Origin of the sequence: Paenibacillus flagellatus (assembly GCF_003217775.1) — a bacterium.
In the GTDB taxonomy this organism is placed as follows: Bacteria; Bacillota; Bacilli; order Paenibacillales; family NBRC-103111; genus Paenibacillus_AB; species Paenibacillus_AB flagellatus.
In genome coordinates, this window is record NZ_QJVJ01000009.1 from 1 (window position 1) to 115,343 (window position 115,343).

General features: G+C 53.5%; 113 protein-coding genes, 1 tRNA gene, 1 rRNA gene and 1 pseudogene (1 of these 116 running past the window's edge). 78 read left to right on the top strand and 38 right to left on the bottom strand.

What is annotated here, in order from left to right; all coding sequences use genetic code 11:
- From DLM86_RS19500 to dnaA, 9 genes are all read right to left on the bottom strand, one after another.
- Positions 1–67, bottom strand: a 16S ribosomal RNA gene (locus tag DLM86_RS19500); the annotation flags it as partial.
- A gap of 409 nt (positions 68–476) precedes the next feature.
- The gene (locus tag DLM86_RS19505) at positions 477–1,535 is read right to left on the bottom strand and encodes an HD-GYP domain-containing protein (protein ID WP_110841743.1); all 1,059 of its coding nucleotides are present in this window, start codon (positions 1,533–1,535) and stop codon (positions 477–479) included.
- A 49-nt stretch (positions 1,536–1,584) separates the two neighbouring features.
- Positions 1,585–4,050, bottom strand: a complete 2,466-nt coding sequence (gene gyrA, locus DLM86_RS19510; RefSeq protein ID WP_110841744.1) for a DNA gyrase subunit A — start codon at positions 4,048–4,050, stop codon at positions 1,585–1,587.
- Positions 4,051–4,101: 51 nt separating this feature from the next.
- Complete coding sequence (gene gyrB, locus DLM86_RS19515) at positions 4,102–6,012, bottom strand: DNA topoisomerase (ATP-hydrolyzing) subunit B (RefSeq protein ID WP_110841745.1); 1,911 nt, start codon at positions 6,010–6,012, stop codon at positions 4,102–4,104.
- 9 nt (positions 6,013–6,021) lie between these two features.
- On the bottom strand, positions 6,022–6,303 hold the full coding sequence (gene remB, locus DLM86_RS19520) for an extracellular matrix regulator RemB (RefSeq protein ID WP_110841746.1): 282 nt from the start codon (positions 6,301–6,303) through the stop codon (positions 6,022–6,024).
- A 37-nt stretch (positions 6,304–6,340) separates the two neighbouring features.
- A complete protein-coding gene (recF, locus tag DLM86_RS19525; RefSeq protein WP_110841747.1) occupies positions 6,341–7,453 on the bottom strand; it encodes a DNA replication/repair protein RecF in 1,113 nt (370 codons plus the stop codon).
- Between the two features lie 12 nt (positions 7,454–7,465).
- On the bottom strand, positions 7,466–7,681 hold the full coding sequence (yaaA, locus tag DLM86_RS19530; RefSeq protein WP_110841748.1) for a S4 domain-containing protein YaaA: 216 nt from the start codon (positions 7,679–7,681) through the stop codon (positions 7,466–7,468).
- 14 nt (positions 7,682–7,695) lie between these two features.
- Positions 7,696–8,847: a DNA polymerase III subunit beta gene (gene dnaN, locus DLM86_RS19535; RefSeq protein WP_110841749.1), complete on the bottom strand. Its 1,152-nt coding sequence runs from the start codon at positions 8,845–8,847 to the stop codon at positions 7,696–7,698.
- A gap of 237 nt (positions 8,848–9,084) precedes the next feature.
- Positions 9,085–10,449 (bottom strand): chromosomal replication initiator protein DnaA, encoded by a 1,365-nt coding sequence (gene dnaA, locus DLM86_RS19540; protein WP_110841750.1) that lies wholly within the window; start codon positions 10,447–10,449, stop codon positions 9,085–9,087.
- 184 nt (positions 10,450–10,633) lie between these two features.
- Here dnaA and DLM86_RS31775 point away from each other — a divergent pair, with 184 nt between their 5' ends.
- The 13 genes from DLM86_RS31775 (at position 10,634) to DLM86_RS19600 (ending at position 22,289) form a co-directional block, all read left to right on the top strand.
- Positions 10,634–10,915, top strand: a complete 282-nt coding sequence (locus tag DLM86_RS31775; RefSeq protein WP_146250257.1) for a hypothetical protein — start codon at positions 10,634–10,636, stop codon at positions 10,913–10,915.
- A gap of 65 nt (positions 10,916–10,980) precedes the next feature.
- Positions 10,981–11,115 carry a 50S ribosomal protein L34 gene (gene rpmH, locus DLM86_RS19545; protein WP_110841751.1) on the top strand — a complete coding sequence of 45 codons (135 nt, stop codon included), beginning with the start codon at positions 10,981–10,983 and terminating at the stop codon, positions 11,113–11,115.
- 182 nt (positions 11,116–11,297) lie between these two features.
- The gene (gene rnpA, locus DLM86_RS19550; protein WP_110841752.1) at positions 11,298–11,645 is read left to right on the top strand and encodes a ribonuclease P protein component; all 348 of its coding nucleotides are present in this window, start codon (positions 11,298–11,300) and stop codon (positions 11,643–11,645) included.
- A 173-nt stretch (positions 11,646–11,818) separates the two neighbouring features.
- Positions 11,819–12,565 carry a membrane protein insertase YidC gene (yidC, locus tag DLM86_RS19555; RefSeq protein WP_110841753.1) on the top strand — a complete coding sequence of 249 codons (747 nt, stop codon included), beginning with the start codon at positions 11,819–11,821 and terminating at the stop codon, positions 12,563–12,565.
- A complete protein-coding gene (jag, locus tag DLM86_RS19560) occupies positions 12,562–13,182 on the top strand; it encodes an RNA-binding cell elongation regulator Jag/EloR (RefSeq protein ID WP_110841754.1) in 621 nt (206 codons plus the stop codon). Before yidC ends, jag begins: the two co-directional genes overlap by 4 nt.
- Positions 13,183–13,369: 187 nt before the next feature.
- The gene (mnmE, locus tag DLM86_RS19565) at positions 13,370–14,746 is read left to right on the top strand and encodes a tRNA uridine-5-carboxymethylaminomethyl(34) synthesis GTPase MnmE (RefSeq protein WP_110842065.1); all 1,377 of its coding nucleotides are present in this window, start codon (positions 13,370–13,372) and stop codon (positions 14,744–14,746) included.
- A gap of 27 nt (positions 14,747–14,773) precedes the next feature.
- On the top strand, positions 14,774–16,663 hold the full coding sequence (gene mnmG, locus DLM86_RS19570) for a tRNA uridine-5-carboxymethylaminomethyl(34) synthesis enzyme MnmG (RefSeq protein WP_110841755.1): 1,890 nt from the start codon (positions 14,774–14,776) through the stop codon (positions 16,661–16,663).
- Between the two features lie 5 nt (positions 16,664–16,668).
- Positions 16,669–17,391, top strand: coding sequence for a 16S rRNA (guanine(527)-N(7))-methyltransferase RsmG (rsmG, locus tag DLM86_RS19575; protein ID WP_211326564.1), 723 nt, complete (start codon positions 16,669–16,671; stop codon positions 17,389–17,391).
- A 438-nt stretch (positions 17,392–17,829) separates the two neighbouring features.
- The gene (gene noc, locus DLM86_RS19580; protein ID WP_110841757.1) at positions 17,830–18,651 is read left to right on the top strand and encodes a nucleoid occlusion protein; all 822 of its coding nucleotides are present in this window, start codon (positions 17,830–17,832) and stop codon (positions 18,649–18,651) included.
- Between the two features lie 205 nt (positions 18,652–18,856).
- Entirely contained in the window at positions 18,857–19,618 is a 762-nt protein-coding gene (locus tag DLM86_RS19585; protein ID WP_110841758.1) for a ParA family protein, read from the top strand.
- Positions 19,611–20,465, top strand: coding sequence for a ParB/RepB/Spo0J family partition protein (locus DLM86_RS19590; RefSeq protein ID WP_110841759.1), 855 nt, complete (start codon positions 19,611–19,613; stop codon positions 20,463–20,465). The genes DLM86_RS19585 and DLM86_RS19590 overlap by 8 nt, the downstream gene beginning before the upstream one ends.
- Positions 20,466–20,555: 90 nt before the next feature.
- Positions 20,556–21,719 (top strand): aminotransferase class V-fold PLP-dependent enzyme, encoded by a 1,164-nt coding sequence (locus tag DLM86_RS19595; RefSeq protein WP_110841760.1) that lies wholly within the window; start codon positions 20,556–20,558, stop codon positions 21,717–21,719.
- 69 nt (positions 21,720–21,788) lie between these two features.
- Entirely contained in the window at positions 21,789–22,289 is a 501-nt protein-coding gene (locus tag DLM86_RS19600; protein WP_110841761.1) for a DUF4446 family protein, read from the top strand.
- On the opposite strand, the gene yyaC is transcribed toward DLM86_RS19600, so the two are convergent.
- Positions 22,258–22,869 carry a spore protease YyaC gene (gene yyaC, locus DLM86_RS19605; RefSeq protein ID WP_110841762.1) on the bottom strand — a complete coding sequence of 204 codons (612 nt, stop codon included), beginning with the start codon at positions 22,867–22,869 and terminating at the stop codon, positions 22,258–22,260. The two genes, DLM86_RS19600 and yyaC, sit on opposite strands and share 32 nt — an antisense overlap.
- 131 nt (positions 22,870–23,000) lie before the next feature.
- On the opposite strand from yyaC, the gene DLM86_RS19610 reads away from it, so the two are divergent.
- From DLM86_RS19610 to DLM86_RS19625, 4 genes are all read left to right on the top strand, one after another.
- Positions 23,001–23,252, top strand: a complete 252-nt coding sequence (locus tag DLM86_RS19610) for a putative Se/S carrier protein (protein WP_110841763.1) — start codon at positions 23,001–23,003, stop codon at positions 23,250–23,252.
- A gap of 18 nt (positions 23,253–23,270) precedes the next feature.
- Positions 23,271–24,134, top strand: coding sequence for a mechanosensitive ion channel family protein (locus tag DLM86_RS19615; protein WP_110841764.1), 864 nt, complete (start codon positions 23,271–23,273; stop codon positions 24,132–24,134).
- A gap of 39 nt (positions 24,135–24,173) precedes the next feature.
- Positions 24,174–24,389: a DUF951 domain-containing protein gene (locus DLM86_RS19620; protein WP_110841765.1), complete on the top strand. Its 216-nt coding sequence runs from the start codon at positions 24,174–24,176 to the stop codon at positions 24,387–24,389.
- Between the two features lie 96 nt (positions 24,390–24,485).
- A tRNA-Ser gene (locus tag DLM86_RS19625) sits at positions 24,486–24,573 on the top strand.
- A gap of 203 nt (positions 24,574–24,776) precedes the next feature.
- Here DLM86_RS19625 and DLM86_RS19630 read toward each other — a convergent pair.
- The gene (locus DLM86_RS19630) at positions 24,777–24,962 is read right to left on the bottom strand and encodes a YjzC family protein (protein WP_110841766.1); all 186 of its coding nucleotides are present in this window, start codon (positions 24,960–24,962) and stop codon (positions 24,777–24,779) included.
- 250 nt (positions 24,963–25,212) lie between these two features.
- Here DLM86_RS19630 and rpsF point away from each other — a divergent pair, with 250 nt between their 5' ends.
- From rpsF to DLM86_RS19650, 4 genes are all read left to right on the top strand, one after another.
- Positions 25,213–25,497: a 30S ribosomal protein S6 gene (gene rpsF, locus DLM86_RS19635; RefSeq protein WP_110841767.1), complete on the top strand. Its 285-nt coding sequence runs from the start codon at positions 25,213–25,215 to the stop codon at positions 25,495–25,497.
- A 47-nt stretch (positions 25,498–25,544) separates the two neighbouring features.
- The gene (ssb, locus tag DLM86_RS19640) at positions 25,545–26,036 is read left to right on the top strand and encodes a single-stranded DNA-binding protein (protein WP_110841768.1); all 492 of its coding nucleotides are present in this window, start codon (positions 25,545–25,547) and stop codon (positions 26,034–26,036) included.
- A gap of 21 nt (positions 26,037–26,057) precedes the next feature.
- Entirely contained in the window at positions 26,058–26,333 is a 276-nt protein-coding gene (gene rpsR / locus DLM86_RS19645) for a 30S ribosomal protein S18 (RefSeq protein WP_110841769.1), read from the top strand.
- Between the two features lie 171 nt (positions 26,334–26,504).
- On the top strand, positions 26,505–27,002 hold the full coding sequence (locus tag DLM86_RS19650) for an RNA polymerase sigma factor (protein ID WP_110841770.1): 498 nt from the start codon (positions 26,505–26,507) through the stop codon (positions 27,000–27,002).
- 71 nt (positions 27,003–27,073) lie between these two features.
- On the opposite strand, the gene DLM86_RS19655 is transcribed toward DLM86_RS19650, so the two are convergent.
- Positions 27,074–28,312: an SGNH/GDSL hydrolase family protein gene (locus DLM86_RS19655; protein WP_158289576.1), complete on the bottom strand. Its 1,239-nt coding sequence runs from the start codon at positions 28,310–28,312 to the stop codon at positions 27,074–27,076.
- Between the two features lie 231 nt (positions 28,313–28,543).
- Here DLM86_RS19655 and DLM86_RS19660 point away from each other — a divergent pair, with 231 nt between their 5' ends.
- The 12 genes from DLM86_RS19660 (at position 28,544) to DLM86_RS19715 (ending at position 43,012) form a co-directional block, all read left to right on the top strand.
- Positions 28,544–29,476 (top strand): DUF2232 domain-containing protein, encoded by a 933-nt coding sequence (locus tag DLM86_RS19660; RefSeq protein WP_146250258.1) that lies wholly within the window; start codon positions 28,544–28,546, stop codon positions 29,474–29,476.
- A 19-nt stretch (positions 29,477–29,495) separates the two neighbouring features.
- Complete coding sequence (locus DLM86_RS19665; protein WP_110841773.1) at positions 29,496–31,457, top strand: DHH family phosphoesterase; 1,962 nt, start codon at positions 29,496–29,498, stop codon at positions 31,455–31,457.
- Positions 31,454–31,897 carry a 50S ribosomal protein L9 gene (rplI, locus tag DLM86_RS19670; protein WP_110841774.1) on the top strand — a complete coding sequence of 148 codons (444 nt, stop codon included), beginning with the start codon at positions 31,454–31,456 and terminating at the stop codon, positions 31,895–31,897. Before DLM86_RS19665 ends, rplI begins: the two co-directional genes overlap by 4 nt.
- A gap of 28 nt (positions 31,898–31,925) precedes the next feature.
- Positions 31,926–33,293: a replicative DNA helicase gene (gene dnaB / locus DLM86_RS19675; RefSeq protein ID WP_110841775.1), complete on the top strand. Its 1,368-nt coding sequence runs from the start codon at positions 31,926–31,928 to the stop codon at positions 33,291–33,293.
- Between the two features lie 260 nt (positions 33,294–33,553).
- Positions 33,554–34,840: an adenylosuccinate synthase gene (locus DLM86_RS19680; RefSeq protein WP_110841776.1), complete on the top strand. Its 1,287-nt coding sequence runs from the start codon at positions 33,554–33,556 to the stop codon at positions 34,838–34,840.
- Between the two features lie 201 nt (positions 34,841–35,041).
- Positions 35,042–35,614: a hypothetical protein gene (locus tag DLM86_RS19685; RefSeq protein WP_110841777.1), complete on the top strand. Its 573-nt coding sequence runs from the start codon at positions 35,042–35,044 to the stop codon at positions 35,612–35,614.
- A 198-nt stretch (positions 35,615–35,812) separates the two neighbouring features.
- Complete coding sequence (locus DLM86_RS19690; RefSeq protein ID WP_110841778.1) at positions 35,813–37,351, top strand: M23 family metallopeptidase; 1,539 nt, start codon at positions 35,813–35,815, stop codon at positions 37,349–37,351.
- 191 nt (positions 37,352–37,542) lie between these two features.
- Positions 37,543–38,265 carry a response regulator YycF gene (gene yycF, locus DLM86_RS19695; RefSeq protein ID WP_110842066.1) on the top strand — a complete coding sequence of 241 codons (723 nt, stop codon included), beginning with the start codon at positions 37,543–37,545 and terminating at the stop codon, positions 38,263–38,265.
- A complete protein-coding gene (walK, locus tag DLM86_RS19700) occupies positions 38,262–40,106 on the top strand; it encodes a cell wall metabolism sensor histidine kinase WalK (protein ID WP_110841779.1) in 1,845 nt (614 codons plus the stop codon). Before yycF ends, walK begins: the two co-directional genes overlap by 4 nt.
- The gene (locus DLM86_RS19705) at positions 40,103–41,374 is read left to right on the top strand and encodes a YycH family regulatory protein (protein WP_110841780.1); all 1,272 of its coding nucleotides are present in this window, start codon (positions 40,103–40,105) and stop codon (positions 41,372–41,374) included. Before walK ends, DLM86_RS19705 begins: the two co-directional genes overlap by 4 nt.
- Positions 41,375–41,408: 34 nt before the next feature.
- Positions 41,409–42,167, top strand: coding sequence for a two-component system regulatory protein YycI (yycI, locus tag DLM86_RS19710; protein WP_110841781.1), 759 nt, complete (start codon positions 41,409–41,411; stop codon positions 42,165–42,167).
- A 35-nt stretch (positions 42,168–42,202) separates the two neighbouring features.
- Complete coding sequence (locus DLM86_RS19715) at positions 42,203–43,012, top strand: MBL fold metallo-hydrolase (RefSeq protein ID WP_110841782.1); 810 nt, start codon at positions 42,203–42,205, stop codon at positions 43,010–43,012.
- Here the strand turns inward: DLM86_RS19715 and DLM86_RS19720 are convergent.
- Positions 42,978–43,187 (bottom strand): hypothetical protein, encoded by a 210-nt coding sequence (locus DLM86_RS19720; RefSeq protein ID WP_110841783.1) that lies wholly within the window; start codon positions 43,185–43,187, stop codon positions 42,978–42,980. The genes DLM86_RS19715 and DLM86_RS19720 overlap by 35 nt on opposite strands.
- Before the next feature lie 182 nt (positions 43,188–43,369).
- Here DLM86_RS19720 and DLM86_RS19725 point away from each other — a divergent pair, with 182 nt between their 5' ends.
- The 3 genes from DLM86_RS19725 (at position 43,370) to rlmH (ending at position 45,318) form a co-directional block, all read left to right on the top strand.
- A complete protein-coding gene (locus DLM86_RS19725; protein WP_110841784.1) occupies positions 43,370–44,581 on the top strand; it encodes a S1C family serine protease in 1,212 nt (403 codons plus the stop codon).
- Between the two features lie 3 nt (positions 44,582–44,584).
- Positions 44,585–44,752 (top strand): CxxH/CxxC protein, encoded by a 168-nt coding sequence (locus DLM86_RS19730; RefSeq protein ID WP_110841785.1) that lies wholly within the window; start codon positions 44,585–44,587, stop codon positions 44,750–44,752.
- Between the two features lie 86 nt (positions 44,753–44,838).
- Positions 44,839–45,318 carry a 23S rRNA (pseudouridine(1915)-N(3))-methyltransferase RlmH gene (rlmH, locus tag DLM86_RS32785; protein ID WP_110841786.1) on the top strand — a complete coding sequence of 160 codons (480 nt, stop codon included), beginning with the start codon at positions 44,839–44,841 and terminating at the stop codon, positions 45,316–45,318.
- A 639-nt stretch (positions 45,319–45,957) separates the two neighbouring features.
- Here the strand turns inward: rlmH and DLM86_RS32790 are convergent.
- Positions 45,958–46,995: pseudogene (locus DLM86_RS32790) on the bottom strand (recombinase family protein); the annotation flags it as partial.
- Positions 46,992–47,651, bottom strand: a complete 660-nt coding sequence (locus tag DLM86_RS19755) for a helix-turn-helix transcriptional regulator (RefSeq protein ID WP_110841788.1) — start codon at positions 47,649–47,651, stop codon at positions 46,992–46,994. The gene DLM86_RS19755 and the pseudogene DLM86_RS32790, both read right to left, overlap by 4 nt.
- 111 nt (positions 47,652–47,762) lie before the next feature.
- Between DLM86_RS19755 and DLM86_RS19760 the strand changes: the two genes are divergently transcribed.
- Positions 47,763–47,945 (top strand): hypothetical protein, encoded by a 183-nt coding sequence (locus DLM86_RS19760; protein ID WP_110841789.1) that lies wholly within the window; start codon positions 47,763–47,765, stop codon positions 47,943–47,945.
- A 68-nt stretch (positions 47,946–48,013) separates the two neighbouring features.
- On the top strand, positions 48,014–49,075 hold the full coding sequence (locus DLM86_RS19765; RefSeq protein WP_110841790.1) for a hypothetical protein: 1,062 nt from the start codon (positions 48,014–48,016) through the stop codon (positions 49,073–49,075).
- Positions 49,076–49,395: 320 nt separating this feature from the next.
- On the opposite strand, the gene DLM86_RS19770 is transcribed toward DLM86_RS19765, so the two are convergent.
- From DLM86_RS19770 to DLM86_RS19805, 8 genes are all read right to left on the bottom strand, one after another.
- Complete coding sequence (locus DLM86_RS19770) at positions 49,396–49,875, bottom strand: hypothetical protein (protein WP_146250260.1); 480 nt, start codon at positions 49,873–49,875, stop codon at positions 49,396–49,398.
- A gap of 56 nt (positions 49,876–49,931) precedes the next feature.
- Entirely contained in the window at positions 49,932–50,186 is a 255-nt protein-coding gene (locus tag DLM86_RS19775; protein ID WP_110841792.1) for a hypothetical protein, read from the bottom strand.
- A 98-nt stretch (positions 50,187–50,284) separates the two neighbouring features.
- Entirely contained in the window at positions 50,285–50,905 is a 621-nt protein-coding gene (radC, locus tag DLM86_RS19780) for a RadC family protein (RefSeq protein WP_110842067.1), read from the bottom strand.
- A gap of 116 nt (positions 50,906–51,021) precedes the next feature.
- Positions 51,022–51,204 (bottom strand): hypothetical protein, encoded by a 183-nt coding sequence (locus DLM86_RS19785; protein WP_110841793.1) that lies wholly within the window; start codon positions 51,202–51,204, stop codon positions 51,022–51,024.
- Between the two features lie 125 nt (positions 51,205–51,329).
- Positions 51,330–51,509, bottom strand: coding sequence for a hypothetical protein (locus DLM86_RS19790; protein WP_110841794.1), 180 nt, complete (start codon positions 51,507–51,509; stop codon positions 51,330–51,332).
- Between the two features lie 35 nt (positions 51,510–51,544).
- Positions 51,545–51,763, bottom strand: coding sequence for a hypothetical protein (locus DLM86_RS19795; protein WP_110841795.1), 219 nt, complete (start codon positions 51,761–51,763; stop codon positions 51,545–51,547).
- 77 nt (positions 51,764–51,840) lie between these two features.
- Positions 51,841–52,560 carry a hypothetical protein gene (locus tag DLM86_RS19800; protein WP_110841796.1) on the bottom strand — a complete coding sequence of 240 codons (720 nt, stop codon included), beginning with the start codon at positions 52,558–52,560 and terminating at the stop codon, positions 51,841–51,843.
- Between the two features lie 240 nt (positions 52,561–52,800).
- Positions 52,801–53,163 carry a helix-turn-helix domain-containing protein gene (locus tag DLM86_RS19805; RefSeq protein WP_110841797.1) on the bottom strand — a complete coding sequence of 121 codons (363 nt, stop codon included), beginning with the start codon at positions 53,161–53,163 and terminating at the stop codon, positions 52,801–52,803.
- Positions 53,164–53,389: 226 nt separating this feature from the next.
- Here DLM86_RS19805 and DLM86_RS19810 point away from each other — a divergent pair, with 226 nt between their 5' ends.
- The 3 genes from DLM86_RS19810 (at position 53,390) to DLM86_RS19820 (ending at position 55,851) form a co-directional block, all read left to right on the top strand.
- A complete protein-coding gene (locus DLM86_RS19810; RefSeq protein ID WP_110841798.1) occupies positions 53,390–55,117 on the top strand; it encodes an S-layer homology domain-containing protein in 1,728 nt (575 codons plus the stop codon).
- Positions 55,118–55,203: 86 nt separating this feature from the next.
- A complete protein-coding gene (locus tag DLM86_RS19815; RefSeq protein ID WP_110841799.1) occupies positions 55,204–55,401 on the top strand; it encodes a hypothetical protein in 198 nt (65 codons plus the stop codon).
- Positions 55,402–55,494: 93 nt separating this feature from the next.
- Positions 55,495–55,851: a hypothetical protein gene (locus DLM86_RS19820; RefSeq protein ID WP_110841800.1), complete on the top strand. Its 357-nt coding sequence runs from the start codon at positions 55,495–55,497 to the stop codon at positions 55,849–55,851.
- A 340-nt stretch (positions 55,852–56,191) separates the two neighbouring features.
- Here DLM86_RS19820 and DLM86_RS19825 read toward each other — a convergent pair whose 3' ends face one another.
- Positions 56,192–56,692, bottom strand: a complete 501-nt coding sequence (locus DLM86_RS19825) for a hypothetical protein (RefSeq protein ID WP_110841801.1) — start codon at positions 56,690–56,692, stop codon at positions 56,192–56,194.
- 278 nt (positions 56,693–56,970) lie between these two features.
- On the opposite strand from DLM86_RS19825, the gene dcm reads away from it, so the two are divergent.
- The 3 genes from dcm to DLM86_RS19840 are packed head-to-tail and all read left to right on the top strand — an operon-like array spanning position 56,971 to position 59,943.
- The gene (dcm, locus tag DLM86_RS19830; RefSeq protein WP_110841802.1) at positions 56,971–58,251 is read left to right on the top strand and encodes a DNA (cytosine-5-)-methyltransferase; all 1,281 of its coding nucleotides are present in this window, start codon (positions 56,971–56,973) and stop codon (positions 58,249–58,251) included.
- Between the two features lie 31 nt (positions 58,252–58,282).
- A complete protein-coding gene (locus DLM86_RS19835) occupies positions 58,283–58,702 on the top strand; it encodes a very short patch repair endonuclease (RefSeq protein WP_245954781.1) in 420 nt (139 codons plus the stop codon).
- A 26-nt stretch (positions 58,703–58,728) separates the two neighbouring features.
- Positions 58,729–59,943, top strand: a complete 1,215-nt coding sequence (locus DLM86_RS19840) for a type II restriction endonuclease (RefSeq protein WP_110841804.1) — start codon at positions 58,729–58,731, stop codon at positions 59,941–59,943.
- 60 nt (positions 59,944–60,003) lie between these two features.
- On the opposite strand, the gene DLM86_RS19845 is transcribed toward DLM86_RS19840, so the two are convergent.
- Positions 60,004–60,183 (bottom strand): hypothetical protein, encoded by a 180-nt coding sequence (locus DLM86_RS19845; RefSeq protein WP_110841805.1) that lies wholly within the window; start codon positions 60,181–60,183, stop codon positions 60,004–60,006.
- Between the two features lie 295 nt (positions 60,184–60,478).
- The gene (locus DLM86_RS19850) at positions 60,479–60,949 is read right to left on the bottom strand and encodes a MarR family winged helix-turn-helix transcriptional regulator (RefSeq protein WP_158289577.1); all 471 of its coding nucleotides are present in this window, start codon (positions 60,947–60,949) and stop codon (positions 60,479–60,481) included.
- A gap of 152 nt (positions 60,950–61,101) precedes the next feature.
- Here DLM86_RS19850 and DLM86_RS19855 point away from each other — a divergent pair, with 152 nt between their 5' ends.
- Together DLM86_RS19855 and DLM86_RS19860 are read left to right on the top strand one after the other, a co-directional pair.
- Positions 61,102–62,166, top strand: coding sequence for a WD40/YVTN/BNR-like repeat-containing protein (locus DLM86_RS19855; protein ID WP_110841807.1), 1,065 nt, complete (start codon positions 61,102–61,104; stop codon positions 62,164–62,166).
- A complete protein-coding gene (locus tag DLM86_RS19860; protein ID WP_110841808.1) occupies positions 62,163–62,927 on the top strand; it encodes an SDR family oxidoreductase in 765 nt (254 codons plus the stop codon). Before DLM86_RS19855 ends, DLM86_RS19860 begins: the two co-directional genes overlap by 4 nt.
- Here the strand turns inward: DLM86_RS19860 and DLM86_RS19865 are convergent.
- Both DLM86_RS19865 and DLM86_RS19870 read right to left on the bottom strand, forming a co-directional pair.
- Positions 62,918–64,567: a recombinase family protein gene (locus DLM86_RS19865; protein WP_245954734.1), complete on the bottom strand. Its 1,650-nt coding sequence runs from the start codon at positions 64,565–64,567 to the stop codon at positions 62,918–62,920. The two genes, DLM86_RS19860 and DLM86_RS19865, sit on opposite strands and share 10 nt — an antisense overlap.
- Positions 64,564–65,139: a helix-turn-helix domain-containing protein gene (locus tag DLM86_RS19870; RefSeq protein ID WP_158289578.1), complete on the bottom strand. Its 576-nt coding sequence runs from the start codon at positions 65,137–65,139 to the stop codon at positions 64,564–64,566. Before DLM86_RS19870 ends, DLM86_RS19865 begins: the two co-directional genes overlap by 4 nt.
- A 140-nt stretch (positions 65,140–65,279) precedes the next feature.
- Between DLM86_RS19870 and DLM86_RS33025 the strand changes: the two genes are divergently transcribed.
- Together DLM86_RS33025 and DLM86_RS19875 are read left to right on the top strand one after the other, a co-directional pair.
- Positions 65,280–65,405, top strand: a complete 126-nt coding sequence (locus DLM86_RS33025; RefSeq protein WP_281272177.1) for a hypothetical protein — start codon at positions 65,280–65,282, stop codon at positions 65,403–65,405.
- 19 nt (positions 65,406–65,424) lie between these two features.
- Positions 65,425–66,192 carry a LuxR C-terminal-related transcriptional regulator gene (locus tag DLM86_RS19875; protein ID WP_158289579.1) on the top strand — a complete coding sequence of 256 codons (768 nt, stop codon included), beginning with the start codon at positions 65,425–65,427 and terminating at the stop codon, positions 66,190–66,192.
- 357 nt (positions 66,193–66,549) lie between these two features.
- Here the strand turns inward: DLM86_RS19875 and DLM86_RS19880 are convergent, their stop codons facing one another.
- Together DLM86_RS19880 and DLM86_RS19885 are read right to left on the bottom strand one after the other, a co-directional pair.
- Entirely contained in the window at positions 66,550–67,113 is a 564-nt protein-coding gene (locus DLM86_RS19880; protein WP_110841812.1) for a recombinase family protein, read from the bottom strand.
- A 363-nt stretch (positions 67,114–67,476) separates the two neighbouring features.
- Positions 67,477–67,716 (bottom strand): helix-turn-helix domain-containing protein, encoded by a 240-nt coding sequence (locus tag DLM86_RS19885; protein ID WP_110841813.1) that lies wholly within the window; start codon positions 67,714–67,716, stop codon positions 67,477–67,479.
- Positions 67,717–67,859: 143 nt separating this feature from the next.
- Here DLM86_RS19885 and DLM86_RS32130 point away from each other — a divergent pair, with 143 nt between their 5' ends.
- The 11 genes from DLM86_RS32130 to DLM86_RS19935 all read left to right on the top strand — a co-directional run bounded on the left by DLM86_RS32130 (position 67,860) and on the right by DLM86_RS19935 (position 79,430).
- Complete coding sequence (locus DLM86_RS32130; RefSeq protein WP_158289580.1) at positions 67,860–68,027, top strand: hypothetical protein; 168 nt, start codon at positions 67,860–67,862, stop codon at positions 68,025–68,027.
- Positions 68,014–68,400: a hypothetical protein gene (locus DLM86_RS19890; protein WP_110841814.1), complete on the top strand. Its 387-nt coding sequence runs from the start codon at positions 68,014–68,016 to the stop codon at positions 68,398–68,400. The genes DLM86_RS32130 and DLM86_RS19890 overlap by 14 nt, the downstream gene beginning before the upstream one ends.
- 241 nt (positions 68,401–68,641) lie before the next feature.
- Positions 68,642–71,317: an N-6 DNA methylase gene (locus tag DLM86_RS19895; protein ID WP_110841815.1), complete on the top strand. Its 2,676-nt coding sequence runs from the start codon at positions 68,642–68,644 to the stop codon at positions 71,315–71,317.
- 148 nt (positions 71,318–71,465) lie between these two features.
- Positions 71,466–72,140 (top strand): Crp/Fnr family transcriptional regulator, encoded by a 675-nt coding sequence (locus DLM86_RS19900; RefSeq protein ID WP_110841816.1) that lies wholly within the window; start codon positions 71,466–71,468, stop codon positions 72,138–72,140.
- A gap of 68 nt (positions 72,141–72,208) precedes the next feature.
- Positions 72,209–72,763 (top strand): redoxin domain-containing protein, encoded by a 555-nt coding sequence (locus DLM86_RS19905; protein ID WP_110841817.1) that lies wholly within the window; start codon positions 72,209–72,211, stop codon positions 72,761–72,763.
- Between the two features lie 183 nt (positions 72,764–72,946).
- Entirely contained in the window at positions 72,947–74,248 is a 1,302-nt protein-coding gene (locus tag DLM86_RS19910) for an NAD(P)/FAD-dependent oxidoreductase (protein WP_110841818.1), read from the top strand.
- Positions 74,226–75,089 carry an RNA polymerase sigma-70 factor gene (locus tag DLM86_RS19915; protein WP_110841819.1) on the top strand — a complete coding sequence of 288 codons (864 nt, stop codon included), beginning with the start codon at positions 74,226–74,228 and terminating at the stop codon, positions 75,087–75,089. Before DLM86_RS19910 ends, DLM86_RS19915 begins: the two co-directional genes overlap by 23 nt.
- Before the next feature lie 248 nt (positions 75,090–75,337).
- Positions 75,338–76,111: a TerC family protein gene (locus DLM86_RS19920; protein WP_110841820.1), complete on the top strand. Its 774-nt coding sequence runs from the start codon at positions 75,338–75,340 to the stop codon at positions 76,109–76,111.
- 200 nt (positions 76,112–76,311) lie between these two features.
- A complete protein-coding gene (locus DLM86_RS19925; RefSeq protein ID WP_110841821.1) occupies positions 76,312–77,019 on the top strand; it encodes a DNA alkylation repair protein in 708 nt (235 codons plus the stop codon).
- A gap of 195 nt (positions 77,020–77,214) precedes the next feature.
- Positions 77,215–78,516, top strand: a complete 1,302-nt coding sequence (locus DLM86_RS19930; RefSeq protein WP_110841822.1) for a phytoene desaturase family protein — start codon at positions 77,215–77,217, stop codon at positions 78,514–78,516.
- Between the two features lie 5 nt (positions 78,517–78,521).
- Positions 78,522–79,430, top strand: a complete 909-nt coding sequence (locus DLM86_RS19935; protein WP_245954782.1) for an RNA polymerase sigma-70 factor — start codon at positions 78,522–78,524, stop codon at positions 79,428–79,430.
- A 52-nt stretch (positions 79,431–79,482) separates the two neighbouring features.
- Here DLM86_RS19935 and DLM86_RS19940 read toward each other — a convergent pair whose 3' ends face one another.
- On the bottom strand, positions 79,483–80,808 hold the full coding sequence (locus DLM86_RS19940; RefSeq protein ID WP_245954735.1) for a sensor histidine kinase: 1,326 nt from the start codon (positions 80,806–80,808) through the stop codon (positions 79,483–79,485).
- A gap of 10 nt (positions 80,809–80,818) precedes the next feature.
- Positions 80,819–81,517 (bottom strand): response regulator, encoded by a 699-nt coding sequence (locus DLM86_RS19945; protein ID WP_110841824.1) that lies wholly within the window; start codon positions 81,515–81,517, stop codon positions 80,819–80,821.
- A 144-nt stretch (positions 81,518–81,661) separates the two neighbouring features.
- Here DLM86_RS19945 and DLM86_RS19950 point away from each other — a divergent pair, with 144 nt between their 5' ends.
- Together DLM86_RS19950 and DLM86_RS19955 are read left to right on the top strand one after the other, a co-directional pair.
- Positions 81,662–82,198, top strand: coding sequence for a hypothetical protein (locus tag DLM86_RS19950; RefSeq protein ID WP_110841825.1), 537 nt, complete (start codon positions 81,662–81,664; stop codon positions 82,196–82,198).
- A 30-nt stretch (positions 82,199–82,228) separates the two neighbouring features.
- Positions 82,229–84,346 (top strand): multicopper oxidase family protein, encoded by a 2,118-nt coding sequence (locus DLM86_RS19955; protein ID WP_110841826.1) that lies wholly within the window; start codon positions 82,229–82,231, stop codon positions 84,344–84,346.
- A 260-nt stretch (positions 84,347–84,606) separates the two neighbouring features.
- On the opposite strand, the gene DLM86_RS19960 is transcribed toward DLM86_RS19955, so the two are convergent.
- Complete coding sequence (locus DLM86_RS19960; protein WP_110841827.1) at positions 84,607–85,476, bottom strand: sigma-70 family RNA polymerase sigma factor; 870 nt, start codon at positions 85,474–85,476, stop codon at positions 84,607–84,609.
- 172 nt (positions 85,477–85,648) lie between these two features.
- Between DLM86_RS19960 and DLM86_RS19965 the strand changes: the two genes are divergently transcribed.
- Positions 85,649–86,122 (top strand): carboxymuconolactone decarboxylase family protein, encoded by a 474-nt coding sequence (locus DLM86_RS19965; protein WP_110841828.1) that lies wholly within the window; start codon positions 85,649–85,651, stop codon positions 86,120–86,122.
- Positions 86,123–86,231: 109 nt separating this feature from the next.
- On the opposite strand, the gene DLM86_RS19970 is transcribed toward DLM86_RS19965, so the two are convergent.
- On the bottom strand, positions 86,232–87,647 hold the full coding sequence (locus DLM86_RS19970) for an MFS transporter (protein WP_110841829.1): 1,416 nt from the start codon (positions 87,645–87,647) through the stop codon (positions 86,232–86,234).
- Positions 87,648–87,785: 138 nt separating this feature from the next.
- Between DLM86_RS19970 and DLM86_RS19975 the strand changes: the two genes are divergently transcribed.
- A complete protein-coding gene (locus DLM86_RS19975; RefSeq protein ID WP_110841830.1) occupies positions 87,786–88,652 on the top strand; it encodes a helix-turn-helix transcriptional regulator in 867 nt (288 codons plus the stop codon).
- Positions 88,653–88,706: 54 nt separating this feature from the next.
- Here the strand turns inward: DLM86_RS19975 and DLM86_RS19980 are convergent, their stop codons facing one another.
- A complete protein-coding gene (locus tag DLM86_RS19980) occupies positions 88,707–89,156 on the bottom strand; it encodes a spore coat protein (protein ID WP_245954736.1) in 450 nt (149 codons plus the stop codon).
- A 322-nt stretch (positions 89,157–89,478) separates the two neighbouring features.
- Between DLM86_RS19980 and DLM86_RS19985 the strand changes: the two genes are divergently transcribed.
- The 3 genes from DLM86_RS19985 (at position 89,479) to DLM86_RS19995 (ending at position 93,183) form a co-directional block, all read left to right on the top strand.
- Positions 89,479–90,057, top strand: a complete 579-nt coding sequence (locus DLM86_RS19985; protein ID WP_110841832.1) for a TMEM175 family protein — start codon at positions 89,479–89,481, stop codon at positions 90,055–90,057.
- Between the two features lie 315 nt (positions 90,058–90,372).
- Positions 90,373–91,884 (top strand): malate:quinone oxidoreductase, encoded by a 1,512-nt coding sequence (locus DLM86_RS19990; protein WP_110841833.1) that lies wholly within the window; start codon positions 90,373–90,375, stop codon positions 91,882–91,884.
- 210 nt (positions 91,885–92,094) lie between these two features.
- Positions 92,095–93,183: a winged helix DNA-binding domain-containing protein gene (locus DLM86_RS19995; RefSeq protein WP_110841834.1), complete on the top strand. Its 1,089-nt coding sequence runs from the start codon at positions 92,095–92,097 to the stop codon at positions 93,181–93,183.
- Between the two features lie 30 nt (positions 93,184–93,213).
- On the opposite strand, the gene DLM86_RS20000 is transcribed toward DLM86_RS19995, so the two are convergent.
- Positions 93,214–93,954 carry an SDR family NAD(P)-dependent oxidoreductase gene (locus DLM86_RS20000; RefSeq protein ID WP_110841835.1) on the bottom strand — a complete coding sequence of 247 codons (741 nt, stop codon included), beginning with the start codon at positions 93,952–93,954 and terminating at the stop codon, positions 93,214–93,216.
- Positions 93,955–94,321: 367 nt separating this feature from the next.
- Here DLM86_RS20000 and DLM86_RS20005 point away from each other — a divergent pair, with 367 nt between their 5' ends.
- The 9 genes from DLM86_RS20005 (at position 94,322) to DLM86_RS20045 (ending at position 111,978) form a co-directional block, all read left to right on the top strand.
- Positions 94,322–95,293 (top strand): ABC transporter permease, encoded by a 972-nt coding sequence (locus DLM86_RS20005; RefSeq protein WP_158289581.1) that lies wholly within the window; start codon positions 94,322–94,324, stop codon positions 95,291–95,293.
- Between the two features lie 37 nt (positions 95,294–95,330).
- Positions 95,331–96,212, top strand: a complete 882-nt coding sequence (locus DLM86_RS20010) for a carbohydrate ABC transporter permease (protein WP_110841837.1) — start codon at positions 95,331–95,333, stop codon at positions 96,210–96,212.
- Positions 96,213–96,295: 83 nt separating this feature from the next.
- Positions 96,296–97,960, top strand: coding sequence for a type 2 periplasmic-binding domain-containing protein (locus DLM86_RS20015; RefSeq protein WP_110841838.1), 1,665 nt, complete (start codon positions 96,296–96,298; stop codon positions 97,958–97,960).
- 150 nt (positions 97,961–98,110) lie between these two features.
- Positions 98,111–100,330: a family 78 glycoside hydrolase catalytic domain gene (locus tag DLM86_RS20020; protein WP_110841839.1), complete on the top strand. Its 2,220-nt coding sequence runs from the start codon at positions 98,111–98,113 to the stop codon at positions 100,328–100,330.
- Between the two features lie 329 nt (positions 100,331–100,659).
- Complete coding sequence (locus DLM86_RS20025) at positions 100,660–108,243, top strand: fibronectin type III domain-containing protein (protein WP_158289582.1); 7,584 nt, start codon at positions 100,660–100,662, stop codon at positions 108,241–108,243.
- 228 nt (positions 108,244–108,471) lie between these two features.
- Entirely contained in the window at positions 108,472–108,915 is a 444-nt protein-coding gene (locus DLM86_RS20030) for an SRPBCC family protein (RefSeq protein WP_110841841.1), read from the top strand.
- Between the two features lie 3 nt (positions 108,916–108,918).
- On the top strand, positions 108,919–109,371 hold the full coding sequence (locus tag DLM86_RS20035) for an SRPBCC family protein (RefSeq protein WP_110841842.1): 453 nt from the start codon (positions 108,919–108,921) through the stop codon (positions 109,369–109,371).
- 172 nt (positions 109,372–109,543) lie between these two features.
- Positions 109,544–110,311: a YheC/YheD family protein gene (locus tag DLM86_RS20040; RefSeq protein WP_110841843.1), complete on the top strand. Its 768-nt coding sequence runs from the start codon at positions 109,544–109,546 to the stop codon at positions 110,309–110,311.
- Between the two features lie 191 nt (positions 110,312–110,502).
- On the top strand, positions 110,503–111,978 hold the full coding sequence (locus tag DLM86_RS20045; protein ID WP_110841844.1) for a protein adenylyltransferase SelO: 1,476 nt from the start codon (positions 110,503–110,505) through the stop codon (positions 111,976–111,978).
- A 68-nt stretch (positions 111,979–112,046) separates the two neighbouring features.
- Here the strand turns inward: DLM86_RS20045 and DLM86_RS20050 are convergent, their stop codons facing one another.
- Positions 112,047–112,499 carry an SRPBCC domain-containing protein gene (locus tag DLM86_RS20050; protein ID WP_110841845.1) on the bottom strand — a complete coding sequence of 151 codons (453 nt, stop codon included), beginning with the start codon at positions 112,497–112,499 and terminating at the stop codon, positions 112,047–112,049.
- A gap of 267 nt (positions 112,500–112,766) precedes the next feature.
- On the opposite strand from DLM86_RS20050, the gene DLM86_RS20055 reads away from it, so the two are divergent.
- The 3 genes from DLM86_RS20055 (at position 112,767) to DLM86_RS20065 (ending at position 114,299) form a co-directional block, all read left to right on the top strand.
- A complete protein-coding gene (locus DLM86_RS20055) occupies positions 112,767–113,315 on the top strand; it encodes an NADPH-dependent FMN reductase (protein WP_110842069.1) in 549 nt (182 codons plus the stop codon).
- A gap of 62 nt (positions 113,316–113,377) precedes the next feature.
- Positions 113,378–113,569: a hypothetical protein gene (locus DLM86_RS20060; RefSeq protein WP_110841846.1), complete on the top strand. Its 192-nt coding sequence runs from the start codon at positions 113,378–113,380 to the stop codon at positions 113,567–113,569.
- Between the two features lie 121 nt (positions 113,570–113,690).
- Positions 113,691–114,299 (top strand): SET domain-containing protein, encoded by a 609-nt coding sequence (locus tag DLM86_RS20065; RefSeq protein WP_110841847.1) that lies wholly within the window; start codon positions 113,691–113,693, stop codon positions 114,297–114,299.
- Positions 114,300–114,405: 106 nt separating this feature from the next.
- Here DLM86_RS20065 and DLM86_RS20070 read toward each other — a convergent pair whose 3' ends face one another.
- Positions 114,406–115,343, bottom strand: the 3' portion of a protein-coding gene (locus DLM86_RS20070) for an LLM class flavin-dependent oxidoreductase (protein ID WP_425453985.1). 133 nt of this gene lie beyond the right edge of the window; only the last 938 of its 1,071 coding nucleotides appear in the window; the start codon falls outside the window, past its right edge; it ends in the stop codon at positions 114,406–114,408.

Sequence of the window (115,343 nt, forward strand, 5' to 3'; positions counted from 1 at the left end):
GCTCGACTTGCATGTATTAGGCACGCCGCCAGCGTTCGTCCTGAGCCAGGATCAAACTCTCCAATAAGGAGGGAAACTTCTCCGATCAACCGGCGACGAAATTGGAGAGATTGATCCAGAGGATCAAACTGTCCTTTTTCAGGTTTCCCTTTATTTCAGAGCTGATTGCTCATTTCGTACTGACTTGTTGTGGTCTCTTGCGAGACCGCACTTGCACGCTCGTTGTTCAGTTTTCAAGGAACAAATCGTTCAAACTTCGTCATTTTTCGCCGTTTTGCGGCGACCTCTTTAATATAACACATCCGCCTAGCTCTTTGCAAGCTTTTATGCTAAGAAATTTTTGCTAGCTTGGCGATGCCGTTTTGAAGCGGCGAGAAATAGACTAACACGAGACGTATCGTCCTGTCAACCGAAGCATCCCCGCCACCTTATCCCATCCCGTACAAAAGAAAACGGACGCCTGAAAGGCGCCCGCTTTATATCACTTCTTGAATAAACATGCTCCGATCGACGGCCAAATTGATGATCGTCCCGTTCACATTGACCATCGGCCGCGTCGGGTTGGACCTGTCCGTAAAAATAATCTCGCCTACCCGGCCGTCGCTCAGGCGGACAATCGTGCCGTGATGAAACTGCGTCACCTTATTGATAAACGTCGACACGATGATCGGATCAAGCTTGCCGAACGATTCCTTCTGCACCTGCTCGAGCACCAGATAGGGCGATTGCGCCTTCTTGTAAGTCCGGTGGCTCGTCATCGCGTGGAATATATCGGCCACCGCGACTACCTTCGCGTACGGATGGATTTTGTCTCCCTTGACCGCGAGCGGATAGCCCGAGCCGTCTTCGCGCTCATGATGCTGCAGCGCGCACAGCTTCGAGCCGTCGTTCAGCGAAGGCGTATTTTTCAATATCGAATAGCCGTAGAGCGTATGGCGGCGCACTTCCTCCACTTCGAGCACCGTCAGCTTGGACGGCTTGGACAAGATCACCGGGTCGACCTTGGCGTTCCCGATATCGTGCAAGAGCCCTCCGAGGGCGATCGGCATCCAATCCTTGCTTTGGAAGCCGTGCCAGCGAGCCAGCATATACGAAGTGAGCGCGACCATGATGCTGTTATGATAAATATATTCCTGCGTGTTCGACATTCGCGGCGTGAACGTCAAAATGTTGTAATGCTGAATGCGGGCGATCAGCTGCTCCAAGCCGTTTCGTATATCCAGGATCGGCAAGGTCGGACTGGACATCGCGTCCTTGAACACTTTTTTGAGCAGCTGAATCATTTTGTCGTACTCGTAATAAAATTGAATCAGCCCGGAGTCCTCGGTCTTCATGTCCTCGGCCTTGTTCTCCGCTGCCGCATCCGACTCCCTCGCCTCGATCGTCACCGACGGAATGAGAAACGCACGCAAAATTTCGATTTCCCTCGGGGTGACGTTCACCCCTCGTTTGAATAACACGTTGCCCAACTTCGTGATGACATCCTCGATGATCTTATCTCCAAGCTTCAACTGGGAAACGGAAACGGTCGCCATCATTTTTCCCCTGCCTTGCGTTTCGGTTTATCGGACCGGCCGGACACCCTTATTCGCCGGCTTCCTCCGTTTCGGCCTCGCCGGCCACTTCCTCGCTCTTCTCCACGCGGGTCACGGTCGCGACTTCGTCGTCCTCGCGGATATTGATCAGCTTGACGCCCTGCGTATTGCGACCCATCGTGTTGATCCCCGACATGCTCGTACGGATGATCGTGCCCGAGGCCGTAATGATCATCAAATCTTCCTCGTTTTTGACCACCTTCAACCCGACGACCGGACCGTTTTTGCCCGTGACGTTGAGCGTCTTGATCCCTTTGCCGCCGCGCGACTGGATCCGGTATTCGTCCATCGGCGTCCGTTTGCCGTAACCTTTGGACGTGACGATCAGCACATCGTCTTCCACGTTGACGACGTCCATATCGATCACGGCGTCGTCGTCGGATATCGAGATGCCTTTGACACCCGTAGCAGAACGTCCCATCGGACGAACGTCATCTTCCGGAAACCGGATGGACATGCCCTGCTTCGTGCCCATGATGATTTCCTGCTTGCCGTCCGTCAGCTTCACGGCGATCAGATCGTCGTCCTCGCGCAAATTGATCGCGATCAGGCCGGCACGGCGGATGTTGGAATAGTCGTCCAGCGGCGTCTTCTTCACGATCCCGTTCTTCGTCGCGAAGAACAAATACTGCTCGGAGTCGAAGTTCTCGATCGGAATGACCGCGTTGACCGTCTCGCCCTGCTCAATCTGGATCAGGTTGATAATCGGCGTTCCGCGGGCGGTCCGGCTCAGGTCGGGAATTTCGTACGCCTTCAGCCGGTACGCCTTCCCTTTGTTCGTGAAGAACATCAAATATTGATGCGTATTCGACACGAACAAATGCTCGACGAAGTCGTTATCCTTCGTATCCATCCCGACGACGCCTCGTCCGCCCCGCTTCTGGCTGCGGTACGTCGTAACCGGCAGACGCTTCACGTAACCGGTATGGGTGATCGTGATGATGACGTCTTCGCGCGGAATGAGGTCTTCGTCTTCGATGCTTTCTTCGCCGACCGTAATTTCGCTTCGGCGAGCGTCGGCGAATTTCTCCTTGATCTCGCGCAGCTCCTCGCTGATAATGCCGAGAATCAACTGCTCGTCGGCCAAAATCGCGCGGTATTCCGCGATTTTCTGCATCAGCTCGGCGTACTCCGCCTCGATCTTTTCCCGCTCCAAGCCGGTGAGGCGCTGCAGACGCATGTCGAGAATCGCCTGCGCCTGCTCGTAGCTCAAGCTGAACCGGCTCATCAAGCCGTCGCGCGCTTCCTCGGTCGTACGCGATCCACGGATGAGCGCAATGACCTCGTCCAGATGGTCGAGAGCGATGCGCAGACCTTCAAGAATATGCGCGCGCGCCTCGGCTTTTCTCAAATCGTACTCGGTACGCCGGCGAATGACTTCCTGCTGGTGTTTCAAATAATAGTAAAGCATGTCCCGCAGGTTGAGCACTTTCGGCTCTCCGTTGACGAGCGCCAGCATGATGATGCCGTAGTTCGTCTGCATCGGCGTATGCTTATACAGGTTGTTCAAGACGACGCTCGGATTGACGTCGCGGCGCAGCTCGATGACGACCCGCATGCCGGTCCGGTCCGATTCGTCGCGCAGGTCGGTTATGCCGTCAATCACCTTGTCGCGGACAAGCTCGGCGATTTTCTCGACCAGCTTCGCCTTATTGACTTTATACGGCAGTTCATACACGATTATGCGCGCTTTGTTGTTCGTCTCTTCGATTTCGACCTTCGCCCGCATCGTGGCGGAGCCGCGGCCCGTCGTATACGCTTGGCGAATCCCCTCGCGTCCGAGAATATAGGCGCCGGTCGGAAAGTCCGGACCTTTGATCGCCTGCATCAAATCGAGCGGCGTCACGTCCGGATTGTCGATCAGCATCTGGACGCCGTCGATCACTTCGCCCAGGTTGTGCGGCGGAATGCTCGTCGCCATCCCGACGGCGATGCCGTAGGAGCCGTTCACGAGCAGGTTCGGATACCGCGAAGGCAAGACGGACGGCTCGGTTTCTTCGCCGTCGTAGTTCGGTACGAAATCGATTGTCTCTTTTTGCAGATCGCGCAGCAATTCCATCGATATTTTCGACAGACGCGCCTCCGTATACCGCATGGCGGCGGCCATATCGCCGTCGATCGAGCCGAAGTTGCCGTGTCCGTCGACCAGCATGTACCGGGTGGAAAAGTCTTGCGCCAGCCCGACCATCGTCTCGTATACGGCGGAATCCCCGTGGGGGTGGTACTTGCCGATTACTTCGCCGACGATCCGGGCGGATTTCTTGTAAGGCTTATCGGGAGCCATGCCCAATTCGGACATCGCATACAAAATACGGCGGTGAACCGGCTTCAGCCCGTCCCGAACGTCCGGGAGCGCACGGCTGACGATGATGCTCATCGCATAGTCCATAAAGGACGTGCGCATCTCGGTGCCGATATCGATATCTCTCACTTGCGATTGATTTTCTTCGGCCATGGAACCCTCCTGGAAGCTGCTTCTCTACCCAAAACCAAAAACGGATGCGCTCTATACGTCCAAGTTTTTCACGTATTTGGCGTGCTGCTGGATGAAATCCCGGCGCGGTTCGACGTCGTCGCCCATGAGCGTATCGAAAATGGCGTCCGCTTCGATCGCATCCTGAATGCTGACCTGCAGCAGCGTGCGGCTGTCCGGATCCATCGTCGTCTCCCACAGCTGCTCCGGGTTCATCTCGCCCAACCCTTTGTAGCGCTGCACGTTCGCCTTGACGCCTTCGCCGAATTCCTGCAAAATCGCGTCGCGCTGCTTTTCGTTGTAAGCGTACCGTACCGTCTTGTTTCGCTCGATCTTGAAGAGCGGAGGCTGCGCGATATACACATAGCCGGATTCGATAATTTTGCGCATGTACCGGTAAAAGAACGTCAGCAGCAGCGTCCGGATATGGGCGCCGTCCACGTCCGCGTCGGTCATGATAATGACTTTATGGTATCTCGCCTTGGAGATGTCGAAGTCGTCCCCGATCCCCGTTCCGAGCGCCGTAATGATCGCGCGGATTTCGGCGTTGGACAAAATTTTGTCGAGGCGCGCCTTCTCCACGTTCAAAATTTTACCGCGCAGCGGCAAAATCGCCTGGAAATGCCGGTCCCGGCCCTGCTTGGCCGAACCGCCGGCGGAGTCGCCTTCGACGATATACACTTCGCTGATCGAGGCGTCGCGCGACGAGCAGTCGGCCAGCTTGCCCGGCAGGGAGCTTACTTCAAGCGCACTTTTCCGTCGCGTCAGCTCTCTCGCCTTGCGCGCCGCTTCCCGGGCCCGCGCCGCCTGTACGCCCTTCTCCACGATCTTCTTGGCGATCGCCGGGTTTTCGTTCAAAAATTCCTCGAACTTGTCGGCGAACAACGATTCGACGAGCCCCCGCACTTCGCTGTTGCCGAGCTTCGTCTTCGTCTGCCCTTCGAACTGCGGCTCCGGAATTTTGACGGAAATGATCGCGGTAAGTCCTTCCCGTACGTCGTCTCCGGTCAAGTTGGAGTCGTTGTCCTTGATCGAGTTCGATTTCCGGGCGTAATCGTTCAAGATGCGGGTTAAAGCGCTTTTAAAGCCGGATTCGTGCGTCCCGCCTTCGTGCGTGTTGATATTGTTCGCGAACGAGTAAATGTTCTCGGTATAGCTGTCGTTGTATTGCAGCGCGATTTCCACCTGAATATGGTCCTTGTTGCCTTCGATGTAAATCGGCGGCTCGTGGACGGCCTGCTTCGTCCGGTTCAAATATTCGACAAACGATACGATCCCGCCTTCGTACTTGAACGAATTCGATACGTCCGTACGCTCGTCGACGAGCTCGATGGCGATTCCTTTGTTCAAGAACGCCAGCTCGCGGATGCGGGATTGCAAGATGTCGTAGTCGTATTCGGTCGTCTCGGTGAAAATGTCGGGATCCGGCTTGAACGTGATCGTCGTCCCCGTCTCGTCCGTTTCGCCGAGCACCTTCACGTCGTATTGCGGCTCGCCGCGCCGGAATTCCTGTTTGTAAATATGGCCGTCGCGCTTCACCTCGGCGGTCAGCACCTCCGACAGCGCATTGACGACGGAGACGCCGACGCCGTGCAAGCCCCCGGATACTTTATAGCCTTCTCCGCCGAACTTGCCGCCGGCGTGAAGAACGGTCAAAACGACCTCGAGGGTCGGACGCTTCATCTTCGGATGCTCGCCGACCGGAATGCCCCGGCCGTTATCGATGACAGTGACGCTGTTGTCTTTGTGCACGATCACCTTGATCGTGTCGCAGTGTCCGGCCAACGCCTCGTCTATGCTGTTATCGACGACTTCCCAAACCAAATGGTGCAATCCCCGTACGCTGGTAGACCCGATATACATCCCCGGGCGCTTGCGGACCGCTTCGAGACCCTCGAGCACCTGGATCTGGCTTTCGTCATACGCGTGCTGATTCACTGTCATTATGCTTGGTCACCTACTTCTTTGATTTGAAAATATTTCGAGATCGCCGGTCAAGAGGACGTTGGCCCGCTTTTTCAAAGTCGTGGATGAGATCGGGGAATAATACACTTTCGTCTTCGTGACGACGAGCGACTTGCATTCCTCCTCGCCGATAACCTCGACGTTTCGTTCTTTTTGCGCATGCTGCACGAAGCTTTTCGATATTTTCGAAGACTTCTCGATCGACAGATCGAAGATGGCGATCAGTTCGGACGCGCGTATAATCTTTTCTCCGCCCAAATGGATGAACATGACGAATCAGCTCCCGTTTCGCTTGCGGCGAACAAAGTTAATCGACCAGCTGGCCGTTTCGCACATGAAAAATGGAGGCGTTCTCCAGTCGGTTCATCTGTAGACTTTCCACGCCCGTCGTCGTGATGAACGTCTGCACTTTCGTCTGGAACGTCTCGAGAAGTTGGGTTTGCCGGTACGTGTCCAATTCGGACAAAACGTCGTCGAGCAGGAGAATCGGATATTCCCCCACTTCCTCATGGATAAATTCGATTTCCGCGAGCTTCAGCGACAGCGCCGTCGTCCGCTGCTGCCCTTGGGAGCCGAACGTTTGGACGTCTTTGTCGTTAATGAAAAAGGCGAGATCGTCGCGGTGCGGGCCGAACAACGTCGTGCCGCGCCGAATTTCCTGATCCTTGGCCTGTGATAACTTTATCATAAATTGCTCAAATAAAACAGATTCTTCTACCGGCTCGGCATAGTCGAAAGACGGCTTGTATGCGATCATGAGCGTTTCCGACCCGTTCGTGATGCCGCGATGGATCGATTCCGCCCAAATTTGCAGCTTTTTTATAAAGTTTTGACGTTTTTTCATGATTTTAATACCAAGACGTACCAATTGCTCGTTCCAGACGTCCATCATCGCACCGTTCGCGGACGAATCCCGGAACGATTGCTTGAGCAAATTGTTGCGCTGGACGAGCACTTTTTGGTACTGGGACAGATCGTACAGGTACGACGGCTGCACCTGGCCGATCTCCATATCGAGAAATCGCCGGCGTACGCCGGGCGATCCTTTGACGATATTCAAATCTTCGGGGGCGAACAGGACGACGTTCAGAGCTCCGATGAAGCCGCTCAGCTTCTTTTGCTCGAGCCCGTTGATCTTCGCCTTCTTGCCTTGATTCGAAATGGCGAGATCGAGCGTGCACGGCCCGTACCGTTTGTCCAGCTCGCCGCGGATCATCGTGCGGTCGGCCCCCCAGCGGATGAGCTCCTTGTCTTGATGGGTCCGGTGGGACTTGGTCAAGGCGAGCACGAATATCGCTTCCAGCAAGTTCGTCTTCCCCTGGGCGTTCGGCCCGACGAAAATGTTGACGGCCCCCTCGGTCGCGAACTCCACCGATTCGTAGTTGCGGTACTCGCTCAGCGCCAGCTTTTTCAAATACAAGACATGACCTCCTCAGCGGCGGGAAACGACGAACGTCCCGAATCCTTCCACCTCGACCCGGTCGTTCGCATACAGCTTGCGGCCGCGGCGGTTGTCCAGCTCGCCGTTCACGAGAACGGACGTTTCCGCAAGAAAAGGCTTCGCTTGCCCGCCGGTCGAAATGCAATCCGCGAGCTTCAAAAACTGCCCCAGCGTTATATAGTCGGTTGTGATCTCGATCGGCTTCATCGGCGGCTCTCCGTTCAGTTCGTAGTCCGGTACGGCATGATCAGGTGCAGCATGTTGGAATGGTCTTCCGGCTTCATGATGATCGGCTGCATCGCTCCGCGGAAGCAGATTTGGATAAAGTCGCTGTCGATTACTTTCAGCGCGTCGAGCATATATTTGGAGTTGAACGAAATGCTGAGCAATTCGCCGGACAGCTTATGCGCCTCGATCTGCTCCGTTACTTTGCCGAGCTCGCTCGAGCTGGACGAAATTTCGACCGTGCTTTCGTCCTTCAGCGTCATTTTGACGATATTCGTCTTCTCTTCGCGGGAAAGCAAGTAGGCGCGGTCGATCGCGTCCGCCAGCTTTTTCGTATCGATCGTCAGCTCCGTCTGGAACGATTGCGGAATCAGCTTGGACGTATCCGGATATGTGCCGTCGAGCATGCGGGTATAGAACAGGATCGTGTCCATTTTGAACAGCACCTGGTTGTTTGCAACGACGATATCGACGAGCATGGACTGGTCCGGGAGCAGCTTGCTCAGCTCGTTCAAGCTTTTGCCGGCGATGACGATATTTTGGAAATCGATCGGATTGGCCGTCTCGACATGCGATTCCCGGGATGCCATGCGAAGACGGTCGCAGGCGATCAGCTTGAGCCGTTCCTGCTTGAAGTTCCACAGAACGCCGGTCAAGATCGGAGACGTCTCGCTCGTCGATACCGCGAACGTCGTCTGACGGATCATCGCTTTCAGCAGATCGCTCGAAATCGACAGCGTATGGCTTTCGTCCAGTTGAGGAAGGAGCGGATATTCCTCCGGATCGAGACCGACGATTTGAATTTCGGCGGTGCCGGAACGAATCCACGTCAAAAAATTATCCTTCACTTCGATCGTCACGTCGGGAGCGGGAAGCTTGCGGATAATTTCCGAGAAAAACTTGGCCGGCAAGACAACGCTTCCGGGCGTAAGGACTTCTACGACGGCTACGACGGCGGTTCCTTCTTTTTCGATCGGGATGAAGCTTTGGATCGAGATTTCGGTATCGGAAGCGGTCAGCGTTACGCCGCTCGGTTGAACGTCTATTTTGATGCCGGTCAAGATCGGGATCGTCGTCCGGCTCGATATCGCTTTGGAAACGTGTTGGATCGATTCGTTCAAGTCGTCTTTCAAAATGCTCAGTTTCATCATTTCAACTCCCGGTTCTAAATGATTCCTAACGCTGCATACAATGTCGTGTACGCCGGCAATCCGGTTTTCGGACAGACGGTGTCGACGATGCGAACGCCGCATCGCTATTCTTCATAAGTATATATCTTTTATAGCGATGGTAGTAGTAGGCGCCGTGAATATGTGGATATGTGGGAAAATCGGTTGAAGCAGAAAGCCTATCCACATGTGAATAGTTTGTGCATAGGCTTCCGGTTATGAAGACGGATTTTTGATTTTCTCGGTAATCGTCTGAACGATTTTATATAAGTCCTGGTCCTGCTGCAGCGCCGAAGCGATTTTCTCGTGGGCATGGATGACGGTCGTATGGTCGCGGCCGCCGAACGCCTCCCCGATCTTGGGCAAGGAGTAGTCGGTCAGCTCGCGGGACAAGTACATCGCCACCTGCCTCGGGAACGCCACCGCCTTCGTCCGCTTGCGCGCCTTGAACTCTTCGAGCTTGAGCCCGTAAAATTCGCCGACCCGCTGCTGGATGTCCTGGATCGTAATCATCTTCGGCCGGCTGGACGGGATGATGTCCTTCAGCGCTTCCGCGGCGAGATGGGTCGTAATGTCCTGGTTGATCAGCGACGAGTAGGCGACGACGCGGATAAGCGCGCCTTCGAGCTCGCGGATGTTCGTATCGATCTGGTTTGCGATGTAGATCATCGCTTCGTTCGGAATATCGAGGTTTTCCGCCTTCGCTTTCTTCCTCAGAATGGCGATGCGCGTTTCCAGATCGGGCGGTGCAATGTCGGTGATCAGCCCCCATTCGAACCGGGAACGGAGCCGGTCTTCGAGCGTCGGAATTTCCTTCGGCGGGCGGTCGCTCGAAATGATGATCGCTTTATGCTCCTCGTGAAGCGCGTTGAACGTGTGGAAAAACTCCTCCTGCGTCCCTTCCTTGCCGGCCAGAAACTGGATGTCGTCGATGAGCAGCACGTCGATCGTCCGGTATTTGTTGCGAAAATCTTCGCCGCGATTGTCGCGGACGGCGTTGATGAATTCATTCGTAAATTTCTCGGACGAGATATAGAGAACCCGGGCTCCGGGGTTATGCTCCAGGACGTAATGGCCGATGGCGTGCATCAGGTGCGTCTTGCCGAGTCCGACGCCGCCGTACAGGAACAGCGGGTTGTAGGCCTTGGCCGGCGCTTCGGCGACGGCAAGCGACGCGGCGTGGGCGAACCGGTTGCCGGAGCCGACGACGAACGTGTCGAACGTATATTTCGGATTGAGCAGATTGTAGATGTTGCCGTCTTCCTGCACCGGTACCGGCTTGAACGGCTGCGCGGCGGGGGCCGGCGCCGATTTGGCCGCGGGCGATTCGGTATCCTGCAGCACGAATTTGACTTCGACGTCGCGCCCGGTATATTCGAACACGGCGTTGGCGATCATTTTGGCATAGCGGCTTTCCAGCCATTCGCGGGCGAAATTGTTCGGAGCGCATATGGTCAGCTGCGTCTCGGTGAAGACAGACGCTTTGGTCGATTTCAGCCAAGTGTCGAAGCTAGGTTTGCTCAGTTTGGTTTGAATAACGGACAACACTTCTTGCCATAAATCGTTGGTTTGACCGTCCACAGATTGTTCACTCCTTCAATTCATTACCGGTCGGACCGAAAGCCTTTCTATAGGAAAGCTTCAATAGACGCTGTCGAAATTTATCCACAAAGCTCAAAGGAATGGGGATATTGAAAAAAACGGGAAGGGGAATTTGTTCACAAAGTTATCCACATCTTGTTGATAAACTGAGGATATCGACGTCTTGTTCACAACCGAAAACAATACCATGATAGCAGAAACGACGCGCGTTTTCAAACATTATCCACAATATCTAGCCCTTGTGCGCAACAGTTGTCAACAGCACTACATATTGTTTATACGTTGTGCAAAAACCGACAAATTCCGTTTTCGTTCCGCAAAAACTTATGCACAGGTGGATAAAACAAAATCGGATCGTGCCGAAACGATGAGCGGCGGTGTCGAAGAGGGAGAACCGGACAAAATTTTCAAGTGCGCTCGAATTGACTTTTGGAGCCCGAAATGATTTAATGTAAAGAGCGTCTTTACGAAGACAAACCGAACATGGAATATCCCGAGGAGGTGCGATAGATGGGTCCGACATTTAAACCGAATGTGAGCAAGCGCAAAAAAGTGCACGGTTTTCGCAAGAGAATGAGCACGAAAAACGGCCGCAAAGTTTTGAAAGCCCGCCGCCAAAAAGGAAGAAAAGTCATTAGCGCGTAACGGAAGGCCACTTAAAGGTGGTCTTTTCTTTTTTTGTCCCCTTGTTCGAGTGCAAAAAGAGGGAGGAAGGCGGCGCCGCCTTCCGGACGGTTTATTTTTCCATGAAAGTGTGAACCCTAAAGTCCGTACGGCGGTTGCGATTGCTCGTATGGGCGTCATGTCGAATCGATGGTGATGGTCGGATGCAAAAAGAATTGAGGCTGACCCGCAGGGAAGATTTCAATAAAGTGTATCGCTACGGCAAATCGGCGGCGAATCAGCAGTACGTCGTCTATTGCTTGCCCAATCCGCGCATCGAGCGGTTCCGGATGGGGATATCGGTCAGCAAAAAGCTGGGAGGCGCCGTCGTGCGCAACCGGATTCGCCGGGTGCTGAAGGAGATCGCGCGGCTGAACGAGGCGAAGATCCGCTCGCATTACGATTTCGTCGTCATCGCGCGGAAGCCGGTGACGGAGATGGAATACAAGGAGATGGAGAAAAGCTTGATGCACGTTCTGAAAAGAGCGCAGCTGCTTCGAAATCCGTCGTAACCATGCGTCCCGCCGGCCGGGCACAAAACATTTTCTTTGATGTCCAACATGTGGTATAGTTGAAATTGGATAGGAGGGCCGTTTCCCGTCCTTTGACGGCGCCTTTCTCGGAGCTTCCGGATACGGTCTTTTTCGTCGCAATTACATAGACAAGGTTTAGGAGGACGTTTATTTTGGCCCGTCGTCGCATACAACTCGCTCTGCTCTTTACGTCGTTGCTGCTCGTCCTGTCCGGCTGCAGCAGCATGTCGGCGCAAACGAATCCGATCAACCCGGAGAACGGGATTTGGGACCGCTATTTCGTGCATCCGCTTTCTTCGCTGCTCAACTGGTTCGCGGATATTCTCTGGGGCCAATACGGCCTGTCGATTCTGGTCGTGACGATCATCATCCGCTTCCTCGTCCTTCCGCTGACGCTCAAGCAATACCGGAGCTCGAAGGCGATGCAGGCGATCCAGCCGGAAATGAAGAAGATCAAGGACAAGTTCAAGGACGACCCGAAGAAGCAGCAGGAAGAAACGATGAAGCTGTTTCAAAAGCACGGCGTCAATCCGCTTGCGGGATGTTTGCCTCTGCTCGTCCAGATGCCGATTCTGATCGCGCTGTATAATGCGATCGTCCGCAACGGCGAGATCAGCCAGCATACGTTTCTGTGGATGCAGCTCGGTACGCCGGACCAGTTCTACGTGCTGCCGACGCTCGCGGCTATTACGACATGGCTGCAGCAAAAGGTAATGGCGACGCAAATGACGCCGCAAATGCAAAGCTTGATGATCATCTTCCCGATTTTGATCTTCGTCATGTCGATGAATTTCGCATCGGCGTTGCCGTTGTATTGGGTATACAGCAACCTGTTCACGGTCGTGCAATCTTATTTTCTATACGGTAGATCAAATCAAAAGGGTGGCCTATCGAAATGAAAACAATCGTTGTCACGGGCAAAACGATCGAAGAAGCGGTGAAATCCGGACTCGCGAAATGGAACGTGCCGGAGGAACGGGTGAAGGTGCAGGTGCTTGAGCAGCCGTCGAAAGGGCTGTTCGGCCTGATCGGCTCGAAGGACGCCAAAGTCGAGCTGGAGCTGATCCCGGATGCGTTGGAGGAAGCCGTCCTTTTTTTGGGGGACGTATTTCGTACGATGAACATCCAAGTGACAATCGATCGTGTAGACACCGTTGACGGCGTACAGTTTAATTTGAGCGGCAAAGAATTGGGCATTCTGATCGGCAGACGGGGGCAGACGCTCGATTCGCTCCAATATCTGGTCAATATCGTGGCCAACCGGTATTCCGACTCCCACGTCCGGATCGTGCTGGATGCGGAAAATTTCCGCGGCCGCCGAAAGCAGACGCTCGAGGAGCTTTCGGACCGGCTGGCCAAGCGGGTTATCCGCACGCGCAAGGAAGTCGTGCTCGAGCCGATGTCCGCGCAGGAGCGCAAAGTAATCCATTCCCAGCTGCAAAATCACCCCGAGGTGAAGACGTTCAGCAAGGGAGAAGAACCGAACCGGAGAGTCGTGATCGCGATCCGGCAATGATGGGCTCCGGCAGGGAGCTGATTCGGGAACGCGGGCCGTGCGTACGCGCACGGCTTTTGCGGATTATCGCGGCAATCGCGCTTTTCATGCAATGACTTCGCAAAAGCGGAAGTCATTGTTTTTCTTTTCCCGGGGACACTAGCGACAATATGCCATGAACCGGGATTCGGAAGGGTGGTGGAACAACATGATGACGGATACGATCGCGGCGATCTCGACCCCGGCGGGGGAAGGGGGCATCGCCGTTATCCGGATAAGCGGACCGGACTCGGTCGGCATCGCGGATCGCATATTCTCTTATAAAGGAAAGCTGAGTGACGAGCCGACGCATACGGTTCATTACGGCCATATTACGCATCCTTCGACCGGCGAGCGGATCGAGGAAGTGCTGGTCACCGTCATGCTTGCGCCTCGATCATTTACGACGGAGGACGTCGTCGAGATCAGCTGCCACGGCGGAATCATTTCGGTCAAGAAAGTGCTCGATCTCGTGTTGGAGCAGGGAATACGTTTAGCCGAACCCGGAGAGTTTACGAAGCGGGCCTTCCTGAACGGCCGGATCGATCTGGCGCAGGCGGAAGCGGTCATCGATTTGATCCGCGCCAAATCGGACCGTGCGTTCAAAATCGCGCTGAAGCAGGTGGAAGGCTCGCTGTCCAAGCAGGTGAAGCAGCTCCGTCACCGGCTCGTCGAGCTGATGGCGCATATCGAGGTCAACATCGATTATCCCGAGCACGACGTCGAGGAGCTGACGAACGCGTATATCCGGGACAAATGCTCGGCCGCGATCGACGAGCTGGAGAAGCTGCTCGTAACGGCGGAGCAGGGGAAAATTTTGCGGGAAGGCATCGTCACGGCGATCGTGGGACGGCCGAACGTCGGGAAATCGTCGCTGCTGAATGCGCTCGCCCAGGATAACAAGGCGATCGTCACCGATATTCCCGGCACGACGCGCGACGTGATCGAGGAGTACGTCAACTTGAACGGAATTCCGCTCAAGCTGCTCGATACGGCCGGACTGCGCGAGACGGAGGACGTCGTGGAGCGGATCGGGGTCGAACGGTCAAGGACGGCGTTGACCGACGCCGATCTGATCGTGCTCGTACTGAATTGGAACGAGCCTCTTCACGAGGACGAGAAAAGGCTGATCGAGGACGTGCGGGACCGGCAAACGGTCGTCGTGCTGAACAAAACCGATCTGCCGCAGCGGACGGACGTTTCATATATCGAACGGCGTTTTCCCGCGGAGCGTATCGTTCGCATGTCGGTCAAGGAGCAGGAAGGGATCGAGACGCTCGGCAGAGCGATCGGCGAGCTGTTCTTCGGCGGGCAGCTGGAGACGAACGATATGACGTACGTGAGCAATGTGCGGCATATTCATTTGTTGAAGAGGGCGAAAAGCGCTCTCGAGGAAGCGTACCGGGCGGCGGATGAACGGGTGCCGATCGATATGATCCAGATCGATATCCGCTCCTCTTGGGAGCATCTCGGCGAGCTGGTCGGGGATGCGGTGGGCGAATCGCTCATCGATCAAATCTTTTCGCAATTTTGTCTTGGTAAATAAACGAAAGATGCAAAGGAGGGTTACTCTATGAGTTATGAGGCGGGACGATTCGAAGTCATCGTCATCGGGGCCGGCCACGCCGGTTGCGAGGCGGCTTTGGCGGCGGCGCGCATGGGCTGCGAAACGCTGCTGCTTACGATCAATCTTGACATGGTCGCATTCATGCCGTGCAATCCTTCGATCGGCGGGCCGGCGAAAGGTCATGTCGTCCGCGAGATCGACGCGCTTGGCGGGGAGATGGGGCGCAACATCGACAAAACGTTCATTCAGCTGCGGATGCTGAATACGGGGAAAGGTCCGGCCGTTCACGCGCTGCGGGCGCAGGCGGACAAATTTTTGTACCAGCATACGATGAAGGAAACGATTGAACGCCAAGAGAAGCTGACGCTGCGGCAAGGGATGGTCGAGGAGCTAATCGTCGAAGACGGAGCCTGTACGGGTGTCGTGACGAAGACAGGGGCGAGATATTACGGCAAGGCGATCGTCCTGACGACGGGCACCTACTTGCGCGGAAAAGTGATTATGGGCGATCTCATGTACGAGAGCGGACCGAACAACCAGCAGCCGTCGGTGAAGCTGTCGGAAAACTTGAAGGAGCTCGGCTTCGACCTTGTTCGCTTCAAGACGGGGACGCCGCCGCGCGTGCAGAAGGAAACGATCGATTTCTCGAAGATGGAGATCCAGCCCGGCGACGAGCAGCCGAAATATTTCTCGTACGAAACGGAGCCGTTCGCCCGGGAGCAGTTGCCTTGCTGGTTGACCTATACGTCGGCCGATACGCACGAGATCATCAACAACAATTTGCACCGGGCACCGATGTTCTCGGGGGCGATTGAGGGGACCGGTCCGCGATATTGCCCATCGATCGAGGATAAAATCGTGCGGTTCAGCGATAAACCGAAGCATCAAATTTTTTTGGAGCCGGAAGGACGGCACACGTCGGAGTATTACGTGCAAGGACTGTCGACGAGTATGCCGGAGGAAGTGCAGCTCGAGATTTTGCGTTCCATTCCTGGTCTGGAAAACGTGAAAATGATGCGCACCGGCTATGCGATCGAATACGATGCGGTCGTACCGACGCAGCTGTGGCCGTCGCTGGAGACGAAGCGAATTTCCGGGTTATTTACCGCTGGTCAAATAAATGGAACGTCCGGGTACGAGGAAGCGGCGGGACAAGGCATTATGGCTGGTATTAACGCCGCACGAAAAGTGCAGGGCAAAGAGCCGGTCGTGCTCGATCGCTCGCAGGCGTACATCGGCGTCTTGATCGACGACTTGGTGACGAAAGGGACGAGCGAGCCTTACCGTTTGCTCACATCGCGTGCGGAATATCGGTTGCTGCTGCGCCACGATAACGCGGATTTGCGTCTGACGCCTACCGGATATGAAATCGGGTTGATCTCCGAGCAGCGATACGAGAAGTTTCTTCATAAGAAATCGACGGTCGCTTTGGAAATCGACCGATTGAAGACGACGAAGGTTCGACCGGAGCCGCATGTGCAGCAGATGCTGACTGATGCGGGAACGGTTCCGCTCAACAATGCGGTCGATCTGATCACGCTGCTTCGCCGGCCGGAAATTACGTATGCCCATCTGGAGCAGCTGTCCCCCTCGCCGTTCGAGCTGAATGACGAGATGAAGGAGCAGGTGGAAATTCAGATCAAGTACGAGGGCTATATCGAAAAGCAGCTGCTGCATGTCGAGCGGTTAAGCAAGATGGAGAAGAAGAAGCTGCCGGAAGATTTGAATTACGCCGACATTCACGGTATCGCAAATGAGGCGAAGCAGAAGCTGGCGCAAATTCGTCCGCTTTCGATCGGGCAAGCTTCCCGCATATCGGGCGTTACGCCGGCGGACATTTCGATTCTTCTCGTTTACTTGGAGCAATACAACAAAACGGCGGCGGCAAGAGGTTGAAGATGTTGGATCCCGTACAAGTTCGGTTTTCGGAATTGCTTGCGGAACGGAATATGTCGATTACGGATACGCAATGGAGTCAGTTCGAGACGTATTACCGCGAGCTTGTCGAGTGGAACGAGAAAATGAATTTGACCGGCATTACGGAGAGGGAGCAAGTCTATATCAAGCATTTCTACGATTCGCTTTCTCTCTCTTTTTTTGTGCCCGTATCGGGTGTAGAGACGTTGGCGGATATTGGCTCCGGCGCGGGCTTTCCGAGCATTCCGCTTAAAATCATGTTTCCTCACTTGCGGGTAACGATTATCGATTCTTTGAACAAACGAATTCAGTTTTTGAATCATCTCGTCCAAGCTCTCGGGTTGGTCGATGTGCAATGCATGCACGGCCGCGCGGAGGACGAAGCACGCAAGCCGGAGCTTCGAGACGCCTTCGATCTCGTGACGGCGAGAGCGGTAGCGAAACTAAACGTATTGAACGAGTTTTGCCTTCCGTTCGCGAAGCCCGGCGGACTGTTCGTCGCAATGAAAGGTTCGGATCCCGAGGGAGAAGTAACGGAGGCGGCGTTCAGCTTGAAGGAGCTGCGCGGAGAAGTGAAGGTGACGCATCGATTTGAGCTTCCGTTCGAGCAATCCGAGCGGCATCTGATTGTTATACGGAAAGCATCTCCGACACCCAAAAAATATCCGCGCAAAGCGGGGACGCCGTTGAAGCAGCCGCTGATGTAACTCGGCGGCTGTTTTTTAAGTCATGTGTAAAATGTTCCACGTGAAACATTTCCAAATAGTTTCGGGCGCTCAGGCAGGAAAACTGCTGTTTTTGGAGAATTAGTAAGTATGGGGTCGAATGCTACATAACCGGCACGAAAACAAAGGTTTTTCGACATCGACAGTACGTTCAAGCGTTACTTATGAAAGCTGTCCAAGTATTTTTTGGGGGACGAAAACGCCCGTTTTTAGATTTTTCATTGATCCAAGATAAGCAAGCCATGTTTGAATCCCATTCGATCTCTTTAATGTTGACGGGGGCCACTGTCCAACGAAACGCAGGACAAGGCGCTTTTCTCGCTTGGAAGTACGGACAATGATGAAGCTTCTCGATCTGACGGTGAATCCTGATCGGCAATGATTCATCGCATGGAAAGGAATCGGGTGATTGTTTGCCATATGAAAGAACAAATCTCCAAACTATTCGGATTTTCGGAGCGGACCAACCAAGAAGAAGTGAAAAACATTCCTGTGAACGAAATCGTTCCGAGTCCCTATCAACCGAGGACTATTTTCGATGATGAGCGGATCGACGAGCTGTGCCAAACGATTAAAACTCACGGGGTCATTCAACCGATCGTCGTTCGGATTCGTAATCAAAAATTCGAAATTATTGCAGGGGAACGCAGGTGGCGCGCGGTTAAAAAGCTCGGGCTCGATACCGTGCCCGCCATCGTTCGGGAGTTCAACGACGCCCAAGCGGCTTCGATCGCGCTGATTGAAAACCTGCAGCGCGAAGGGCTTACTGCAATCGAAGAAGCGGTCGCTTATCAGCAGCTGATGGAGATTCATGAACTGACGCAGGAAAGCTTGGCGCAGCGTCTGGGGAAAAGTCAATCGACCATCGCCAACAAAATCCGTTTGCTTCAGCTAAGCGAGCCCGTGAAGCAGGCGCTGCTGGAACGCAAAGTGACGGAACGACACGCCCGTGCGCTTCTCGCGCTCGACAACGAAGAATTGCAGCTTAAAGTACTGGACGAAATTATATCGAAAGAGTTGAACGTGAAGCAGACGGAGGCACGCGTTCAATATTATAAGGAAGCGGCGGCGATCAAGAAAAGCAAGCGGATCTCGTTCTCGAAAGATATTCGACTTGCGTTGAATACGATCCGTCAATCGGTCGAGATGGTGGCCGGTTCCGGATTGCAAATCAAAACCGACGAAAAAGATCACGAAGACCATTATGAGTTTATTATTCGTATTCCGAAGCGTCCTTCTTAACCGATTATCGAATCATCGTTGATGAATAATAACTTCGACTATTCGGCTCCCTTCGTTGGAGCTTTTCTTTTCGCATTTTATTCTTTTTATGCGCTACTGGGCATGGTATGATGGTAGAGCGCACTTTGCTAGATTCAATGAGGCGGATCACGTTGGCATGCTGATGCGGCATGCCTTGGAGCAATTTTGATTGAGGTGAACTCTTTTGGCAAAAACGATAGCGATAACGAACCAGAAGGGCGGAGTCGGCAAGACGACGACTTCGGTTAATCTGGGCGCCTGTTTGGCCACGTTGGGGAAAAAGGTGCTGCTGGTCGATATCGATCCGCAGGGCAATACGACAAGCGGGATCGGAATCAATAAGGCGGACGTCATGTATTGCATATACGATGTCATTATTAACGATGTTCATCCGAAAGAGGCGACGGTCGACACGGCCATACCGAATTTGAAGGTTATCCCGGCCACCATTCAATTGGCCGGGGCGGAAATTGAGCTCGTGCCGACGATATCGCGTGAAGTCCGGTTGAAAAAATCGTTGCAGCTGGTTAAGCATATGTACGATTATATTTTGATCGATTGCCCTCCGTCGCTTGGGATATTGACGGTCAATTCGTTGACGGCGGCGGATTCGGTCATTATTCCGATTCAATGCGAATATTACGCTTTGGAAGGATTGAGCCAGCTGTTGAACACGGTCAGGCTGGTGCAGAAGCATTTGAATACTAGCCTTCAGATCGAAGGCGTGCTGCTCACGATGTTCGATGCGCGTACGAATCTCGGTATTCAAGTTATCGAGGAAGTGAAGAAGTATTTTCAGCAAAAAGTGTACCAAACGATTATTCCGCGAAACGTACGTTTGGGCGAGGCGCCCAGCCACGGGCAATCGATCATAACGTACGATCCTCGATCCAAAGGTGCGGAAGTATACATGGAATTGGCGAAGGAAGTGGTTTCCTATGAGTAAACGTCTCGGCAAAGGACTCGACGCTTTGATTCCATCGTTGAATGTAAGCGAAGACGATAAAGTCATTGAAATTCCTTTGAAGGAGCTTCGTCCGAATCCGTATCAGCCGCGAAAAACGTTCAACGAGGATTCGATCGGTGAGCTGGCGCAGTCGATCAAGGAGCATGGCGTTATCCAGCCGATTATCGTAAGAAGCGTCTTGAGAGGCTTCGAAATCATTGCAGGGGAAAGACGATTCCGTGCTTCCCAGCAATGCGGACTGGAGAAAATTCCGGCGGTCGTGCGAAAGTTTACGGATCAGCAGGTGATGGAAATCGCACTGATCGAGAACGTCCAGCGTGAAGATCTGAACGCGATTGAAATCGCAAACGCGTATCAAGCGCTGGTCGATCAATTTCAGTTTACGCAGGAAGAGCTATCCGTGAAGGTTGGGAAAAGTCGGTCGCACATCGCAAACTTTTTGCGCCTGCTTCAGCTGCCCGAAGATGTGAAGCAACATGTTTCACGTGGAACATTATCGATGGGGCATGCACGGGCGATCGTCGGAGTGAAGGACGATAAGGTAAAAAAAGAATTGGCCAACTTGACGGTGAAAAACGAGTGGAGCGTACGCTACCTGGAGGATTATATCAAGGAGCTTGAGGAAGCGAAGCAGCCGCAAAAAAACAAGCCGAAAGACAAACGCAAAGATCCTTATATCGACCAAGTGGAAGAGACGCTGCGCGATCGATATCGGACGACGGTGAAGATCAAGCATCAAAACGATAAAGGGAAAATCGAATTGCTGTATTATTCGAAGGATGATTTGGAACGGTTGTTGGAGCTACTGCAGGGGAAAATAAGTTAAGAGCGCCAAAGAGACAGCATACCAAAGCTCATTGCCCGCCCAACGGACTATGACGATGGTATGCTTTTTCGTAAAAGGAGTGTGCGTCCGATGACGATCAAATATTTCGACAACGCCGCCTCGTCATGGCCGAAGCCGCCGCAAGTATTGGACGCGATGACGGAGAGCATACGGGAAGCGGCGGCCAATCCGGGAAGAGGCAGCCATCAGATGGCCGTCAAGGCGAGCCGCATTTTGTTCGAAGCGAGACACGAGGTGGCGAGATTGATCGGAGTGAAAAATCCGAACGACATCTCGTTCGCCCTGAATACGACGATGGCGCTTAACCAGGCAATCAAAGGTTTTGTCCGTGAAGGCGATCACGTCATTTGCACGAATGTGGAGCACAATTCGGTGCGGCGTCCGCTGGAATATTTGAAACAGGTAAAAGGCGTTCATGTGACTTATATTGAGGCGGATGCGGAAGGGAATATCGAATTAAAGAACGTAGAGGGTGCGATTCAAGCGAATACGACCTTGATCGTGGCGAACCACAGCTCCAATCTGCTGGGCACGATATTACCCGTAGCGGATATAGCGGACATTGCCCGGCGAAGAGGGGTTAAGCTGCTTGTCGACGGCGCGCAAACGGCGGGTATTGTGCCGATCGACGTTCAAGGAATGGGGATCGATATGTTCGCATTTCCGGGGCATAAAGGTTTGCTAGGTCCCCAAGGCACGGGAGGGCTGTACATACATCCCGACTTGGTATTGGAGCCGCTGCTTCATGGAGGGACGGGAAGTCAGTCGGAGTCGATCGAGCAGCCCAACGTTCGTCCGGATCGATACGAGGCCGGCACGCAAAATTCCGTAGGCATCGCAGGGTTAAAGGAGGGTGTCAAATTTATACGGAATGAAGGGGTCGAAGCGATCCATACTAAGGAATGGCGGCAAATCCAAACGCTGATGGAAGGGCTTCGCGCCATTGAGGGCGTAAAGCTGCTCGGCCCGAAGCTGGGAGAAGAGAAGACGGGGATAGCGGCTTTCGTGCTGGACGGGGTCGATTCGTCGGAGGTCGCTTTTATTCTCGATCAAAGCTTTCAAATCGCGGTAAGAGCCGGTTACCATTGTACACCGCTCGCCCATCAGTCCGCCGGGACGTTGGAGACGGGAGCGGTACGGGCAAGCATCGGCTATTTCACGACCGATTCGGAAATCGACGATTTCATAGAAGCGATTCGGGAAATTACGAAGCATTATCGGAATATGGCGTAAGAGATAGCGTGTGGAGAGAAGGGGAGAAGGAGCCCCACCGATCGAAAAAAGAGAAAGAAGGAAGATCGCATGAACGAATGGCTGGATTCGTTGCAACCGTCCTTATTGCTTGCGCTCGTTCTAGTCGTGCTGGCCATTTTGTTGGCGCTCGTCCTCGTTTTATGGGTGAAGCTGTCCAAGCTCCGGAAATTGTATAAAAGCATGATGCAAAGCGTCAACGTGCCCGATTTGGAGCAGCTCTTGATCGATCATCAGCAAAGGCTGGAGCGGCTGTCGGACGGATTCGGACAGCTGAACGGACGTGTCGGCGCGATCGAATCGAACATGAAGTCGATGCAATCGAGAGTGGGGATGATCCGGTATAACGCATTCGGCGATAGAGGGTCCGATCTCAGTTTCTCGATCGCCATTTTGAGCGAAACGCAGGACGGCCTCGTGCTGACCGGTATCCACAGCCGGGACGATACGTATTTGTACGCAAAGCCGATTACGGCCGGCCAATCCCAATATGCGCTCACCCCCGAAGAAAAAGAAGCGATCAATCGATGTTTGGGACCGGCAGCGAAGTGATCCGTCGAGCGAGCATAAGAGCACGGAACAAGGAACGGGAAATGATTTCGGACATTTTCATCACGACGCTGAGCCTCGTATTTTGCAGGACGAAATATTCCATGAACCCGCCGACGTTGACGATCCCCGTCACATGCATATCGCCTAATGCCGGCAGCTCCTTTTGCACGCCGGCTCCGGGTTTTACGGGGCCGTCTGCGACGGTAATGCAGCCGACGCTGGATACTTGTCCAAGGCAGGCGTCGAGCGCGACGATGTAAGGGGAGTCGTACAGACGTTCAATCTCCGAGACCGTCTCGGCCAAATTCATCGCATGAACCGGGTCGTCCAGCGTGCCGAACAGATGAAGGCCGCTGTAATGATGCTTTTTCAAATGAGAGCCGATCAACGGACCCAGAGAATCCCCGGTCGACCGATCCGTGCCGATACATACGAAGACGATTTGTTGATGGGCAGGAACTTGGATAAAATAGTGGTACAACCGCTGGGTCAACGAATCGACGACGTCTGGATCGTTGTAGTTGAACCGGTACGAGGCGGGATCGGTTTTATTGCCGAGAAATCCGAGCGAGAATTTCATGGTCGTTCCTCCCTTGATCGTAAGGCTTGCAATTTTTACTAGTATACGAAAAAGAGAGCTTGTTTATACGTCGCATTAAGAGAGAAACGGGACAACATTTTCGGATAGACGACGGGCGGGAGAGAGGACCAATGGAAACGTTGCTGATCGCATTCGATTCGACCCAGCAAGCACTGCGAACAGAGATGCTGCTCGAATACGCGGACATCGAAATCGATATCCGTCCGACGCCGAAAGAGATTACGGCCGGCTGCGCGCTGTCGATCGATTTTCCGGGGGATGAGCTGGAAACGGTTCGTAAAATCATTAAGGATGAGCAGGTAGAAGTTCGCGGAATTTTCAGACAAATCGGCGGCAAATACGAGCCGCTGCCATGGGAGTAGAAACGGGAGGTACGACAGATGGAAACGAAGGCGCTGGCCTTGCTCATGGATATAAGCACATGGACCGACTTCAAGCAAAAAACATGGAATTATATCGTCGATCCGGCCAACTGGACGGTATGGCTCATCATCGCCGTAAAAGTACTCATTATCTACATTGGCGGACGTATCGCCAACGCGATTACGCGGCGTGCCGTATCGCATATGGTACAGGAGAGAGAGAAAAGTCCGCTCAAGTTCGATCAACGCCGGACGAAAACGATCGGCAGGCTTGTCGGCAACTTGATTTCGTACACGATCAATTTCTTTGTCATCATTTTGGTCCTGTCGCAGTTCGGATTCAATTTGGCGCCGATTTTGGCAGGGGCCGGCGTATTGGGTCTCGCGATCGGTTTCGGTGCTCAAAGCTTGGTGAAGGATGTTATAACCGGATTTTTCATTATTTTTGAAGACCAGTTTGCCGTGGGGGATGTCGTCCAAACCGGCAATTTCAAGGGAACGGTTGAGGAAATCGGCATTCGGGTCACCCGCATTCGCAGCTGGACCGGCGAAATTCACATTATTCCGAACGGGCTCATCACGCAGGTGACCAATTTCTCGACGCACAATTCGCTGGCGGTCGTCGATGTGACGGTCGCTTATGAGGCCGATCTGGCGAAAGCGCTGGCGGTGACGAAGGAAACGGTTCACCGGGTGTACGAGAGCTGCGACGCGATCGTGAAGGAGCCCAGCGTGCTCGGCGTACAGGCCGTTACGAGCGCGGAGGTCACGATCCGGGTAACGGCGGAATGTCGTCCCAACGGTCAGGGGGAAGCGATGCGGGTGCTCAATCTGGAGCTGATGCAGGCGCTGAACGAGCATGGGTTGAAGAAGATCGGATAAGGGACCGAGACGAAAGGGAGTAGAACGGAGGGGAAACCGGTGGAGAAAAAGCAGTTCGAGCTCGGCGACGTTGTACAGATGAAGAAGCCGCATCCGTGCGGCACGAACGAATGGGAGATTATTCGGATGGGAATGGACATCCGGATCAAGTGCGTCCACTGCAAGCATAGCGTGCTCATCCCGCGAGCCGAGTTCGAGAAGAAGATGAAAAAGGTGCTCCGCTCGGCTGCGAAGGACGAGCCGGAAGCGACATAATTTGGTTCAAAACGTTGTGGGGAAAAGGGGTTGCATTCCCTCGAAAGGGGTGCTATAATACCTCTTGTCCCCATTTTTATGGGACATGGCCGATGTGGAAAGGTACCCAAGAGGCCCAAGGGGGCTGACTCGAAATCAGCTAGGCGTCGCAAGGCGTGCGTGGGTTCGAATCCCACCCTTTCCGTACCTCATACCCTTAACAAGGGAAAGACGAATACGCGTGAAGACGCGTATTTTTTTATTGGACCGAACATTGCGGCGGGGTAGGGGAAGGGAGCGGCAAGCTCCCTTTTTACATCATGGGCGAAATGGAACGCTTCTATCAAGAAGAGCAACGAAGCGTCTGACGGCCTCCTAAGCGGGTAGAAGGCGTCCACGGGTACAGGGTTAGCCGTTGCCCTTCTTCGTCCATTTCCGGTCCTTATTCGTCGTCTCCGGAAATTTCTCGCCTTGCTCCAAATGAACTTGCTTCGGATTCGTAATGCCCATATGGAAGTCGTTCTCGCCGATTTCGATATAAGTCCCGCTGTTCGGCGCTCTCATGCCGGGCTTGAACTCGGTTTGCTCTCCCATGTCGTTCACCTCCGGTCGGGTTCGGAATATGGATGCTGCACCAATTAGGGTGCGAATCCCGGGGGGAAAACATGCCGGAGGGCGGCGCCCATTTTTTGCATGGGACTTCCGTGCGGTGACCGCCTCGATTCGACTTGTATTGTCGGAATGATTTTGATATAGTTGTAAGGTGCGAGTTTTGACAGCAAAGCCCGCTCCTTGCTTCCGGACGATCCGGAAGCCGCTTTAGTCCAAAAGGAGGTGAATATCCATGCGCAAATACGAAGTGATGTACATCATTCGCTCGGACATCGAGCAAGAAGCCGTTCAAGCGACGATCGAGAAATTCCAAGGCATCATCAACAACGGTGGCGAGATTACGAAGCACGACGTAATGGGCAAGCGCCGTCTTGCGTATGAGATCAACAAGTTCCGTGACGGAATCTATGTGTTGGTTAACTTCAACGCTACGAACGAAGTCATCGCTGAGCTTGACCGCGTAATGAAGATTTCGGACGAAATCATTCGTTACCTGATCGTCAAAGACGTAGCTTAATCCATCGCAGCAGCAGTAGTCGATCGATCGTTAGGGAGGGGTTTCGATTGTTGAACCGTGTTATTCTGATCGGCAGGCTGACGCGCGATCCGGAGCTGCGGTATACGCCGTCCGGCGTAGCCGTTACGCAGTTCACGATTGCGGTAGACCGGCCGTTCTCGAACCAGCAAAACCAGCGCGAAGCCGACTTTATTCCGGTCGTCACCTGGCGCCAATTGGCGGAGACGTGCGCGAATTACTTGCGCAAGGGCCGATTGACCGCGGTGGAAGGCCGTATTCAAGTTCGCAACTACGACAACAACGAGGGCAAGCGGGTATACGTGACCGAAGTTGTGGCCGATAACGTGCGGTTCTTGGAGTCGCCGAACAGCGCGGCGAACCGCGAGGAGTCGGGTGGAAGCGGCGGCGGCACTGGCGGCGGGGGTTACGGCGGCGGTGGCGGCGGAAACCGCTACGGCGGCGGTGCACGGGACAATCAGGATCCGTTCTCGGACGACGGAAAACCCATCGATATTTCCGATGATGATTTGCCATTCTAGGCAGAAAGGAATGAATCTCGCATGAACAACAGACGTGAGGGCGGAGAAGAGCGCAGCGAACGCAAGTTCTCGAAAAAAGGCGGCCGCAACAAACGCCGCAAAGTGTGCTACTTCACGGTTAATAAAATTACTCACATTGACTATAAAGACATCGAGACGCTGAAGAAGTTCATCAGCGAGCGCGGCAAAATTTTGCCTCGCCGCGTGACCGGAACTTCCGCGAAATACCAGCGGATGCTGACGATCGCCATCAAGCGGTCGCGTCAAATCGCATTGCTGCCGTATACGACGGAGTAATCCTCGAGATCGGTGTTGGAGAGACAGAGCCCTGGCGCTCTGTCTTTTCGTTTTTAAGGAAATGGGCACCGGTTTTTAAGAGAAAGTTAAGAATTCCGCTCCTTTCTCCTTAAGGTTTGGCAGGTACAATGATACCCGTAAGCCAAAAAGAGAGTGGAGAGGCTGACGGCTATGGTATCGAACGAAGAATACACGTTTCAAAACGTCTATCATAATTATCAAATTCCGTTGCAACGCTATTTGATGCTCCGGACGGGCAACGAGAACGACGCCGCCGATATCGCGCAGGAAGCGTTTATCCGGCTGTACGAGAAGCAGGTCAAGCCGGAAACGGCGAAGGCGTGGCTGTTCAAGACCGGCTACCACCTGTTCGTTGACCAGTGGAGGAAGAAGCGGAGGGCGCTTCACGTCCCGCTGGAGTCGATTCCGGACATGCCGATGACGGGCCCGTCGCCGGAAGGTCTCGCTCTGGGAGCGGAGCTGCGGACGGAAATCCGCGAGGCGCTCGGCGAGCTGAAGCCGCGGGATCGCCAGGTGCTGCTCATGCTGGCGCAGCGGGGGCTATCGTACCGGGAAATCGCGGAGCATATCGGCTGTTCCGAAAACGCGGTCAAGACGCTCGTGCACCGCGCCCGCAAACGGATGCGGGAGCTGCTGGAGGCGCAATAACCGAGTGAGGCGATATGAGGAAAGGCCACCCGTCGGGTGGCCTTTTCGGCATGTACGTTGCGAATAACCGGTTACCGATTGATATAGGCGGTACGGCTCTGCGGCACGTACTTCACGTCGAAGCCGAGTCCTTCGGCCATCAGCCGGAGCGGAATGTAGGTTTTCGTCTCGCCGGCGCTCTCGTGGGCATGGGGCGGATCGGTGTCGATCGACCGGGCGGAGCCGTTGACGGAAATTGTCTTGGAGTCGATCGTAAGGGCGACGCTGTTGCCGTTATACCGAACGGTAGCCGTATTCGTCGCTTGGTCCCAATCGACGGTCGCCCCGAGCGATTCGGCGTACTCGCGCAGCGGAACGAACGTGCTGCCCTGAAGCAGAGCGGGCACGTGCGGCGTATCCACCGTGCGGCCGACGACGAAGACGGTTATAGGGCTGCTATCCGAATCAGCCGTTACGGAGCGGTAATCGCCCCAAATTGCCTTCGAGAACAATTCGGCCATTTTGGCATACCCGTTCTGGTTCGGATGAATGTCGCGCGAGGCGATGTGCGTATAAGTGCCTTCATGGCCGACGAAGGCGTCGGCTACGGGAACGGCTGTCACGCTCATGCTTGTGGCGCCGTAGCCTTTCGCGATTTCGTTCAGCTTCTCGGTAAACCGGTCCTTCAGCTTTTGCAGCCGCTCGTACAGCGATTTGTTGATATTCGGGAAAGGCGAATACTGGTCGGCTACATAGACGCGTACTTTTCCGTTGATGGCGAATATATCGTCCAGAACCGACGTAAGATTATCGCTATACGCTTTGATTTTGTCGGCCGCAAACGCATCGAGCTGGGCGTCGGTCCAGTCGGCGGCCTCCGTCATGATACCGGCGCCGAAATCGTTGCCGCCGATCGTGATGAGGATGGCGGAAGCCGAAGCGATATCGGCTTTGAGCGCCTTCGTGTCGCTTACGACTTGGTCGGCGCGAGGGTCGGGCAAATTCGGCTGGATGTCCGCGCCTTTGACGAGCTTCTCGGCCGTGACGGCGTCCAGCAAGTTTTTCAAGCCGAGGCTGTTCAAGCCGGCGATGCCGTAGTTGATCATCTCGGCGCGTCCGCGCAGCAGCGCTTGCTCGTAGACGCGGTCCACGTAGCCGTACGGGATATCGTCCGCGGACTTGCCCGGCTCGTAGCCGACGGTCAGCGAATCGCCGAAGGCGACATACGACGTCGACGGCGGAGCCGAATCGGCGGCGAGGGAGGCGGGAGCGAGAGCGGCCAGCAGCAGGCTGACGGCCAGCCCTAGCGACAAGAGTCGGGAAGCTTTCAAAAGGGTTCCTCCGTTCGGAAAAGGATGATTGCTATTCTTTCTATTCGTTTCCGCCGGCCCGATTACCTGCTTGATCCGATCCTCGAGCCGAATTCGGCCGCCTGATCGAGGCGCCCGGGGGCGACGGGACACTGCCCGGCGTTTATGCTATAATTTGTTTCATAACCGAAAAAGGAGCCGTTCTTGCAAGCCGGGGCCGGAACGCCTGATTCGTCGAGAGGTGACGTGTCGTTGAACAAGCAGTCGTTGCTTTGGAGCCTTATCCTGGTGGTGCTGCTCCTGCTACTTTTCACGCCGCTGATTATGGTGGCGATGAGCCTGGCCATGATCCCGGTCGTCTATCTGTTCGTCCGGCTGGATGGGGGACGGTTCGTCCTGCATTACGCGCTCGCGCTGCTGGCCGTCTACGGCGTTACCGCGTTGTTCGGCGCGGGGACGCTCGGTACGATCGCCGCGATCTACTCGCTGTTTCTATTGATCCCGAGCATCGTGATGGGGATTCTGTATAAGAGGAAGGCGGCCGCCCGTTCGGTGCTGACCGGGGGGACGGTGGCGTTTCTGGCGCAAATGCTGCTGTTCCTCGTGCTGCTTACGCTGTTCGGCGTCCACGTGACCGACGAGATGCGGGAATTCGTGCGGAGCAGTATGGAGACGCTGCCCGCGGAGCTTCGCCAGATGCTCCCCGAGCATCTGATCGATCAAGTGATCGAGGTCATGATCCAGCTTCTGCCACTTTATTTGATCGGCATGTCCGCTTATTTCAGCGTCGTGACGCATTGGCTCGGACGCAAGGCGCTCATTCGCGCCGGGGAGCCCATCCCGGGACTTCGTCCGGCGAAGGAATGGATGCTGCCGAAATCGTTCGTCTGGTATTACTTGGTCGCCCTCGTCCTGAGCTTCATCTTCACGGAGCCGAACGGCTCGATGATCGCGATGGTGCTGCTGAACGTATTCCCGCTGCTCATGTTCGCCTTTACGATCCAGGCGTTCGCGTTTTTCTTCTTCGTCGCGGACGCGCGAGGCTGGTCCCGGGGCGTGCCGATTGCCATCGCGATCGTATCGTCGCTGCTCATGATGGTCATTCCGGGGCTCATGCAGCTGTTCACTCTGCTCGGCCTGTTCGATATCGCTTTCCCGATCCGGGGCAGACTGAAGAAATCTTAGTCGGTTAGGAGCGAGACGTATGCCGAAGTTTTTGTTGAATCGCTGGCACGGCCTCCATATTTACTGGTCGTCGATCGTCATCCTGCTGCTGTCGATCGCGCTCTTCTTTTACGAGTGGGTGCTCGGAGCGGTGGGGCTCGTCCTGGGCGGCGTTCTCGCTTATTACACGCTGGCCGCGGAGAGGGCGTTCCGCAAAGGGCTGAACCAGTATGTCGGGACGTTGTCCCATCGGATCAAGAAAGCCGGCAACGAGGTGTTCAACGAGCTGCCGATCGGCATCATTCTGTACGACGAAGACCGGATGGTGGAATGGCACAACGGCTTTGCCGGCCGGATGCTGGACCGGGAATCGCTGATCGGGGAGCCGCTGCACGAGCTGCTGCCGGGGCTGAAGGGGAAGGACGACAAGGACCAGAAGCTCGAGCTGACCGTCGGCAAACAGATTTACCAAGTGCAGGTGAAGGCGGAGCACCGGCTTCTGTATTTCCAAGACGTGACCGCGCTTATCTCGCTGACCCGGAAGTACGAGGAAGAGAAGATCGCCGTCGGCATCGTCATGCTCGACAATCTGGACGAAGCGACGCAAGGGATGGACGATCAGAGCCGGAGCGTCATGCTGGCGAAGGTAACGGGCGAATTGACGAGCTGGGCGCAAAAACATGCGGTCTACATTCGCCGGACGGCTTCGGACCGGTTCCTGATCTTCATGAACAACCGATCGCTCAAGCAGCTGGAGCAGTCGCGGTTCGAAATATTGGACGACGTCCGCGACTTGACGATCGAGCACAAGCTGCCGTTCACGCTCAGCATCGGAATCGGCGCCGGCTCCGACAGCCTGATCGAGCTGGGTCAGCTGGCGCAGACGAGCTTGGACATGGCGCTCGGACGCGGCGGCGACCAGGCGGCGGTCAAGGTCGGGCAGCGGCTGTCGTTCTACGGCGGCCGCTCGAATGCGGTGGAGAAGCGGACCCGCGTGCGCGCCCGCGTCATCTCGCACGCGCTGCGGGACTTGATCCGAGACAGCGACAAGGTCGTCATCATGGGTCACCGGATCCCCGATATGGATGCGATCGGGGCGGCGATCGGGGTGCTGAAGGCGGTGCAGGTGAGCCAGAAGGAAGGCTACATCGTCCTCGAAGGAATCAACCCGTCGATCCAGAAGCTGATGGAGGCGATCAAGGAGGACGAGAAGCTGTACCGGTGGTTCATTACGCCGGAGCAGGCGATGCAGATCGCGACGCCGCGCAGCTTGGCGGTCGTCGTCGATACGCACAAGGCGTCGATGGTCGCGGAGCCGAAGCTGCTTCAGCAGACGCACCGCATCGTGGTCATCGACCATCACCGGCGGAGCGAGGAATTTATCAGCGAGGCGACGCTCGTCTATATGGAGCCGTACGCTTCGTCGACGTGCGAGCTCGTCACCGAGCTGCTGCAATATTTCCATGACCGGTTGACGATGGACGTACTGGAGGCGACGTCGCTGCTCGCCGGCATCGTCGTCGATACGAAGAGCTTCGCGCTCCGCACCGGGGCGCGGACGTTCGAGGCGGCGTCGTTCCTGCGGCGCAACGGAGCCGATTCGGGTTTGGTCCAGCGCATGCTGAAGGAAGATTTGGAGCAGTACATCCGCAAGGCGGAAATTATCAAGCACGCGGAAATCGTCTACGACCATATTGCGATTGCGGCGACGTCGCCGGGGCGGAAATATTCCCAATTGCTAATTGCGCAGGTTGCCGATACGCTTATCAATATGACGGATATTATGGCTTCCTTCGTCGTCAGCGAGCGGACGGACGGCTTGATCGGCATCAGCGCCCGGTCGCTCGGGCAGATCAACGTCCAAGTCGTCATGGAGCGGCTCGGCGGCGGCGGCCACCTGACCAACGCGGCGACGCAGCTGGACGGTACGGTGGAGGAGGCGCTCGCGAAGCTGAAGCGGGTGTTGGAGGACATGAACGAAGAGGAGGGGCTGTTCGAATGAAAGTGATCTTTTTGAAAGACGTGAAGGGCCAGGGGAAAAAAGGCGAAGTCAAGGAACTGTCGGAAGGCTACGTACGCAACTTTTTGATGCCGAAAGGGCTGGTGGCGCCCGCGTCGGAAGGAAACGTCAAGCAGCTCGAGCATCAGAAGCAAGCCGAAGCGAAGCGCAAGGCGCAGGAGAAGGCGGACGCGCAGAAGCTCGCGGAGCAGCTCGGCGAGATGACGGTCGTCATCAAGACGAAGGCGGGCGAAGGCGGACGGCTGTTCGGCTCGATCACGAGCAAGCAAATCGCCGAGGAGCTGGAGAAGAAGGGCGTTCACCTCGACAAGCGCAAAATCGAAATGAACGACGCCATCCGCTCGCTCGGTACGATGAACGTGAAGGTGAAGCTGTACCCGGACGTAACGGCGCAGCTGCGGGTGCAAGTAACGGAAGAATGATCGGACCACGCGAAAGAGGGAGACAGTCATGAACGGGGAGATGTTTCTCGAAAATCGCATTCCGCCGCAGAACCTGGAGGCGGAGCAGGCGGTGCTCGGAGCGATCCTGCTGGACAGCGACGCGCTCATTACCGTCATGGAGCGCATCGGCAGCGACGACTTCTACCGGACGTCCCATCAGCAAATATTCGGCGCCATGCTGGAGCTGGCGCAGCAGAACGAACCGATCGACCTGATCACGCTGACCGCCCGGCTGCAGGACAACCAGCAGCTCGAGGGGATCGGCGGGGTCGGCTACTTGAGCCAATTGGCGAACGCGGTGCCTACCGCGGCGAACGTCGACTACTACGCGCAGATCGTCGAGGAGAAGTCGATGCTGCGGCGGCTCATCCGCACGGCGACGCAAATCGTCACGGACGGCTACGCGGGAGAAGAGGATGTCAGCAGCCTGCTCGGGGACGCCGAGAAGCGCATCCTGGAAATATCGCAGCGCCAGTCGGGCAGCGGGTTCATCTCGATCCGCGACGTCCTGATGGAAGTGTTCGAGAAAGTCGAGTTTCTGTATTCGAACAAAGGGGGCTCGAGCGGCATCCCGTCCGGGTTCCCCGATCTGGACCGGATGACGTCCGGCTTCCAGCGCTCCGACCTGATCATCGTCGCGGCGCGTCCTTCCGTCGGGAAGACGGCGTTCTCACTGAATATCGCGCAGAACGTCGGCGTCCGGGCGAAGGAGACGGTCGCCATCTTCAGTCTCGAGATGGGCGCAGCACAGCTCGTCCAGCGGATGATCTGTGCGGAGGCGAACGTGGATGCGACGCGGATGCGGACCGGCCAGCTGGAGGGCGACGATTGGGAGAAGCTGACGATGGCGATCGGAACGCTGTCGGAGGCGAACATCTACATCGACGACTCCCCGTCGGTCACCGTGGCGGATATTCGCGCCAAGTGCCGGAGGCTGAAGCAGGAGAAAGGGCTCGGCATGATTCTGATCGATTACCTGCAGCTGATCCAGGGCCGGGGCAAAGCCGGCGACAACCGGCAGCAGGAAGTCGCGGAAATCTCGCGGACGCTCAAGCAGATCGCGAGGGAGCTGAACGTGCCGGTCATCGCGCTGTCGCAGCTGAGCCGGGGCGTCGAGCAGCGGCAGGACAAGCGTCCGATGATGTCGGACTTGCGGGAATCGGGCTCGATCGAGCAGGACGCCGACATCGTGGCGTTTCTGTACCGCGACGACTACTACGACAAAGAGTCGGAGAAGAAAAACATCATCGAGATCATTATCGCCAAGCAGCGGAACGGCCCGGTCGGCACCGTGGAGCTGGCGTTTCTGAAAAACTACAACAAGTTCGTCAGCTTGGACCGGACGCACCAGGAAGTGGCGGCCGGAGCGGGCTGACGGCGGATATCGGGCTTCCGCGACGCTTGGGGAAGGACTTCCATCCCAGGGGTCGCGGAAGCCTTTGTCGTTTTTCGGCGGGATGGGGCGATTTTAGCGGGTAATTATGTACGATTTCCGAACGTTCGTTGGGGTGTTCGTCTAATTGTTCGCGTTTTATTTGACTTTCCACAGGGCGACTGGTACACTGAAAATGCCGCCTTGGCGAGACAAAGCGGTGATCTCGGTGTGTCGTCACACCTTAACTTGGGGGTATGCGCATGTCAACCGTAGTTGTGGTCGGATCCCAATGGGGCGATGAAGGTAAAGGCAAAATTACCGACTTTTTGGCGGAAACGGCCGAAGTCGTCGCCAGATATCAGGGCGGCAACAATGCCGGACACACGATTTTGATCCAGGATAAGAAATATAAGCTGCATTTGATTCCATCCGGAATTTTCTATACGAATAAAGTTTGCGTCATCGGCAACGGGATGGTCATCAACCCGGCCGCGCTGATCGAGGAAATCGAATACATCCACCAGAACGGCTTCTCCACGGACAACTTGCGCATCAGCGATCGCGCCCATGTCATCATGCCGTACCATCTGCTCATCGACGGGCTGGAGGAAGACCGCAAGGGCGCGAACAAGATCGGCACGACGCGCAAAGGGATCGGACCGGCTTACATGGATAAGGCGGCCCGCAACGGCATCCGGATCGCCGACCTGATGGACGCCGAGGAATTCGAGCGGAAGCTCCGCCATCTCGTCGCCGAGAAGAACACGCTCATCGAGCAGGTGTACGGCGGACAAGGACTGGACGTCGAATCGATTTTGACCGAATATTTGGGCTATGCGGAGAAAATCCGCAAGTACGTCACCGATACGTCGGTCGTGCTGAACGACGCGATCGATCAAGGCAAGCGGGTGCTGTTCGAGGGCGCTCAAGGGGTCATGCTGGACATCGACCAAGGGACGTATCCGTTCGTCACGTCGTCCAACCCGACGGCCGGCGGCGTCTGCATCGGCTCGGGCGTCGGCCCGACGAAGATCCATCAAATTATCGGCGTCGCCAAGGCGTACACGACCCGTGTCGGCGACGGTCCGTTCCCGACCGAGCTGACCAACGAAACCGGCGACTGGATTCGCGAGAAGGGCAACGAATACGGCACGACGACCGGACGTCCGCGCCGGGTCGGCTGGTTCGATAGCGTCGTCGTCCGTCACGCGAGACGGGTCAGCGGTATTACAGGCCTGTCGCTCAACTCGATCGACGTGCTGACCGGACTCGATACGGTCAAAATTTGCACGCACTACGAATACCGCGGGCAGAAGATCGAGCATTACCCGGCCAGCCTGAAAATGCTGTCCGAGTGCACCGCCGTCTACGAGGAGCTGCCGGGCTGGAAGGAAGACATCTCCGGGGCGAAATCGCTCGAGGATTTGCCGGAGGCGGCCCGCCACTATGTGGAGCGGGTATCGCAGCTGACCGGCATCCCGATCTCGATCTTCTCCGTCGGCCGCAACCGCGAACAGACGAACCTTGTTCGCCCGATATACGCATAAGAACGAGCAACCGAGCCGTTCCCGCATCAGCCTTAGGCTGGCGGGGGCGGTTTTTTTGCGCTTGTCCGCACCGGGCCGGCTGGACGGGCGTACCGTTCGGGTGCGGAACGTCGCCGCCCGACCGTTTCAACCCCCGTCATTTCGTCAATACTGCTACTAGTAATCGTGTAGGAGAATAGCTTCTAGGATGGGAGTGGCGGCATGAAACTGTTGGGTTGGTTCGGGAAAGTGCTGGTGACGGCGGCGCTCGCGGCGTGCATATCGGCGGTAACGACGTTTTATTTGGTCAATTTTTACGTACAGGAGCTGTTGAAGCCGTTTCAGGCGGTGCTTCCGGAAAATAAAATCGAACTTTCTGAATTTGTTGTCAAATTGTGGACGCAGTCGAATATATTAGGTCAGAGGGCAACGCCGCAAGCGGGAAAGGAGAGTGTGCCGCAGCCCGATACGGGCAAGACCGTAACGACGCCGCCGCAAGACGATGCCGTCGCCGCCTGGTCCCAAACCGGAACGGGGGAGGCCGCCAAAAAAGAAAAAGTGGTCATGAGCGAGGAGCAGTTTTTGACCAAGCGGGATAAGCTGTCGGAGGAAGACAAGTCGGCCGTGTTTTCCATGCTCGTTTCCCGGCTGCCGCAGGAGCAGGTTCAACATCTTTCGACAATGATCGAGGATGGGATTACGTCCTCGGAGCTGGAAGAGATGAAGAAGATCGTGGAACAATACGTACAACCGGACGAATACGCCAAATTGATGGATATTGTGAACAAATACTAGATTCGCCATAACGATCGGGCAGAAGAGCGGACTCCTTGCCGCCGTAGACGTCGTTCTCCTTCACGATCCTCTCACGGGTCTTTGCCGCAGAAAGTTGAAACGGATGGACGGACTGTGGTAAAGTAGAAACGTTGGTGTCGGCTTTTGTTGCCGAATGTTGCCAAGTTTCGTAAAAAACCAATGTAAGAGGAGACATTCATGAACGCATTCAAGGGTAAGGATTGGGCGAAGAGAACGCTCTCGGCGACGAAGCGTTTGTTCTCCAAAGCCCGATACGGAAGCTTGACTGAACGTATCAGGGAACGACGCCCTCTTCATCGCACCGAATCGCTGCTACGGTCTACCAAACTTCGTTTATTGCAGGGCGTCGGCGCCCTAGGACTTTTAGCCTCTCTTTCCGTAGGAGGCAACGAATACGTCAAGCTGCACACCTACGAGGTGTATCACGTCTACGTCGGGGATCAACAGGCCGGCACGGTCAGTGATCCGAAGGTCGTCGAAGACTTTATGCTCGGCAAAGTGAAGCAGCTGGAAGAGCAAAACCCGAACGTACATATGGTGTTGAATACCGATGAGGTTACCTACAAACCTGAAAAGGCTTTCAGAGCCGAAAGCGACGATCAAGCCGCGCTGGCCAGTCTGGACGGGATGCTGAAGTCGCACGCCGTCGGCGTGCAGCTCGTCGTCAACGGCGAGGTGGTCGGCATCGTGAAGGATAAGGAAGTTGCCGACGAGGTATTGAACCGGATCAAGGACAAGTACGTTCCGCAGAAAAAAGACGGCAGCCGCGTATCCGTGCTGTCCGCCGCACCCGAGCCGCAGATCGGCGAAACCGCGCTCCAATCGGTCGATTTCGTGGAGAGCGTCGAAACGCCGATTACCGAGATCAAGCCGGAGCAGATCATGAATCCGGACGACCTGGTGCGCAAGCTCGAGACCGGCGGCGTGGCGCCGACGAAGTATACGGTCGTCAAGGGAGATTGCGTCTCCTGCATCGCCAAGAAGCTGGGCATTTCCAAGCAGGTCATTTACGAGAAAAATCCGTGGATTCAAGACGATAAGATCAAGGTCGGCGACGTGCTCGACGTGACGATGCTGAAGCCGGCGCTCACCGTACGGACGGTCGAGAAAGTCGTCGAGAGCCAGGAGATCCAGCACGAGATCATCTACGAGAAAGACGATACGATGCGCGCCGGGGAGACGAAAACGATCAAGCCCGGCAAGAACGGCCTGAAGAAGGTGACGTTCCTCATCACGAAGGGCAACGGCTACATGATGGATCAGGAGCTGATCGGCGAAGAAGTGGTCGAGCAGCCGATTCCGGAGTACGCGAAGAAAGGCACGAAAGTCGTCTTGGGCGAGGGCACCGGCAAGTTCGTATGGCCGGTCGTGAGCGCCAAGCTGTCCGATTACTTCGGGATGCGCTGGGGCAAGCTGCACAAGGGCGTCGACATTACGGGCAACAAGAACATTTTGGCCGCCGACAACGGCATCGTCACCTACACGGGCGACAAGGGCGACGGCTATGGCAACAAGGTCGTCATCGACCACCAGAACGGCTACGTGACCGTTTACGGGCATATGAGCAAGATCGAGACGTCCAAAGGCAAGATCGTCGAGAAAGGCGAGAAAATCGGCATCATGGGCGATACCGGCGACTCGACCGGCGTCCACCTGCACTTCGAAATTCAACGCAACGGCGTTGCGGAAAATCCTTTGAAATTTTTATCCCGCTAATCCGGGCACTTTTTCCTGAATATACGGCGTTCCAAAGGCGTAGGGTCGACTCGAATCGGCTCTGCGTCTTTTTTCGTCGGATGCGCTTGGTTATATTTGACTATTACCCGAACCGGCGCGATTTGAAACGCCAGGTATGGTAATATAGAGGTATTCGAATGGGATAGAATCGAAGACGGGCGGTGAATACGATGCACGGTAAAATATTGGTCGTCGACGACGAGCAGCCGATCGCGGAAATATTGAAGTTCAATCTGGAAAAAGAGGGCTACCAGGTCGTCTGCGCCTTCGACGGCGGCACGGCGGTGGAGCTGGCGTTCTCCGAGGATCCGGACCTTATTCTGCTCGACATCATGCTGCCGGTGAAGGACGGCATGGACGTATGCCGCGAAGTGCGCGCGAAGAAGGATACGCCGATCATTATGCTGACGGCCAAAGACTCCGAGGTCGACAAGGTGCTCGGACTCGAGTTCGGCGCGGACGATTACGTGACGAAGCCGTTCGGCACGCGGGAGCTGCTCGCGCGGGTGAAGGCGCATTTGCGCCGGCAGTCGAAGTCGGCCCAGAGCCAGCAGGAGGCGGCGGAGCCGACCGGGCTGCGCGTTCACCGGCTCATGATCGACACGGATATGTATTTGGTTTACAAGGACGGCCAGACGCTCGATCTCACCCATCGGGAGTACGAGCTCGTCTACTATATGGCGAAAAACTGCGGCCGCGTCATGACGCGCGAGCATTTGCTGCAGGCGGTGTGGGGCTTCGAATATTTGGGCGACGTCCGCACGGTCGACGTGACGATCCGGCGTCTGCGCGAGAAGATCGAGGACGATCCGAGCCGCCCCGAATACATCATGACGCGCCGCGGGCTGGGCTATATGATGCGCAACCCGAAAACGGGAGGCGCGTTCCATTGAGAGGTCCCCGTTTCTTCCAGACGGTACAGAGCAAAATCATCATCATCTACGTCCTGCTCATCCTGATGGCGATGCAGCTGATCGGCGTCTACTTCGTCCGGACGATGGAGAGGTCGTTCATCGACAATTTCACCGACTCGCTGAACAAGCAGGCGTATTTGCTGGCCGGCTTCGCGGAGCCGTACCTGAACGCCAGCCAGGACGCCGGAAGCGCGACGGCGGAGGGGAAGAAGTCGTTCGCCGATCTGAACGAAATCGTCAACAACCTGTTCAACATCAGCGACGCGGAAATTCAGATTATCGATGCGAACGGGCTCGTCCTGACGACGTCGCTGCAAACCCAGTCGGCCCGGATCGGGCAAAAAAACTTGCAGAACGAAGTGATCTCGGCGCTGCAGGGCATCAAGGACATCGAGTCGGAGACGATCGACGCGGAAGGCAACCGGCGCAAAATCGTGGCGCAGCCGGTCGGGGAAGGAACGAAGGTGATGGGCGCGGTCTATATCGAAGCGTCCATGGAGCCGCTGTACGGGACGATGAACCGGATCAACAAAATTTTCTTGTCCGGCACGGTCATCGCTCTCGTCCTGACGGTCATCCTCGGCGTCATCCTGTCGCATACGATTACGAATCCGATCAAGGAAATTACGAGACAGGCGTCGGCGATGGCCGACGGCAATTTCAATCAGCGGGTGTCGGTGAAAGGGCCGGACGAAATCGGCCAGCTCGGCAACGCCTTCAATCATATGACGAACCGGCTGAAGGAAGCGCTGTCGCTGAACGAAGAGGAGAAGGAGAAGCTTTCCTCCGTCCTGTCGAACATGAACGACGGCGTCATCGCGACGGACGACCAAGGGAAGGTCATCGTCGTCAACCGCCGGGCGAAGCGGATGTTGAATATCGGTAGCGAGGATGTGACGGATCGCGACATATCGGACGTGCTGGGCATTCCGAAGGAGCAGATCGCCAAGCATGTGAGCGGGGAGCGCCAATCCGCGACCATTCAGGTCGCCGACGAGGAAGAGGGGGATTTCGTAACGATCCGGGTCGTCTTCACGCCGATTCATCGGCGGGATATCGGCATTACCGGCACGATCGCGATGCTGCAGGACATCACCGAGCAGGAGAAGCTGGAGGACGCGCGCCGCGAATTCGTCGCCAACGTATCGCATGAGCTGCGGACGCCGCTCACGACGATGAAGAGCTATCTGGAGGCGCTGGACGACGGGGCGATCGAGGACCCGACGCTCGCGCACCGGTTCGTCGGCGTCATGCGCAACGAGACGGAGCGGATGATCCGGCTCGTCAACGACCTGCTCCATCTGTCCCGCCTCGATTCGCGCAAGGCGATGGTCAGCAAGGAGCCGACCCACATTCCCGACATGCTCGAGGAAGTGGCCGACCGGTTCTCGTTCCAGCTCGATCAGAAGGACATTTCGATCCAGATCAAGGTCGAGGCCGGCATCCGCGACGTCATGCTCGATCGCGACCAAATCGACCAAGTGCTCGACAACCTTGTATCGAACGCGATCAAATATACGCCGGAGGGAGGGGCCATCGTCATCCGGGCTCGCCGGACGGAGAGAGAATGGCTCGAAATATCCGTTCAAGACAACGGCATCGGCATACCGCGCAAAGATTTGTCGCGAATATTCGACCGGTTTTACCGGGTGGACAAGGCCCGGTCGCGCAATATGGGCGGTACCGGACTCGGTCTATCCATTGCCCGGGAAATAGTAAAGGCGCACGGCGGAACGATCTCGCTCGAGTCCGAGCTCGGCCATGGGACGCGCGTCACGTTCGCGCTGCCGGTCCAGCAGATGGAAGGTGAAGCGGTATGATCGAGAAAATCAAGACGGCCGTACTCGCCTTCCTCGTGCTGGCGAGCTTGCTGCAAAGCTATATGCTCATTTTCAACTCGCCGAGACCGATGCCGACGAATCAGGCGGAGTATGTGGAGACGGATTTGATCGGCACGCAGATGACGGCGGAGGAGCTGATTTTCCCCGACTTGATCGTGCTTCATACCGGTAAGCAGACACATACGGTGCTGTACCCGAACCATTCGCATTACAAGGAGATTATGAAGATGCTCCGGGGGCGGACGTTCGACAACTTCCGCCGCAATGCGCCGGTGCTGACGGCCGTCGATTGGGACGAAATCCGGAACAAGCAGCAGGGCGTGGAAGTCCGGTTCCGCAGCGGCATTCCGTTCGGGATTCTGCGCACCGTGCTCCAGCTGAAGGGGGACCTGCCGCTCGAGAGCGAGTCGGTCAACCGGATCTGGATCTACGTGAACCGCGACGCGGAGGAGGTCCGAACGTATTTCTTGACCGAATACAACACGTACGAGGCCCGGGCCGACCTGAACAATAAGAACGTCGAGCAGATGGTCGGCTTCGGCGAGCTGCAGGGCACGTACCACGCCAAGGACGATTTCTACTTGCCGGACGCGCCGCTCGAGGTGCCCCGATACCGGATCGGGATCAATACGATGCCGATCGATCAGCTGCAGAAGACGCTGTTCGTCGATCCGCGCAATACGCGCAACTTCCGGGACAAGGACGGCCTGGAGCGGTACACGGACGGGAAGCGGGGGCTGCAGATCAAGCCGGACCAGCTGTGGATGGCGTATTCCGACCCGATCCCGACGGTCGACAGCCGCAACGACGTGCGCGAAAACTTGAACGCGGCCGTCCAATTCATCAACCAGCACGGCGGCTGGAACGGCAGCTTCCTGGTCAAATCGATTCCGCAGACGCAGCTGATCGGCCGCCAGCAGTTCACATTCCGCCAATATTACGATTCGTATCCGATCGTCAGCGACCGGAGCGACGGCTTCGGTCTGATCCGCATCACGCTGCAAAACCGGATCGTCGCCAACTACGAGCGGTCCATGATCATGTTCGATACGTCGAAGGTCGAGCGCTCGCTCCGAACGATTCCGGGCGGCAAGACGCTGGACGACATGCTGAACGGCTATTCGCGCAAAAGCTTCGTCGTCGGCATTACGCCGGCGTACCAGCCGATCGTCCAGGACAAGTTCATGGAGCTGAACCCGGTGTGGGCGGTGGAGCTTCGCGACGGGACGTACGATATTTTGAAATAAACGGACGCCCAACGAACGGGGGTGCAAAGGTACGATGGATTGGAGCCGGGCGAAAACGATTTTTATTTTGTCCTTCCTGGCGTTAAACGTACTGCTCGGCTATGAGCTGTGGATCGGGAAATGGAACGTGATCGGCGAGTCGAAGCAGTCGTCGGCCGACGTGGAGCAGGAGCTGAACCGGATTCTGGTGAACCGGGGGATCAAGATGACGGCGGAGGTGCCGAAGGATTCGCCCAAGATGCGGGAGATCGTCGTCAAGTGGGTCGACGGGGAGACGTATGGGCGCAAAATTACGCTGTCCGAGCCGATCCGCTACAATTTGTTCCTAAGCAAAGGATCGCTCAAAGATTTGGCGAGCCGGGCGATTCCGAAAATCGAGTCGTACGCGTACGACCGGATTACGAGCAAGGACGGCATGTTCATGATGAACCAAATGATCGGGGAATACCCGCTGTTCGACGTCAATCTGGAGCTGTACGTCACGAACGGGGAAGTGACCGGCTACCGCCAGGCGTTCGCCGAGCTCGACACGGCGTCGGAATCGAAGGAGGAGCGGAAGGTCATCTCCGCGCATACGGTGCTGCGGACGTTGGCGGAGAAATATTTGCCGAGCGGCTCGGTCGTGACGGACGTGCGCATCGGGTATCACGGCCAGTTTTTCGATACGGAGAAATGGTCGACGCTGCCCGCATTTCCGGCTTGGCGGGTGGCGCTGGAGAACGGGGACATCTACTACGTGCACGCGTTCCGCGGGGACGTGGAGAACGTCCCGTACGGCGCGAAGAAGCCGTAGAGGGTAAGAGGAGAACGGACAAGAGGGGATTGTCGATGACATTGCGGTATACGATATTGGCGAGCGGCTCCACGGGGAATTCGCTGCTCGTCGATCACGAAGGAACGAAGGTGCTCGTCGATGCGGGACTGAGCGCGAAGAAGATCGAGCAGCTGATGGAGGAGCGGGGCGTGAAGGGCGAAGAGCTGGACGCGATCCTGATCACCCATGAGCATTCCGACCATATCAAGGGAGTGGGGGCGCTGGCGCGCAAGCACGACCTGCCCGTCTACGCCAACGAGAAGACGTGGGAAGCGCTGCACAAGCATCTCGGCGAGCTGGCCGAGGAGAAGATGGTCGTGATGGAGACCGGCAGCGTCGTCGAGTTCGGCAGCCTGCAGGTGGAGTCGTACGCGATCTCGCATGACGCGGCCGAGCCGGTCGGCTACTGCTTCTTCGACGGCGAGCACAAGCTGAGTCTCGCGACCGATCTCGGCTACGTCAGCGGCAAGGTGAAGGAGAAGATTGCCGACTCCGACGCGATCATCCTCGAATCGAACCACGATATCGAGATGCTGCGGATGGGCCGGTATCCGTGGAACATCAAGCGGCGCATTCTCGGCGATACGGGCCATCTGTCCAACGAGGCGGCCGGGGAAGCGCTGTGCGACATATTGACCGGGCAGACGGAGACGGTGTATTTGGCGCATTTGAGCCGCGATCACAACATGATGGATTTGGCCAAGCTGACGGTGAATAACCTATTAGAGGACCGCGGCATTCACGCCGACGAGCGCAAGGTCGAGCTCAAGGATACGTACTTCGACCGGCCTACGAGATGGGATAGGTTGGGTCGGGAATCATAATCCGGTCGAGGTCGGCCATGCGGGCTTCGATTTCGTCGCGGGTCATGACGCCCTTCTCGATCAGCAAATCCATCAGGGCGGTGACGAGCAGCGTATTGCGGTAATGCTCCTCCTTCAAGTCGGCCAGCTTGCCGATCATGTTCACTTCTTGCAGATGGGGGCGGATGCGATTCATGGAACGTTTTCTCTCCTTTTTTCCGGGGAAACCGGCTCGAACTTTCGCTGCAAATCTAGTAAAATAGAAGTAGCGTTTTCGTATTACTAAGTATAGGCTGCTAGAAGCGAAAACATTCCTCTTTTTTCGCAAAGGAAATCGGGGAAATCCATAGAGTGAGCCATCGAGAGGAGAGGGCGGGCATGAGTTTGTTTGACGACGACTTCTACACGACGAAGCTGCCCCGGAAGCCCCGTTGGACGCACAACGGCACGGCGTTTTCCGACGTCAGGCGCAGCCGCAGCGGGATGCCTGCCGTCGTGGCGGTATCCGGCGCGGCCGCCGCGCTCCTGATGGCTTCGCTTCTGATCGGCATCGGCACGCATCGCGACGAGCCGGACCGGTCGGCCGCGGTACCCGTCATGACGACGGGTGACAGCTACCAGTGGAAGGAAGATCGGATCGTCGGCGCGGTCGAGCAGGTGAAGCCCGCCGTCGTCAGCATCGTCAGCGCGATGAAGGACGAAGGGGGCACCGAAGCGCAAAGCATCGGCATCGGCTCGGGCGTGTTGTTCCAAAAGGACGGGGACCGCGCGTACATCGTCACGAACAACCATGTGGTGCAGTCGGCGACGCAGATCGAGGTCATTCTGGCGACCGGCGAGCACCGGAAGGCGAAGCTGAAGGGGAAAGATTTGATTACCGACTTGGCGGTCATCGAGATCGATTCCGCCGGGATCAAGGCGTACGCCGAATTCGGCGATTCGGAGAAGCTGAAGGCGGGCCAGACGGCGATCGCCATCGGCAGCCCGCTCGGGCTGCGGTTCGCCCAGACGACGACGGTCGGCGTCATCAGCTCGCCGCATCAGAAAATCCCGATCTCGTTCGCCGGGGACGGCAACTACGATTGGGAGATGGACGTCATCCAGACGGACGCCGCGATCAACCAAGGCAACAGCGGCGGGGCGCTCGTCAACCTGGACGGCCAAGTGATCGGCATCAACAGCATGAAGGTGGCCGAGACGGGAGTCGAGGGGCTCGGCTTCGCGATTCCGATCAACTCCGCGAAGGAGACGATCGCAAGCCTCATCCAATACGGCAAGGTCAAGCGGCCGTATATGGGCATCACGACCGACCCGCTTCGCTCTTACAAAGGAGCGGAGGTTTTAAAACTGCCCGATTCGGTCAAAAATGGTCTTATCGTCATCGACGCGGTCGGTCCGGCCAAGGAAGCCGGACTCGCGACGAACGACGTCATCACGGAGCTGGACGGGAAGCCGGTCGCCGATAACGTCACGCTGCGCCAATATTTGTACGGCCAGAAGAAGATCGGCGACAGCATCAAGGTGACGTATTATCGGAACGGCAAAAAAGCGACCGTCACGGTCGAACTCGGCGAGAAGAAAGAGGACTAATCGATGTTTGTCGTCTGCAAGGAACACGTGGAGCTCGCGATCGACATGTTCGTCGACGAGTACGAGGAAGCTCCGGACATTTACGATCTGAACGAAGTGCGCTTCACCGCCTGGGAGCCGCCCGCTACGTGCGAGCGGTGCGAGCGGAAGCCGCAATATTTGGTCATATAAGTGCGGAGACGGGAGCCTGCGAGGGCTCCCGCTTTTTGTGCTTATCATCGTTGTGAGCGAAGGGAACAGAGGGAGGACATGACGGAATGAACATCCATATCGTCGCGGTCGGGAAGCTGAAGGAGAAATATTGGAGCGACGGCATCGCCGAATACGCGAAGCGGCTCGCGCCTTACGCGAAGCTCGCGATCACCGAGGTCGCCGAGGAGAAAGCGCCGGAGCGGCTGAGCGAGGCCGAGGAGCTGCAGGTGAAGCAGCGGGAGGGCGACCGCATCTTGGCGGCGCTGAAGGCCGATACGCACGTCATCGCCATGGCCATCGACGGCCACCTGTGGACGTCCGAGGAGCTGGCGGCGCAGCTGGACAAGCTCGGCACGTACGGCAGGAGCCACGTCACCTTCGTCATCGGCGGCTCGATCGGCCTGTCCGACGACGTGCTGAAGCGGGCCGACCAGAAGCTGTCGTTCGGCCGGATCACGTTCCCTCACCAGCTTTTGCGCGTGGTGCTGGTGGAGCAGGTGTACCGGGCGTTTAAGATAATGCGGGGGGAACCGTATCATCGCTAAAGGTAAAATAAAAAGGGACTTCATCAAGTCCCCGAGGCTTTCAGTATGAGGTTCGTTGAGACTGGCGAGCACTTCCGGCTCAAGCGGTGCGACGCAATCCAGTGCTCGCGTTTCCGCTAGGCGACTGAGGAGGACGGCAGAATCCCTTTGCATGGACTCGATGGTAAAATCGAAGTGTAAGTTGATCTGGGTGATCTGCCGTCCGACCCGCCTTGGGGATTCTTTGGTGATGCGGATGCTTTCGACCATTAGCCGCAATAACGCCTTTTGTTCATCCGCATCGATCTTCATGAGTGCGTCCTGAATCAGCGTCAACAGTTTTTGCAACGAATCGAAATCAACAGGCTTGTTGAATTGTTCATCTAATTCAGCTTCGATGGCTTCAAGCCTTTTTTGCAGCTGTTCTTGTCGGGCGTGCGTTTCCTTGAGATCGTCCTTGAATATTGCAGCCAACTCAGGATCATTCAGGATGTTGTCCTTTATTTTCTGAAGTTTCTTGCTGTTGGTATTCAACTCGGCAACAAGTGCTTTCTTTTCATCTATTAACGGGGTGTCTGCATTTGAACGCATGGCATTGATTTTATCGACCAGTTTTCTCAGAATGTCAGGACGTGATGCTACTTTTACAAGTTCATCAAGCACCTGCTGTTCGGCTACGTCGGCCCGCATCATGTTAGAGCGGCAAACGGTCTTGCCCTTGTTATGGAACTGACCGCAGATGTAGTATCGATATGATTTGCCTCCAGCACCTTTGGAACGGGCAGGAACCATGCCATGACCACAGACAGGACATCTGAGCAATCCGCTCAGAATGTATGGCTGATGGGAGCGGGACGGCTTGTAGGAACGCCGACCAAGCTTCTGATGGACACTCTCCCATAGTTCGGAGGCAATAAGCGATTCATGCGTTCCGTCAACAAGAAGAAAGTCGGGATTCTTTCCTTTCCTGCGTTTCTCAGACCAATCTTGCAGTTGATTGTACCGTATCTTTCCGATGTAGATGGGGTTGTTGAGGATCGTCTTGATCCCGCAGACGTTGAACGGCTTGTCCATTTTGGAACGATAGCCTTCTTCATTCAGACGGCGGGTGATGGCTTTGAATCCGAGTCCCTGATTGGCATAATCGAATATTTTGCGGACGATGACGGCTTCATACTCGTTGATGACAAGTTCTTTTTCAATGTTGTCGTACCCCAGCACCTTTCCTCCGTTGTACTTGCCTTCCTTGGCTCGCTGTTCCATCCCAAGCTTTACTCGTTCGACAATGTTATTACGTTCGAGTTCCGCGAATGAACATATCATCTGGAATGCAGTCCGGCCAAAAGCCGTTGTCGTATCGAATTTCTCGTTGAGACTGATCAGCCTGACGTTGTTTCTTTCGAGTGTTTCGCTGATCTCCAAAGCATCTTTTAGTTTACGGGCCAGACGGTCAATTTTATAAATGATGACAACCCCGAACTTCTGCTGATTAGCATCCTTCAGGAGCCGTTTCATCTGCGGACGGCCTGCAATGCTTTTGCCGCTCGCACCTTCATCCACATATTCATCCACAATTTCAAGGTCGTTCTGCTCCGCATACTTCCTGATTTCCGAGATTTGAGCAGCAATGCTATACCCTTCCTTGGCTTGCTCTTCCGTACTCACTCGGGCGTATAGAGCCGCTTTCAACTTGCTCATTGTTCGTCTTCTCCTTTGTTTTCGTAGTTACTAATGAAGCTGGATTGATGATCGTTCCATGAAGCACGAGGGAAAACAGGAAATGCATTCGGGTGCTTGCCCATTTCATTGAACAGAGCACTGGCTTTGACTGCCGGGTGCGGCTGATTGAACAATTCCTCGGATGATTTAAGTGACTCCAGTTCTCCAATTATGCGGCCCAAGGAAGCGATGAATTGCTCTTTGTCGAGAGGGCGGGAGGATTGGAGGTCATGAATAAATCGCATCATCCCATCCGTGAACGCTTGATAGACAATGGCACCGATATAAGACAGTGAGCTTTCCTCAGTTGATTCTAAAGCGGGTTCGTTGGGTTCCCCGATAGCTATCAACCGAAGTTCTCCTTGATAGAAATAATCCGTCAATGCGTCAAAGGGGATGCCTAAATCTTGCGTAATTCTGTAGATGAGCTGATAAGCAGGTTTCTTGGAATCCCCGCGTTCGATGGAGATGATTGTCTGGTGACTGACACCGACACGCTCACTCATTGCAGTCGTTGTAAAGGATTTGCTTGAGTGTAGCTTTCCGGCTTCCTTTCTGAAGAACTTTAATCGCTCTCCCAAATCGCTCGTCTTCAAATATTCAAACTCTTCGCGAGTGAGAATCCGTCTTGGCATGGATGATCATCCTTTCTGTACAAGCAGGTTTACAGTGATTATAAACTCTGCTATGATGGTTTGCAAATATATAATTACAAATACTTAAATATAAATAATTTGGAGGTTGCTATGGACTTTATCCTCGATATTGGCATTGACCTGAACGAGATTGACGATGCGTTTGAAATCGTTCACGACAAGCGAAGGAAAGAGCAAGACTTTATTGAACAGCTTGCTCTGGCATTGAATCGCATGTTGGATCACCCATCGGAAGCAGAAGATGAAGCTCTAACAACAGGTGTACAAGAATGACAACTGAGAGGGCTTAATCCCTTGTCCCGTAAGGCTTCAGGCCCTCTCGATATTTGAGGTGAAACCGCATGTTTCTGTACAATAAACAAAGGGCAGCGGAGTTGTTGAACACCGTGCCGATCATTCAAAGCATTCAATCCGCCAGCAAGGTGAAGCACTTTGACTGTCCTTACGACAAGCTGATCCTTTGTTCAGATGAGCCGCCAACACAAGCGTTCGTTGACCTGATTCGGCCCGCGAGATTCGAGACGGACGATGATGAAACCTTTTACCGGTACAGGCTGGTGCATGACTTGTTCAGCGTACAGTGGATGCAGGCTAACCCGCAGGCTCCGATGACATCCATCATGTTGAACCCTTGGAAGCACCAGCTCTCACCCGATGATGTACTCGCGTTGATCGACTTCATTATCGGCAGTCATCTCGATGCACAAGTCGCTCACAACGATGATAAGCATGATTGGCTCCGCTTTCAAACCTCGAAGGAGTTTGCGAAGCGTATCTACGTCGGCTATCAGAAGAAGAAACCGCGAAACTACAATGATCTTGACCAGACATTTATGTTCGGCAGTAAAAAGGGCCAGCAGGTCATCATATACGATAAGGCGAAGGAGCAAGACCGTGACGACGAAGAGTGGATTCGCCTTGAGAAACGCAGAAAAAGGCGGGACAAGCATGCAAGACCAACTCTGTCTCGATTTCTGCTGGATGAACAGGATGATGCTTTGAAAAATGTAGTCATCGTTGATATTGATAAGTTCAGCGGCAGGGACAAGATCATGCGACGCATCAACAAATTCGGAACATTTCAGGAAGCCTACATGACCTTGACCAAGGAAGAGAAGCGGAAGTTGAAAATGCACGAAGCATTCCGGCATCCTCTTGTTGATGTTGGTGCTTTGTTTAAGAAGGAGCTCGACCAATGGCTCTCGATGTCGCCGCATTTGCATTTAATGAAGAGAATCTTCCCGGTACTCAAAGCAAGCTGGAGAGGGAAAGACACATTAACTTACAGAACGATGAGTATTGATCCGATTAATCTGCATTGTACCGGAGCCCCTTTAGAACCGTATGTCGGCAAAGAGAAATACAGGCTGCGACAAAACTACTTTACCGACGTATTAAGCTGACATGTTGTGAGGGGGCCGCGAGCGAAGCGAGCGGCCCCGTCTTTCCATCAGTGTTCGCATTGCACCTGAGTGCGGTAATGGGCCACAGGAAGCCAGTCAAGGGCCGCAGGGGCGAAGCCTTTACCCTTGACAGAGCGATGCCATGAGCCGACACTCCTTCGTGTCCTCAGCGTTAGCTGAGGAACGCCGTACGGCGAGTGACGGGATTGTAAAGGGTGGGAACCCTTTACGTCCTCCCTCAGGGAGCGGAGAGGGTGGTCTTTGATCGGCGAGCGAAGCGAGCCGCCTTTCCTGTTGCTGATGCAGGATATGGGCAGGCCTTAATCCGCATACACCACGAAATGCAATTCCTTATGATCACGCTTCAGTCCATAGCAAACATCAAGCGGCAAAGGGATGGTATAGCCTTGGCTCCTGACCTCGATAGGAGTTTTGTAAGCGTAGAACGGTAACGGCAATTGCGATTGAAAGAACAACCTCCATCCGTTGTCGCACCGCAGATAAACCTCATTGTCGTTGATCGAAACATGTACAAAGAGTTCGTCCGCAGAAAAGACATAATGGGAAGGGAAGCAAAGGCCATTCTCGCTTACTGTGAGCCCCACAGAAGCTTGTTGGTTCACTCGGAAGATCTTTGTCCTGTCTGACTTATACAATCCGTCTACAGCCGATTTCACTCGTTCTGATAATGCGGACAGCAGATCGGGCAAGCTACCGATCAGCTTGACTATTGCCCGCAGAGGCATCCGCAATAAATCCACATTGATGTACAATTCCTTCATCTGGCGATCCGCAAACATTCCACCGCTGACTGCTCCGGGACTGTACATTTTGAACAGATATACCTTCCAGCCACTCATTGCTCGATTGTTTCACGGATGAACCTGAATTTGACCCGCAGCCCGCTGAATGGAACATCCTTCGGCACCATGATTTCAATCCGTTCATTCCGGCATTCCGATTCACATACGAGCTTCCTTGAAGCGTCCGGTAATGTTATGTTTTGCAGCACAACAACTGCCGTAATCGAAACTGTCGGATGCGGATGAAGTTCGACCTTGCTTCCGTTCGTTGCAGTTGGTAACTGAAATTGTTGCTGATGGTTGTTCATGCGTATATTCCTCCAATGTGAATTTGGTGATCTAAGAAGACAGCGGCCAGCTATTACAGCAAGCCGCTGCGGATGGAACTGCGTTCAATATCCGCTGATTACGAAGTCATAAGACCCCGTTCCCTGAGACTGATGAATTGGTCCCCGCCTACAATGATATGATCGAGCACTTCGATGCCAGTCACATCCCCGGCTTCGACCAGACGAGCCGTGAGTTGAATGTCTTCTTGTGACGGTGTGCAGTCGCCGCTCGGATGGTTGTGCGAAACTACGATTGAGGCTGCGGATCGCTTGATGGCAGCTCGAAAGACTTCGCGTGGATGCACGATGGCTGCATTGAGCGAACCTTTCGAGATCGTCTCCGGTCGCCCGATGACATGGTTCTTGGTGTTCAGAAAAAGAACAACGAAGTGCTCCTGTTGCAGATACCTCATCTCTGGAATCAGCAAATCGGCTGCATCCTTGGGGGAGCGAATCACATGCGGATGACTGTAAACAGGTGCATTCAATCTCCGTGCGAGTTGCAGGGCGGCGATGATTTGGCGTGCTTTCACTTTGCCGATGCCCTTGATGGCGGTCAGTTCCTGCTCAGTGACATTCATCAGATCGGTCAGCGACGGGAAACGGGCAAAGATTTGATCCACGACATAGGAATCCGGCTTTTCGGCAAGTGCCTCGGTAAACAGCGTTTTGATTGACGACATTTCATATACATTCATGTGGTTGACCTCCATTGAAATGCAAAAAGGAGAAGCCGCGGCGGCTCCTCCTGTTGCGTGATAGATGAATTTGAATTATGATGATGACAACGTATTTTTTCTTTGTCGCTCCGTCTCTATTTGCGGGCGACTTTTTCTTTTTCTTGAGCTTCAATCTGCATTTCAATCATGACCAGCTTGACCAGCGTATGAGCGTATACCCTGCCTTCCTCAGTATCAAAGCTGGCGTTGCGATCCATCATCCGCATTGCTGCCATCAACTGGTTCCTTCTGGCTAACAAATCCTGCACGTTCTCCATGTGACTCACCTCCCTTCAATGGCATGGAAAATAACCCTCCTGTCGATACAACAGCACGGCTACCTGCATTGACCGTCCTATTCGCTTGAATGGCGACAGTTGCCGTTTCCGACGAGCTCCGCCATTCATCTGAAGATCGGCGATGCCTGAACGGTGTAAGTAATCAGAACCGTAACCTGTCCATTGCGAAGGGCGACAACGGCATGCTTCCCTGCATCCAGCTTTACAGAGTAGATGTATCCTTTTTGTTCGCAGAATCCGAGATATTCCTTCTGGCTGTTACGTTTGAATGATTCGTAAGTCATCTCTCCAGTCTCCTTTCCTCCGAAATCGTACATCCTCACGCCCCCGCCAGTCGTTTCCTGTGCCGTTGCAGTTGCCCGGGAAATTCGCGTTGAAAGTAGGCAACGGTCCAGCGAGCGGCGGTTTCTTCATCTACGCCATAGGTTCGGCGGCAGTAGGTTAGAAGAACGCGGCCAGCCATACTGAAGTGTCCATTCATAACAAGCTGCTTCAGAACGGTAGAAACATCTTCTGGCAATCCTATTTTCACAACCATGTTGTTCACCCCCTTTCAAGTGGAATAGCGGTATAAAAACAAAGCGAGCCAAGGATCGCTCCCTGACTCGCTGGAAATCAATATTTTTGCAGTACAAGATTGACGATGGCATCGACTACCGGATCGAATCTGGCTACCTTCGCCTTATTTCCTCGCAACGAGTAGCCCGGATGATAGGTACGATAAGAGTGATACGGCAGCTTATCATGGATGACTCGACATAACAGATTGAGCGGCATTCCATTCACTGAATCCAGAACCGACCCGGCAAAAGTTCGTTGCAGTCTGTCGTCATAATACGGCCCGGTAAAAAAGAGAACAACATCAGGACTAAGTATCTTAATCTCATAAGGTAGCAACGGGAAATTGTTGCAGATAATCTCTTCAACTTCGGGTGAGGGTCTTGTCCTGTTCTGATCGAGCTTGATCAGATTGCTGGTCATATAACCGTCTTTAGGGCCGCCGGTATTTAGCTTATCATAGATGATTCTGCATGCTCTCCAGAAAGGTGTATGTCCCCATTTACCATCCCGCCTGAACCGGATGTAATCGTTCTGTAAGTCGCAAATTGCCTCCTCCGGTTCTCGATCTACGTGATCAATATATTGTCCCCAACCGTTTGTTTCCTTCCCAACAAATAGTACTTTGATCGAAGCCTCTTGATAAGGCTCATCCGCATCGATCAGAAACGGATTAGATAAGCTATGCAGGTTAACGTTCCCATCTGCAAGTGCTCCTTTCAACCGGTTCCAGTATTCCAAATACATCACCTGTAACTGCTCTCCGATCTGATTCATTCAACAGCAATCCTTTCATTCGGTTATGGTGATTGTCTACGAGAATCAACAATCCGGGTTTCAAAACGAAAAAAGACTTGGATCACTGTCGGCAAGCGACTGATACCAAGTCTTTCGTACAACAGGGGTGGGGCATGAAACGGCAGGCCACCCCCTCGCAAATAATGCAGGGTGGTATCCCCGGAAAATATATGTGATTTTTCCCCCTATTGGGCCTTTTTTATCGAATGCAGTCTTCTTTTAACGTCCTTTGCGATCCATAGCGTTCAGGAATTCGCGGGCCATTGTAAGCACGAAATTGACCTCATCTACGCTACGATCAGCTATTAATGTGTTCAAAGCCCTGATCTTATTCTGAATCTCATCTGCATCAGGATGCTTTGCATTGCCATCTGCAATCTCAAATAGCTCGGCAGGCTTGATTCCGAGTGCTGCAATGATCTTGCCCAGCGATTCCAGTGATATATTACGGGTTCCTCTTTCCACATCGCTTATATAGCTATAGCTTAGGCCGGATTGCTCCGCCAACAGCTCTTGCGTCATCCCTCTAAGTTTTCGGATGTTGCGGATTTGATCCCCAACCAATTGTTTGAATTCTACCATTACGTCACCCCTACTTCAGATTAGTAGAGGACGACTGAGACGCTTATCCTATCATAGTGACACTCGAACTACACATATAAGTTAAATAACTGTATAATAGCCCTGACTGGCTACTGCCATAATTCTACAAACCTCACCAATGGGGAGGTGCCGCTAAAACCAGAGGAAACAAATCATCCAAAGAGAATTGAAAAACAATCATCTGCACCGAAAGGAGAAACACACCATGTCAATGAAGAGAATGACATCGCTAATCATTACAGCACTTTTAATGTTCAGCATGCTTGGAACAGCGTCAGCAGCACTACCTGAGTACGGAGAAGAATGGCAGAATGCACCGGAAAAGACACCATCAGTGTCATTTACAGACCTTCCGACAACGCATTGGGCTTACAAGTACATAGCTGAAATGGTTAATCGGAAAGTGATTGACGGTTATCCCGATCACAAGTTTCGACCAGAGAACACCATCACTCGGGCTGAATTCGCAAAGATCATGGTAACGGCTTCAGGTATTAAGCCAAACAAGGTGAATTATTCATCATTTTCCGATATTCCGGCTACAAACTGGGCATCACCGTTTGCAGAAGCGGTTAAGGACTACCTGAACGGGTATCGTACGGCAAACGGCCAGTACATTTTCAATCCTTCTGCACCTGCCTTGCGTGAAGATATCACAGTAGCCCTCGTCAAGTTAAAAGGATACGATATGAGCCGCTTGCCAGATCAAAGCACCATTCAAGCGATGTTTAAAGATTACAACGGCATATCCGAGTCCGCCAAAAATTACGTAGCCATAGCAGTCGAGAATGGATTGGTCTCCGGGTTCCCCGATGAAACATTCCGTCCGCAAGCAACTGTTACTCGTGCTGAAGCTACAGTAATGCTCTGGAGGGCGTACCAATATGGAAGTGACAATAAAGAAGTCGGGGGCGGCAATCCATCGACTACCTCACCAACGCTTCCGGCAACAAAACCAGATCCATCAGGAACGGGTTCATCACCATCTACCGAACCGCAACAGCCGTCACAAGCAGAGAAATTCAGTGTAGAAACGCTTGTTGGCGGATCAGGTGCAGGTGATGTAGACGGGCCAGTGCGTATGGCCAAAATCAATCAGATCGACAGCATGGTTGTCGACAAGGACAATAACGTTTACTTTCTGGACAGCCAGAAGATGAAGATTCGCAAGTTCAACAACTCGAATGGAACTGTAGAAACCTACAAGACCATTGATAAAGACTTCAACTGGGATTACAAGAACGCCAATGGGCAGAACAAGCATTTTGACTACAAAAGTCTGACACCGATGAAGCTAGCTTACAACAATGCGAACAACAAGCTGTACCTTGCTGCGAAGGTGTCGGCTCGTTCCATCATCTACGACATCACATCCGGCGTTAGTGTAGCAACGTATGACTTGAACCATGAGGAAGCCCGGTTCTATGACTTCATCACTTTTCCTGATTCCCGGAGCGTTCTGTATGGTGTCACAGGCACCCATGAATCGCATGTGTATGAGGGCCAGCTTAATCAGGCTCAAGTAGAACGGGTAGCCAGTAGCACAGACTACAGTACGCTTGATCTGTCTGATTACTACGGCTACGCTCCAGTTGCCGGGGCATTCGCGACAAACAACAACTTGTATGTGTTTGGGCGAAGCAAAATGTACAGCCTGCAACTGTTTCCGGTGAAGGTAGACAAGGTATCTGAATATGAAGACATTCGTTTTGACAGCGTAGCCGCGAACAATGGCAAGTTGTATATGACGAACGCGGGAACGGTATATGAGATGGGAGCGGGCGGTAATATGATTACCTTCGTTGACGAGAGCAATTTGAAATACAAGGATGGTACACCGATCAAGAAGATGAAGCAGTTGAGTTTCGACAACAACGGAAATGTCATTTTCTACGACGACGAGAGCAAATCCATCCGCAGAATCAATCTGTAAATGTGTAGCCATCCACATGAGCAACGCAATTTCACTATACGAGTGGGAGAATGGATGATGTCTTTGTAAGAAGGAAGGTCTGAATTATGGCAACAACAGCATTGTTATTGAAAATCGTCGGAGCAATTATTCAAGTGAGCAGCATTGTCTACACGATCACTGCAATATCGAAAAAGAGGGGAAAACATATCTGGATCGGCGTTGCTTTGTTCATTGTCGCATGTCTGATATTGACTCAGGCTACGCACATGGAAGACCGTATTCGCGGAGGATACGGATACTGAAGTTACTGGAAGAAACATCGCGGCGGAGAGGACGAACCTGTTCTTTCCGCTTTTGTCTGCATTCAAGGACTTAGCCGGGAGGCAGGATATATATTGGATAAGCTCATCGAATTGTTTTTAGGGGAAGCATTTAAAGCGGGATTGCATAAGTTGCTAGGTCATAAGCCTGAGCGGCCCAAGGATACTGCCGGAAGTATCGGATGTCTGATCATTATCTTGATGATTGCTCTCTATCCTATCGGTATTTATTGGCTGAAGCCATGGCTGGAGATCGGATCATTTTGGTATGAACACATCTATACATGGCCGCTGTACATCATTGGCTTATGGATCGCTTACCACCTTCTTCGGTTTGTTCTCTACTGTATAAAGGAAATTCCATTCCTCACTATAATGCTTGCAGGAATCATCTGGTTCGGGTGGTATGCACATAAAAGAGGTTGGTTGTAGATAGTAGTAATTGATTCTACATGTTAGCTGCCAGTTTTTTGATTTAATTCCCAAGCCGATTCAAAACCGAATTCGGATCATTATATTAATGCTACGTTACAATTCTTCTATGTTAACGATATATAGAATATTGATTTGCCAGTAGAAGGGCATCATCAGTATAAAGCAGGGGATCCCGACTGATTTATCGAAAATTATACCGGTATAAGATGGTACCGAGCCGGAGAACGGGAATTTAATTAAATTCACTCCCAATTCACGTTACATTTTGAAATTGCGTTCTATATATAACAACGAAGCCAACCTGAGTATATCAGGCTGGCTTGTCATGAAAAGCGACTTATTTTAATGCTATTCCAATCTTCAGCAAGGTATCAATGTCATTACTCGTAATTTCTTTGTTCTCCAGATTAACTGACTTATATTCAGTGCTAATATGCTTAACACCAAAAAGAAACTTCAATTTTTCGCAAAACTCGCTTTCTCTATTTGCAATAACGACCAGAACAGTATTGTCGCTTCTTAATCCAACGACCATTAAGTCATTCTCTTGAGCAAAATTAATAGCATTAGATTCAGTATAGTATAACCTGTGTTCTGTTCTGTCAGGGTCATATTCTCTCGCATCATACCAAGTTAATCTTCCTGTATCCTGCATCAATTTTCCCTGCTTGTCTATATAAATGAATCTCGCATTAAAATACTGTCTTTTCAACCCGAATATATTTTTCAAAACTCTTACCCCATGAAACTCATGCTGATTGCTATTCCACTTATTGATTTCAACGGAACTTAGTATTTTTGCGGCAACACCTTTGAAATACAGTGATAGAAAGTCCATTTAATAGCCCCCTTGTTACCGATAGATAAATCTGGTTTTGTTTATCGCATAACTCTATCTCAAGCCAAGCTTTCCTTGGAAATGTGATTAATATAAATATCGGTTCAATATTCCAGAACTTTGATACCGGACAAGGTAAAACTTGTATTTATCTATTTCGCGAAAAACTTGAGACCTGCATTTAAAAATAAAGTTTGCGAAAATGTGTTCGCTTGTGATATTCTTATGTCAAAAACGTTCCCCCTGGGAATATTTTTGACAGGGAGGCTAGTTCGACAATGAAAACATTCAAGAATACTGAATTTGCACACATAAGAGAAACGATGGGTTACTCCGTCAGAGAGGTTGCGGAATTGCTTGGGAAAAGCGAACGCACTATTTACCGCTGGGAAAAGGGTGAATCTTTACCTGAGCAAAACCTGCTCCGGGAGCTTAAAACCATCTACAATGTGCGTTCGGGCCAACATTCGGAAAATGAAGCCAATTTTCGATTCATTGATTTGTTTGCAGGTATCGGCGGTTTGCGGAAGGCTTTTGAATCAATCGGAGGCAAATGTGTATTTACGAGCGAGTGGGATTTGGCATGCAGAAAAACCTATCAGGCCAATTATGAATGCGATCACCCGGTAAATGGCGATATCCGCGATGTCGATTTGGACAATATGCCTCAATACGACGTACTGGTGGCGGGCTTTCCTTGCCAGCCATTCTCCATTGCAGGGGTATCCAAAAAGAATTCACTCGGTCGCCCGCATGGATTCCATGATGCTACTCAGGGCACGCTTTTCTTTGATGTTGCACAGATGATAGAACGTCACAGGCCAAAGGCATTTTTGCTTGAGAATGTGAAGAATCTGGTGAGTCATGATAAGGGAAATACCTTCAAGGTAATTATGAGAACATTACAAGAAGAGCTTGGTTACTATGTTGATTTCCGGGTTATTGATGCGAAGCATTTTGTTCCTCAGCACAGGGAGCGTATTTTCATTGTGGGTTTCCGCGATGATGTCGGGTTTGAATTCAAGGACTTGAAGCTCCCTCAGTTCGGGCCAAAGCTCGGTTCGATTTTGCATCAGGAAAATGGAACAGAAGCACCTGAAGCTCCATACACGGAAGCACCAAATGGCAAAGTAGCGGATAAGTATACATTGAGTGATCGGCTATGGGAATACCTTCAAAATTACGCAGAAAAACATAGAGCGAAGGGAAATGGCTTTGGTTTTGGATTGTTTGGCCCTGATGATATAGCCCGTACACTTTCTGCACGGTATTACAAAGATGGCTCGGAAATACTGATTAGACAAGAGGGCAAGAATCCGCGGCGGCTGACGCCCCGTGAATGTGCAAGACTGATGGGGTTCGACAAGCCGGGGCAACGATCCTTTGTAATTCCTGTATCTGATACTCAGGCGTACAAGCAGTTCGGAAACTCCGTTGCTGTACCTGTTGTTGAGGCTGTGGGGGCACACATGCTCCCCTACATCTTCAAGGTAATGAGATCGGCCAAGGATACTGATCAGGTTGAAATGTTGTTTGAGAAGGTTGAAGCCTATGCCTGATATCGTTTCATCCGAAACAAGAAGTCGCATGATGTCAGGTATCAAGGGCAAGGATACAAAGCCTGAGATGATTCTCCGACAAGGTCTTCACAGGCTTGGTTTCAGGTACCGACTTCATGACCGAAACTTGCCGGGAAAGCCAGACTTGGTCTTTCTCCGGTATAAGGCGGTCATTTTTGCTAATGGATGCTTCTGGCATGGGCACTCTTGCCATTTGTTCAAATGGCCTTCGTCAAATGAGGAGTTCTGGCATACAAAGATAAACCGAAACATGGAAGTGGATAGAGAGAACTTGGCTCGCCTTCAGGAGATGGGCTGGAGGGTCGGAATTGTATGGGAATGCTCCCTGAAAGGAAAATACCGTATCAACAGCGAAGAAGTAATAGAGCTATGTGCCCAGTGGTTGCAGACGACTGATATGACATCGATAGAGATTGGTGGGCAATGCTGACAAACCATGATTTGTGAGGGTGTTATATGCAGAGGGGATTTCTTTCACAGTACTTTGAAGGTATCGCTATCAAGAGGCTAAGTGCAGTAGAAGTTAATACCGCGGTATCCAATCAGCATGAATTCAATGGAAGCAAACCGTTACGCACGATCTTCGGGGATGATCGCGTATCACATGAGGCTCGTTTCCTGTGGCTTGCCGGTGAGAATGAAGGATTTTCCTGTGAAGGGTATCTGACATGGTACGATGCTCGGGAGGCTCATCCTACCCGTTCAGAGTACAGATTATACTTCAAGAGCAACGAAGTTATGGATCAGGCGAGAGAATCAGATATGCTGATTGTCGCCAAACGACCTGACGGCGAAATTTACATGATTCTGGTGCCTCTTGGAAGTACACTCGAAAGTCAGCTGTTATGGCTTTTTGGTGTCGATCAGGTAGGTTTTAGTTTCAATTTTCAGGCTATCGAGGATGGCCATGACCCGGAAGTTGATTTTGCTGTCCGCTATATTCTTGAGGAAATGGGCATTGTCGTTGAGGAACCTGACAGCGATTATCTGGATGGTATACTCGAGCCCTACTTCAATGGAGGGTTTCCAAGTACGTCTGTTTTCTCGGACTTGGCCAGACGGACTCTCAGGGATGTCTCCCCTTATGACGAACCGGATCAGACCCTGCTGAAATGGATTGAGCAGGAGGAGAAGCTGTTCAAAAGACTTGAACGTCATATCGTGGCCAAGAGGCTGGAAACAGGCTTTCTTGATGATGGGAACACTGATGTTGAGGGTTTTATCCAGTTCTCACTGAGTGTTCATAATCGCAGAAAATCACGTGTCGGGTACGCTCTGGAAAACCATTTGGAGGAAATCTTCAAGGCCCATAACCTGACTTATTCCCGAACGGCAGTAACGGAAAACAAGGCCAAACCGGATTTTTTATTCCCGCATATTGATAATTACCGTGATCCGTCGTTCCCTGAATCCAGATTGACCATGCTGGGCGTCAAGTCCACATGTAAAGATAGATGGCGGCAGGTACTGGCAGAAGCTCAGCGGATTCAGAATAAGCACCTCTTTACGCTCGAACCGGGTATAAGTGAGAATCAGACAGACGAAATGCAGGCGAGTAACTTGCAACTCATTCTGCCAAAACGGCTGCATGAAACCTACAAACCCAGTCAGCAAAGCTGGTTGATGGATTTAAGATCATTTATTGAACTTGCAAAAGAGAGACAACATTGAAAAGGCAAATCGGGAACAGGACGAGGCTGAGATTAACTCAGCCTCATTTTTAATGGCATTTTACTTGCTGATGGTTTCTTTCCAGTTCATCAGATCAAAGACTACTTCCCGGAAATCCTTATCAAAGGGATATCCCTCAGATAGCTGGTCGCTGTAGTCGGCTTCAATTTTCTCCCACTCCTCACTAAGGTGAGACCATGCATGAATTGCTTCATTTAATGCTTTCAAAAACTCATCCAAAGCTTTTTACCTCCTGAGTTGTTCTTTTTACTATGATATCATTCTGCCAATGGTTAGTATATGGCAGACGATCCGGGGATGTTAGTTTACCCTATCAATAGATACGGTGAACCGTATCACAAGTAGTGGTAAAGCGGAGAGTGGCAATAACCATCGATACAGCCCTATTACAAGAAAACTCTTATAAAATGAATGTAAGGACGTAACATCGTAAACTTTCAAGAAGTCAGATTTGGATATCGGTTAAGAAAAAAGAAATGACTGTTAGGAAAGGGCCATCCAGCAATGGATGGCCTTAAAACTTGCCGTAACCTCGAGTAAGCTGATTAAGTTGCTGGATCAACTGCTTGCGCGAGTCGAAGGATACTCCTTCAAATATTTTTTCGGCAGCTTGTTCCATGGCGGTTCGCGCATTTTCGATGATGGGGAGTGCTTCATCCGTCAATTTCACCAGCGTTGCCCGACGGTCATTGGGATCCGCCGTCCGCTTTAGCAAATTTTGTCTTTCTAAGGAATCTACATACTGTGTCATGACCCGAGCCTCAACTCCCAGGTTTTTAGCCAAATCACTCATTCGAATGTTCCCATATTGAGAAACATCCAAAAGTACGCGCAAACGTGGTCCAGTTAAGTAGGATGGTAATCCCAAAGTCGATAACAGCCTTTCGAACTCACGATGAACTTGGTGTGTGGTCTTAATGAGAGTTTGTAACACAAAGGCGGCTGAAGCAGAGTTTGCTGGAAAAGGGAAATCTGAGCTGCTCATACATAATCTCCTTGACATTCTTTAATTTACTGATCATAATCATTATCTATAAGAGGTTAATGATCATAATCACTAAGATCAAGATCTGTATATGTATTCTAACCTAATCAGATAACGGTAGCAAACAAATCTGTATACGAGGAGAGAAAGTGATGAAGCGATTTTTCTTATGTGCGTCGGGAGAATTAATTGTATTAGATGAATTAGAAGCGAAGTATAATGTCCAGGCTCAACCAATGGTTTTAAATCCTGTATGTATAGCAGTCGATCCCTTCATGGCAAACCGCCTTTATTGTGGTACCGACGGTTATGGCCTATGGATGAGCGATGACGGCGGGGACAGTTGGAGAAGGATAGGACAAGAGATCTCGGAAACTATCTTTACTTCGGTTTTCGTCAGCCCGATCAGAAAATACGGAAATCATGGAATGGTCTATGTAGGAACAGATCGAAGTGCATTATTTTATTCCATCGATGGAGGTCAAACTTGGAGGGAATGGGAAGAAATCAAAGCGTTATCTTCTTATTCGAAGTGGTCATTTCCTCCAAATCCTAAAACCCATAATGTTCGGATGATTGCGGAAGATCCGTCCAACGGACACATATACGTATCCATCGAGGCAGGAGCAGTGATTAAAACTCCAAATGGGGGCGAACACTGGCTGGATACAAAAGAAGGAAATCCTTTAGACGCTCATACACTATTAGCTCATTCGAAGGCACCTAATCGAATCTATGCAGCGTGCAGCGACGGTGTAGATCAACCAGGCAGGAGTGTGTTAATGAGTCGCGATGGCGGCGAGTCATGGGAACCATTAAGCGATGGGTTAGAACATCGATATATGTTTAGCATGGTAGTCAATAAAGATGACCCGGACATGATGCTTGTTTCCGCCGCTGTTGCAGCAAGAAATGCTTATGACCCTTCGGTTGCTGAATCTTATATTTATCGTAAAGAAAAAGACCAACCGTGGAAAAGGGTTGAACAGGGCTTGCCCGTTGCGGAAGGTACGATGATTTCCAATTTAGCAGCGGACCCGCAAGATACCAATACTTTCTATGCGCTGAATAATCGAGGACTTTATCGATCTTCTGATCGCGGAAACACTTGGACTGCATTGCCTATCGATTGGAAAATGGAACATTTGCAGCATGAGCCACAAAGACGGCATCGCAGCGCATTATTAGTTGCTGATCGGGGAGGAGCGCAAGAATGAATCGACTACATGGAAAAGTGGCTTTGGTTACTGGCGGCAGCAGAGGGATCGGTCGTGGGATCGCATTACGGTTGGCAAGTGAAGGTGCACTGGTTGCCGTTCATTATGGAAGTAGTCAGGATGCTGCGGAAGATGTGGTTAAGTCTATAAAAGCGAATGGAGGTGACGGCTTCTCTATTGGTGCTAACCTTAACTCGGTTGCCGGAGTTAATCAGCTAATCCAATTGCTTGATGAGGAACTCAAGTATCGAGCCGGCAATACGGAATTCGACATATTGATCAATAATGCCGGTATGGGAATTCCCGAATCTTATGAAGAAACGACGGAAACCGCATTTGATGCCATATTTGCAGTGAATGTTAAAGCACCGTTCTTTTTAGTTCAAAAGTCGCTTTCCCGCATTCGCAACGAAGGGCGTATCGTCAACATTTCTTCGGGTGTTACAAGGGTTGCCTACCCGCCCATTATGGCCTATAACTTAACAAAAGGGGCAATGAATACTTTCACGCTTCATCTTGCAAAACTGCTTGGTCCTCGAGGCATCACGGTAAACGCGGTTTTACCCGGCATGGTTAGAACTGACATGAATGCGGACTTTCTTGATTCACCCGAAGCGCAAAAACTCCCCGCCGACATCGTGGCGCTTGGACGAATGGGAGAACCCTCCGATATTGCCGATGTTGTTGCGTTCCTTGCATCTAAGGACGGGCGTTTCGTCACAGCCCAGTTGCTTGATGTTACGGGAGGATCTCATTTATAAACGATACTGTTGATAAGTCTGCATAACCAAAAGGGAGCTGGCCGTGTCAGCTCCCATTTGCATTTTTCGTCGATAGCTCCGTTAAGCTGAACCATACCATAAGTAAGCACAAAGTCGTCGTTTTTAAGAGAAGCATCAAAGAATAGCTCAATTTCTTTAATGCTTCTCTCTGTCGGGTTATTGCCCGGATGAACGGTAATCTTGTTGATGATGGAATGGAGTAGTTCTTTCTGTTTTTCAGGCTCCGCTTTCTTCAGCAACCTAGAAAAGTTTGATAATATTCGGTGTATTTGAGGGAAAGGAATTTCTCGTACTGTCGGACGCTGTAATTCAGATTCGACCTCCGCTTCGTGTGCTTGCAGCTTTTTTAATTCATCCTGTAATTGGTTCAGCCTTCCCATAATAAACACATTATTGAAATTGTCTTTTTCAAGATTGAACAGTAGCCCCTGAGCAGTGTTGTTTACTTCCTTAATTCGTCCTCTAACATGTTGTAACTGTCTCTCAAGGGGCTCTTTGAGTGTGCTGACTTTGTTATTTACACGCTGTACGAGAATGGCAAGCAGCGCCTTATTGGACGCGATTTCCTCAATTTTTTTATACACATACTCTTCGGCTTCATCTGCTTTAACAAGGTTTGAACTACATACGGCAGAGCCCTTTTGTCGGAAATTACCGCATTGATAATATCGAATGTATTCTTTTTGGTTCTTACTGCGCTTAGACCTATGTCCGATCATGCCTTGTCCACACTGAGGACATCTTAATAAAGTCGTTAACGGAAAATGCCCAGTAAATGTTTTTGGCGGTTTATGTGATTTGCTTTGAAAGATTGCAAGAGCTTTATTCCAAGTTTCTGAATCGATAATTGGTTGATGCTTGCCTTTAACGAGAAGCGGGTTAGAATTGGTTCCTTTTCTTCTTTTAGTTTCCCAATCAGTTTGTTTGTTGAACCGGATAAATCCAGCATATGAGGGGTTAGTGATAATCTGGCGAATTGAATTAATTGAGAATGCGACGCCTTTTTTGGTTTTATATCCTTCATGGTTTAGTCTGTTCGCTATTGCTTTGAATCCATATCCCTCAATGTATAGGGCAAAAATATAGCGCACAAGTTCCGCCTCAGATTCAACAATAACAAGTTCTTTATTGATTGAAGTGTAACCCAGCATACTCCCGCCGTTCCAAAGACCTTCATTAGCTCTTTGGGTCATCCCCATTTTCACATTTTCGACTATTTGATTTCTCTCAAGTTCGGCTACAGCACCCATTAACTGCATTCCGAATTTACCCATTGGGTTTGTAAGGTCAAAACCCTCGCTGATACTATTGAACTTAACATTGTTCTCCTCAAGTATTTGGATAATTTTTAATAAATCAAGCTGATTCCTTGCTAACCTGTTTAACTTCCATACAAGTACCAAATCGAATTGCTGAGATTTGCTGTCCTCTAACATCTGTTGGAGTTGATACCTTTTTGAGATTGACTTAGCACTCACACCTTCATCTTTGTAACACTTCACAACTTCATAACCGTGGTGCTTACAGAAATCATGAAGTGCACTGATCTGCCCATCAATGGAGAATCCTTCTTGTGCTTGTTCTTCCGTTGAAACTCTTACATAAATGGCCACTCTCATTTCAATGTCTCCTTTCTGACAAAATCCCCATATTCATCGAATGTATAATTTGCCATTATGGCAGTTTTCACTGTAGCGATTATATTTGCTCGCTCTTCATTAGTTAGTCTGGAGTAGTCATATTCAAATAGAGAGGTAAGAAAGTGAAACTTGTTTTTATCACTTGTCAGAGCCTCAATGTGGCTAATCAGCTTATCGGCTGCCGAAAAGTCCACATCAATAAGCATTTTCAAACTTTGATGTAGACGGTCATTTTTGTTTTTAAGACGAGCTTTCTCAGGCTCTAGCCAATAAAATTCAGCTTGCTCAGCGGCCCAATCTCCTTCGGCTTGTTCTCTTTCAGGTGATTTAATACCAAAATAGTCAAGTAATCCATCAATCTTGGTTTCTTCAATCTCAAGCCTTTTTAGAAGCTGATATGAGGTTTTATAATCCGGCTTTTTAATCAGACCTCTTTCAAGCTGAGATACATAGGTAACGGCTTTTCCTACTTGTTGTGAAAGCTCTTTAGAAGCAATCCCGACTTTTTTTCGCAACTTTTTAATTTCTTTGCCGAAAGCAACTCCGTTCATCATCAACCCTCCAAAAAAAGTATCATGCTAATATGGTAGCATAAGTAGTATAAAATATCAATAACAAACAAATTTGTGCTAAAGATATTGATAAAGTAGCATATATATGCTACTATTTATGTGAAAGGAGGTGTGCCGCTTTGGAGCATCAAATGAAGCTATCTGGTGGACAGGAGGAAATTGAGTTGTTTTTAGATAAAATGGCTGACTTGCTTTTAGAAGAAATTTTAGAAGAAGAAAAATTGTTAATCGAATTATTCTCGTGAACGGAGGAGGAAAATGTTAGTGGAAGGAGATGCGCGAAATTTCGATAACCTGGAGGCTGAACAGCGAATACAAGAAAAATTAATGAACACTATAGCAATCTTTGACCCCCGAAAGAAGATTCCAATAAGGAAGGAAAGCAAAAAGAATATTTTGAATGAAGATGAACGGCTAATACGCCAGTATTTGCTTGCTGGGAATATAGAGGCACTACTTCGGCTTATCGATTGTTATACACCATTTATAAAGTCAATGGTATGGTCACCGTTCAAAAGTATAAAAGGAAAAGCAAGACGGCGATTATCCCCTTTACAAATAAGGGTTAATCGGTTCAAAACAGAACATGTTGAATATCAGTATGTTTCGTCTATGGCGCATGACATTATTTCAGAAGCGTTAGTTGAGTTTTGCCAGCTAGTCCATTCATACTGTTGGCAAACTGGTTCCTTTAGTGGATATGTAAAGAATTATTTACCTCTCCGGATGGAGCGTATATTTCGACAGATTGTAAGTTCAATTGAATCTGTATATCTTGATGGGTTACCCGAGGAATCAAAGGAATTATTTGAACTTCAGTATCTGTCATGTATGAACCTTGATGCGGAAGAAAAAATAGAGCTTGAACAGTATAACCTTACTGAAAAACAACGAGAAGTGGCTATACTCTTGTCAGAAGGATATAATGACGCACAAACTGCCAAAATGCTAGGTATTTCAAGACAGGCGGTTATGAAACATAAAGATGCGATCAAAAAAAAGATGAGGAAATTTCGCCAAACCGCAAACTAATGGTTACACTTTGTGCACTATATATATTCTGAGTGCAGTTCGGGAGAACTGCATAGCGCCGCAGGCTAGTAGTCCTCTCTTGTAAGAATAGAGAAGACTACTATACATAACTAATTTCTTTCATAGCAAGATGATGGTTACATAATACTAAAAGCTTCTTCTCATGCCTCGCTTAAGCCCACAATAGCATTTTCGGCGTTTTGTTCCTCACTCCAAGCTACCTAGAATCACTCCGAGACAAACTATAAGGATTTTACAGCTAGACAACAATTGATGTAATATGGGGCATCTACGGAGGTTTCAGTAATGCTTGTCGCAATTAGAACATTTGTTCCATAAACTTATGATCATAAGTGTTCATAAGTTGCTTTCATATTCTTTCACTCTTCTATAGAATGTGTTCGGCTTCATTCCTAATTCTTTCATGCTGGCTGCAGCAGTCAATCGACCAGCTTTCCAGTTTTGATATACCTTCTTAAACTGCTCTGATATTTCATGCTTCGGTCTACCGAATTTAACTCCCTTCTCAAGAGCAAGAGAGATTCCTTCCGCTTGCCGTTGTTTAATACTCTCCCTCTCTAATTCGTATAATGCACCGAATACAGTAAGCATGAATTTACCTTGTGGTGTACTAGTATCAAAGTTCTCTTTGATGCTAGCGATATGTACCCCCTTGCTTTCAAGCTCTTTGAAGATTTGTAAGAAGTCAAGAGAACTGCGAGCGAGCCTAGATATTGATTCAATGTGAACTGTGTCACCCTCACGAACAAATTCCAGCATTGCTTTGAGTTGTGGGCGATTGCGATCTTTACCGCTTACCTTTTCTGTAAAGAACTTTTCAACTCCGTACTGTTCTAATGCTTTGATTTGTCTCTCCTCATTTTGGTCAGTACTTGATACTCTGACATATGCAACTCTCATGATTTATCGACCTCTGTTCCCTTTATATGTCAATAAGTATATCAGTGTATTTGACACATTTCAATTCGTTTTATAAACTTTTTGAAACAGTTATTTTGGGCTTTTTGTTCATATGTCAGAAGGTATACTTTTTGACATGCTTGAGCGTGGCAGGGTAGGGGCAGGAAAACTAATATTTTCTTTAACACTTTACCCCGATAAAGTGTGGCGTACCTAACAAGCACCGTTCAAAAACAAGTGATCGTATGACCAATATAAAAAAATCAAGGAATATCCAACAGCTTATCGAGACATTCGTTCGCTTGACGACCGTATGATGGCCGTATGAACGAAAAAAACAGCCGTTTGAATGGCTGTCTTTATTTATTCATCATTAGGCTTTGTATAACGCTTCTCAAGTTCTTTTATAAGATCTGAAGGCTTTATGTTTAGCCCCTCAGCAATAGCAAATAATGAACTGATTGTTGGCTGTCTTTTCCCTCTCTCAAGCATACTGATGTAGGTTCTATCCAAATTGATACTTAAGGCTAATTCTTCCTGCGACAAACCCCTTTCAATGCGATACTGCTTGAGAATTTCACCGAAAATGATTTCAATTGTCAAGGTATTTCTCCTTTTTGAAATCATTGTCCGACCGAGCGTTAAAGGGGTCTACAGACTATAGTCACATGCAAATTCATATAAGTGGAATCCTCGTATTGTTGATGTTAAAATGTAGACTATAGTACTCATTGCGGAGGTGTTACATGAAGGAAGATGTAGCGAATGATGCAGAGAGATTTACCTTGCCTAATGGAGTCAATGTAATTGTGAATGGGACACCCTCTGTTGAAGCCTGCGCTTTGTTTGTTCGGCATATGCTAAAAGCTAAGCAAATTTCGGAGAAGGAGAAGAAAGAGAATGAAAATACATAATACTGTGCCGCTTGCACTTATCGCGATAGTTCTTTCTTTGTTCCTTGCTGGATGTGGTTCGACTCCCGATGTAGACTTGAATGCCTATAATAAAGAAATCGACAAAATCGTAAAAGATAGCTTAGGAGTCGTTCGCAAAGTAGACAAAGAAGCTGGTGACTGGTCAGTATTTTATGTAACGGTCAGCAGTGATTGGTACAACACGACAGAAACAAATAAAAAGAGACTTGCTGCTATGCTGCATCAAAAAATATTGCAAGCAGCTAACTCTGCTGGAGCAAAGAGAAATGTTATTATGGTTGTTATAAAAGATCAGAATGGGATAAAGGTTGCTGAAGTAAACGCAAGTGGGGATGTAGAAATCAAAATGTAATGGTAGGAACAACCTTGTTTGATGCAAGGTTGTTTTTCTTTGCTTAAATGCGGACATTTTTTATAATAATTTCCAAAGGGGTTTCAAATCAAAAATTGCTATGGGACAGGTTGGGCTGCGGGAGAGGTTGGTTTATTAGTAATTGAAATATAACTTTAGAGCACACGCAGGAAATCGACATTTTTTGAAGAATTAAATTAGAGTTAACTAAAGTCATTCCTGTGTGCAATGAGGTGGTAATATGACGCAAAACAAATTTTGTAACGATAATGTATTTACCAATGAGGCTTCCGTAGAAACCTTTTTTATCAATAGATTACTTGAGGACTTGGGTTATTCTGACCAACAAATAATTCCAAAGACGAGTATACAAGAATTAAGAATAAGCAGGGGAAGTAGGAGTGCACCTTATAAACCTGATTACGCGATTCAACTGGATGGTACTGTTCGTTGGGTGCTTGATGCTAAAGCACCAGGGGAGGAACTGACTAACTATATTGGTCAATGTTCTGGCTATTGCTTAATGATAAACCAACGCTATAGAAACGCGAACCCTGTTCGTTATTTCGTATTATCAAATGGGTTCTATACTCAGCTATATAATTGGGATTCCGAAGAAGTAATTTTGGAGCTAAGCTTCGCCGACTTTGTCGATGGAAACGAAAAATACAATCGGTTTAAGCAAATTTTGTCGAACGATGGAATCGCAAATATGGTCAGTCAGAACCAACAAGTCCAGCATCACATTCTTTATAAAAAAACACTGGAAGAAGTTAATGCTGCGTTTGCTTGGTGTCATCAGCAGATTTATAAAAAAGATGCAATGAGTCAATCCGCTGCGTTTGAAGAATTTGTTAAAGTCGTGTTCCTTAAATTACTCTCAGATCGAAAACTTCTTAGAGCACATCCAGACATTGCGAATAGAACCGTAATTGAAGTTCCAGTAAACGAAGTGAAGTTCTCGAAAAAATGGATTGAGGAGCGGGAGGCAGATACTCCAAATCCACTTGATACGATCCAGTTTAGAGAATTACTAAACGATCTTGAAAGAGAGATTCTTGTTGGAAATAAGAAGCGAATTTTTGAACCAAATGAAAGAATCCTTTTGTCACCTGAAACAATTAAAGGTGTCGTTGAAAAGCTTGAGGATATATTTTTGTTTGGAATTGATGCCGATCTTAACGGACGCCTATTTGAAACCTTCCTAAATGCAACAATGAGGGGTAAAGATTTAGGGCAGTTCTTTACACCGAGAAGTGTCGTTAAATTAGGTGCGAAATTGGCAAGAATGAAGGTCGGGGTCTTACTCGATAACGGGTCAAGATATACTGAGTCAGTTCTTGATGCTTGCTGTGGCACTGGCGGATTCCTTATTGAAGTATTAGGTGAAATGTGGAGAAAGGTAGATTCTCTTAATACATTAACGCTAGCTGAAAAGGATGCTTTGAAGAACGAGATAGCTCTGCGTAAGATATTTGGGGTTGATGTTGGACGGGAACCAGCAATTGCGCGTATAGCTAGGATGAATATGTATCTTCATGGTGATGGTGGGAGTAGCATTTTTCAAGCGGACGCCCTAGACAAACAAGTCAGAATACTACCTAATGATTCCTTAGAAATTCAGCAGGAAAAAAATCAACTGAGAGCACTAGTACAGCAACCGGGCGGGTTTGTCGATGTTGTTTTAACTAATCCCCCATTTGCCAAGACATACGATAGAACAACAGCGAATGAAGCTGCAATTTTGGACGAGTATGAGTTAGCTTTCAGTGGTGAAGGAGCAAGGAGAACAGCGAGAAATAGCCTGAAGTCAAGTCTTATGTTCATTGAACGGTATTATGATTTACTTAAACCGGGTGGCAGAATGATTACCGTTATTGACGATGGTATTCTTGGAGGCGATGATTACAGACGGTTTCGACAATTTATCAGGGAGAAATTCATCGTTAGAGCAGTTATTTCATTGCCGGGAGACGCTTTTCAAAGGTCGCTTGCGCGAGTTAAGACTTCAATCCTTATACTTGAGAAAAGACGCAATGGTGAGACTGGTCAACCTTCTGTTTTCATGTACCCTTGCAGATATGTTGGCATTGACGATCCATCACGGCAGCGAGTTTTACCGATTGATAGGGAGAACCGCCGACGCGCCGAGGAAGAAATAGCAACTGTTTTAACGCATTATGAGGCGTTTTTGCAGGGTGATCCATCGGTAGCCGATTATGTAGTATCAGGTGATCGAATTTCTGATAGAATGGATGTTAAGTCTTGCTTACTAAAGCCTAACCGGAATGTAGACCAGTGGGAAGCAGCAGGGAGAAATGTTATAAAATTCTCGGAGTTGGTAGATTTAGTTGAGTTTTCAGAAAACAATGCAATTGATACTAGAGAAAGCGATGATTTTGTAACATATCTTCGTGTGAGATATGATGGATTTGCCGAAGCAGGAGACGAAATTTTAGCTTCAGATAGCACATATAGTCGGTTATATATTGTATCGGCTGGAGACATTGTCTTAAGCAATATAGGCGCAACTTACGGCTCCTGTGCCATCGTTCCGGCTGAGCTAGATGGGTGTGTAGTTACAAATGAGTTCACCATCTTCCGCCCAAAAGAAGGGGTAGATCCAAGGGTAATATGGATGCTTTTGAGAACTCCTGAAGCGCGGGCAAATTTATTACTGTTGGCAACAGGGATCAGTAGGACAAGGGTTAAATGGGAAAACCTTGCAAATCTAATATTACCACTTCCAGACCCAGAAATAACCGAGAGGGTTGCTCAGGCAATAAGGGAAGCTGAGGAAATGGAACAAGCATCAATTGAGCTAAGACATAATGCGAGAGAGATATTGGAGACACATTTAGACTTAGCCAATAACGAAGCAAATGATATATTGTTGGCATTCAAACCTCCGCGTTGAATTTCAATAGCCACTCCATACTGGAGTGGCGCTTTCTTTATATCTTGATGTATACTCTGTGATCAAACTTTACTTTGTGCTTAGATATTGTTCGGTGAACCTGCCACAAGTGACGGTAAGTTTTATAGGCCAAGGGAGTGTGAAAACAATGCAAGATATCGAAGTCATTTCTTCTCGGGCAATGGAGGCTTGTCCTTATCTGAGTGTGGTTCCTTCTGTGGAATGGGTGAAAGCACAGCCAGTTGTCCGGAAGTTCCCAGCTAAATCTCGTCTATTTCAGCGGGAGGATGCGGCTTCCTATGGCCTATTTCTATTAAGCGGAACCGCTCGCATCAGTCGTGTCGCTGAGGATGGCGGGGAGACCGTCTTAAGTCGGCTCCAGGCGGGCGAGGTATGCGCCCTTTTCGTACTTAGCGGCCTAAGCGGCCGCGATTACCCGGGGGCCATAACGGCTGAGTCGGAAGTCGAAGCCCTATTCATTGCGAAAGAGAGTTTCCTCGGCTGGCTGCAGACGCACGCGGAAATTCGGGCTGCTGTTTTCGGAGGCTTGCTGGATGGCTTGCTTCGCATAGGAGAACAATATGACGGGCGCCGATCGCAATCCTTGGATGCACGGTTGGCAAAAGCTCTGCTACGAACCTCTTCGGAACGAGAGCCGCTACTGCATGTAACCCATCATGAGTTGGCGGTAGAGATTGGTTCCTCTCGTGAAGTCGTAAGCCGTGCGTTGCGGCGCTACCGAAACCAGGGGTGGATCGAGTCGGGAAGGGGTTGGATTCGCGTTATTCATCCGGAGCAATTGGAGGCGTTGCAAGGTGACTAGGTCACGGAAGTAGGGGGGATGTCCTGATAAGATGGGGATACAGCTCATCGACTTAGGAGGTATTTTCTATGGTTCAACTACTTCAACCGGGCATGATCGCTCCGCCATTCACTACCACTGACATCCTCGGCAATCCCGTAGCGTTGGAGAGCTATCGAGGTCGAAAAGTGCTGCTTTCCTTTTTCCGATTCTCTGCCTGTGCCGTGTGCAATTTGCGAGTACACCAGTTTATTGGTCGATACCCACAGTGGAAGCGCGAAGGCATGGACGTCATCGCTTTGTTTGAATCGCCTATTGCCAACATGAGAACTTATGTAGGCGCTCAAAACGCTCCGTTCTCGTTGGTTGCCGATCCAACTGCTGCTCTGTATGATTTGTACGGCATCGAATCCTCGGAAGAGAAAGTGAAGGCAACCTTGGCCGACCCTCGTACAAAAGAGTTTATCGCTGAAGCTGCAGCCGCCGGTTTCGAGCTTACGCCCGAGAACGATTCCAACTTCCAACGAATCCCCGCCGAATTTTTAATCGACGAGAATGGAATCGTCCGGCTGGCCCATTATAGCCGACTGATCACCGACCATCTGGAGCTCGCGGTAATCGACCGTTTCGCAGCAGGTCAATAAGCCGAAACGAAGATCGTTGAAAATAGAGATTCAAGGAAAGGGCCATCCGCAGAGGGTGGCCTTAAAATTTGCCGTTCCAGCCAACGCGGGGTAAAGCGAAGAGTGAGAATCGGCATGACGGAACTGTCACACTTCACATCCCTTCCCCGTCATACAGGTAAAATTGCGAGGGGATGATGAGCGATGCAAAAGATTGACGTGGTCGTGGTCGGTGGAGGAATTGCGGGTTTAACCGCCGCCATTTACGCAGCCAAAGCCGGAAAACAAACGGTGGTCATTGAAAAGCAAAATCGCTTGGGCGGCCGAGCCATATCCAACAAGAAAAAAGGAGCTTACTTCAATCTGGGCGCACATGCCTTGTATAAGGGAGACGCGCTTGCAACTTTCCGGGAACTGGGATTGTCCTTGCAAGGAAAAAAACCTTCGGCTTTCGCATATGGCATTTGGAAAGGGAAGCTGAGCCCCCTGCCTTCGGATATGAAATCGTTGTTTACGACCCCATTGCTGTCGTGGAAAGGAAAGATGGAGTTCGCCTCTTGTCTTACGAAGCTTTCAAAAGCGGATACACGTCCATTTGACCGGATCAGTATCCGCCAATGGGTCGAGGGGAATGTGCGGGATCCCATGGTGCGCCATATCTTTTATTCGTTGCTTCGTACCGCCGGTTATGTGGCCGGGCCGGATTTGCCAGCCGCGGGTCCCGTATTGAAGCAGCTGCAGAATGCCCTTAAAGGCGCGTTGTACCTGGATCGCGGGTGGGGCGAATTGATCGAGGAATTGCGGAAGAAGGCATCCGAACTGGGCGTGCGGCTATTAACCAATACCAAGGTCTCGTCCGTCGACACCCGCGGCGGAATCGTGCGGCAGGTTCTCTGCGAAGACGGGACGAAAATCGATACGCACCATGTGATCCTTGCCACATCGCCTGCTATCGCCAATGAGTTGGTGCCCTTTGCCGAAAAAACCGCTCTTCATACCTGGAAAGAGCAAGCGATCGAGGTCACGGCGGCTTGCCTGGATGTGGCCTTGAAGCGACTTCCGAAGCCCAAGCAACAATTTGCATACGGAATCGATCAGACCGTGTTTCTCACCAATCAATCGCGTGCGGCTTATCTAAGCGACGATGGCGCGCAGGTCATATCGCTCATTAAGTACCAAGGGAAGGAAACGAACCCGGATAGCGATTTGCACGAACTGGAAGGTGTGCTGGATTTGATGCAGCCGGGATGGCGGGAACAATTGATTGTCAAGCAATACCTTCCTAAAATGACGGTTTGTCACGACTTTATGCATATGAAGCGTCTTGAGAATCCCGGGCCCGCTGTGCCGGAAATACAAGGACTATACGTAGCAGGAGAATGGGCGTCGCACGGTGAAGTATTGGCCGATGCCGCGACGGCAAGCGCCAAAAGAGCCATCCAACACATGCTCTCCCTCGAGGGTAAGGAGAGGAATGCCTTTTATGAGCACAGAGGAATTATATAAACGTTATAAAACGGAGCTGTTTTCGTTAGCCTATCGAATGCTCGGCAGCGTCATGGATGCGGAGGATATCGTGCAAGATGCTTTTTTGAGCTATGACGGGCTGTCCGACGCCGGGACCATCCGAAACGAAAGGGCATTTTTATACAAAATCGTAACGAATCGCTGTCTTGATCTTTTGCGATCGTCGGCCAAAAAGCGGGAAATGTACGTCGGTCCGTGGCTACCGGAGCCTCTGATTGAAAAAGGGGCTTCGGACAACGATCCGTCCCATAAGTATTTGCGGTCCGAGTCGATTTCCACGGCTTATCTTCTGCTTCTGCAGCAACTGAGTGCAACGGAAAGGGCGGTTTTTCTTCTCCGAGAGGTTTTTCATTATTCGTTTGAAGAGATTGCCGATATCGTCGGGAAAAGCAGTGCGAATTGCCGGCAAATTTTCCATCGCGCCAAAAAAAGCATCCATTTCGACCCGGACCAACAACCGTCGGTTTCCATTGCGGAGGAGAAGGTTAAAGCGTTTGTGACATCGCTGCTGCAAGGAAATACGACGAAGCTTCTGGAGCTGGTTAATGAAAATGTCGTGTTCTATTCGGACGGCGGAGGCAAAGTAAGAGTGGCGCAAGTGCCTGTTGTCGGGTTTGAGCAAGTGCTGAAGCTGCATCTTCATTTGATCAACAGGCATGCGGGTAACATGACGTTTTCGTTCCTCCTGGTGAACGGGCTCCCCGGAATCGGCATTCGGTTGGGTGAAGGCATACAATATGTTTATTCGTTTGCCTATCGAGATCAGAAGATCGAAGCGATCTATAATGTCGCAAATCCGGAGAAGCTAAGACATCTATAGAACCACGATTTAAAAACTAGATGTATCGAATGCGAGGCGCTACGTTTGAGCCCCCCGATCTTTGGGGGTGTTTTTTGCTGCCGAACGCAAAGTCGCAACAAGCTCTTCCGAACGGGGAGAGCTTGTTCGCATTGGATATGCGGTATTTAAAATAAGTTGAATCCCATCGGCGACTTATTACGTATACCAATTTGCAGGGCAGGAAATATTATCTCTACATATTGGGTCGGAGAGGGGAGAATTGAAACTTGGAGTCATTGTGGTTGGAGTATGCGTGGGCTTTACTCATTCTTATCGGCTTGGAAGGATTGCTGTCGGCCGACAATGCGCTCGTATTGGCGGTTATCGCGAAGCATTTACCGGATGAACAGAAGAAACGAGCGATCAACTATGGAATCATCATGGCCTTCGTCTTTCGTTTTGCCGCACTTTTCGCGATATCCTTCATCGCAAATGTTTGGCAAGTGCAGGCGATTGGCGCGGCTTACCTTCTTTACCTGGGTCTCAAGCACATCATCCAAGCGCGGTTCGGTAAGAAGAACGAGAATACGCACAAGGATCAAAAGCAAGAGGCCGCAGGGAAAGGGTTTTGGCCTACAGTCGGAAAAATTGCGTTGGCCGACCTCGCTTTTGCCATCGATTCTATTCTTGCCGCGGTAGCGCTTGCGCTCGGATTGCCGGACTCCCCGCTGGGCGAGTTCGGCGGTATGGACGGCGGACAATTCGCAGTAGTGGTGCTTGGCGGGATTGCCGGCTTAGTGTTAATCAAATATGCGGCAACTTGGTTTGTAAAGCTGCTTGGCCAACGCCCCGCGCTCGAGACGACGGCTTATGCAATCGTTGCCTGGGTGGGGGTAAAGCTAGCCGTCATTACGCTTGCCCATGAGGATATTGCTATTTTGGATCATCATTTCCCCCATAGCACGGGCTGGACTTCCGTCTTCTATATTGTCTTGGTGGCGATCGCCCTTATTGGATGGTTTTCACCAAGCAATAAACTTTCTAAGGCGGGGAACGCCTAATGGAGAAATCGTGCTGAGCCATGTCTAAACAAATAGGGTGAAGGCATCGACTGGAGCTGTTGCGTCGGACATGCTCCTTTTTTCTTTTGCCGATAACCCGTCGTGATCCCGTTATCATTGGATTAAAGCCGATTTATGATATATTCAAGGTAAGACGTCTGCTTCGCTACCGGCAAATCGATAAAAAGGAAGTGCGAATCATGAATCTAGAAACGGTCATGCAAGAGCTGGAAGCTCTCGGCAAGGAACGCACCAAGAAGATCTACCAATCCAATGGCGCGCACGAACCGCTTTTTGGCGTGGCCACAGGGGAAATGAAGCCTCTCTTCCGAAAAATCAAACGCAATCAGCCTTTGGCCGAGCAGCTCTACGCGACGGGGAATTACGACGCCATGTACTTTGCCGGGGTGATCGCGGATCCGGAAGCCATGACAGAGGCGGATTTTGAACGGTGGATCGACGGAGCTTATTTTTATATGCTATCGGATTATGTGGTAGCCGTAACTTTGGCCGAAACGGATATTGCGCAAGACGTGTCCGATAAATGGATTGCAAGCGGTATCGAGCTTAAAATGTCGGCGGGCTGGAGCTGCTACTGCTGGATGCTCGGGAATCGGCCGGACCGTGAATTTTCCGAAGAGAAGCTTGCCGATATGCTGGACCTTGTTAAACAAACGATTCATGACGCCCCGGATCGTACGAAGTATGCGATGAACAATTTCATCTACACGGTGGGAGTCTCTTATGTGCCGCTCCATGAGAAGGCGGTCGCGATCGCGAAGGAGGTAGGCCCGGTGGAAGTCCATCGCGGCACGGCGAAAAGCAAGTTTTTGAACGCTTCCGGTAATATCCAGAAGGCGGTAGATAAAGGGCAGCTTGGCTTCAAACGAAAATACGTAAGGTGTTAGTCCCATCCATTTTTGGCGGGAGAGGCATGGAGGGACATGTGCTTTAAGCGATAGGCTGCAAATTCAAGTGGAGAACGGAGCCCAAAAGCGTAAGTGGGATCGTTCTTCATTTTTTTTGTTTCGTTTCGTGTCACAGATCCGCGACATTCTCCATCTTAGTTGATGAATGAATAAACAGCGAAGGAAGGATGAAGGATGAAACAGTTTGATGCGGCAATCATTGGCGGAGGAATTGCGGGTTTGGTGGCATCGATCGAGTTGGCTCAGGCGGGTAAGTCCGTTGTCCTCATCGAGAAGTCCAGCCAGCTTGGCGGTCGGGCCATATCGGTCAAGAAAAACGGGGCTATCTTCGATGTCGGTTCGCACGCCATCATCAAGGGAGGGGCACTGCATAACATACTGCAAGATTTGGGCATACGGATGGAGGGAGGATCTCCAGGAACAAACGTATCCTTTTTGTGGAACAATAAGGTAACCCATATGTTTAAATTTATCCTTTCCCAAAACCTGAGCTGGTCCGGTAAGATGCAATTTATGAAGTTTTTTAAAACGTTGACCGCCTTCGATGCCGATTCGGTGCCGGCGATCAGTCTGCGGAGATGGGTTGAACAAGAATTCAGCGATCCGATGACTCGTCATATTATCTATGCCATGTTCAGGACAAATTCGTACGCACAAGCCATAGATCACCAATTGGCCGGCCCCGCCTTACGTTCCGTGGCGCGTACGACCAAGAAGAACAGCATTATCTATATTCAAGACGGCTGGCAAACTTTGGTGGACCAGCTATACGAAAAAGCCGTTCGGTCAGGCGTCTCCATACTCACACGGAAAAATGCAACGAAAATCGAACATGACGGAGCCGTTCATAAAATCAAGTTTGCTGACGGCCAGGAGATGGACGTCACGCATGTGATTTCCGCGACTCCACCTGCCGTAACCTCCCGGCTCTTGGGCGATACGGGCTGCCGTTCGATTTTAAGCTGGAAAGAACAAGCTCGTGTCATCGAGGCGGCCAGCTTGACTCTTTCTTTGAAGCGGCTTTCAGCACCCGATCATTTTGCGGTGTTGGGTCTTGATCAGCCCGTGTACTTCATTAATCAGTCGAAGTTTACACGATTAAGCGAAGACGGCACTTCGGTGGTGAACATTACGAAAAGTAACGGAACCGGCGGAACGGATGCCAAAGCGGACGAACAATTACTCGAACGGACGTTGGACTTGATCCAACCCGGTTGGCGGAAGGAAGTGGTCGCTAGGCAGTACCTTCCTCATATTACGGTAGCCTACGACTTTATGCACTTGGGCAGGGAAGATCGATTTCCGGGCCCGGCCGTACCCGAAATTGCAGGACTTTACGTGGCGGGAGAATGGGCCACCCATGGAGAGAATTTGGCGGATGCTGCGGCGGCAAGCGGCAGACGTGCGGCGCGGCGCGTGTTACAAGATATGGAGACAACCCGGAAGTCTGGCCGGGATACGATGATATTGGTGTGAGCGACATGCAGAAAGCGGGGGCTCTCCTCATGGAAAACAGGCAGACCGAGCAAGCATATTCCTTATACAAACCGCTATTGTTCTCTCTTGCCTACCGTATGCTGGGCAGCGTCATGGATGCGGAAGATGTTGTCCAGGAAGCCTTTTTCACTTTGTACAAATCGGGCTCCGACCACATCCATAATATGAAAGCGTACATGTGCAAAATCGTAACAAACCGCTGTCTCGAACTGCTTCGTTCCACGAGCAAGCAGCGGGAAGTTTACGTCGGGACCTGGCTGCCGGAGCCGCTCGTGACAACGGCAAGCGATGAAACGGATCCGATGCAATCATACTTGCAGAAGGAATCGGTAACGACCGCTTACTTGCTGTTGCTGCAGCAGTTATCTTATGTGGAGCGAGCCGTTTTCTTGCTGCGCGAGGCGATGCAGTACGATTATGATGAAATTGCCGACATCGTAGGCAAAAGCAGCGCGAACTGCCGACAAATCTTTCATCGGGCGAAACGGAGTCTTAGCGTAAAGGGTGTATCGGATACTTCGGACCGCTCGGATCTGGAGAAAGCCACAAACTTGGTGGAACAATTCATGCACGCTCTGACTACAGGTGACGCGGCCCGCCTTATGAAATTCCTATCGATCGACGCGGTACTGCTCGCAGACGGAGGCGGCAAAGTAAAGGCACTTACGCAACCGCTTCATGGGCACCTTTCAATTTCCGAAAGTATTTCGAGTGTTTTGAAAAAATGGCCTGGAAGCTTTACTTGCCGTATCGCCATGGTGAATGGCCTGCCTGGAATCGTTGTATATAAGGATACAATCATGTGGTCTGTCTTTTCATTTATGATTCGGGATGGACGCATCACGAATCTATACTTTGTTGTCAACCCGGATAAATTGACACATGTGCAATAGTTGAATTACCGACAATCAGGTCGTCGATTCCTTCGACGGCCCTCTTCATCCATTATCGCTCCATCCGTCCCATCGGCAAATACACGATAAACACCGACCCCTCGCCAACCACGCTTTGCACGTCGATCCAGCCCCCATGAGCAAGGATGTTTTGCCGCGCGATCGCAAGCCCGAGACCGGTCCCGCCGCTCGGACGAGCTCTGGAATGGTCGGCTCGATAAAACCGGTCGAAGATGTGGGGCAAGTCTTCTTGAGCTATGCCGGCTCCGCTGTCTTCCACCCGGATTCGGGCATAGGACTGATGCCGGTCTGGCAGGTATGCCGTTTCCACCAAGAGTCGGATTCGCCCGCCGGGGTTCGTATAGTAGCCGGCATTCGTCAGAATGTTGTACAGCGCCTGAAGAATGCGGGCTTTTTCCACCGAGACGGGAATGACCTCTTCCTGGGCATGCAGGGACAGATCGATTTGCTTATCCTCCACCATAAACCGGATTTTCTCTGTTAAATCCTCCAGCAGCGCAACCAAGTTCTCCGTCCGCGGGCGCAGCTCCGTCATGCCGGCTTCGAGCTTGGACAAGTCCAGCACCTCATGAACCAATCGCGACAGCCGCAGCACTTCGTCAAGAATGGAAGCTTGTTTGTCGGCGGGAAGCGGGGCCCCCGTCTCATGGGCCAGCTCCAATTCCCCTTGGATGATCATCAGCGGCGTTTTCAATTCATGAGCGACATCGGACATCAGCTGCTTGCGGGTTCGTTCCGCGTCGGCCAGCGAATCGTTCATCTCTCGAAGAGCCCTGGAAATCGCTCCGAATTCGTCTTTTCGACGCTCGGGAAAGACGGCCGCAGCGCCGCCTTTTTGGATCGTCTCGATGCCTTGGATGATGTTGCGTACAGGGCTTGTCAGCCTCCACGACAACAGGAAGATGGTCAGCAGCGCCGCAATGCCGGTGAAGAGCAGCGAAGCGATGCCGATATTAGGCAGCATGCCGTACCATATCGTTTTGAACTCGTAGGTCTTGTACTGCTTGTCGTTCATCACGTACAGTCTGCCGATCCTCCGGTCCCCCTCGTCAAGCGCGAGCATAAAGCCGTCGCTGCGAAGTTCATCCGGGTTTAGTGTTCCTTGCCGATACAAGACCTTTCCATCCGCAGACAATACGATTTCGGAAAAGGAGTCGGCATGTTCGAACCTTGCGCTGCCAACATGCTCCCAAGAATCGCCGTGATCCCGGTAATATTGTTCGAACTCCTTTTTAAGCGATTCAAAAGGTCCCTTATTCTCCAGATAGGCGAAATCGCGGGAAATATAAAACTGGACATGTGTAACGGCAAGTAAAACAAGCAGAATGAACAGGATCAATACGCTCATCGACAGCATGAGCTTGGTTCTAATTTTCATGTTCCGCTCCGAAACGATAACCGAACCCGTACACCGTTTGAATATAGTCGGAGCCTCGGCTGCCGCCCTCGATTTTCTTGCGAAGCTTGCTGATATGGGAATCGACCGTCCGTTCGTCGACGATAAACTCTTCTTCGAAAGCATGATGCAGCAGCTGCGTTCGGCTGTATACCCGCCCGGGCTTGGACGCCAGCAAGAGCAGCAGCTTGAATTCGGTCGGCGTGAGGTGCAGCGCCTCGGCTCCTTTAAATACTTGCAGACTATCCTCGTGAATCGTAAGATCGCCTCTTCGCAGCACATGTCCGGAATTGTCGTTGTCGGTTCGATTCAACCGTCTCAACAAGGAGCGGATGCGTGCGGAAAGCTCCCTAAGACTGAAAGGCTTCGTCAAGTAATCGTCGGCTCCCATTTCGAGGCCGACGATTTTGTCGGTTTCCTCGGATTTGGCCGTGACCATGACGATCCCGGGAGACCCGATCTGTCTAAGCTGCCGGCATAGATCCAGCCCGTTCATTTGCGGAAGCATCCAGTCCAATAGGACGATATCCGGCTTATGTTTGGTATAGAGCTGCAAGGCGGTATTGCCGTCCATCGCGGTCAAGACGTCGTAGCCTTCGGCTTGAAGGAACGATTCCATCAGCGATGCGATTTTGACTTCATCCTCTACAATCAGAACCTTGATCCCCATTCCGCACCCCTAAACTTATCCATTCTGATTACCACTTTATAGAATATCGGCGGCCCCCACAATGTGTAAATAGTTTCACCACAAGTTCGCAACATTTCGCTGGTAGTTTAGTTACCAAGAAGCCCGTTGGGGAGGGATTGGAACGTGGGTTACAAATTATCGATTAAGAAAAAGCAAGCGATCGTCATTCTCCATGTGCTTGCGGTGGTCTGCTGGCTTGGCGGAGCGATGGTCATGCTGCTGCTCGGAACCCATATGCTGAAGGCGGAGAACGGCGAGCAGCTCTACTATACCTTGGACAATATGCATTTGATCGATGTCGTGTTCATCCGGTACACCGCTCTTGCTGCGCTGCTGACTGGCATTATACTGTCCGTTTGGACGAATTGGGGGCTATTCAAGCATTACTGGATCTTGACCAAGCTGATTCTGACCCTAATGTTGATCGGTTTCGGCATCGAGTTTATGGGGGACTGGTTATCTCAAATCGTTCGCATCGCCAAACAAGAGAGATTCCTTGCGCTGAGCGATACCGCCTTTCGGAACGCAAGCTATTCGTTGATCGGAGGGGCTATTGCCAATATCGTCTCGCTGATCTTTATGACGGCGCTCTCTTATTTCAAACCGTTCGGGAAAATAAAGGCCAAGGTCCGAAAGTCCAAGCCGCAAGCGTCCGGCTGACGATGTATCCGATCACGAGGAGTGGAAACCATGTTCGTCACGATAATCAGCATCATTTCTACGGCCGGTATGACCCTGTTATGGGGGATTGCCGGCATGACGGCGGCAGGCCTTCCCTACTGCAAGACCAACAAAAGCTTGAGAAGCGGAAAAACCTTTTTGCTCTGGACGGGTGGCGCGGCACTTCTTCTGAGTGCGCTCTGGTACGGGGCGATCCTCAGCCAACTCTTTACAAGCGGCTGGCTGTTTGCGGAAGGCACGGTCAAAACGCTTATCCCGCTCACGCTGGTTCCTCAATTGTATGTGGCGGCAGCGGTTCTGCCCAAGTTAAAAAGCTTGCGGGATTCCGGCGGGGAACCGCCGACGCCGGCGACGCTGCGCATAGTGGCCCATCCTTCCGTAGCGCTTTCCTGCTTAGCGGCGGCGCTTGCCTCCGGCATTTCCGCCTTCAGCGCCGTCTTTGCCCAGCCGGTTCTGCCCGGACCGGTCGAGATCGCCCAGCGGTTCATGCTGGTTGCGCTCCTGTTGATGGTGCCGGCAATTTTTGCAAGAGGGAGATATCGTAAGGTAGTGCAAGGGGAACAGCTTCATCGCAGGCCTATCTTCAGGCTGCTGAAGTTCGTGTCGGCAGGCTTACTCACCGTCCTGACGGCCATCGCCATCCTCGTAACCCAAATACTGACGGGAGTCAGCGCCTCCAAGCTGCCGGAAGCGTCCGACATGATGAATCACGATCGGATGGACGAAGGGGGCGGTACGGTTACCCGGATGTCCGGAGGATCCGGCCCTCATGACCATCGCCAGCATCATTCGAATCATCAAGCCGATACCGTAGAAGTGGCCGCTCTGACAGGAGACCTTTCGGATCCCGCCGATGTGAAGTTTGAGCTGGTGGCCCAGCGCAAGAAGATATCGCTCGCTTCCGGAGCCGTCGTCGATGCCTGGACCTACAACGGTGAAATCGCTCCCGAGCTTAGGGTCAAGCACGGCGATATGGTCGAAGTGAAGCTGATCAATCGAGATCTCGATAGCGGCGTTACGATTCATTGGCATGGGTACAACGTACCGAATGCGATGGACGGCGTGCCGGGGATGACCCAAAATATCGTGAAACCGGGGCAATCGTTCACTTACAAATTTCGCGCCGCGCAGGAAGGAACCTACTGGTTACACTCCCATCAGCAAGCGTCGGAGCAAGTAGGGAAAGGCCTTTTCGGCACGCTGATCGTCGAGCCTGCACAGGAAACCGAGGTCTACGACGAACAGTTGACCGTGATTAACCATCGATGGGAGACCGACCAAGGTTATAAGAAAGCATTCGGAAGCCACGACGACTGGCAGCGGAAGCGGGTGGCGCCGGGGAAAACCGTAAAGCTGCGAATCGTCAACGCCCATAATCATTCGGAAAAATATTTGCTGCAAGGAACCGACTTCCGAATCGCAAGCATCGACGGGATGCGGATTCAAGACCCGCAGCCATTGTCCGATCAAACGGCGTTTCGTCTTGGCTCGGGCGGCAGATACGACGTGATCTTCACGATGCCGGATCATCCCGTCTTCTTTAAGCTCGGCGACTCCCAACGTGAAAGCAGCCCGGGAATCCTTTTCTATACGGACAGCCCACCGGAGAAGCCGGTCCTCCGGGCGGAAACCGCCGAGTTCGATCCGTCCGATTACGGCAAGCCCGTCGCCAACGACGTAACGGCAGCAAGCCGATTCGATCGGGAATTTCTGATGATTCTGGGCAACGAGATGGGCTTTTACAACGGGAACTTTCATTTCTTATGGACGATCAACGGAGAGGTTTACCCTAAGGTTCCCACCTTCGTCGTCAAAGAAGGCGATCGGGTTAAAACGACGTTCGTGAACAAAAGTTTGACCGAGCATCCGATGCACCTGCACGGGCATCATATGACGGTTTTGAAGAAAAACGGCGAGAAGGTGAAAACGCCGTGGCTGACCGATACGTTAAACGTCATGCCCGGCGAATCATACGAAGTCGCATTTATCGCGGATAATCCGGGCATGTGGATGGACCACTGCCATAACCTGGATCATGCGGCGACCGGCATGGTGTTGCATCTCATGTACGATCACGTGCGTCCGTCCTATGAAGTAGGGACGCGGTCCGGAAACTTGCCGGATTAGGCGACAAGGGGAAGAAGGGCTCTGTTCGTACCATTCGATGCTGCGAAAAGTGCGGTTTTGTCATTGAAGGATACGAGAGAGAGGGCGCCTATATCGAGGACAAATTTGAAACCGACGTTATGATGAGCATACTGGAGCATGAATATAGGGGGCGGCAGCCGCGATAAGTTCCGACAGCTTTACGGCGCTAACGGTTGTGATAGCGATATACTCGGGCCCGGTCAGCTTGAAATACAGCTGGAACGGGCCCCTTTTCATGTTCAATCGCATAGCAAGGCCAGATCCAGCCGGTTGATGCGCGCAGGATCGGAGATCACGTCGACTTCGGCGATTTTTCCGCCGCGCAGCGTAAACCGGAGTACGTAGAGCAGCCGGCCTCGAGGGGCCGCTATAATTCCTACGGTTCCGTTCACAAGGGCAAGCTGTGCGGCTTTTTGGGCGCGCCCTGAAATTTGCTTCGCCAGAGCAGCCGCTCCTCGTGTGACTCGCGAAGGTCCTGGTTGACGATCGTCGCGAACCACAACGTCCGGATCGAGCGCGGCTACCAGACGATCGAAATCGCCGGCATGCGCCGCCGCAAGAAAGGCTTGAACGACGTTGCGTTGGAGAGTATGGTCGACTTCCGGCATGGCTTTCCCCCCGCGAACCCGATGACGTGCCCGGCTCGCAAGCTGCCTTGTCGCCATCTCCGATTTTCCGATAATAGGGGCAATTTCATGGAAAGGCATGGCGAAAACGTCGTGCAGCACGAATGTAATCCGTTCCGCAGGCTTCAAATTGCCGAGCACGACCAGCAAGGCCGTTCCGACCGTATCGGCCAATATGGCTTCTTGCTCGGGATCGATTACCTGCTCATGGCTCCCGAAAGTCTCCGTCAGATGTACGTCCATCGCATCTTCTCGCCTGGATTTTCGCGAGCGCAGCATGTCCAAACAGATCCGCGAAACGACGGTGGTCAACCATCCCCCCAAGTTCACAATGCTTCCTGCCTCCGTCCGGCTCAGACGCAACCATGCCTCTTGTACCGCATCCTCCGCTTCGCTCAACGATCCCAGCATACGGTAAGCGACGGCCAAAAGATCCTTGCGGTGCGATTCGAATACATGGGCCAACCCGACCTGTTCGCTCATCGTCCAAGCTCCCTCGTCCAAGAATCAATACCTCTCTATTATATTGACGAATGGAACCCGAACAATGCGACAACAATCGGGTCATCGCCCGTTGTCACACTTCCCAAGGGCCGATTCGTCAGCATAGTAGAGAGCCGGAACGGTTCTAATCCACAGTAAAGGAGATTCCCCCATGAAGGCAAGAATGGAAAGTCCAGCTATGCTCGTACCCGATGCGATGCAAGCTTTACAGTCGCTGGGCAAAGCGCTGTTCACCTCCGCTGAACAAACCGGTATTCCCAGTCGTACGCTCTTCCTGGCGTATCTTCGGGCGAGCCAACTCAACGGGGACAGCGTATGCGTCGAGCTTCATTCGCGCAATGCCCTGGCGGCGGGAGAATCCGCGGAACGTCTTCTCGCCGTATCGGCATGGCGGGACACCCGGTACTTCGATGACGCCGAGCGTGCGGCCCTTGCGCTGAGCGAAGCGGTGACCCGTCTCCAGGAGCGGGTAGACCCGGTGCCGGATGACATCTTTAACGAAGCCGCCCGACACTTTGAGGTGCAGGCGCTGGCGACGCTTATCGCCGGCATCGCAACGGCCAACCTCTGGAATCGCCTTAACGTCTCCACGAGGCAGATCGTGCCGGTGTCAAAGAGCAACTAGTGGTCGTTTCTAGTGGTTAGGAAAGGAGCTGCGAAGGCAAGCTCCTTTTCTTTTTTTGTCGTTATGCTCGTTATGCTCGTTATGCCGAACCGTTCTGGAGGATTGCCCGTTAGGCTTGCTTCTTTTCCGGCTGCCGACCGATGAATAAGAGCGCCATTACCCCGCCGCCGACAAGCACGAAGGTAGAGACGAGAAGCGCGGCAGTCACCCCGGATGCGGATGTGGCTGCGGCGGTTTCGGCGCCGGCGCCGCCGTTGCTGTATAAGCTGAGAACGGCGACGCCCAGAGCGGCGCCGAGCTGGCGAATCGCGTTCAGCGAGCCGGAGACGACGCCGGCTTGACCGGGGGGAGAGGAGGTGACGACAGTCGTTACCAGCGACGGAATCGTTAAAGAAAGGCCGTAACCGATCAAGAATAAACCGACGAACAAAAGCCAGTAGGAGGCGCGGCTTGCGACGACCAGCAAGGCCGTACCGACGGCGGAGACGAAGAAGCCGCCTATCAACGGCAGCCTTACACCGACGCGGTTGACGATGCGGCTCGTCAACATCGGGTTGACCATCATCGGCAAGGTCAACGGCAGGAACGCCAGCCCGGTCAATAACGCGGAGTAGCCGAGGACCTGCTGAAAGAAGAAGGTAAGCACAAACAGACAACCGGATAACCCGAAGTTCACGGCAAGCCCGGCGGCGAGCCCTGCCGATATGCGGCGTTCCCGAAGCAGCTGCACGGGCAGCATCGGCGACTTGCCGCGAGCCTCTACGACGGCAAACAGGAACAGGCTGACTGCGGCGATGCCCGCTGCCGACGTCACGAAGGGGGAGCTCCAGCCTAACGAGCCGGCTTCAACCAGTGCGAAGGTCAGCGCGAGGAAGAATAAGGTTGCGGTCAGCTGCCCGGCAAGGTCGAGGCTGCGCTCCTTGTTGCGATCGGTCTCTCTTGCATGCGAGACAAGGAGGATCAAGCTCAGGACGGCGATCGGGATGTTCACGATAAAGATGCTTCGCCATCCGACCCCATCCGAAAGCAGTCCCCCTAGGACAGGTCCCGCCGCCAAAGCGATGCCGGAAACGGCGGCAAAGACGCCGAGCGCTTTGGTTCGCTCCCTCGGATCCTCGTAGAGGGAGGAGATCAGCGTCAGTGAAGCGGATGTCATTGCAGCGCCGCCGATGCCAAGAATCCCCCTCAGCACGATCAAGGCTCCTAATGTCGGAGCCGCGGACGATAAAGCGGAAGCGGCCCCGAACAGGACGAGTCCGCCGCCGAAGATGCGTTTGGCTCCGTATCGGTCGGACAGCGCCCCCATACTGAGCAGAAGACTGGCGAACAAGACCGTATAAGCGTTAACCACCCATTCGAGAGAAGTAAACGGGCCGCCCATATCGGTGTGGATGGCCGGCAGCGCGACCGTGACGATCGTCGTATCGAGCAGCACCATAAAATAGCCGAGAGAAAGTCCAAACAAAGCGAGCGGTCTCTTTCTTGCCGCGGCCGATGTTGAAGTGGATGGTGACAATGTCGTCATAGCCGGCCTCCTATTCCCTTATGATTGCAGATTGAGTGTATAATGGGGGAGATAGGGTTGACGAGATGACGGTTTGTCATAGGATTATTACTCCTACCTTGGCGGACGTTCCGGTATAAAGGAAGGGGGCCACCGTTAATGGAACACACGACCGATGAAGCCAGGCTCGAGCAGCTGGGGCAGTTTCTGCGAACGAGGCGGGAGCGGCTGAAGCCGGAGACGCTGGGATTTCAAAATGACGGCAGAAGGCGGACGCCCGGTCTTAGGCGCAGCGAGGTAGCGATGCTTGCCGGAGTTAGTGTCGACTGGTATACCTGGCTGGAGCAAGGAAGGAATATTCAGGTTTCCGGGCAGGTGCTTGACAGCATCGCCAAAGCGCTGAGGCTGGACGGCAGCGAAAGAAAGCATCTGTATTTGCTGGCAACGAAGCAGCTTCCCGCGGATGTTCTGCATTCGCAACGAACCGAAGTAAGCGAAACGCTGCAGCACATGCTGGACCGGCTTTCCTATTGCCCGGCCATCGTGACCGATGTGCGTTGGAACGTGGTCGCATGGAATTTGGCGGCGTGCGCCGTCGTCGGCGATTATCGCGTGATGCCGGAGCAGGAGCGAAACATGGTATGGCGGGCTTTCACCTCCCCCTATTTGCGGCAGCTGCTGCGGGGGAAATGGGAGGAGCACGCGCGAATGAGGCTCGCCCAGTTTCGGGCCAGCTACGGAACGTACGCCGGGGATCCGTGGTGGGAGGAGTTCATCGCCAAGCTTTCCGCGGAAAGCCTTCTATTCCGGGAGTGGTGGGCGAGACATGAGGTGCTTCCGGTATCGGAAGGGAGCAAGCGATATTTTCATCCGGAAGCCGGGGAACTGGTGCTGGAGCATATCACGCTGCAGGTCAGCGACGCTCCCGGCCTACAAGTGATGGTGAATACGCCGATCGGCCTGACGGAAGAAAAGATTAAAGCGCTAATCGAGGATCTGAAAGGGAATACCGACTTGAAGCGATGAAGGCCGCGGATTCCTCCGGCGGCCTACTCTTGTACAAGCGATGACAGTATTACATTAGCTGTACAGCTGTCCGGGGTTATGCTGGGGAACCGGCTGGTAAATTTGCTGCATCGCTTGCATCGCCGTATTCGTCGCATATTGGACAGGATAAAGCCCTCGACGCGCCATGTAGGCCCATACTTCATAAGCTTGATGCGAGCACATACGGAAGGCGTCCTCCAAGAAGGCTCGGAGCTGCGGTGTGGAGCATTCCATGGCCGACCAAGCATATTCTCTGCCGGCACGCTTCAGAGTCAACAAATACGAGGTTGCGATCGCGCGATCGTCCATCTGCTGCAGCTTGACCTTCGGCTGCATGCCCGGGTATTGGGACGCAGGCCCTTCCGTTACAAGCTCCATGCTCAAGGCAGGGATATTCAATTGGTCGCGAGAGATCATCTGGTTCGCGAACTCCACTTTCATGTTGTAATCCTGCACATGCACCGCATAATGACGAACGATCATGTCCCGAAGCTCCGGGTCCTGCGCTTGATTTATAAAAAGCGCCATGGACTGAATGGAGTTCGTACAGCTAAGCAAAAGCTCGTTTAATTCGTGCGCTTCGTGGGAGCCGAGTCTCATCGTGGATTGATCTCCATTTCCTTGGTCGGATTAGGCTTTGGAGGAGCCCCCTATATTATGGCTGGAAGGGAACCGAACTTATGCAGATTGGGGAGAGCGGGATCGAACGCGTGAAATTTTCCTTGACAACATAACGGTATTTATACAAAGTAACAGGTATCGAAAAAGGGAAAAGATCGCGCGAAGCGAGGAAAGGTGAGCCGCTATGAAAGCGAATCGGATGGAAGCGTTCAGCGATGGCGTATTGGCGATTATCATTACGATCATGGTGCTGGAATTCAAAGTACCGGAAGGCCATGACTGGCCTGCGTTAGTCGGGCTTGCCCCGAAAATGATCAGCTATATCTTCAGCTTCGTCTATGTCGGCATCTACTGGAACAATCATCATCATCTGCTGCACATGGTTCGAAAGGTGAACGGGGGGTTGATGTGGCTGAACTTGCTGCTGCTCTTCTGGTTATCCCTCGTGCCGTTTACGACGGCCTGGATGGGGGAGAGCCATTTCGCCCCTACTCCTACAGCGCTGTACGGTATCATTCTTTTGCTGGCGGCGTTCTCGTATCGGCTGCTTCAGCGCATGATTATGCACCAGCATTCCGGCGAGTCGTCGTTCGTCGTGACGATGGGCAAAGACTGGAAGGTAAAATTATCGCCTTTGCTCTACTTGATCGCGGTCTTGACAGCCTATCTCCATACCGGGATATCCTGCTTTTTCTTCGTACTCGTTGCCGTAATCTGGTTCGTACCGGATAAACGAATCGAGCATGTTGTGGGAGGACGCTAAGAACGCTTCCCGGTTATCGACCAAAGTCTTAACCCTGGCCCGTATCGGGGGTAAGGCTTTGGTTTTTTGTGTATTCGTAGGGTTTTGTGGAAGGTTTCGCCCTTCTTAACGACATCAGGGGGTCAACACTGAATTTACCGGCTTTCAAATACCATCCAACTATCATATAATAGGAAGTAACTTAAATACTATAAATAATAGTGATACACTTGGATTAGGGTAGGGGTGTGACGAGCGCACACCCTGGCTTGCTGTGGAGTCCGAGCAGGAGCTCCTGTATTTTTTCTTCAAATATAGCGTGTAAGGACGGTAAACATGAGCGACAGACAAACCAAATCAGACGTTATCTTAATTGGTGCGGGCATTATGAGTGCGACTCTGGGGTCGCTGCTGAAAGAATTGGCGCCGGACTGGGACATTACCGTGCTGGAGAGACTTGCTGGCGCTGGGGAGGAAAGCTCCAACGAATGGAATAATGCGGGGACGGGCCATGCTTCCTTGTGCGAACTGAACTACACCGTCGAAAAACCGGACGGATCCATAGATATCAGCAAAGCGATCAAAGTAAACGAAGAGTACCAGGTATCCAAGCAGTTCTGGTCTTATCTGGTCAGCAGCAACCTGATCCGGAATCCGCGGGACTTTATCGTGCCGGTGCCTCATATGAGTTTTGTGCAGGGGGAATCGGACGTCGCGTTTTTAAGAAAACGGTTTGAAGCGATGTCCGGCAATCCGTTGTTCGACGGAATGGAATTTTCCGACGACCCGGGCAAGCTGGCGGAATGGATTCCGCTGATGATGAAAGACCGGACCGTGAACAAACCGATCGCGGCCACTCGAATCGAATCCGGTACGGACGTAAACTTTGGCGCTTTAACGCGTATACTGTTTAATCATTTAAAGAGCAAAAATGTCGATATCAAATTCAAGCACCAAGTGGACGATATTACCCGGACCCGCGACGGCTTGTGGGAATTGAAGGTGCGGAACGTCGACAGCGGCACGGTCGAACGCCGTACGGCCAAGTTCGTCTTTATCGGCGGCGGCGGCGGAAGTCTGCATCTGCTGCAAAAATCCGGCATTCCCGAAGGAAAAGGGATCGGCGGATTCCCGGTAAGCGGACTCTTCATGGTATGTCAGAACCCGGAGGTCGTCGCGCAGCACCGCGCGAAAGTATACGGCAAAGCGTCCGTCGGCGCACCTCCCATGTCCGTCCCGCATCTGGACACCCGCTACATCGACAAGAAGGAATCGCTGTTCTTCGGACCGTTTGCGGGCTTCTCGCCCAAGTTTTTGAAAACCGGTTCGATGATGGACTTGATCACATCCGTCAAGCCGCATAACCTCGTCACGATGATGGCGGCCGGCGTGAAAAACGTCCCCTTGACCACCTACTTGATCAAGCAAGTGATGCTGTCGAAGGAGCAGCGCATGGAAGCGCTGCGGGAGTTCGTTCCGAACGCGAAGAGCGAGGATTGGGATTTGCTGGTGGCGGGCCAGCGTGTCCAGATTATTAAAGATACGGCTGCCGGCAAAGGCACGCTTCAGTTCGGTACCGAAGTCATCAGTGCCGCCGACGGCTCGATCGCGGCTTTGCTTGGCGCTTCTCCGGGGGCTTCCACGGCCGTGTCGGTCATGCTTGAGGTCATCCAAAAATGCTTCCCGCAGCATCTGAAAACGTGGGAGCCGAAAATTATCGAAATGATTCCTTCTTACGGGCTGTCGCTGTTGAAGCACCCGGATCTGATCCGCGACATCCATGCTTCGACCGCGCGTACGCTCGGCTTGGATAAAGCGCCGAATCCCGTCAAGACGGAGGCCGTTTAGGCCTTATAGAAGCGAATAGATCGTCTGCCAACAGAAGGGCGCCCGGAAATCCGGGCGCTCTTCCTTTTTTGGTGCGAAGGGAACGCCGGATGGCTTGGACAATTACGCGATCCGAAAGCACGATCGCGGCCCTATTCTTTTCCAGAATGTGCTATCATCAAAGGATGGGAAAGCTGGACATAGGATACCAACCGGAAAGGAGCGGGACGAATGGCCAACAGGGCGATCGCTAGCCGACGGCTGCTTCATCAACGGATTGTCGGGGCGAAGGAAAAGAAGCCCGAGGACGTGATCCGGCATCTGGGCGCTTTACAGGCGCAAGATTATGGACAAGCGATATGGGGGATCGGGCTGCGAACGGAGGGAGGGACCGCCGCGGATGTCGAACGGGCGATCGAGGAACAACGGATCGTGCTGACTTGGGCGATGCGAGGTACGCTTCATGCCGTGCCGGCGGCCGATGTGAAATGGATGCTGAAGCTGTTGGCGCCGCGAGTCCTGGCTCAGGATAAACGCAGGCTGGAGCAGCTGGAGATCGCCCCCGAGCATATCGCGCAGTGTGAAGCGCTGATGCGCGACGCGCTGCAAGGAGGCCGACGGATCAGCCGTCCGACCCTGATGCAAATGATGGAGGAGGCCGGCATCGGTACCCGCCATCAGCGCGGCTACCATTTGCTGTGGCACTTGGCGCAGCTGGGACTGATTTGTCTGGGGCCGCTGGAAGGCAAGCAGCAAACGTTCGTGCTGCTGGACGAATGGGTGCGGGAAGAGAACCGGTTGTCCCTGGATGAGGCGCTGGGGGAGCTGGCCAAGCGGTATTTTACGAGTCATGGCCCTGCGACGGTTCATGATTTCGCCTGGTGGTCGGGATTGAAGGTTTCCGAAGCCCGGCAAGGAGTCGAAGCCGCGCAACGGGCACTCGATTCGGTAACGATCGACGGTGACGTGTATTGGCTGGGGGCCGACGGCCCCGGGGAAATCGAGGAGCAGGTCCACATAAGCCTGCTGCCGGGATTCGACGAATATTTGCTGGGCTATAAAGACAGGGGCGCCGTCTTAGCCGCCGAGCACGCTCCGCTGCTGGTGCCCGGCGGCAATGGCGTTTTTGCTCCCATGCTCGTGATCGACGGTCAAATCGCGGGAATCTGGAAACGGACGATGAAGAAGAACGGCGTCGACATCAGCGTTCATCCGTTCGCCGCTTTGGGGGACCGAAGAGAGCGCGTCGTCGAGGAGGTTCGGCGGTACGGCGAATGGCTCGGCCTTCCGATTTCCCGGCTTGACTTTCAAGAAGAATAACGGGCAGCGAGACAGACCCGCGAGTGCGATTTACAGCGTCTGCCCGCTATCCACCGTAATTATCTGCCCCGTCATCGCTTCCTGCTCCAAAGCCGCACAAATCGCTCGAGCGATATCTTCGGGCGTCGAGATGCGCTGCAGCAGCAATTGCGGGGCGAGCTTCTTCATTTGCTCCTCCCGTCCGGTCCACCAGCGGGTGGCAACGGCTCCCGGCACGATACAGTTCACCCGTATATGGGGGGACAAGGCGCGCGCCAGCGATTTCGTCAAGCCGTGGACCGCCGCCTTGGATACGGCGTACGGCAGCGAGGAGCCGAGGCCCGTCAGCCCCGCGATGCTGCCGAGATTGACGATCGCTCCTTCTTGCTGCTTTCTCATGGAAGGAGCGACGGCCCGCGCGCAGTAAAACATCCCTTTGACGTTGACATCGTACAGCTCATCCCACACGTCCTCCGTGGCCGCCTCCAAGTCGTCGAACGCGATATGCCGCGTGATCCCCGCATTATTGACGAGCGCATCGACGGTACCGAATCGTCGGACGACGGCGTCGACCATGTCTCTTACTTCCTTGTCTCGGGCGATGTCCGCCCGGATCGCGACGGCGCGTCCGCCACGGTTTGCAATCATCTGTACGGTTTCTTCCGCTTCGGCCTCGGAACGCGAATAATTGACGACAACGGTCGCCCCCCGCTCGGCCAGAGCAAGGCAGGTAGCCCTGCCGATTCCGGTACCGCCGCCGGTAACAAGCGCCACTTTGTTCGTGATGTTCATAGCGAGCCCTCTCCCTCCGCCGTGTTGATGTTCGCGGTTCTAAAAGAATTGTACATGGCTGCACATGGTTTGTACAATTTGAAAGAATTCAGTGATCGTGGTTTCGCCATGCGAAGGAACTGAAGCCGTCCGAGCGGAACCGTCATCGAGCGGCTTCGTCCGGTGCCGGATGAAGAGTCCGGGCTCGGGAACAACCTTATAATCGATCGGCACCTGACCTATCGCGTCGGGTGTTTTTTTCTTTTTCCAACACGAAGCCGATGAACCCCGAAAGTTTAATAATCACCCAGTAAACATCTATTTTAAAAGATACAAAGCGGTCCGTCCCGGGTGATACAATGTGGTCAAACGCGATGGAGGAATGGGAATGAATACGAAGGCCGCTTCGGACTTGAAAACGATTCCAAAAAACAGCAGGAAGACGTTGCGGATTTCGCTGTTTTGGAAGCAGATCAAAAAACAGCAGGTGCTTTTATGGATGTCCGTTCCGATCATGCTGCATCTGGCTTTGTTTCAGTTCGTGCCGCTGTGGGGCTGGCTCATGGCGTTTAAAGATTATCATATCGGGCAAAACCTGCTGGAGGCCGATTGGGTCGGGCTGAAGCATTTTCAAACGCTGCTCAAGCACGACGATTTCCTCCAGGATTTGCGCAACAACATTGTCATGAACACGATGCAGCTGGTAACGGGGACCTTCTGCGCCATCACGCTCGCCATCGTACTCAGCGAGCTGAAGGGCAAATGGTTCGTCCGCACCGTTCAGACGATGACCTACCTGCCGCACTTCGTTTCCATGGTAGTCGTGGCGAACATCTTCGTCATGCTGCTCTCCCCGGACGGGGGATTGGTCAACCAGCTTATGATCAAATGGGGCTGGATTGACGAAGGGATTTTCTACTTCGGCCAGGCCAAATGGTTCTGGTATCTGCACACGCTGATCCTGACGTGGAAAGGGTTCGGCTGGGGCGCCATCATCTACTTGGCGTCGATCTCCGGCATCGACCCGAGCCTGTACGATGCGGCGCAGGTTGACGGAGCGAGCCGCTGGCAGCGCGTGAAGTACATCGTCATCCCGTCGATTATGCCCACGTTGGTGCTTCTTACCATCCTGGACATCGGTTACCTGGTGACCGGCGGGTTCGAATCGCAGTTTCTGCTGGGCAACGTAATCAATGCCGATTATTCGGAGGTCATCTCGATTTTGGCGCTTAGGCTGGGGCTGAACGAAGGGAACTTCTCGTTCGGAACGGCTGTCGGCATCTTCAATTCCGTCGTCGGCATGACGCTCGTCCTTATTGTGAATGCGATTGCCAGAAGGTATAAAGCCAACCTCTTTTAAATTCACAGATTCCTTGACGATTGGAGAGAATCCGACCATGCTTCATCATCGGACTACGGGCGAGCGAATCGCCGACGGCGTTTTCTACGTGCTGTTGACGTTGGCCGCCATATCGACCGTGTATCCCTTCGTTTATTTGCTCATCATTTCGCTGAACGAGACCGCGGATGCCTTGAAGGGCGGCCTGTATCTGTTCCCCCGGAAGTTTACGCTCGAGAATTACGCTTATGTATTTCAGAACGAGAGGCTGGCCCGGGCGTCGCTTAATTCCGTGCTGCGAACGGTGATCCAAACCTTCTTGTCCGTCTTTTTTTGCGGGATGCTCGCTTATGTGCTCAGCCGGCGAGCGTTTATATTCCGCAAGCTGTTCAGCTTCATCCTGATCACTACCATGTACGTCAGCGGGGGGTTGATTCCGAGCTATTTGCTCATCAAAAACCTTGGACTGATGAATACTTTTGCCGTTTATATCGTTCCGGGGATCGTGAGCGCTTTCTACGTCTTCGTCATGAGAACGTTCTTCGAGCAGCTGCCCGAGGGGCTCGTCGAGTCGGCCTATATCGACGGGGCGAACGATTTTCGGATTTATACGCAGATCATTCTGTGGATCAGTCTTCCGGTCGTGGCAACGGTTGCGCTCTATGTCGCCGTCGGCGAATGGAACGCGTGGTTCGACAACTACTTGTACAACAGCCGCAACGAGAAGCTCGCGGTCCTTCAATACGAGCTGCAAAAAATGATTCAGACGATCGAAACCAGCTCTTCGGAATCCGGAGAAAGCGAAGGGGCTCGCATCATTTCCCCGCTCACCATCAAAGCGACGTTAACCATACTCGTAACCGTACCGATTCTGCTCGTCTATCCGTTCCTGCAAAAATATTTCGTCAAAGGCTTGACGCTCGGGGCCATGAAGGACTGATTTCATTGCCGTCTCCGGCAAGCGAGCCATAAAGGGGACGGTATGAAATAATAAATCGATCAAAAAGCGGAGGTCGCATACGAATGTGGGAGAAGAAAAAGCTTAACCTGTTAACCGCCGTATTGCTAACCGGAAGTCTGCTGGTGACCGCATGCTCCAAAAGCGATACGGGCACGGAGACCGCACAGAACCCGCCACCGGCCACACCGGCTGCCAGGACGCCGTTCACGTTCACGATGAATACGGACAATCCGAACATGAACTGGACGAGCGACGTGGCAAAGGAAATTACGAAGCGCACGGGCGCGACCATCAAGTGGGACATCATCACCGGCGACTTCCGGACGAAGATGAACGTTTGGCTCGCGGCAGGCGATTTCCCGGAGGTCGTGAACATTCACGACAACACGCTGCAGTCGTATATCCAAGCGAAGGCCGTTCTCGATCTGACCCAGCTCATCAAGGATCACGCCCCCAATATTATGAAAGCGTATAACAACGACTTGTCCTTGCTTCAGCACACTGACGGGAAAATATACGGTCTGCTGCAGCCCCCGACCAAGAAGGTGAACAATCTCACTCAGAGGGGTTGGATTGCCATCCAATCGGCCGTTCTGAAGGACGCCGGATATCCGGCGATCAAGACGCTCGACGATGTCCGCAACGTCGCCGCGAACTATATGAAGAAATATCCGGAGATCGGAGGAGGCAAGACGATTGGCTTCTCCAACTACGGCGCCGCGAATCAGCTGTTCAATATTTTCGATACCGCAGCCCGCTTGTATGCCGGCTTCGCGAATACCTCGTCCTTTGTCATCGACGATCAGTTAAACGCCAGATTGCGTTTCTTCGAGCCGGGGTATACCGATTTCTTCAAATTCTTGAACAAAATCAACGGGGAAGGGCTCTTCGACCCCGAATCGCTCGTGCAGACACAAGAACAGTTTGCCACCAAATGCAACCAGGGCCGCGTGCTCGTCATCTTCGGAGGCGGAGGGGATTGCAACGGCTCGCTGGAGAAAAACAACATGGCCGACCGCTCCTACGTCTGGTTCGACATCGTGGCGCCGGGGCGGACCAAATATGTTGTGAAGCCGTCTCTGGAAGCGAACCGCGGCGGCGAGATGTGGCTGTCGATTACGAAGAACGCCAAGGACCCGGTCCGCATCATCCAGTTCTACGACGACATGTTCAAGCTGGAAAACCAGATTCTTGTCGGCTGGGGATTCGAAGGCAAGTACTACACGGTCGAGAACGGGAAGCGGGTTGTGACGGATTGGCTTGTCGATCAATATAAAAACCACCCGGATACGTTCTGGGAGGATGTGGGGTTAGGCTATGCCCGTCAGATGTCGGCTAACTACGGGGCCGGGTTTACGCTGTCGGACGGCGATTTTGCGATGTGGCAATTCTCGGAAAGCTGGATTGCGAAAACGACGAGCCCGGTTGTGGTAGAGACGCTGTCGAAATACGGGGCGAAAACGCAAGCCGATCTGCTCGTCAAGGGGATCGAAAAAGATTATGGGAAAACGGCCGGCAAAGGCACGGACGAAATGAAAAAGTTCAATACGGAAGCCATCGCCGAGTGGGGCAAAACATTGCCGAAGTTTATATTCGAGAAGGACCCGTCGAAGCTCGACAGCGTATGGCAAGGACTCGAGAAGACGCTCAAGGATAAAGGGATGGATAAGATCAACCAAGCCGCGACGGAGATTTATCAAAACGCCGCGAAGGAAGCCAAGAAGTAAGCTTATAGGAGACAGGGCCGTTTCGGGCAGCGGGTAGCTGCTGCCCGAAACGGCCCTTGCGTTGGGGGCGGAGGAAGCTAAACCCTCCGGCAGCCAATGGGAGTGAGACGTATTTAACGTGTACTTTTCGAGGTGAGGGGGCTGCATAGGATGAGTACGACCAAGACATGGCGGGCGAGCTGGATTCAAGACGCCGGCTTCGCCGGTATCGCGCCGCTCCATTTGCTGCATAAGGAGCTCGAGCGGGTAGAACGGCCGGAACACCCGGTAGAGCTGCTGAACCGGCACATGCTGGTGCGACGGGTCTTTTCGCTACGGGCGGACGAATGCGCAGGCAAACGGATGTGGCTCGATATAACGGCGGACGATTATTTCAAGCTGTATTTGAACGGCGCGTTCGTCGCGCAGGGTCCCGCGCAAGGGTATGCGTTTCATTACCCGTACTTGCGCCTGGACGTCACGCAGTGGCTGCGTCCGGGCGAGAATGTGATCGCCGTGCACGTGTATTATCAGGGATTGATCAATCGCGCCTACAACAGCGGCGACTTGCGGCAGGGCATGATCGCCGAGCTGTTCGCGGACGATCAGCTGCTGCTGATGAGCGACGATACCTGGAAGTATACCGTTGCCCGCCAATACGGCGACGGGCACGCGGAGACGGTCGGTTATCGGACGCAGTTTCTCGAGCATATCGACAGCAGGCTGGAGGACCGCGGATGGCGGGAGCCGGGATACGACGACAGCGCTTGGAAGGCGTGTCATCCGGCGGAGGACGACGACCATAAGTTGGTGCTGCAATCGATACCCCCGCTCGCCGTGTATCGGCGTATCCCCGCGTCGGTCGCCAACCCGGAACCCGGGCGGTACCTGATCGATTTCGGCACGGAGCTGACCGGCCAGTTCACCATGGAAGCGTGCGGCGCACCCGGCGAGCGTCTGGAAATTCGCTGCGGAGAAGAATTGGACGAAACCGGCGAGCATGTTCGATATGACATGCGCTGCAACTGCAAGTACCGGGAATGGTGGACGCTTTCGGGCGAGCTTGACGTGCTGGAGCCATTCGAATACAAGGCGTTTCGTTACGTCGAGGTGATCGGCTCGCCGGCTGCGATTCGAGCGGCATCGTTCGCCGCGATCGTGCGTCACTATCCTTTTGACCGCGACGCCTGCCGGTTTGAAGCATCGGACGCGATGCTCCGCCAGGTTTGGACGATATGCCGGAACGGCCTGCAATACGGCACGCAGGAACAATTCGTCGACTGCCCGAGCCGCGAGAAGGGCCAATACCTGGGCGATAACACGGTGATCATGCACGCCCATATGTATGCGACAGGCGATTTGCGGATGGTGAAGAAGGCGCTCACCGATTTTGCGCTTGCCGCGCAGCATATTTGTCCGGGCGGCATGGCGGTGGCGCCGGGAAGCTTCATGCAGGAAATCGCCGATTTTTCCTTTCAATGGCCGATGCAGCTGTTGGAATATTACCGTCACAGCGGGGACATCGATTTCCTGCGCGAGATGGAGCCGATCGCGAGGGCGATGATCCGGTATTTCGAACGCTACCGCCAATCGAACGGGCTGCTCGAGCACGTCAGCGATAAGTGGAACCTCGTCGATTGGCCGGAAGGGCTGCGCGACGGCTATGATTTCCCGCTCTCGCGCCCGGTAGGCCCCGGTTGCCACAATGTGGTCAACGCCTTCTACTACGGTGCATGCAGGGCGCTTGCCGACATCCGCGCGGCGTTAGGAATGGATGCGGGGGCGGAGGGGCTGACGGAAGAGCTGGAACAGTTTCGGGACAAGTTTGTGCGGGCGTTCTACGACGCGGACAATCGGCGATTCGTCGACGCGATCGGCTCGAATCATGCCTCGCTGCATGCGAACGCGCTTCCGCTGCTGTTCGGGCTTGTGCCGGACGACGCGGTTTCGTCCGTCGCTTCCTGGCTCAAGGGCAGGAAGATGAACTGCGGTGTATATTTCTCCTACTTCCTGCTGAAGGCGCTGGCGGCAGCCGGCGAGACGGAATACGTGTACGCCAGGTTGACGGCGGAGGACGCCCGTTCATGGGGGAATATGGTTAAGGAAGGCGCGACCACTTGCTTCGAGGCGTGGGGCAAGGAGCAGAAGTGGAACACCAGTCTGTGCCATCCATGGGCCAGCGCGCCGATTCCGCTGTTCATCGAGGAAATCTTGGGGCTGAAGCCCGGCGCTCCGGGATGGGAAGCCATCCGGCTGGCGCCGCGGATCCCGGACTCGCTGGAGAGCTTCAAATTTGCGTGCCGCGTGCGCACCGGTACGATCCGTGTCGCTTACGCACAGGGGGAACTGGAGATCGAGGCGCCGGAAGGCGTGCCGGTTGTTTTCGGATAAAGGCTTAGCGGTTTGGTTCGGGGTCATGACCCGCTGCGGTATATCTCGTAAGCGTTCAAGTAGATTTGGATGAAAATGACCAAGTATAAGACAATTTATCCTAATGGCGATTCGCTCGGGACTATGTCAGTCTTAAAAAGAGAAGCGCTTACAAGGCGGGAAGAGGGAAAGTGGTCGACGTGCGCTTCCGGCAGCCAATCCACCGGTAGAAAGGAGGGAGAAATAACGGACGCTACACGCGATGTAAGTTGAGCACGCTCTGTCGCAATGGGAATGACCATTCAACGGAAGGGAGTGTAAGGATGCTTAAGGTTTTCCGAAAATCAGGAGTGTCGTTACTTATCGCCAGCTTATTGTCCGCCACGTTCCTGGTTCCGTCCGGCTCCAAAGTTTATGCGGATTCGACGGAGACGAACGTCGCGCTCGGCCAGGCGACCGTGTCGACGAACGGTGTTGTCACGAATGCCGCATCTTTGAAGCTGCTTGTCGACGGAGACCGGCAAACGGGCGGCTACGCTTTGATCGATGCCTCGACCGGGCCCAAGTGGGTGCAGCTGGATCTGGGCGAACCGTTCGCCATCACGAAGGTGAACGTGCTGAATGATTACAACCCGACGGCGACGAGAACCGGTCGCGATATTATCGTTCAGCTGTCGAACGACCCCACGTTCGCCAACGGGGTATCCACCATTTTCAACAACGATACGGACAATACCGCCGGCCAAGGAGCCGGAACCGATTCCGCTTATCTGGAGCCGACAGACGGCAGCGGCAAGACGATTGCGCTCAGCTCTCCGATCACCGCCCGCTACGTCCGCTCGTGGGCGAACGGGCATACGCGCACGGCCGACGGATCGATTCAGAAGGTGAATACGCCGGTCGAACTCGAAGTATACACTGCAATCCCTGCTACGAACTCATCTCTTCCCATCAACGTCAACCTAACCGCAAGCAACGCTACCGTGAACAGCGCGACGCTCAGCTGGACCAGTCCGGGGCCGTCGTCGGTAACCGGCTATGACATTCGCTATTCGACTTCTCCGATTACAAGCGCCAACTGGGACAACGGGTTGGTCGTGAAACGCGTCATAGGCGAACCGGCTCCGGCCGCGGCATCATCCGCTCAGACGATGAAGGTGAAAGGCTTGCCGTCCGGGTCGACCGTATATTTCGCGATGAAAACGATCGGAACCGGCGGGCAAGTATCCAACCTGTCATCCGTCGCGAGCATCGCGACCATGCCGGTCGTGAATGTCGCTCTCGGCAAGCCGGTATCGACGAACGCCTCCTCGACAAGCGGCGAGCCGCTCTCCGCGCTGACGGACGGTGTGACGGCGAGAGACAAATACGTGCTCTACGGCGTGTCGGACGGACCCAAGTGGGCCCAGGTCGATCTGGGGCAGGCGTACGACGTCGCCCGGGTGAACATCCGCAACGATTGGGGCGTCAGCGGGGCGTACCGGACCGGCAAGGATCTGATCGTACAGCTGTCTAACGATCCGACCTTCGCCGGCGGCGTGACGACGATCTTCAACAATGACGGCGACAACAGCTCCGGGCTGGGCGCAGGCACCGATGAGGAATACGTCGAGCCCGGCGACGGCAGCGGCAAGGACATCCTGCTTGCCGACCCGGTAAACGCCCGTTATGTCCGGTATTGGGCGAACGGCCACGTCCGGGTCAACGGCCAGGTCAACACGGTCGATACGCCGGTCGAGATCGAGGTGTATGCGGACCCGCAGGACAACTCGCCGCCGGCGGCCGTCACGAATCTCTCCGTCACGAGAACGACCTGGCAGTCGGTCGATCTCAGCTGGACGGCGCCGGGCGACAACGGCAACACCGGCACGGCGCGCTCCTACGAATTCCGCCGGTCGACCTCGCCCATTACGGCGGCGAACTGGGGCAGCGCGACCGTCGTGACCGGACCGCCGGCCCCGCTGACGGCGGGGACGACGCAAACGTTTACGGTTGGCGGGCTGAGCCCGGGCACCACGTATTATTTTGCGATGAAGTCGAAGGATGTTGTCAACGAGTCGGCGCTTTCGAACGTCGTCAGCTCCACAACGCCCACAGCCGATACGGAAGCTCCGGCCGCCATTACCGACCTTCAGGTGTCGCAGGCGATGTTTCGTTCCGCCAAGCTGACCTGGACGGCGCCCGGCGATGACGGGACGATCGGGACGGCAGCCGGCTTCGAGGTGCGCTATTCCACCTCCCCGATTACAGCCGCGAACTGGGCGTCCGCTCAGCTCGTGGACGATAAAATGCCGCAGAAGGCATCCGGTTCGGCCATGGCCATGAAGGTGAAGGAGCTGACCGCGGGGACGACCTATTATTTTGCGGTGAAGACCAAGGATGCGTCCGGCAACATGTCGGGATTGTCCAATGTGGTCAGCGCCACGATCGGCACGCCGACTCCGGACGCCGTTACCGTCACCTCCTTGAGCGCCCTGCAGCAGGCGATCAACAACGCACCTGCGGGAGGCCGGGTCATTACGCTTGCGGCCGGCACGTATAACCAGACGACGACCATTCAGATCACCGGCAAGAACAACATCACGATCCAGGGCGCTACGCCGAACTACGGCGATACGATTCTGAAAGGGCCGGGCATCTCCAGCTCTTCCATGGATATCAACATCAAGGTCAATAATTCGGATTACGTCACCATCAAGAACATGACCATTCAAGATAGCTACTACCACGCCATCCAGATTAACGACGGCTCGAACTACTTCCATGCCGACCGTCTGAAGACGTGGGATAACGGAGAAGGCGGATTTAAAACGACCTTTGACGTGAACGGGATAAACGGTTACACGGATTACGGATTGATCGAGAATTCCTTGATCGGCTATACCGTCGGCGGCGCCCGGGGCGTCGTTGAAGGCGTCGACATTATCGCCGGCAAAGGGTGGGTCGTTCGAGGCAATACGTTCGAGAACGCCAAGAGGGCGGATGGCGGCGTTGCCTATGCCGTCTTCGCCAAAGCGAACTCCCTCGATACGATCATCGAGAACAACGTGGTCAAAAACAGCTTTATCGGCATTTCGTTCGGCGGCGGGGGCTCGGGCCAATCGTTTTTCCGCAACCAGGACACCACGTACGAGCATCGCGGGGGCATCATTCGCAACAACGTAGTATACGGCATGTTGGACACGGGCGTTTATCTGAACAAAGCGACCGGGTTCAAGGTATACAACAACACGATTCTGAACACCGGCAGCGGTGTAGGCTCCATCGAGCCGCGCTTCGCCGGGTCGAGCGGCGATATTCGCAACAACCTGCTCGGCGCTGCCGTCAAGCTGCGCGACAGCGCGACGGCGACGCAGAGCAACAACATAACCGGCGCGAACGCAAGCTGGCTTGTCGATCCGGAGCATGGGGACTATCACCTCCATCCGTTCTTCGGCACGGGCGCTCGCGATGTTGGCGCCGCATTGCCCGAGGTGCCGACCGATATGGATGGCCAAACCCGTCCTTACGGCAGCGCGCCGGATGTGGGCGCAGATGAGTTTGTTCCGAACGAAACGACGCCGCCCGCGGCTGTCTCCAACCTGGCGGCAAGCGCGGCGACCGCGCGCACGTTCCAGTTGGCGTGGAGCGCTCCGGGAGACGACGGCAATACGGGGACGGCGTATCTGTACGAAATACGCTATGCCAATGCTCCGATTACCGAAGCGAACTGGAGCAGCGCGCAGAAAGTCGAGCATTCCGTGCTTCCTGCGGCCCCCGGTACTGCGCAAGCGTTGACCGTGGTCGGCCCGACCGCCGGGACTACCGTCTATGCGGCGATGAAAACAGTCGACGATCAAGGAAACGTCTCTGCGTTGTCGAACGTCGTGTCCATCACGATGGCGGCCTCGTCCGCCACCGAGTTCAGCCCGGCGGACGACGTGCTGAATGCAAGCGGTACGATTTACCCCAACGGGCCGTCGCTTGGTATTCAGAACAACGGAAACAGCATCTATTTCAGCTATTTGCAGGGCAATTTCAACGGCTATTCGGGAAGCTCGGCCGAGCGCGCAACGCTGAAGCTATATACCGCCTCCAAGCCGGGCAAGACGATGAACCTTACGATTACCGGCCTTCAGGACAATTCTTGGACAGAGAGCACCGTCACTAGCTCGAACTTGCCGAGCGAGGCCGGAGCGGTCAATCTGGGCTTGCTCCCCGTCAGCGCGCCCGGCTGGTACGAATTCGACATCACGAACTTCGTGAACAGTCACATGGGCGACAAGAAGGTTTCGTTCAAATTGAGCGATCCTTTAAAACAAGCCATCCCTGTGTCCTTTAACAGCTCGGAGAATCCGTATAACAGACCGATTATCGTATTCAACGATACGGATGTGTGGGCGCCCGATGCGATCGCCAATCTGTCGGTCGGCGATCGTACGCTGAGCAGCGTGGAGCTGAAATGGACGGCGCCGGGCGACGACGGGAACGAGCGTACGGCAACCGAGTACGACGTGCGTTACGCGTCAACGCCGATTACGGAAGCGAATTGGAGCTCGGCCACTCCTGTCGTCGGGGAGCCTTCCCCGCAGGTAGCCGGCACGCAGCAGCAGTTTGCCGTGCTGGGGCTGACCCCGGGCGCGACCTACTACTTCGCGATGAAGACGCGCGATAACGCGAATAACGTATCGGGCCTCTCCAACGTAGTCCGGGTCGATATGGAGTCGACGATCAACGTGGCCAAGAATAAATCGGTCACGTCGAACGGAACGGTTTCGAACGGGAAGCCGCTATCGATCTTGACCGACGGGGTAACGGCCCGCGATCAGTATGCGCTGATCGGCGTATCGAGCGGTCCGAAATGGGTTCAAGTCGATCTGGGCCAGGCCTACGGCATAAAAAAGATCAACATTCGCAACGACTGGGGCGCAAGCCCGGATACGTACCGGACCGGACGCGACCACGTCGTCCAAGTGTCGAACGACCCGGCATTCGCGACAGGCGTGACAACGGTGTTCAACAACGACCAAGACAACAGCTCCGGACTCGGGATCGGAACCGATGCCGAATATCAGGAGCCGGCTGATGGGTCGGGCAAGACGATAACGCTTCCGACGACGATCAATGCCCGCTACGTACGCTTCTCGGCGAACGGGCACGTACGGGTGAGCGGTCAGGTCAACTTGGTGAATACACCTGTGGAAATCGAGGTGTATGCCGATCCGGGCGACAGCGTCGCTCCCGCCGCGGTCACGAATTTGTCCGGCAGCCAGACGACCTGGAAATCGACGAAGCTGAGCTGGACCGCACCGGGCGACGACGGCAACGTAGGAACGGCGGCTGCCTATGATATCCGCTATCATACGGCCCCGATTACCGTGAACAACTGGAACGATGCGACGCAGCTGACGAACGAGCCGCAGCCGCAAGCCGCCGGCACCGTTCAGACGCTTGCCGTGTCCGGTCTGACGCCGGGGACCACTTACTATTTCGCCATGCGCACCCTGGACGAGGCGGCCAACATTTCGGCCATTTCGAACGTATGGTCGGTGACGACGCCGGTATCCGATCCCACGCCCCCTGCCGCGATTGCCAATCTGCAGGTAAGCGCGCCGAACATCCGCAGCGTTCAGCTGACTTGGACCGCTCCGGGCAATGACGGTACGGTGGGCAAGGCTGCGGGCTACGACGTCCGTTATTCGACGTCCCCGATCACCGAGGCGAACTGGGCTTCGGCTACGCAAGCGGAGGATGAGCTTGCGCAGAAGGATCCGGGCTCGGCGATGAAATTCCAGGTCAATCAGCTTACGACGGGCGTAACGTATTACTTCGCTGTCAAAACGTACGATGACGCCGGCAACTATTCGGCTCTGTCGAACGTCGTGTCGGCTACGACCGTTACCCCTGTACCGGATGCCGTGACCGTCACATCACTGGCACAGCTCCAGCAGGCGATCGACAACGCGCCGGCCAGCGGACGGGTCATTACGCTCGCTGCAGGCACGTACAATCAAACGACTACGATCTCGATCAACGGCAAAAACAATATTACGATTCAAGGGGCGACGACGGACTACAACGATACCGTCGTGGCCGGCCCGGGCATCAACAACTCGTCGCTCGACATCAATTTCAAGGTGAACGATTCGGACTACGTCACCTTCAAGCATATGACGATTCGCGACTCGTACTATCATTCGATTCAGGTGAACAGCGGCTCGGACTACTTCCACGCCGACCATCTCAAGACGTGGGATAACGGCGAAGGGGGCTTCAAGTCGACTTCGGGCGGAAGTCCGGAGCTGCCTTACGCGGATTACGGGCGGATCGAGAATTCGCTGATCGGCTACACGACAACCGGACAGCGCGGCGTCGTGGAAGGGATCGACCTGGTCGCTTCGAAAGGATGGGTCATCCGCGGCAATACGTTCCAGAACGCCAAGGGCTTGAATAACGAGGTAGCCTACGCGTTCTTCGCCAAGGGCAACTCGATGGATACGATCGTGGAGAACAACGTGTTCCTGAACAGCTTTATCGCCATGTCGTTCGGCGGCGGAGGCACCGGGCCAACCTTGTTCCGGAACGGCGACACGACCTATGAACACCGCGGAGGCATCATGCGCAACAACGTCGTGTACGGTACGTTGGATGCGGCGGTTTACATGAACAAGGCGAACGGCTTCAAGGTGTACAACAACACGATGCTTGGCATCGCGCCGACCGTGAACGTGGGCGGCGTCGAATCCCGCTTCGCGGGCAGCAGCGGCGACATCCGCAACAACTTGATGGATAAGGCTGTCAAGCTTCGCGACGGAGGTACCGCAACATTCAGCAACAACATCACGAGCGCTTCGGCTAGCTGGGTCATGAATGCGGTCGGCGGCAATTTCCATCTGAATCCTTCCACCGCGCAAGCTGCGATCGATGCTGGCTACTCGCTGCCGATCGACGTCCCGACCGACATGGACGGTCAGCAGCGTCCGACTGGCGCCGGCTACGATATCGGCGCCGACGAGATCGGCACGAGCACCGCTCTGCAAGCGCCGACCAGCGTAACGGCCAGCGTCTACAACGGTGCGGTTCAGCTGAGCTGGAATGGCTCCGCCGGGGCGACGAGCTACAGCATCAAGCGTGCGACGGTCAGCGGCGGCCCGTATACGTCACTGGCGACGGGAATCGCTACGAATGCCTACACGGACACTTCCGTTACGGCCGGCTCGACTTATTCCTACGTCGTCGCGGCTGTGAACGCGAACGGCTCGAGCCCGGATTCGGCTGCAGCATCCGTCACCGTGCCCCAGCCGGCGCCGTCGGGCGTCACGGCGACGGGGGGCAACGGCTCCGTTACCGTCAGCTGGACGGCTTCGAGCGGCGCGACCGGCTACAACGTAAAGCGAAGCGCGGTCAACGGCGGTCCATACACGACGATCGCGCCGAGCGTGACGACGGCCACGTATACCGATCTGTCCGTGACGAACGGGACCACGTATTATTACGTCGTCAGCTCCGTTACATCCGGAGTCGAGAGTGCGGACTCCCCGCAAGTGTCGGCCACTCCGACCAGCGGCGCCGCATTGAGCCGCACGGGCTGGACGGCGACAGGCTCATCCGTGGCGGAGTCGCCGGCCAACGCCATCGACAACAATCCCGGGACCCGATGGTCCACGTACAAAAACCAGGTTCCGGGACTTTACTGGCAAGTGAACATGGGGTCGCCCCAGACGTTCAACAAGATCTCGCTCACTCCCAGAGGGGGCGAATACCCGGCCGCCTGCGAGGTTTATGTGTCCTCCGACGGGATCAACTGGGGCAATGCAATCGCATCGGGAACGGGGTCGAGCTCGGTTCTGTACATGACGTTCCCCGTGCAAACCGCACAATACATCAAGGTCGTACTGACGGCGTCGAAATCGGCATGGTGGAGCATCTATGATTTCTACGCGTATGAACCGTAAACGAGGATAGGCATTCGAACCGCCGGTATTAGCCTGAACAGCTGATCCGGCGGTTTGTTTCGTTGTGCGTTTCGCCGGTTGAGGCAAGAGCTTGGGGGACGCGCTTAAAGATGGTAAGATATTCCGGATTTCGCTTGCACGTTACGTAACGTCATGTTCTACAATGAGGCTACCGGTTATCTTGCAAGTGCTTGAAAAGACAATCGGAGAGCGAAGGAGGAATATTCTATGAACGAACGATTCGTCAAGCATGCAACCTTCGTCGTCGAACGGATTTATGCCGTTTCGCCGAAGCGGGTGTATCGCGCCTGGGCCGACCCGGTTGCGAAAGCCAAATGGTTTTCGAAAGCGGACGTCTTCGACTTTCGCGTAGGCGGACGGGAATCGAGCAGCGGCGGGCCGCCGGGAGGGCCGAGCTTTGTTTTCGAGGCCAGTTACCTGGAGGTGGTCCCCGATCACCGCATCGTCTATGCGTATACCCTGGATTCGGACGGCAAGCGCCTTTCGGTCTCGCTTACGACGGTCGAGCTGCTCGAAGTGGAGGGCGGCACGAAGCTTATTTTTACGGAGCAAGGCGTCTTCCTCGACGGGCTCGATACGCCGGAAATCCGGGAGCATGGGACGAATGAGATGCTGGACGCGCTGGGGCGGTCGTTGGAAGGGGAGGCATGAGCCGTGATTGCCAACCCCAATGAACTGGTTGCCGTCCGCGAGTTCGACGCGCCGCGGGAGCTCGTCTTTCAAGCATGGACAACCCCCGACTGGCTGGCTCGATGGTGGGGGCCGAAGGGCTTCGCGAATACGTTTCACGAGTGCGACATTCGTCCGGGGGGCATGTGGCGGTACACGATGCACGGGCCGGACGGGACGGATTATCCCAACCTGAGCGCCTTCGTCGAGATCGTGCCGCCGGAGCGGGTCGTGCTGGACCATCTGTCGGGGCACGAATTCCGGGTAACGGCTATTTTAGAGGATATCGAAGGCCGTACCCGGGTTACGTTCCGCCAGCAGTTCAAGAAAACGGACGAGTTCGAACAAGCCAAGCCCTACTGCATGGAAGGGAACGAACAAAATTTGGAACGGCTTGGCCGGCTGTTGGCCGAACGGATTCCCAGCAATAACGGATGACGGAACCAAAGGATGAGGCGGTCTGCGGACGGTCTCTTTTCTTTTTGAAAAGCGCGCGGTATCGATCGACGGCTCCGGAGAAGGGCCGGTTCAAATGACACCGGGAATTCGCCGTTCCTTTTCTCGCTTAGGGAAAGTATTCTATCCCGAATGACGTTAAGGAGATGATCGCATGCCTAGGAGAGGCAGTGGCAGCTTGTCCGTCAAGAACAAGTGGACGAAGACGAAATGGTTGCTGTCGGACAGCGGATTGCGGCGATTCGTTCCCGAGACGAAGCCGTTTACCCGTAACTCGCTGAATGGGATGACCGCGCGGTACAAGATGGTGTACTTCAAACCGACGACCGGTACGGGAGGGGGCGGAATCGCGCGAATCGACCGAACGGGCGCCGGGAAGTTCCGGGTGAAGAAGGATGCACGCACGTTCGAGGCATCATCTACCGCCTCGCTGTTCGGTCTGTTGCAAAAAATCGCCCGCGGTCGAAGCTATCTGCTTCAGAAGGGGATTTATTTGCAATCTTCCGGCGGCAGACCGTTCGACTTGCGGATGACGATGCAAAAAGCGGAAGGAGGCCGGTGGGTGCCCTCCACCATGTTCGTCAAGCTGGGGAAGCGAAACAAGGTCGTCACGAACTATCATCAAGGGGGCAAGCTGGAGCTCGTGGGGCAGACGTTGTCGAGAGCCGGGTACAGCCCGGCTCAAATCGAGCATTACAAGCGGCGGCTGAAGGAGCTGGGCATGCAGACGGCCCGCTGCTTCGATCGTCGCAGCCCTCGGTTCAGGGAGCTCGGCCTTGATGTGGCCCTCGATCGCAACGGGCGGCTGTGGATTTTGGAGGTCAACACCCGGCCGAACTTCAGCGCGTTGAAGTCGCTCGCCGACAAGAGCTTGTATCGCACCATGGTTCGATACGGCAAGATGTACGGAAGGACGAGGTAACAGGAAATCCGCAGCGGCGGACAGCCGAACGCCGCTTTCCGAAATGGCCGGTACCGGAACGGCGAAACGGCAGCGGACGGGAATGGCATAGCCCTTCGGCGGCATAAGCGCGTATAATAAAAAAAGGGATGGTTTTGTTCCACGTGAAAAGAATAAACTAACGATACAAATACGATTGACAAGGAGCTACAATGACCGACAAAACGGCAATTGTAACAATCGGATGGAACTTCGATAACAGCTATGCGCGTCTGCCGAAGTCGTTTTTCACCGAACTGAGCCCGACCCCGGTGCGGGCGCCTCGGCTTGTCGTCCTGAACGACCGGCTGGCCGCTTCTCTGGGGCTGAACGCCCAGGCGCTGCGGAGCGAGGAGGGCGTGGAGACGCTGGCCGGCAACCGCGTACCCGATGGAGCCCGGCCGCTTGCGCAAGCCTATGCGGGGCACCAGTTCGGGTATTTCAACATGTTGGGGGACGGCCGGGCGCTGCTGCTGGGCGAACAGATCACCCCCCAGGGCGAGCGGTTCGATATTCAGCTGAAGGGTCCGGGACGCACGCCGTATTCTCGTCGGGGGGACGGCCGGGCGGCGCTCGGGCCGATGCTGCGCGAGTACATCATCAGCGAAGCGATGCAAGCGCTCGGCATCCCGACTACCCGGAGCCTGGCGGTCGTCTCGACCGGGGAGCCCGTCTTCCGCGAAACCGAGCTGCCCGGCGCCGTCCTGACCCGCGTGGCCGCCAGTCATCTCCGCGTCGGTACGTTCCAATACGCGGCTGCCTGGGGTTCGGCCGAGGATCTCCGGGCGTTGGCCGATTACACGCTCCAGAGACATTATCCCGAAGCGGACGTATCCGGCAACCGCTATCTGGCTCTTCTCCAAGGGGTGATCGAGCGTCAGGCCGCGCTGATCGCGAAATGGCAGCTTGTCGGCTTTATTCACGGGGTGATGAATACCGACAACATGGCGCTGAGCGGCGAAACGATCGACTACGGTCCTTGCGCCTTCATGGACGTTTACGATCCGGCGACGGTATTCAGCTCCATCGATACGCAGGGGCGTTACGCCTACGGCAATCAGCCGCGGATCGCGGCTTGGAACTTGGCCCGATTCGCCGAGGCGCTGCTGCCGCTGCTCCATGACGACGAGGAGCAGGCCGTCAAGCTGGCCGAAGAGGCGATTGCCGGCTTTACCGACCTGTACCGCCGCCATTGGCTTACGGGGATGAGAGCGAAGCTGGGGATGGCGAACGAAGAGCCGGAGGACGAAGCGCTGATCGAAGACCTGCTCGGCATGATGCAGAAGCTCGGGGCGGATTATACGAACACGTTCCGCGCCTTGACGTTCGATCGGCCGGAGGAGACGGCGTTATCGGGCACGACGGAATTCGCGCAATGGCAGGAGCGGTGGAAGGCGAGACTGGGCAGGCAGCAAGAGCCGGAAGGCGCCGCGCACGAACGGATGCGAAGCTCCAATCCCGCGGTCATTCCTCGCAACCACCGGGTGGAGGAAGCGCTGGAGGCGGCGGTGAACGAAGGGGACTACGGCGTGATGGAGCGGCTGCTCGGCGTTCTGGCGAGCCCTTTCGCGCATACTCCCGAACAAGCGGAATATGCCTCCCCTCCCGAGCCGTCGGCTTGTCGGTACCGGACGTTTTGCGGGACATGACCTCAAAGAAAACGAAGAGCCTTTGATCGACCCGCGAGTCGACCGGAGGCTCTTTTCCATGAGGCGGCTTAATCGCCGGCCAGCGTCGTTCCGGTTTCCAGCAGCGTCTTCAACCCCGAAAGAATGATCGGCAAGCCGTTCTCGAGAATCTTGGCCGAGTTGACGGCCTGCCCGCTCTCGTCATGGACGACGGTGACGAGGGTGACGCCCGCAAGCTCGGCGTGCGAATCGATCTCCCACGTCAGGCGCGACGGGGCGTCGCCGGCCGCCTCCGGAAATGAAACGTACCGCCAGCTCATCGCCAGCTTATGCGGAGGATCGAAAGCGAGAATGGTGCCTTCCACCCGCTTCTCGCCGTCTTGGCTCCACAGCTCGAACGGGGCGTCGATCCCCCAAGTGGATCGGATGGAGCAATTGAACCAGAACTTCGACGTCTTCGCCGGGTCGGTGATCGCCTGCCACACCTGCTCGGGCGTCGCCTTTATGGCGATTCGGTGGACTTGCGAGGGTTTGTTCTCCATGTTCGTATCACGCTCCCTTAACGTTTAAAATGCCGTTTTTAGGCAAACTTTCGCTAGCTTTGAACGACTTCGTTGTCCGATTCGGCACCTCCTCTACCGAAAGGGACTATTTTTTTTCGCCGCTTGACGTGTTACCTGGTGGTAACGTATTATAAGGCTATAAGAGGTGTCCATTTAGTAACATATTAACACCTCGACTCCTGTTTGTCAGCCGGCGGCATGCAGGTGCACGAATAACGAGAGCGAAAGGTGATGACCGTCATGAACATGAACATAACCCTGATCGCAGGCAGCAACCGTACAGACGCTGCAAGCACGAACGTTCTTCGCTATATTGAACGCTTGTTGAACGCGCGGCGAATCGCGGTTTCGTTCCTCGATTTGCGGGAGATGCCGCTGCCGTTCTTCTCGCCCGGTGCCGAATCGCTTGACCCGAACGTCCGGTCGCTGCAGCAATCGGTCGCAAATGCGGACGGCTTGATCTTGGCTACCCCCGAATACCACGGCTCGGTGTCAGGCTTATTAAAGAACGCTTTGGATTACTTGAACGGAACGCATGTCGGAGGGAAGCCGGTGCTGTCCGTAAGCGCCGCAGGCGGTCCGACGGGGGTCGGCTCGCTGACGCATCTGCAAAGCATCGTTCGCAACTTGCACGGGATTAACTGTCCGGAGTGGATTTCCGTCGGTTACGGGACGAACGGCTTCGGACCGGACGGCGCACCGTCGGACGAGGGGACGAGGCAGCGAATCGAGACGGCGCTCGCCAATTTGCTGGACTTGACCCGGACGCTCGCGCTCAAGGCCGAAACCGTCTAAGCAGCCGTATTTTTTTTGAACAAAAGGTGACTTGTAAGTAACATTTTTTCGGAGGAGAAGTCATGAGTACGCTGGAACAACGAAATGCGGAAACGGTCCGCACGTTTATCGAAGCGTTATGGAACAAGGGAGAGCTGGAGGTCGCCGGGCCGTTTTTCGCTCCTTCCATCGGGGAAGCTTTCACGGACCGGAGCTACGAATTGGGCGACATGCTGGCTCAAGGGGAAAAGGTTACGGCGACCGGGATTCGTTGAATCGGATATCCGGGCCTTCCCCGGAAAGGCGGATACGCCGCTCCTTTTGGGGTGGTGTCTGAAACTCTCTACCAATGGAATGAATACAATATTTCATTCCACTAGGAGAGGAGACGGGCCCATGATCCATCCGGACACGGAGCTTCGCTTTATTAGCGACGAGATCGGCGTTGGGGTAGTCGCGACCAGATTGATCCCGAAAGGAACGATCGTATGGATAGCGGATGAACTGGATATCGTACTGAAAGAGGATTTCGTGGACAGCTTGGATGAGGTTCGCCAGAAAGTCGTCTATAAATACTCCTATCTGAATGAAGACGGCGATTATGTCATCAATTGGGACCATTCCCGCTACATGAACCATAGCTTTCGTCCGAACTGCATCGATACGGTATTCGATTTCGAACTGGCGGTCCGGGATATATTGCCCGGCGAGCAGCTTACGTGCGATTACGGCATAATGGGCGAGGATGAAGAGTTCGAATGCTTGCCCGAAGAAGGAACGAACCGAACGAGGGTGAAAGCGGACGACTACTTGCACCGATACCCGCTATGGGACGAATGGGCGCGGGAGGCGTTTCGGCATTTCCATGCCGTCGAACAGCCGCTCAAGCATTTGATCAAGGACGAATATATCGATGAGGTGAACGCCGTTGCCGCGGGACTTCGGCCGCTGCCCTCGATTCTCACTCTGTTTACCGAGGACCCGGAGGACGAAGACGAAGCGTAACCCGATCGTCCGCATTCGAGGATGCCGGTGCGGCGAATAAAAAGAATAGAACGGCCCGGCTGCGATGCGGCGGGGCCGTTCGATCTATCGGGGGCGGAAGGGGCGCTTATTCCGCCGCTTCAAGCCGCGCCAGCTCCTTGTGCACGAGCGGGGCGACCTTCGTGCCGAGCAGCTCGATGGCGCGCAGCACATCGCGATGCGGCATCGTGCCGACGTTGACGTGCAGGAAGAAGCGGGTGACCCCCAAGTTTCGGCGCAGCAGCACGATCTTCTCCGCGACGAACTCCGGATCGCCGACGTACAGGGCGCCCCGGAGGCTGCGTGCGGCGTCGAACGCGCTGCGGTCGTAAGGCGGCCATCCCCGCTCTCGCCCGATGACGTTCATCTGGGCTTGCGTGGACGGGAAGAACAGATCGGCCGCCTGCTCGGTCGTCTCCCCGACGAAGCCGTGCGAATGCGTCGCGATCGGCAGCTTGTCCGGGTCGTGCCCGGCTCTTGCGGCCGCTTCCTTGTACAGACGGACGAGCGGGGCGAATCGCTCGGGCATGCCGCCGATAATCGCGAAGGCGATCGGCAGGCCGAGCGTCCCGGCGCGGACGGCGGACTCGGGATTGCCGCCGCTTGCGATCCAGACCGGAAGCGGGTCCTGCACGGGACGGGGGTAAACCCCGAGGTTGCGGATGGCGGGACGGTGGCCGCCGCGCCATGACACCTTCTCCGAGGCGCGGATCGCAAGCAGCAGCTCCAGCTTCTCCTCGAACAGCTCGTCGTAATCGTCCAAGCTGTAGCCGAACAGGGGGAACGACTCGATGAACGACCCTCGGCCGGCCATGATTTCGGCCCGCCCGTTCGAAAGGCCGTCCAGCGTGGAGAACGATTGGAAGACGCGCACCGGGTCGTCCGATGACAATACGGTGACGGCGCTCGTCAGCCGGATGCGCTTGGTGACGGAAGCCGCCGCCGCGAGAACGACGGCGGGCGCGGTGCCCGCATAATCCGCCCGATGATGCTCCCCGATACCGTACACGTCCAGGCCGACCTGAT

Excerpts from the sequence above, each read along its gene's own strand:
- DLM86_RS19505 (WP_110841743.1), bottom strand. The coding sequence starts at position 1,535 with ATGGCGACCGTTTCCGTTTCCCAGTTGAAGCTTGGAGATAAGATCATC.
- gyrA (WP_110841744.1), bottom strand. The coding sequence starts at position 4,050 with ATGGCCGAAGAAAATCAATCGCAAGTGAGAGATATCGATATCGGCACC.
- gyrB (WP_110841745.1), bottom strand. The coding sequence starts at position 6,012 with ATGACAGTGAATCAGCACGCGTATGACGAAAGCCAGATCCAGGTGCTC.
- remB (WP_110841746.1), bottom strand. The coding sequence starts at position 6,303 with ATGTTCATCCATTTGGGCGGAGAAAAGATTATACGCGCGTCCGAACTG.
- yaaA (WP_110841748.1), bottom strand. The coding sequence starts at position 7,681 with ATGAAGCCGATCGAGATCACAACCGACTATATAACGCTGGGGCAGTTT.
- dnaN (WP_110841749.1), bottom strand. The coding sequence starts at position 8,847 with ATGAAACTGAGCATTTTGAAAGACGACTTGAACGAATCGATCCAACAC.
- rpmH (WP_110841751.1), top strand. The coding sequence starts at position 10,981 with ATGGGTCCGACATTTAAACCGAATGTGAGCAAGCGCAAAAAAGTGCAC.
- rnpA (WP_110841752.1), top strand. The coding sequence starts at position 11,298 with ATGCAAAAAGAATTGAGGCTGACCCGCAGGGAAGATTTCAATAAAGTG.
- jag (WP_110841754.1), top strand. The coding sequence starts at position 12,562 with ATGAAAACAATCGTTGTCACGGGCAAAACGATCGAAGAAGCGGTGAAA.
- mnmE (WP_110842065.1), top strand. The coding sequence starts at position 13,370 with ATGATGACGGATACGATCGCGGCGATCTCGACCCCGGCGGGGGAAGGG.
- mnmG (WP_110841755.1), top strand. The coding sequence starts at position 14,774 with ATGAGTTATGAGGCGGGACGATTCGAAGTCATCGTCATCGGGGCCGGC.
- noc (WP_110841757.1), top strand. The coding sequence starts at position 17,830 with ATGAAAGAACAAATCTCCAAACTATTCGGATTTTCGGAGCGGACCAAC.
- DLM86_RS19590 (WP_110841759.1), top strand. The coding sequence starts at position 19,611 with ATGAGTAAACGTCTCGGCAAAGGACTCGACGCTTTGATTCCATCGTTG.
- DLM86_RS19595 (WP_110841760.1), top strand. The coding sequence starts at position 20,556 with ATGACGATCAAATATTTCGACAACGCCGCCTCGTCATGGCCGAAGCCG.
- DLM86_RS19600 (WP_110841761.1), top strand. The coding sequence starts at position 21,789 with ATGAACGAATGGCTGGATTCGTTGCAACCGTCCTTATTGCTTGCGCTC.
- yyaC (WP_110841762.1), bottom strand. The coding sequence starts at position 22,869 with ATGAAATTCTCGCTCGGATTTCTCGGCAATAAAACCGATCCCGCCTCG.
- DLM86_RS19610 (WP_110841763.1), top strand. The coding sequence starts at position 23,001 with ATGGAAACGTTGCTGATCGCATTCGATTCGACCCAGCAAGCACTGCGA.
- DLM86_RS19615 (WP_110841764.1), top strand. The coding sequence starts at position 23,271 with ATGGAAACGAAGGCGCTGGCCTTGCTCATGGATATAAGCACATGGACC.
- DLM86_RS19630 (WP_110841766.1), bottom strand. The coding sequence starts at position 24,962 with ATGGGAGAGCAAACCGAGTTCAAGCCCGGCATGAGAGCGCCGAACAGC.
- rpsF (WP_110841767.1), top strand. The coding sequence starts at position 25,213 with ATGCGCAAATACGAAGTGATGTACATCATTCGCTCGGACATCGAGCAA.
- rpsR (WP_110841769.1), top strand. The coding sequence starts at position 26,058 with ATGAACAACAGACGTGAGGGCGGAGAAGAGCGCAGCGAACGCAAGTTC.
- DLM86_RS19650 (WP_110841770.1), top strand. The coding sequence starts at position 26,505 with ATGGTATCGAACGAAGAATACACGTTTCAAAACGTCTATCATAATTAT.
- DLM86_RS19665 (WP_110841773.1), top strand. The coding sequence starts at position 29,496 with ATGCCGAAGTTTTTGTTGAATCGCTGGCACGGCCTCCATATTTACTGG.
- rplI (WP_110841774.1), top strand. The coding sequence starts at position 31,454 with ATGAAAGTGATCTTTTTGAAAGACGTGAAGGGCCAGGGGAAAAAAGGC.
- dnaB (WP_110841775.1), top strand. The coding sequence starts at position 31,926 with ATGAACGGGGAGATGTTTCTCGAAAATCGCATTCCGCCGCAGAACCTG.
- DLM86_RS19680 (WP_110841776.1), top strand. The coding sequence starts at position 33,554 with ATGTCAACCGTAGTTGTGGTCGGATCCCAATGGGGCGATGAAGGTAAA.
- DLM86_RS19685 (WP_110841777.1), top strand. The coding sequence starts at position 35,042 with ATGAAACTGTTGGGTTGGTTCGGGAAAGTGCTGGTGACGGCGGCGCTC.
- DLM86_RS19690 (WP_110841778.1), top strand. The coding sequence starts at position 35,813 with ATGAACGCATTCAAGGGTAAGGATTGGGCGAAGAGAACGCTCTCGGCG.
- yycF (WP_110842066.1), top strand. The coding sequence starts at position 37,543 with ATGCACGGTAAAATATTGGTCGTCGACGACGAGCAGCCGATCGCGGAA.
- DLM86_RS19705 (WP_110841780.1), top strand. The coding sequence starts at position 40,103 with ATGATCGAGAAAATCAAGACGGCCGTACTCGCCTTCCTCGTGCTGGCG.
- yycI (WP_110841781.1), top strand. The coding sequence starts at position 41,409 with ATGGATTGGAGCCGGGCGAAAACGATTTTTATTTTGTCCTTCCTGGCG.
- DLM86_RS19715 (WP_110841782.1), top strand. The coding sequence starts at position 42,203 with ATGACATTGCGGTATACGATATTGGCGAGCGGCTCCACGGGGAATTCG.
- DLM86_RS19720 (WP_110841783.1), bottom strand. The coding sequence starts at position 43,187 with ATGAATCGCATCCGCCCCCATCTGCAAGAAGTGAACATGATCGGCAAG.
- DLM86_RS19725 (WP_110841784.1), top strand. The coding sequence starts at position 43,370 with ATGAGTTTGTTTGACGACGACTTCTACACGACGAAGCTGCCCCGGAAG.
- DLM86_RS19730 (WP_110841785.1), top strand. The coding sequence starts at position 44,585 with ATGTTTGTCGTCTGCAAGGAACACGTGGAGCTCGCGATCGACATGTTC.
- rlmH (WP_110841786.1), top strand. The coding sequence starts at position 44,839 with ATGAACATCCATATCGTCGCGGTCGGGAAGCTGAAGGAGAAATATTGG.
- DLM86_RS19755 (WP_110841788.1), bottom strand. The coding sequence starts at position 47,651 with ATGCCAAGACGGATTCTCACTCGCGAAGAGTTTGAATATTTGAAGACG.
- DLM86_RS19760 (WP_110841789.1), top strand. The coding sequence starts at position 47,763 with ATGGACTTTATCCTCGATATTGGCATTGACCTGAACGAGATTGACGAT.
- DLM86_RS19765 (WP_110841790.1), top strand. The coding sequence starts at position 48,014 with ATGTTTCTGTACAATAAACAAAGGGCAGCGGAGTTGTTGAACACCGTG.
- DLM86_RS19770 (WP_146250260.1), bottom strand. The coding sequence starts at position 49,875 with ATGTTTGCGGATCGCCAGATGAAGGAATTGTACATCAATGTGGATTTA.
- DLM86_RS19775 (WP_110841792.1), bottom strand. The coding sequence starts at position 50,186 with ATGAACAACCATCAGCAACAATTTCAGTTACCAACTGCAACGAACGGA.
- radC (WP_110842067.1), bottom strand. The coding sequence starts at position 50,905 with ATGAATGTATATGAAATGTCGTCAATCAAAACGCTGTTTACCGAGGCA.
- DLM86_RS19785 (WP_110841793.1), bottom strand. The coding sequence starts at position 51,204 with ATGGAGAACGTGCAGGATTTGTTAGCCAGAAGGAACCAGTTGATGGCA.
- DLM86_RS19790 (WP_110841794.1), bottom strand. The coding sequence starts at position 51,509 with ATGACTTACGAATCATTCAAACGTAACAGCCAGAAGGAATATCTCGGA.
- DLM86_RS19795 (WP_110841795.1), bottom strand. The coding sequence starts at position 51,763 with ATGGTTGTGAAAATAGGATTGCCAGAAGATGTTTCTACCGTTCTGAAG.
- DLM86_RS19800 (WP_110841796.1), bottom strand. The coding sequence starts at position 52,560 with ATGAATCAGATCGGAGAGCAGTTACAGGTGATGTATTTGGAATACTGG.
- DLM86_RS19805 (WP_110841797.1), bottom strand. The coding sequence starts at position 53,163 with ATGGTAGAATTCAAACAATTGGTTGGGGATCAAATCCGCAACATCCGA.
- DLM86_RS19810 (WP_110841798.1), top strand. The coding sequence starts at position 53,390 with ATGTCAATGAAGAGAATGACATCGCTAATCATTACAGCACTTTTAATG.
- DLM86_RS19815 (WP_110841799.1), top strand. The coding sequence starts at position 55,204 with ATGGCAACAACAGCATTGTTATTGAAAATCGTCGGAGCAATTATTCAA.
- DLM86_RS19825 (WP_110841801.1), bottom strand. The coding sequence starts at position 56,692 with ATGGACTTTCTATCACTGTATTTCAAAGGTGTTGCCGCAAAAATACTA.
- dcm (WP_110841802.1), top strand. The coding sequence starts at position 56,971 with ATGAAAACATTCAAGAATACTGAATTTGCACACATAAGAGAAACGATG.
- DLM86_RS19835 (WP_245954781.1), top strand. The coding sequence starts at position 58,283 with ATGTCAGGTATCAAGGGCAAGGATACAAAGCCTGAGATGATTCTCCGA.
- DLM86_RS19840 (WP_110841804.1), top strand. The coding sequence starts at position 58,729 with ATGCAGAGGGGATTTCTTTCACAGTACTTTGAAGGTATCGCTATCAAG.
- DLM86_RS19850 (WP_158289577.1), bottom strand. The coding sequence starts at position 60,949 with ATGAGCAGCTCAGATTTCCCTTTTCCAGCAAACTCTGCTTCAGCCGCC.
- DLM86_RS19855 (WP_110841807.1), top strand. The coding sequence starts at position 61,102 with ATGAAGCGATTTTTCTTATGTGCGTCGGGAGAATTAATTGTATTAGAT.
- DLM86_RS19860 (WP_110841808.1), top strand. The coding sequence starts at position 62,163 with ATGAATCGACTACATGGAAAAGTGGCTTTGGTTACTGGCGGCAGCAGA.
- DLM86_RS19865 (WP_245954734.1), bottom strand. The coding sequence starts at position 64,567 with ATGAGAGTGGCCATTTATGTAAGAGTTTCAACGGAAGAACAAGCACAA.
- DLM86_RS19870 (WP_158289578.1), bottom strand. The coding sequence starts at position 65,139 with ATGAACGGAGTTGCTTTCGGCAAAGAAATTAAAAAGTTGCGAAAAAAA.
- DLM86_RS19880 (WP_110841812.1), bottom strand. The coding sequence starts at position 67,113 with ATGAGAGTTGCATATGTCAGAGTATCAAGTACTGACCAAAATGAGGAG.
- DLM86_RS32130 (WP_158289580.1), top strand. The coding sequence starts at position 67,860 with ATGAAGGAAGATGTAGCGAATGATGCAGAGAGATTTACCTTGCCTAAT.
- DLM86_RS19890 (WP_110841814.1), top strand. The coding sequence starts at position 68,014 with ATGAAAATACATAATACTGTGCCGCTTGCACTTATCGCGATAGTTCTT.
- DLM86_RS19895 (WP_110841815.1), top strand. The coding sequence starts at position 68,642 with ATGACGCAAAACAAATTTTGTAACGATAATGTATTTACCAATGAGGCT.
- DLM86_RS19900 (WP_110841816.1), top strand. The coding sequence starts at position 71,466 with ATGCAAGATATCGAAGTCATTTCTTCTCGGGCAATGGAGGCTTGTCCT.
- DLM86_RS19905 (WP_110841817.1), top strand. The coding sequence starts at position 72,209 with ATGGTTCAACTACTTCAACCGGGCATGATCGCTCCGCCATTCACTACC.
- DLM86_RS19910 (WP_110841818.1), top strand. The coding sequence starts at position 72,947 with ATGCAAAAGATTGACGTGGTCGTGGTCGGTGGAGGAATTGCGGGTTTA.
- DLM86_RS19915 (WP_110841819.1), top strand. The coding sequence starts at position 74,226 with ATGAGCACAGAGGAATTATATAAACGTTATAAAACGGAGCTGTTTTCG.
- DLM86_RS19925 (WP_110841821.1), top strand. The coding sequence starts at position 76,312 with ATGAATCTAGAAACGGTCATGCAAGAGCTGGAAGCTCTCGGCAAGGAA.
- DLM86_RS19930 (WP_110841822.1), top strand. The coding sequence starts at position 77,215 with ATGAAACAGTTTGATGCGGCAATCATTGGCGGAGGAATTGCGGGTTTG.
- DLM86_RS19935 (WP_245954782.1), top strand. The coding sequence starts at position 78,522 with ATGCAGAAAGCGGGGGCTCTCCTCATGGAAAACAGGCAGACCGAGCAA.
- DLM86_RS19940 (WP_245954735.1), bottom strand. The coding sequence starts at position 80,808 with ATGCTGTCGATGAGCGTATTGATCCTGTTCATTCTGCTTGTTTTACTT.
- DLM86_RS19945 (WP_110841824.1), bottom strand. The coding sequence starts at position 81,517 with ATGGGGATCAAGGTTCTGATTGTAGAGGATGAAGTCAAAATCGCATCG.
- DLM86_RS19955 (WP_110841826.1), top strand. The coding sequence starts at position 82,229 with ATGTTCGTCACGATAATCAGCATCATTTCTACGGCCGGTATGACCCTG.
- DLM86_RS19960 (WP_110841827.1), bottom strand. The coding sequence starts at position 85,476 with ATGAGCGAACAGGTCGGGTTGGCCCATGTATTCGAATCGCACCGCAAG.
- DLM86_RS19965 (WP_110841828.1), top strand. The coding sequence starts at position 85,649 with ATGAAGGCAAGAATGGAAAGTCCAGCTATGCTCGTACCCGATGCGATG.
- DLM86_RS19970 (WP_110841829.1), bottom strand. The coding sequence starts at position 87,647 with ATGACGACATTGTCACCATCCACTTCAACATCGGCCGCGGCAAGAAAG.
- DLM86_RS19975 (WP_110841830.1), top strand. The coding sequence starts at position 87,786 with ATGGAACACACGACCGATGAAGCCAGGCTCGAGCAGCTGGGGCAGTTT.
- DLM86_RS19980 (WP_245954736.1), bottom strand. The coding sequence starts at position 89,156 with ATGATCGTTCGTCATTATGCGGTGCATGTGCAGGATTACAACATGAAA.
- DLM86_RS19985 (WP_110841832.1), top strand. The coding sequence starts at position 89,479 with ATGAAAGCGAATCGGATGGAAGCGTTCAGCGATGGCGTATTGGCGATT.
- DLM86_RS19990 (WP_110841833.1), top strand. The coding sequence starts at position 90,373 with ATGAGCGACAGACAAACCAAATCAGACGTTATCTTAATTGGTGCGGGC.
- DLM86_RS19995 (WP_110841834.1), top strand. The coding sequence starts at position 92,095 with ATGGCCAACAGGGCGATCGCTAGCCGACGGCTGCTTCATCAACGGATT.
- DLM86_RS20000 (WP_110841835.1), bottom strand. The coding sequence starts at position 93,954 with ATGAACATCACGAACAAAGTGGCGCTTGTTACCGGCGGCGGTACCGGA.
- DLM86_RS20005 (WP_158289581.1), top strand. The coding sequence starts at position 94,322 with ATGAATACGAAGGCCGCTTCGGACTTGAAAACGATTCCAAAAAACAGC.
- DLM86_RS20010 (WP_110841837.1), top strand. The coding sequence starts at position 95,331 with ATGCTTCATCATCGGACTACGGGCGAGCGAATCGCCGACGGCGTTTTC.
- DLM86_RS20015 (WP_110841838.1), top strand. The coding sequence starts at position 96,296 with ATGTGGGAGAAGAAAAAGCTTAACCTGTTAACCGCCGTATTGCTAACC.
- DLM86_RS20020 (WP_110841839.1), top strand. The coding sequence starts at position 98,111 with ATGAGTACGACCAAGACATGGCGGGCGAGCTGGATTCAAGACGCCGGC.
- DLM86_RS20030 (WP_110841841.1), top strand. The coding sequence starts at position 108,472 with ATGAACGAACGATTCGTCAAGCATGCAACCTTCGTCGTCGAACGGATT.
- DLM86_RS20040 (WP_110841843.1), top strand. The coding sequence starts at position 109,544 with ATGCCTAGGAGAGGCAGTGGCAGCTTGTCCGTCAAGAACAAGTGGACG.
- DLM86_RS20045 (WP_110841844.1), top strand. The coding sequence starts at position 110,503 with ATGACCGACAAAACGGCAATTGTAACAATCGGATGGAACTTCGATAAC.
- DLM86_RS20050 (WP_110841845.1), bottom strand. The coding sequence starts at position 112,499 with ATGGAGAACAAACCCTCGCAAGTCCACCGAATCGCCATAAAGGCGACG.
- DLM86_RS20055 (WP_110842069.1), top strand. The coding sequence starts at position 112,767 with ATGAACATAACCCTGATCGCAGGCAGCAACCGTACAGACGCTGCAAGC.
- DLM86_RS20060 (WP_110841846.1), top strand. The coding sequence starts at position 113,378 with ATGAGTACGCTGGAACAACGAAATGCGGAAACGGTCCGCACGTTTATC.
- DLM86_RS20065 (WP_110841847.1), top strand. The coding sequence starts at position 113,691 with ATGATCCATCCGGACACGGAGCTTCGCTTTATTAGCGACGAGATCGGC.